The organism is Streptomyces sp. NPDC028331, assembly GCF_055565775.1.
In genome coordinates, this window is record NZ_JBVHTR010000010.1 from 1 (window position 1) to 90,846 (window position 90,846).

86 protein-coding genes and 2 pseudogenes are annotated in these 90,846 nt (G+C 72.4%); 48 read left to right on the forward strand and 40 right to left on the reverse strand.

All coding sequences use genetic code 11. From position 1 onward, the window contains the following. The 4 genes from ACZ4SW_RS16540 to ACZ4SW_RS16555 all read right to left on the reverse strand — a co-directional run. A partial coding sequence (locus ACZ4SW_RS16540; RefSeq protein WP_468243223.1) for an acetyl-CoA carboxylase biotin carboxylase subunit occupies positions 1-1,439 on the reverse strand: 1,439 nt, incomplete at its 3' end. A 176-nt stretch (positions 1,440-1,615) separates the two neighbouring features. Continuing rightward, complete coding sequence (locus ACZ4SW_RS16545; RefSeq protein WP_468243225.1) at positions 1,616-2,608, reverse strand: aldo/keto reductase; 993 nt, start codon at positions 2,606-2,608, stop codon at positions 1,616-1,618. 88 nt (positions 2,609-2,696) lie between these two features. Beyond that, entirely contained in the window at positions 2,697-3,623 is a 927-nt protein-coding gene (locus ACZ4SW_RS16550; protein WP_468243227.1) for an NAD-dependent epimerase/dehydratase family protein, read from the reverse strand. A 34-nt stretch (positions 3,624-3,657) separates the two neighbouring features. Further along, a complete protein-coding gene (locus ACZ4SW_RS16555; RefSeq protein ID WP_468243229.1) occupies positions 3,658-4,581 on the reverse strand; it encodes a ScbA/BarX family gamma-butyrolactone biosynthesis protein in 924 nt (307 codons plus the stop codon). A 466-nt stretch (positions 4,582-5,047) separates the two neighbouring features. Here ACZ4SW_RS16555 and ACZ4SW_RS16560 point away from each other — a divergent pair, with 466 nt between their 5' ends. Together ACZ4SW_RS16560 and ACZ4SW_RS16565 are read left to right on the forward strand one after the other, a co-directional pair. After that, positions 5,048-5,842: a response regulator transcription factor gene (locus ACZ4SW_RS16560; protein ID WP_468243232.1), complete on the forward strand. Its 795-nt coding sequence runs from the start codon at positions 5,048-5,050 to the stop codon at positions 5,840-5,842. Positions 5,843-6,086: 244 nt separating this feature from the next. Then, positions 6,087-6,767: a ScbR family autoregulator-binding transcription factor gene (locus ACZ4SW_RS16565; RefSeq protein ID WP_468243234.1), complete on the forward strand. Its 681-nt coding sequence runs from the start codon at positions 6,087-6,089 to the stop codon at positions 6,765-6,767. Positions 6,768-6,846: 79 nt separating this feature from the next. Here ACZ4SW_RS16565 and ACZ4SW_RS16570 read toward each other — a convergent pair whose 3' ends face one another. Together ACZ4SW_RS16570 and ACZ4SW_RS16575 are read right to left on the reverse strand one after the other, a co-directional pair. Continuing rightward, the gene (locus ACZ4SW_RS16570; RefSeq protein ID WP_468243237.1) at positions 6,847-7,356 is read right to left on the reverse strand and encodes a TetR family transcriptional regulator; all 510 of its coding nucleotides are present in this window, start codon (positions 7,354-7,356) and stop codon (positions 6,847-6,849) included. Positions 7,357-7,678: 322 nt separating this feature from the next. Continuing rightward, the gene (locus ACZ4SW_RS16575) at positions 7,679-9,178 is read right to left on the reverse strand and encodes an IucA/IucC family protein (RefSeq protein ID WP_468243240.1); all 1,500 of its coding nucleotides are present in this window, start codon (positions 9,176-9,178) and stop codon (positions 7,679-7,681) included. 29 nt (positions 9,179-9,207) lie between these two features. On the opposite strand from ACZ4SW_RS16575, the gene ACZ4SW_RS16580 reads away from it, so the two are divergent. The 3 genes from ACZ4SW_RS16580 (at position 9,208) to ACZ4SW_RS16590 (ending at position 12,978) form a co-directional block, all read left to right on the forward strand. After that, entirely contained in the window at positions 9,208-10,761 is a 1,554-nt protein-coding gene (locus ACZ4SW_RS16580; protein WP_468243242.1) for an IucA/IucC family protein, read from the forward strand. A gap of 151 nt (positions 10,762-10,912) precedes the next feature. After that, complete coding sequence (locus ACZ4SW_RS16585; RefSeq protein ID WP_468243244.1) at positions 10,913-12,178, forward strand: VWA domain-containing protein; 1,266 nt, start codon at positions 10,913-10,915, stop codon at positions 12,176-12,178. Then, positions 12,178-12,978 (forward strand): hypothetical protein, encoded by an 801-nt coding sequence (locus ACZ4SW_RS16590; RefSeq protein WP_468243247.1) that lies wholly within the window; start codon positions 12,178-12,180, stop codon positions 12,976-12,978. The genes ACZ4SW_RS16585 and ACZ4SW_RS16590 overlap by 1 nt, the downstream gene beginning before the upstream one ends. A gap of 71 nt (positions 12,979-13,049) precedes the next feature. Here the strand turns inward: ACZ4SW_RS16590 and ACZ4SW_RS16595 are convergent, their stop codons facing one another. Then, positions 13,050-13,688, reverse strand: coding sequence for a winged helix-turn-helix transcriptional regulator (locus ACZ4SW_RS16595; protein WP_468243249.1), 639 nt, complete (start codon positions 13,686-13,688; stop codon positions 13,050-13,052). Positions 13,689-13,774: 86 nt separating this feature from the next. Between ACZ4SW_RS16595 and ACZ4SW_RS16600 the strand changes: the two genes are divergently transcribed. Beyond that, positions 13,775-14,983, forward strand: a complete 1,209-nt coding sequence (locus tag ACZ4SW_RS16600) for a pyridoxal phosphate-dependent aminotransferase (RefSeq protein WP_468243252.1) — start codon at positions 13,775-13,777, stop codon at positions 14,981-14,983. Between the two features lie 229 nt (positions 14,984-15,212). On the opposite strand, the gene ACZ4SW_RS16605 is transcribed toward ACZ4SW_RS16600, so the two are convergent. Together ACZ4SW_RS16605 and ACZ4SW_RS16610 are read right to left on the reverse strand one after the other, a co-directional pair. After that, a complete protein-coding gene (locus tag ACZ4SW_RS16605; protein WP_468243254.1) occupies positions 15,213-15,341 on the reverse strand; it encodes a hypothetical protein in 129 nt (42 codons plus the stop codon). A 221-nt stretch (positions 15,342-15,562) separates the two neighbouring features. Then, positions 15,563-16,657 carry an alpha/beta hydrolase gene (locus tag ACZ4SW_RS16610; RefSeq protein ID WP_468243256.1) on the reverse strand — a complete coding sequence of 365 codons (1,095 nt, stop codon included), beginning with the start codon at positions 16,655-16,657 and terminating at the stop codon, positions 15,563-15,565. A gap of 269 nt (positions 16,658-16,926) precedes the next feature. Between ACZ4SW_RS16610 and ACZ4SW_RS16615 the strand changes: the two genes are divergently transcribed. Both ACZ4SW_RS16615 and ACZ4SW_RS16620 read left to right on the forward strand, forming a co-directional pair. Then, the gene (locus ACZ4SW_RS16615; RefSeq protein WP_468243259.1) at positions 16,927-17,580 is read left to right on the forward strand and encodes a histidine phosphatase family protein; all 654 of its coding nucleotides are present in this window, start codon (positions 16,927-16,929) and stop codon (positions 17,578-17,580) included. A gap of 20 nt (positions 17,581-17,600) precedes the next feature. After that, entirely contained in the window at positions 17,601-18,230 is a 630-nt protein-coding gene (locus ACZ4SW_RS16620; RefSeq protein ID WP_468243261.1) for a hypothetical protein, read from the forward strand. A 157-nt stretch (positions 18,231-18,387) separates the two neighbouring features. On the opposite strand, the gene ACZ4SW_RS16625 is transcribed toward ACZ4SW_RS16620, so the two are convergent. Beyond that, complete coding sequence (locus ACZ4SW_RS16625; protein WP_468243264.1) at positions 18,388-18,960, reverse strand: hypothetical protein; 573 nt, start codon at positions 18,958-18,960, stop codon at positions 18,388-18,390. A 219-nt stretch (positions 18,961-19,179) separates the two neighbouring features. Between ACZ4SW_RS16625 and ACZ4SW_RS16630 the strand changes: the two genes are divergently transcribed. Further along, the gene (locus ACZ4SW_RS16630) at positions 19,180-19,614 is read left to right on the forward strand and encodes an acyl-CoA thioesterase (RefSeq protein WP_468243267.1); all 435 of its coding nucleotides are present in this window, start codon (positions 19,180-19,182) and stop codon (positions 19,612-19,614) included. Positions 19,615-19,643: 29 nt separating this feature from the next. Next, positions 19,644-19,751: pseudogene (locus ACZ4SW_RS16635) on the forward strand (IS5/IS1182 family transposase); the annotation flags it as partial. Here ACZ4SW_RS16635 and ACZ4SW_RS16640 read toward each other — a convergent pair. Continuing rightward, on the reverse strand, positions 19,752-20,198 hold the full coding sequence (locus ACZ4SW_RS16640) for a hypothetical protein (RefSeq protein ID WP_468243269.1): 447 nt from the start codon (positions 20,196-20,198) through the stop codon (positions 19,752-19,754). It abuts the pseudogene before it with no gap. Positions 20,199-20,336: 138 nt separating this feature from the next. Then, the gene (locus ACZ4SW_RS16645; protein WP_468243271.1) at positions 20,337-20,738 is read right to left on the reverse strand and encodes a winged helix-turn-helix transcriptional regulator; all 402 of its coding nucleotides are present in this window, start codon (positions 20,736-20,738) and stop codon (positions 20,337-20,339) included. A 99-nt stretch (positions 20,739-20,837) separates the two neighbouring features. On the opposite strand from ACZ4SW_RS16645, the gene ACZ4SW_RS16650 reads away from it, so the two are divergent. Continuing rightward, positions 20,838-22,268: an MFS transporter gene (locus tag ACZ4SW_RS16650; protein ID WP_468243274.1), complete on the forward strand. Its 1,431-nt coding sequence runs from the start codon at positions 20,838-20,840 to the stop codon at positions 22,266-22,268. Positions 22,269-22,396: 128 nt separating this feature from the next. On the opposite strand, the gene ACZ4SW_RS16655 is transcribed toward ACZ4SW_RS16650, so the two are convergent. The 7 genes from ACZ4SW_RS16655 to ACZ4SW_RS16685 all read right to left on the reverse strand — a co-directional run bounded on the left by ACZ4SW_RS16655 (position 22,397) and on the right by ACZ4SW_RS16685 (position 29,428). Further along, on the reverse strand, positions 22,397-23,785 hold the full coding sequence (locus ACZ4SW_RS16655) for an 8-oxoguanine deaminase (RefSeq protein ID WP_468243276.1): 1,389 nt from the start codon (positions 23,783-23,785) through the stop codon (positions 22,397-22,399). 21 nt (positions 23,786-23,806) lie between these two features. Next, positions 23,807-24,700 carry a factor-independent urate hydroxylase gene (gene pucL / locus ACZ4SW_RS16660; protein ID WP_468243279.1) on the reverse strand — a complete coding sequence of 298 codons (894 nt, stop codon included), beginning with the start codon at positions 24,698-24,700 and terminating at the stop codon, positions 23,807-23,809. Between the two features lie 5 nt (positions 24,701-24,705). Next, a complete protein-coding gene (uraH, locus tag ACZ4SW_RS16665) occupies positions 24,706-25,104 on the reverse strand; it encodes a hydroxyisourate hydrolase (protein ID WP_468243281.1) in 399 nt (132 codons plus the stop codon). Beyond that, positions 25,101-25,619 carry a 2-oxo-4-hydroxy-4-carboxy-5-ureidoimidazoline decarboxylase gene (gene uraD / locus ACZ4SW_RS16670; protein WP_468243284.1) on the reverse strand — a complete coding sequence of 173 codons (519 nt, stop codon included), beginning with the start codon at positions 25,617-25,619 and terminating at the stop codon, positions 25,101-25,103. Before uraD ends, uraH begins: the two co-directional genes overlap by 4 nt. A gap of 111 nt (positions 25,620-25,730) precedes the next feature. Beyond that, positions 25,731-26,099 carry a helix-turn-helix domain-containing protein gene (locus tag ACZ4SW_RS16675; protein ID WP_468243286.1) on the reverse strand — a complete coding sequence of 123 codons (369 nt, stop codon included), beginning with the start codon at positions 26,097-26,099 and terminating at the stop codon, positions 25,731-25,733. Continuing rightward, entirely contained in the window at positions 26,096-26,344 is a 249-nt protein-coding gene (locus ACZ4SW_RS16680) for a hypothetical protein (RefSeq protein WP_468243289.1), read from the reverse strand. The genes ACZ4SW_RS16675 and ACZ4SW_RS16680 overlap by 4 nt, the downstream gene beginning before the upstream one ends. 117 nt (positions 26,345-26,461) lie before the next feature. Then, a complete protein-coding gene (locus tag ACZ4SW_RS16685) occupies positions 26,462-29,428 on the reverse strand; it encodes a SpoIIE family protein phosphatase (protein ID WP_468243291.1) in 2,967 nt (988 codons plus the stop codon). A 345-nt stretch (positions 29,429-29,773) separates the two neighbouring features. Here ACZ4SW_RS16685 and ACZ4SW_RS16690 point away from each other — a divergent pair, with 345 nt between their 5' ends. The 22 genes from ACZ4SW_RS16690 (at position 29,774) to ACZ4SW_RS16795 (ending at position 50,081) form a co-directional block, all read left to right on the forward strand. Continuing rightward, positions 29,774-30,223, forward strand: coding sequence for an MSMEG_3727 family PQQ-associated protein (locus tag ACZ4SW_RS16690; RefSeq protein ID WP_468243293.1), 450 nt, complete (start codon positions 29,774-29,776; stop codon positions 30,221-30,223). A 54-nt stretch (positions 30,224-30,277) separates the two neighbouring features. After that, the gene (locus ACZ4SW_RS16695; protein ID WP_468243296.1) at positions 30,278-31,957 is read left to right on the forward strand and encodes a PQQ-dependent dehydrogenase, methanol/ethanol family; all 1,680 of its coding nucleotides are present in this window, start codon (positions 30,278-30,280) and stop codon (positions 31,955-31,957) included. A gap of 66 nt (positions 31,958-32,023) precedes the next feature. Continuing rightward, complete coding sequence (gene pqqA / locus ACZ4SW_RS16700; protein WP_468243298.1) at positions 32,024-32,149, forward strand: pyrroloquinoline quinone precursor peptide PqqA; 126 nt, start codon at positions 32,024-32,026, stop codon at positions 32,147-32,149. Positions 32,150-32,198: 49 nt separating this feature from the next. Next, a complete protein-coding gene (gene pqqB, locus ACZ4SW_RS16705) occupies positions 32,199-33,077 on the forward strand; it encodes a pyrroloquinoline quinone biosynthesis protein PqqB (RefSeq protein ID WP_468243301.1) in 879 nt (292 codons plus the stop codon). 5 nt (positions 33,078-33,082) lie between these two features. Further along, positions 33,083-33,778: a pyrroloquinoline-quinone synthase PqqC gene (pqqC, locus tag ACZ4SW_RS16710; RefSeq protein ID WP_468243303.1), complete on the forward strand. Its 696-nt coding sequence runs from the start codon at positions 33,083-33,085 to the stop codon at positions 33,776-33,778. A 37-nt stretch (positions 33,779-33,815) separates the two neighbouring features. Further along, entirely contained in the window at positions 33,816-34,040 is a 225-nt protein-coding gene (pqqD, locus tag ACZ4SW_RS16715; RefSeq protein ID WP_468243306.1) for a pyrroloquinoline quinone biosynthesis peptide chaperone PqqD, read from the forward strand. Next, on the forward strand, positions 34,033-35,124 hold the full coding sequence (pqqE, locus tag ACZ4SW_RS16720) for a pyrroloquinoline quinone biosynthesis protein PqqE (protein ID WP_468243308.1): 1,092 nt from the start codon (positions 34,033-34,035) through the stop codon (positions 35,122-35,124). The genes pqqD and pqqE overlap by 8 nt, the downstream gene beginning before the upstream one ends. Before the next feature lie 7 nt (positions 35,125-35,131). Then, entirely contained in the window at positions 35,132-36,217 is a 1,086-nt protein-coding gene (locus ACZ4SW_RS16725; RefSeq protein WP_468243310.1) for a sodium:calcium antiporter, read from the forward strand. Positions 36,218-36,383: 166 nt separating this feature from the next. Continuing rightward, on the forward strand, positions 36,384-37,427 hold the full coding sequence (locus ACZ4SW_RS16730) for a lytic transglycosylase domain-containing protein (protein ID WP_468243313.1): 1,044 nt from the start codon (positions 36,384-36,386) through the stop codon (positions 37,425-37,427). A 65-nt stretch (positions 37,428-37,492) separates the two neighbouring features. Further along, positions 37,493-38,554: an RNA polymerase sigma factor gene (locus ACZ4SW_RS16735; protein WP_468243315.1), complete on the forward strand. Its 1,062-nt coding sequence runs from the start codon at positions 37,493-37,495 to the stop codon at positions 38,552-38,554. A gap of 133 nt (positions 38,555-38,687) precedes the next feature. Then, complete coding sequence (locus tag ACZ4SW_RS16740; RefSeq protein ID WP_468243317.1) at positions 38,688-39,614, forward strand: ABC transporter ATP-binding protein; 927 nt, start codon at positions 38,688-38,690, stop codon at positions 39,612-39,614. Continuing rightward, on the forward strand, positions 39,611-40,381 hold the full coding sequence (locus tag ACZ4SW_RS16745; protein WP_200418148.1) for an MlaE family ABC transporter permease: 771 nt from the start codon (positions 39,611-39,613) through the stop codon (positions 40,379-40,381). The genes ACZ4SW_RS16740 and ACZ4SW_RS16745 overlap by 4 nt, the downstream gene beginning before the upstream one ends. A 3-nt stretch (positions 40,382-40,384) precedes the next feature. Next, positions 40,385-41,218: an MlaE family ABC transporter permease gene (locus tag ACZ4SW_RS16750; RefSeq protein WP_103842448.1), complete on the forward strand. Its 834-nt coding sequence runs from the start codon at positions 40,385-40,387 to the stop codon at positions 41,216-41,218. A gap of 4 nt (positions 41,219-41,222) precedes the next feature. Beyond that, positions 41,223-42,482, forward strand: a complete 1,260-nt coding sequence (locus ACZ4SW_RS16755) for an MCE family protein (protein ID WP_468243320.1) — start codon at positions 41,223-41,225, stop codon at positions 42,480-42,482. Beyond that, positions 42,479-43,516, forward strand: coding sequence for an MCE family protein (locus tag ACZ4SW_RS16760; RefSeq protein WP_468243322.1), 1,038 nt, complete (start codon positions 42,479-42,481; stop codon positions 43,514-43,516). Before ACZ4SW_RS16755 ends, ACZ4SW_RS16760 begins: the two co-directional genes overlap by 4 nt. A gap of 257 nt (positions 43,517-43,773) precedes the next feature. Further along, entirely contained in the window at positions 43,774-44,754 is a 981-nt protein-coding gene (locus ACZ4SW_RS16765) for an MCE family protein (protein ID WP_468243776.1), read from the forward strand. Positions 44,755-44,774: 20 nt separating this feature from the next. Then, entirely contained in the window at positions 44,775-45,878 is a 1,104-nt protein-coding gene (locus ACZ4SW_RS16770; protein ID WP_468243779.1) for an MCE family protein, read from the forward strand. Continuing rightward, complete coding sequence (locus ACZ4SW_RS16775) at positions 45,875-47,170, forward strand: MCE family protein (protein ID WP_468243325.1); 1,296 nt, start codon at positions 45,875-45,877, stop codon at positions 47,168-47,170. The genes ACZ4SW_RS16770 and ACZ4SW_RS16775 overlap by 4 nt, the downstream gene beginning before the upstream one ends. Further along, on the forward strand, positions 47,167-48,441 hold the full coding sequence (locus ACZ4SW_RS16780; protein ID WP_468243327.1) for an MCE family protein: 1,275 nt from the start codon (positions 47,167-47,169) through the stop codon (positions 48,439-48,441). Before ACZ4SW_RS16775 ends, ACZ4SW_RS16780 begins: the two co-directional genes overlap by 4 nt. Then, positions 48,438-48,926, forward strand: coding sequence for a hypothetical protein (locus ACZ4SW_RS16785; RefSeq protein ID WP_468243329.1), 489 nt, complete (start codon positions 48,438-48,440; stop codon positions 48,924-48,926). The genes ACZ4SW_RS16780 and ACZ4SW_RS16785 overlap by 4 nt, the downstream gene beginning before the upstream one ends. Positions 48,927-48,956: 30 nt before the next feature. Next, positions 48,957-49,670, forward strand: a complete 714-nt coding sequence (locus ACZ4SW_RS16790; protein ID WP_468243331.1) for a hypothetical protein — start codon at positions 48,957-48,959, stop codon at positions 49,668-49,670. A gap of 174 nt (positions 49,671-49,844) precedes the next feature. After that, the gene (locus ACZ4SW_RS16795; protein WP_468243333.1) at positions 49,845-50,081 is read left to right on the forward strand and encodes a hypothetical protein; all 237 of its coding nucleotides are present in this window, start codon (positions 49,845-49,847) and stop codon (positions 50,079-50,081) included. Positions 50,082-50,245: 164 nt separating this feature from the next. On the opposite strand, the gene ACZ4SW_RS16800 is transcribed toward ACZ4SW_RS16795, so the two are convergent. Continuing rightward, the gene (locus ACZ4SW_RS16800) at positions 50,246-51,364 is read right to left on the reverse strand and encodes a PP2C family protein-serine/threonine phosphatase (RefSeq protein WP_468243335.1); all 1,119 of its coding nucleotides are present in this window, start codon (positions 51,362-51,364) and stop codon (positions 50,246-50,248) included. Between the two features lie 235 nt (positions 51,365-51,599). Between ACZ4SW_RS16800 and ACZ4SW_RS16805 the strand changes: the two genes are divergently transcribed. Further along, positions 51,600-52,298 carry a hypothetical protein gene (locus tag ACZ4SW_RS16805; RefSeq protein ID WP_468243337.1) on the forward strand — a complete coding sequence of 233 codons (699 nt, stop codon included), beginning with the start codon at positions 51,600-51,602 and terminating at the stop codon, positions 52,296-52,298. An 18-nt stretch (positions 52,299-52,316) separates the two neighbouring features. Here ACZ4SW_RS16805 and ACZ4SW_RS16810 read toward each other — a convergent pair whose 3' ends face one another. Both ACZ4SW_RS16810 and ACZ4SW_RS16815 read right to left on the reverse strand, forming a co-directional pair. Beyond that, positions 52,317-53,930, reverse strand: coding sequence for an AMP-binding protein (locus ACZ4SW_RS16810; RefSeq protein WP_468243339.1), 1,614 nt, complete (start codon positions 53,928-53,930; stop codon positions 52,317-52,319). Next, on the reverse strand, positions 53,927-55,606 hold the full coding sequence (locus tag ACZ4SW_RS16815; RefSeq protein WP_468243340.1) for an AMP-binding protein: 1,680 nt from the start codon (positions 55,604-55,606) through the stop codon (positions 53,927-53,929). The genes ACZ4SW_RS16810 and ACZ4SW_RS16815 overlap by 4 nt, the downstream gene beginning before the upstream one ends. 102 nt (positions 55,607-55,708) lie before the next feature. On the opposite strand from ACZ4SW_RS16815, the gene ACZ4SW_RS16820 reads away from it, so the two are divergent. The 4 genes and pseudogenes from ACZ4SW_RS16820 to ACZ4SW_RS16835 all read left to right on the forward strand — a co-directional run bounded on the left by ACZ4SW_RS16820 (position 55,709) and on the right by ACZ4SW_RS16835 (position 60,955). Beyond that, positions 55,709-56,545, forward strand: coding sequence for a helix-turn-helix transcriptional regulator (locus ACZ4SW_RS16820; protein WP_468243343.1), 837 nt, complete (start codon positions 55,709-55,711; stop codon positions 56,543-56,545). 308 nt (positions 56,546-56,853) lie between these two features. Further along, on the forward strand, positions 56,854-59,667 hold the full coding sequence (locus ACZ4SW_RS16825) for a helix-turn-helix transcriptional regulator (RefSeq protein WP_468243345.1): 2,814 nt from the start codon (positions 56,854-56,856) through the stop codon (positions 59,665-59,667). Positions 59,668-60,022: 355 nt separating this feature from the next. Beyond that, positions 60,023-60,124 (forward strand): annotated as a pseudogene (locus ACZ4SW_RS16830) (trypsin-like serine protease); the annotation flags it as partial. Positions 60,125-60,307: 183 nt separating this feature from the next. Continuing rightward, entirely contained in the window at positions 60,308-60,955 is a 648-nt protein-coding gene (locus tag ACZ4SW_RS16835; protein ID WP_468243347.1) for a LysE family translocator, read from the forward strand. Between the two features lie 18 nt (positions 60,956-60,973). Here the strand turns inward: ACZ4SW_RS16835 and ACZ4SW_RS16840 are convergent, their stop codons facing one another. From ACZ4SW_RS16840 to ACZ4SW_RS16850, 3 genes are all read right to left on the reverse strand, one after another. Continuing rightward, positions 60,974-62,116, reverse strand: coding sequence for a winged helix DNA-binding domain-containing protein (locus tag ACZ4SW_RS16840; RefSeq protein ID WP_468243350.1), 1,143 nt, complete (start codon positions 62,114-62,116; stop codon positions 60,974-60,976). Between the two features lie 139 nt (positions 62,117-62,255). Then, a complete protein-coding gene (locus tag ACZ4SW_RS16845; RefSeq protein WP_468243352.1) occupies positions 62,256-62,531 on the reverse strand; it encodes a hypothetical protein in 276 nt (91 codons plus the stop codon). A 389-nt stretch (positions 62,532-62,920) separates the two neighbouring features. Next, positions 62,921-63,313: a nuclear transport factor 2 family protein gene (locus ACZ4SW_RS16850; protein ID WP_468243354.1), complete on the reverse strand. Its 393-nt coding sequence runs from the start codon at positions 63,311-63,313 to the stop codon at positions 62,921-62,923. Positions 63,314-63,483: 170 nt separating this feature from the next. On the opposite strand from ACZ4SW_RS16850, the gene ACZ4SW_RS16855 reads away from it, so the two are divergent. Further along, positions 63,484-64,050: a PadR family transcriptional regulator gene (locus ACZ4SW_RS16855; RefSeq protein ID WP_468243357.1), complete on the forward strand. Its 567-nt coding sequence runs from the start codon at positions 63,484-63,486 to the stop codon at positions 64,048-64,050. Positions 64,051-64,129: 79 nt separating this feature from the next. Here ACZ4SW_RS16855 and ACZ4SW_RS16860 read toward each other — a convergent pair whose 3' ends face one another. Continuing rightward, the gene (locus ACZ4SW_RS16860) at positions 64,130-64,591 is read right to left on the reverse strand and encodes an AAA family ATPase (protein WP_468243359.1); all 462 of its coding nucleotides are present in this window, start codon (positions 64,589-64,591) and stop codon (positions 64,130-64,132) included. 282 nt (positions 64,592-64,873) lie between these two features. On the opposite strand from ACZ4SW_RS16860, the gene ACZ4SW_RS16865 reads away from it, so the two are divergent. Further along, positions 64,874-66,169, forward strand: coding sequence for a site-2 protease family protein (locus tag ACZ4SW_RS16865; protein ID WP_468243361.1), 1,296 nt, complete (start codon positions 64,874-64,876; stop codon positions 66,167-66,169). Positions 66,170-66,291: 122 nt separating this feature from the next. Here ACZ4SW_RS16865 and ACZ4SW_RS16870 read toward each other — a convergent pair whose 3' ends face one another. The 4 genes from ACZ4SW_RS16870 to ACZ4SW_RS16885 are packed head-to-tail and all read right to left on the reverse strand — an operon-like array spanning position 66,292 to position 69,981. Then, positions 66,292-66,903, reverse strand: coding sequence for a hypothetical protein (locus ACZ4SW_RS16870; RefSeq protein WP_468243363.1), 612 nt, complete (start codon positions 66,901-66,903; stop codon positions 66,292-66,294). Beyond that, positions 66,900-67,763: a carbohydrate ABC transporter permease gene (locus ACZ4SW_RS16875; protein ID WP_468243365.1), complete on the reverse strand. Its 864-nt coding sequence runs from the start codon at positions 67,761-67,763 to the stop codon at positions 66,900-66,902. The genes ACZ4SW_RS16870 and ACZ4SW_RS16875 overlap by 4 nt, the downstream gene beginning before the upstream one ends. Then, entirely contained in the window at positions 67,760-68,698 is a 939-nt protein-coding gene (locus ACZ4SW_RS16880; protein ID WP_468243367.1) for a carbohydrate ABC transporter permease, read from the reverse strand. The genes ACZ4SW_RS16875 and ACZ4SW_RS16880 overlap by 4 nt, the downstream gene beginning before the upstream one ends. After that, entirely contained in the window at positions 68,695-69,981 is a 1,287-nt protein-coding gene (locus tag ACZ4SW_RS16885) for an ABC transporter substrate-binding protein (protein WP_468243369.1), read from the reverse strand. The genes ACZ4SW_RS16880 and ACZ4SW_RS16885 overlap by 4 nt, the downstream gene beginning before the upstream one ends. 108 nt (positions 69,982-70,089) lie before the next feature. Between ACZ4SW_RS16885 and ACZ4SW_RS16890 the strand changes: the two genes are divergently transcribed. Continuing rightward, on the forward strand, positions 70,090-71,421 hold the full coding sequence (locus tag ACZ4SW_RS16890; RefSeq protein WP_468243371.1) for a Gfo/Idh/MocA family protein: 1,332 nt from the start codon (positions 70,090-70,092) through the stop codon (positions 71,419-71,421). A 52-nt stretch (positions 71,422-71,473) separates the two neighbouring features. Further along, complete coding sequence (locus ACZ4SW_RS16895) at positions 71,474-72,253, forward strand: polysaccharide deacetylase family protein (RefSeq protein WP_468243374.1); 780 nt, start codon at positions 71,474-71,476, stop codon at positions 72,251-72,253. A gap of 57 nt (positions 72,254-72,310) precedes the next feature. Here the strand turns inward: ACZ4SW_RS16895 and ACZ4SW_RS16900 are convergent, their stop codons facing one another. Continuing rightward, complete coding sequence (locus ACZ4SW_RS16900) at positions 72,311-73,528, reverse strand: cytochrome P450 (protein ID WP_468243376.1); 1,218 nt, start codon at positions 73,526-73,528, stop codon at positions 72,311-72,313. A 117-nt stretch (positions 73,529-73,645) separates the two neighbouring features. Between ACZ4SW_RS16900 and ACZ4SW_RS16905 the strand changes: the two genes are divergently transcribed. Continuing rightward, positions 73,646-74,113: an SRPBCC family protein gene (locus ACZ4SW_RS16905; protein ID WP_468243378.1), complete on the forward strand. Its 468-nt coding sequence runs from the start codon at positions 73,646-73,648 to the stop codon at positions 74,111-74,113. 24 nt (positions 74,114-74,137) lie between these two features. Here ACZ4SW_RS16905 and ACZ4SW_RS16910 read toward each other — a convergent pair whose 3' ends face one another. The 4 genes from ACZ4SW_RS16910 to ACZ4SW_RS16925 form a co-directional block, all read right to left on the reverse strand. Beyond that, on the reverse strand, positions 74,138-75,289 hold the full coding sequence (locus ACZ4SW_RS16910) for an XdhC family protein (RefSeq protein WP_468243381.1): 1,152 nt from the start codon (positions 75,287-75,289) through the stop codon (positions 74,138-74,140). Positions 75,290-75,438: 149 nt separating this feature from the next. Then, positions 75,439-77,820, reverse strand: coding sequence for a xanthine dehydrogenase family protein molybdopterin-binding subunit (locus ACZ4SW_RS16915; RefSeq protein WP_468243383.1), 2,382 nt, complete (start codon positions 77,818-77,820; stop codon positions 75,439-75,441). 2 nt (positions 77,821-77,822) lie between these two features. Continuing rightward, complete coding sequence (locus tag ACZ4SW_RS16920) at positions 77,823-78,395, reverse strand: (2Fe-2S)-binding protein (protein ID WP_468243385.1); 573 nt, start codon at positions 78,393-78,395, stop codon at positions 77,823-77,825. Continuing rightward, positions 78,395-79,285: an FAD binding domain-containing protein gene (locus ACZ4SW_RS16925; protein ID WP_468243387.1), complete on the reverse strand. Its 891-nt coding sequence runs from the start codon at positions 79,283-79,285 to the stop codon at positions 78,395-78,397. The genes ACZ4SW_RS16920 and ACZ4SW_RS16925 overlap by 1 nt, the downstream gene beginning before the upstream one ends. A 334-nt stretch (positions 79,286-79,619) precedes the next feature. Between ACZ4SW_RS16925 and ACZ4SW_RS16930 the strand changes: the two genes are divergently transcribed. The 3 genes from ACZ4SW_RS16930 to ACZ4SW_RS16940 all read left to right on the forward strand — a co-directional run bounded on the left by ACZ4SW_RS16930 (position 79,620) and on the right by ACZ4SW_RS16940 (position 82,874). Further along, entirely contained in the window at positions 79,620-81,338 is a 1,719-nt protein-coding gene (locus tag ACZ4SW_RS16930; RefSeq protein ID WP_468243390.1) for a PucR family transcriptional regulator, read from the forward strand. 151 nt (positions 81,339-81,489) lie between these two features. Then, the gene (locus tag ACZ4SW_RS16935) at positions 81,490-82,266 is read left to right on the forward strand and encodes a hypothetical protein (RefSeq protein ID WP_468243392.1); all 777 of its coding nucleotides are present in this window, start codon (positions 81,490-81,492) and stop codon (positions 82,264-82,266) included. 104 nt (positions 82,267-82,370) lie between these two features. After that, positions 82,371-82,874: a DUF2231 domain-containing protein gene (locus ACZ4SW_RS16940; protein WP_468243394.1), complete on the forward strand. Its 504-nt coding sequence runs from the start codon at positions 82,371-82,373 to the stop codon at positions 82,872-82,874. 65 nt (positions 82,875-82,939) lie between these two features. On the opposite strand, the gene ACZ4SW_RS16945 is transcribed toward ACZ4SW_RS16940, so the two are convergent. Together ACZ4SW_RS16945 and ACZ4SW_RS16950 are read right to left on the reverse strand one after the other, a co-directional pair. After that, positions 82,940-83,140, reverse strand: a complete 201-nt coding sequence (locus ACZ4SW_RS16945) for a hypothetical protein (protein WP_468243397.1) — start codon at positions 83,138-83,140, stop codon at positions 82,940-82,942. A gap of 88 nt (positions 83,141-83,228) precedes the next feature. Next, on the reverse strand, positions 83,229-84,089 hold the full coding sequence (locus tag ACZ4SW_RS16950; protein WP_468243399.1) for a GntR family transcriptional regulator: 861 nt from the start codon (positions 84,087-84,089) through the stop codon (positions 83,229-83,231). Positions 84,090-84,830: 741 nt separating this feature from the next. On the opposite strand from ACZ4SW_RS16950, the gene ACZ4SW_RS16955 reads away from it, so the two are divergent. After that, on the forward strand, positions 84,831-85,874 hold the full coding sequence (locus tag ACZ4SW_RS16955; RefSeq protein WP_468243401.1) for a DUF2637 domain-containing protein: 1,044 nt from the start codon (positions 84,831-84,833) through the stop codon (positions 85,872-85,874). Positions 85,875-85,965: 91 nt separating this feature from the next. Here ACZ4SW_RS16955 and ACZ4SW_RS16960 read toward each other — a convergent pair whose 3' ends face one another. Beyond that, a complete protein-coding gene (locus ACZ4SW_RS16960) occupies positions 85,966-86,448 on the reverse strand; it encodes an ATP-binding protein (protein ID WP_468243404.1) in 483 nt (160 codons plus the stop codon). A 274-nt stretch (positions 86,449-86,722) separates the two neighbouring features. Here ACZ4SW_RS16960 and ACZ4SW_RS16965 point away from each other — a divergent pair, with 274 nt between their 5' ends. Further along, complete coding sequence (locus tag ACZ4SW_RS16965) at positions 86,723-87,310, forward strand: hypothetical protein (protein WP_468243406.1); 588 nt, start codon at positions 86,723-86,725, stop codon at positions 87,308-87,310. Positions 87,311-87,409: 99 nt separating this feature from the next. Here ACZ4SW_RS16965 and ACZ4SW_RS16970 read toward each other — a convergent pair whose 3' ends face one another. Then, entirely contained in the window at positions 87,410-89,152 is a 1,743-nt protein-coding gene (locus tag ACZ4SW_RS16970) for a pyruvate dehydrogenase (protein WP_468243408.1), read from the reverse strand. A gap of 55 nt (positions 89,153-89,207) precedes the next feature. Next, positions 89,208-90,605: a protein phosphatase 2C domain-containing protein gene (locus ACZ4SW_RS16975; RefSeq protein WP_468243410.1), complete on the reverse strand. Its 1,398-nt coding sequence runs from the start codon at positions 90,603-90,605 to the stop codon at positions 89,208-89,210. Between the last annotated feature and the right edge of the window lie 241 nt (positions 90,606-90,846).

Here is a 90,846-nt window from a genome sequence, read left to right on the forward strand (position 1 = left end):
CCGCCGACCTCGACGACGACCGTCTCACGGCCCGGCTCCTCCTCCACCTCCGCCTCCGCGGGCGCGGTGAAGGGCTTGATGTCGTTGACGAACTCGGTCTCGATCCAGCGGGTGTGGACCGTGAACGGGCCGTCCTGCCCGTGCACCTCCGGAGCGAACGCCGGATCGGTGACCACCTTGCGGTGGAACGGCAGCGCCGTGGCCATCCCCTCGACCTGGAACTCCTCCAGCGCGCGGGCGGCCCGCTGCAGGGCCTCCTTGCGGGTGCGGCCGGTCACGACCAGCTTGGCCAGCAGCGAGTCCCACGCCGGGCCGATCACGCTGCCGGACTCCACGCCCGCGTCCAGGCGCACGCCGGGGCCGGACGGCGGGGCGAACGTGGTCACGGTGCCGGGGGCGGGCAGGAAGTTGCGGCCCGGGTCCTCGCCGTTGATGCGGAACTCGAAGGAGTGCCCGCGCAGTTCGGGGTCGTCGTAGCCCAGCGGCTCGCCGTCGGCGATGCGGAACATCTCCCGCACCAGGTCGATACCGGCGACCTCCTCGGTCACCGGGTGCTCGACCTGCAGCCGCGTGTTGACCTCCAGGAACGAGATCGTGCCGTCCTGCCCGACCAGGAACTCACACGTGCCCGCACCCTCGTAGCCGGCCTCCTTCAAGATGGCCTTCGACGCCCGGTACAACTCCGCGACCTGCTCCTCGTTCAGGAACGGCGCCGGGGCCTCCTCCACCAGCTTCTGGTGCCGGCGCTGCAGCGAGCAGTCACGCGTGGAGACGACGACCACGTTGCCGTGCTTGTCGGCCAGGCACTGGGTCTCCACGTGCCGGGGCCGGTCCAGGTAACGCTCGACGAAGCACTCACCACGGCCGAACGCGGCCACCGCCTCACGCACCGCCGACTCGTACAGCTCGGGCACCTCCTCCAGCGTGCGGGCGACCTTCAGGCCACGCCCGCCACCACCGAAGGCGGCCTTGATGGCGATCGGCAGCCCGTGCTCCTCGGCGAAGGCGACGACCTCCTCCGCCCCCGAGACGGGGTCGGGGGTCCCGGCGACCAGCGGCGCTCCCGCACGCTGCGCGATGTGACGGGCCGCGACCTTGTCACCCAGATCGCGGATCGCCTGCGGCGGCGGGCCGATCCAGATCAGCCCCGCGTCCAGCACCGCCTGGGCGAAGTCGGCGTTCTCGGAGAGGAACCCGTAGCCGGGGTGCACGGCGTCCGCGCCCGACTCGCGCGCGGCCTTCAGGACCTTGTCGATGTCCAGGTAACTGGTGGCCGGGGTGTCACCACCCAGGGCGAACGCCTCGTCCGCGGCGCGGACGTGCACCGCGTCCCTGTCCGGGTCCGCGTATACGGCCACGCTGGCGATCCCGGCGTCCCGGCAGGCCCGGGCCACTCGAACAGCGATTTCGCCGCGATTGGCGATGAGCACCTTGCGCACGATGCCTCATTTCTGCTGAGAGTACGGATACTTCCGGCCAGCCTCCCCATCCGCCGCTTCAGGGTTCAAGACGCCTTGCTGCAAGCCTTCGTGAAGTGGCGCGGGTCGGTCGGTCCCGCCGGGGCGGTACGGGCTCGGCACGTACCGCCCCGGCGGCGTTCAACGCGGGAGCGTGGTCACCAGGCGTAGGCCTCGGGCGCCGGCCTGGCCCCGTTCGGCCCGGGCGGCGGGAACAGCTCGTCCAGCCTGGCCAGGGTGGAGTCGTCCAGCTTGATCGTCAGTGCGGACAGCGAGCTGTCGAGCTGCTCGGTGGTCCGCGGCCCGATGATGGGCCCGGTCACACCCTCCTGCGCCAGCAGCCACGCCAGTCCGACATGGGCCGGGTCCGCTCCGATGTCGGCGCACAGCTTCTCGTACGCCTCGATCGTGTCGCGGTGCTGGGCGAGCACGCCGACGGAGCGTCCGGTGCTGCCCCGGGAGGCGTTGCCCTCCTTCTGCTTGCGCAGGACACCGCCGAGCACTCCGCCGTGCAGCGGCCCCCACGGGATCACGCCGACCCCGTAGTGCCGCGCCGCGGGCAGCACCTCCAGCTCGACCCAGCGGGTCATCAGGTTGTACATGGACTGTTCGCTGACCAGCCCGAGGAAGTGCCGCGACCGCGCGGCCTCCTGCGCCTGCGCGATGTGCCAGCCGGCGAAATTGGAGGAACCGAAGTAGAGCACCTTTCCCTGCTGGCGAAGGACGCTGAAGGCCTCCCAGATCTCCTCCCACGGCGTGTCCCGGTCGACGTGGTGCATCTGGTACAGGTCGATGTAGTCGGTCTGCAGGCGCTTGAGGGACGCCTCGCACGCCCGCCGGATGTTCAGCGCGGACAGGAACCCCTCGTTGGGCCAACCGCCCGTCGGGATGTAGACCTTGGTGGCCAGCACGGTCTTCTCCCGGCGGCCGCCGCCGGAGGCGAACCACCGGCCCATGATCTGTTCGGTGGAGACCTCGCCCGGCCTCGTGCCGTAGACGTTGGCCGTGTCGAAGAAGTTGATGCCACGCTCATGCGCACGGTTCATGATCGCGTGACTGTCCGCTTCGGAGGTCTGGGTCCCGAAGTTCATCGTGCCGAGCACGAGTCGGGACACGGACAGTCCGCTGCGGCCGAGCTTGGTGTATTCCATGTGTTCCAATCCCTGAGCTGGTGCTGAATCTCGAACTGCTGGTGGTTGTCCGGTGGTCGGGGCCCGAGCCGCCTGCACCGGGACCGGGTCAGGCTGCCGCCTGATCCGGGTACCACGTCGTCATCCGCGCGAAGTCCGCTTCCCACGCCGCCCCCGGCACTCGGCCCAGATCGGCCCAGATCGACGTGCTGTCGAACCAGTGGTCGGTGGCCATCATGTCCAGCGCGTGCGCGGCGGCGCCGTCCCCCGTCAGGAGGTCACGTGCGTGCTCGATCGCCAGGTCCCGCGGTCCCGGTGGCAGAGCCATGCAGTCGGCCACGGCGCGCAGCAGCGCGGACGCCGGGGCCGGGGTGGGGTACGCCGCGTGGTAGACGGAGGCCGACAGGCTCTCGCTGGGGGCGAGGCCGACCTCCACCAGGACTGCGGCCAGTTCGGCCGCGGCGATGACCGAGTGCCTGGCGTCCCACCCCGTCGGTGTGCCGGACAGCGCCCACAGCAGCCGGACGAGCCCAGGCACGACCCAGTCGTCGCCGCGCCCGTACACCAGGTGCGGACGTACGACGATCCCACCGGCGGCGAGTACGGCGTCCTCGGCCGCGGCCCGTGTCCGCGAAGTCGGCGAACGCGGATTCCTCGGCAGCCGCCCGGGGTGGGCGCACCGGAAGGTGCCACGCCCGTAGACGGAGGCGGTGCTGAGATACACGATGCGGGTCACCCCCGCACGCTGCGCCTCGGCGACGAGCGCCGCCGTCCCGCGAGCGTTGACGGCATGGTTGGCCTCGGGCGTCCCGCCGATCTGCGAGGCGCAGTGCAGCAGGACGTCGACCCCGTCGCAGACTCCGTGCAGCGAGTGCGGGTCCGCCAGGTCCGCGCGGACGGTGCGGGCCGAGCCGGCGACGGGCCGCGGCGGCCGGCGGTACGACATCAGCGTCAACTGCCCGCCCCGGCGGGCGGCTTCACGGGCGACATGGGTGCCGATGAAGCCGGCCGCGCCAGTGATCATGGTGTTGGCCACGTGGGCCCTCCCGTCCGGCGGACGTCGCGGACGTTCATCGGGTGTGGGGCCGCAGCATGAGGCGGGCGGTGAAGACGGTCTCGTCGCACTGGGTTCCGCGTACCCGTACCTGGATGTCGTCGGCGTCGTCGGCGACGAGCGGGTCGGCCTCGATGAAGCAGGGCTCGTCGAGCTCCGCGTACCGGTCGAAGGAGCTTTCCAGGTCGAGGACGAGGGCGTCGGTCATGCCGGTCGCGGCGTGGGCGGCCTGCCGGGCCGCCTCCAGGAGCACCATGCCCGGGACGTGGTCCACCGGATGGTCGAAGAATATGGGGTGGTCGCAGTCGGCGCGGAGTTCCCATCGGTTGCGGGAGGCGCCCGCGTCCTCCGAGAGGACCACGTGTTCGGTTCCGGTGCGTCCCACCCGTGCCGGGTCGATCGGCAGTCCCGCGAGGCGGTTGACGCGGGTGGGGCGCTCCCCCCTCAGTCGCCTGTACACGCCGGGAGCCGCGCAGCTGAAGGACGCTCCGGCGGTGGCCAGGGCCACGCCGTCGACCGTCGCCGTCACCTCGTAGCGCATGCCGGCGAGGTTCTTCCCCCGGCGGACGATGTCGTGGCACACCGTGTGCAGTTCGACCTCGGTCGGGGCGGGCGTCGCGACGAACAGATCCGTTGTCGCGGTGAACCCTATGGACCGCATCAGGAACTGGTGTCCGAAGGGGACCTCGTACTCGGCGTGCGCGAGGAGCGATCCGATCTGCCGAACCGACTCGATCAGCAGCATCGGGTCCTGGTAGCCGCCCGACTGCACGAACAGGGAGTGCCCCCGCGGCCACTGGGCGCGGACCGTGAAGGCATCGGGCTGATCGGCCGCCCGCCAACCGGTGAGCAGGACTTCGGAGACTGCGGCTCGGTGGACGTACTGGCGCGGGACGATCGTGGTCAGTCCCGCGTGTGCGGAGTCGAGCGTTGCGGTCATGTTGTGCGCTCCCGTCTGTTTGTGAGCAGGGAGGAGCTGACTGCTGCATGCTGCAGCGGCCCCCCGTTGACCTATCAATAAAATACAGACAGGTCTGTCGGGTAAATCAAGTAAAAACTTTGGTTCGCAGGTGAAGGGAGGGACGATCCGATGATCTGTGACGCCCAACACGCTCCCTCCGTGATGGATGCATCACCCAACGACACCGAGCGAACAGGCAGGTTTGCCTGTTCTTGCCAAACATGACGCCCCAGCAGCCCGGCAGACAGATCTCCGAAAACGGCCGGACATAGCCGACAAAATCAGCGTCATCCCTGGTCAGACGGCAGCACGCCCGTTCGGGCATCAGGCACTGGTCGCGCGTTGACAATCAGACAAGTCTGTTTGGTATCTTCGCAGAGCACCCGGTTTTCCATTCGAGCATCTGGCAGGGCGTCCCAGCGGCGCCCCAGTACAGGGGGAGCAGATGAACCGGCAGGTAGCAGACCTACCCCAATCCACCACAACCCGGCATCACTCCGCACCACAGCACGGCCACCCGACCACACCACAGCACGGCCACCCGGCCGCACCACGGCTGCACGTCCCGGTCGAGCACCCGGCCCTGCGCATCCTGGTCGTCGAGAACGAGGAGCGCTCCGCCAAGGCCCTGGTCCAGGACCTCACCCGGCGGGGCTATCGCGCCGAAAGCGTGGCCACCGGCAGCCAGGCGCTCCAGGTCCACCACCAGGCCGACCTCATCCTGCTCGACCTCGACCTGGCCGACCTGGACGGTCTGGAGGTCTGCCGGGGCATCCGGGCGGTGAGCGACACCCCGATCATCGCCGTCACCGAGCGCGGGAGCGAACTCGACCGTGTGCTCGGGCTGCAGGCGGGCTCCGACGACTACATGGTCAAGCCGTACGGGTTCCACGAACTGCTGGCCCGCATCGGAGCGGTGATGCGCCGGGTCCGTCCCTCCCAGACGGCCCGCACCATCGAACACGGTCCGCTGCGCATCGACGCCGTCGCCCGCAAGGTCACGCTGCACGGCCGCCCCGTGGATCTCACCCGCAAGGAGTTCGACCTGCTGCACATCCTCGCCATGCAGCCGGGCGCCGTCATTTCCCGACGGCAGCTGATGACCCAGGTCTGGGACGACGCATGGTCGCACAAGGGCCGTACGATCGACACGCACGTCAGCAGCCTGCGCGGCAAACTCGGTTCCAGCGACTGGATCGTGACGGTCCGCGGCGTGGGCTTCCGCCTGGGCAACCCTTGAGCAGCGACGACCGCCCCCGGCGCCGGAGGACACGGACACCGGAGCGACCGGACGGGGCCGCCCGCACCGGAGGGAGCGGCCGGCGGTCCGCGGTGTGCGCACCACGGACGCCGCCCCTTCCCGCCGGCCGGTCGTCCGTCGGCGTCCTGTCCGCCGGGCTCCGCCCCCTCCTGACCAGCCACCTGTGGCAATAGGATGCAGACAGGTCGGTATAGTTCGTCTTCGGCGAGTGCAAGGATCGGGAATGGCGAAGCAGGAACGCGGAACACGATCGCGGCGGGCGATTCTGGAGGCTGCCGCTGAGGTGTTCGATCAGCGCGGGTTCGATGCCGCCAGCACCAACGAGATCCTCGCACGCAGCGGCCTCACCCGTGGTGCCCTCTATCACCACTTCCCCTCCAAGGAGGCGATCGCCGTGGCCCTGCTCGAGGCGCACAGCGAGGCCCTGGTCGTCCCCGAGCACTCCAGCAAGATGCAGGCGATCATCGACCTGACGTTCGCCTTCGCCCGCCGCCTCCAGCACGACCCGGTACTGCGCGCCAGCGTGCGCCTGGCCGTGGAGAAGACGTCGTTCCCCCGCCCCATCAACACGCCCTACGACCAGTCGAGCGCGGCCATCCGCGAACTGCTGGAGGAGGCCGGGCGGCAGGGCGAGATCCTGCCGGGCCTGGACCTGAACGAGGCCACCACCCTGATCGTCGGCGCGTTCACCGGCATGCAGGTGATGTCGCAGGTCTACACCAACCGCAAGGATCTGCCCGAGCGCATCACGACCATGTGGCGACTCCTCCTGCCCGGGATGGTGAGTCCCGGAATGATCGGGAACCTGCGCATCACCCCGCCGCCCGCTCCCGCGGCCACGGACGGACTTGCCGCCACGGACGAGCCCACGGTCGTCGACGGGCGCGCGGTCGCCGACGCGTAGCGGTCCACGGAAGGCCCACGACACTCCACCGCTGCGCCGGGCGGGACCCCCGCCGTCGACGAGCCGCCGGCCACCCGGCTCAGGCCCGGTCCGCCTCCGTGAACAGCGGCAGCAGCATGTCCCATATGCGCTTGGCGCTCTCCGGCTGCCACCAGGCCATGTCGGTGTGTCCGAGGGATTCCAGTCCCGCGGTGACCACCACCGCCAGGTCTGCCAGCACCTCCCGGTCGGGGCTGTCGGCGCCTTCCGCGAGCATCCGGCTGCGCAGGCGTGCCAGGACCTCTTCCCGCAGCCGGGGCGGCTCGTCGCTGCCGTCGGCCGCCAACCGCAGGCCGGCCCGCACGAGTTGGTCCTCCGCCAGCGCCTTCCCCAGGGCCATGCTGAAGCGCGCCGGCGCATCGGCGCCGGGAGTCGCGAAGCTCTGCTCGGCCAGCGCGAGGACGCGCTCCTGGGCCTGTGCGTGGACCTCGGCCAGCAGCTCCGCTATGGACAGGAAGTGGTGGTAGAGCGCGCCACGGCTCACCCCGGCGGTGTTGCAGATGTTGACCAACCCCGCGTCGGCAAGCCGGCCGTTCGCGATGAGTTCCACGGCGGCACGCACGAGTGCCTGACGGGTCGTTTGCGACCGCTTTTGCATCGCGCTTGTCCCTTGATCGGTACGACGGCTCCAAGAGGGAGGAGTGGTCATACTGACTCCCCCTCCCCCAAACCATACAGACTCGCCTGTTTTGATGGACAGACCCGGGCGCCATCCAGAGCCAACAGTGCAGCAAATGGCGGGTCTCGTACCAAGAAGTCGAGGCAACCCCGGCGAACTTACGCCCCAGACACGGGAATGAACAGACAAGTCTGTTTGTTAAAGGGGTCCGATGTACACCGGATGCACGTACGCCTCCGTGAGCGAAGGGGGATCAGCGGCAGGCCAGCGGGTTCGGCAGCGGCACATAGCGCGCGTCCGCGCCGTCCGCGCCCGTCCAGCGCAGCAGGAGGTTGGTCTTGCCGGGCAGGGTGGGCGAGGCGAGCAGGGCGGGGATCTCGGGGACCGGGTGGCGGGACAGCTCGGCTCGGGCGGCGGGCCAGGGGTTCCAGCCGGGGTGGCGTTCGCAGAGCAGGGCGGCCACCTCGATGAGGTTGTTGACGACCAGGCAGTACACCAGCCGCTCCCAGCCCTTCTCGCGGGACACGTCCGTCAGGAGCTTCACGCCCTCCGCGTCCCGGAACAGGGCCTGCGCGGGCAGTCCCGTGCCGTCCACCGCGACCAGCGTGTTCTGCAGGTGCGCCTCGAGGACGACACCGTGGCGTTCGAACGCCTCGACGGCCGGGGGCACGACCTGGCGCAGATACGCCGTCCACCAGGCGGTGGGATCGGTGAGGGCGTCGAGCGGGCTGCCGTCGAACCCCTCCACCAGGGCCGCGGCGAGCAGTGGTGTGGCGCCGGGCAGCAGGTGGGGGCGCAGCCCGTCGCGGACCAGGACCGCCAGCTCCTCGAAGGCGAAGGCGGCCGTGCGCCAGCCGCGGTCGCTGAGCCAGGCCGCCGTGCCCCGGTGGGCCGCGAACGCGGACGCCGCGGCGGCGTCGGTGCGGCGCACCTTGAGCAGGTCGTGGCGCCACAGCCGGCGGATGTCGTTGGTGATCCGCACGTCCAGGCTGAACTTGACGAAGAGGTCGTCCTGCGGGACGTACACCGTGCGGATGGCGGCCGTGGGCCACACGGGCCGCGGAGTCTCGCCGAGCCGGATCAGGCGCCCGTCCTCGAACGCCTCGCGGATCTCGGGGCGGGCACCGGCCAGGGCGAGCTGCCAGGGGTGGGCGGGCAGCAGCCGGTAGCCGCGGGGGGCGGTGCCGAGCGCGTCGAGCGCCGTCGTGTCACCCTCCTCGGCGACCGCGTCCTCGCGTACACCCAGAAGGGTGAGCGGGAAGCGGGCATACGCCTCGGGGGCGTACGGCAGCCAGCTCGCGACCGGTCCGCCGCCGCGCGCCTTCGGGGCCGGGTGGTGGGGGTGGCCGGTGACCAGGGACTGTTCGGAGCGCACGTACGGGTCGTCCGGGGCCGCCACGCGGGAGCGTGCGGCCAGGATCGCGGCCACCGCGTCCCGGCTGTCGAGCATCTCGCCGGGCAGTTCGGGGTTGGACAGGCCGGTGGCCCGGCGCAGCTCGTCGGCGGTGAGCTTCACCAGCTCGGCGTGGGTGAGCGGGCGCCAGGTGCCGTCCGTGTACAGCTCGGGGTCGCGGGGGCGGCGGGTGCCACGTACGCGCAGCAGCCGGCCGCCGGCCCGCAGGCGGTGGACGCCTTGCTCGCCGGCGGGTTCGGCCGCCTCTCGGAGCAGGCAGTTGAGCAGCGGCGCCGCCGCGTGGGCGTCGGCGCGCGCGGGGACGTCGTCCCTGGGGTGCATGGGGTCCACGCGATCCATTCGTTCCGTACGGTGCACTGGCGATCAGTATGTCTGTCGTGGACCCGTGTCACGACGCACCGCCCCGTCCCCGAGGAGCCCCGACCGTGCCCCCTTCCCCTCCCGCCGAGGCGGCGCTCGCCGCCGAGCTGGCCGCCGTTCGGCCCGATCTGTCGGCCTCGTACGCGGCGGCGCTGCCCGGTGCCAGGGCCGCCGTCCTCACGCGACTGTGGCGGGCGCTGGCACATGAGCCGCTGCCGTGGGTCGTGCGCCGGGAACCGGCGGACGGCGGGCTGACCCTGCGTCTGGCGGACGGGCGCCGGCTGCACGGCCCGTCGGCGGACCCGTACGCGACCGACGCGTACGTGACCGAGGTACGGCTGGACGGGCGCGCCTTCGACCGCGCGGCGGAGCTGGTCGCGGCACTCGGCGTGCCGCACGGGGACGCGTTCGCCGCCGAGCTGGACCACAGCACGGCCTCGCTGGCGCTGTCGCGGGCCGATCAGCCGGGTGCGGCGCCCGAACCGGGGTCGAGCTGGGCGTGGGAGCAGCGGGTGGTCGACGGGCACCCCTACCACCCGAACTGCCGTTCGCGCCCCGGCTTCTCGGTGGCCGAGCAACTGGCGTACGGGCCGGAGCACCGGCCGCTGGTACGGCTCGGGCTCGTCGCGGTGGGTGACGCCCTCGTACGGGGCGCGTGGCCCGCGTGGCTGCGGGACGGCGAGCGGACGCTGATCCCGGTCCACCCCTGGCAGACGGCGCACGTGCTCGGCGTGGCGGCGAAGGAGGGCCCGCTCGCCCGTCCGCTGATGTCCCTGCGGACGCTGGCGCTGCCCGGCGGCGGCCCGCATGTGAAGACCGCGGTCAGCGCGCGGCTGACGTCCTCCGTGCGGGACATCTCGCTCGCCTCCGTCGAAACGGCCCTCGCGGTGTCCGGCTTCCTGGAGGCGATGGCCGCGCGCACGGACGGTCTGCTGCACATCACCCGCACCCTGGGCGCGGCCGCCGCCCACTCCCCCGATCTGGCGGCGGTGCTGCGGGAGCCGCCCGAGGCGTACGCGGACACGGCGGCCGGCGAGCGGATCGTCCCGGTGGCCGCCCTGCCGCTCACCGGCCTGCCGTCCTCCCCCGCCTGGCTCGCCGCCTTCTCGCGGCTCGCCCTCACCGTCGGCCTGCGGCTGCTCGACCTGGGCGTGGCTCTGGAGGCGCACGGGCAGAACCTGCTGGTGGTGCTCTCGCCCGCGGGTGAGCCGGTGCGGCTGGTCTACCGGGACCTGGCCGACATCAGGGTGAGCCCGGCCCGGCTGGCCCGGCACGGCGTCAAGGCCCCGGAGGTGGCCGACCGGATCGTCACGGACGACGAGACGGCCCTGCGCCGCAAGCTGTTCGGCTCGCTCGTGGCGGGCGCGCTGGCCTCCACGGCGGGTTCGGCGACCGCACTGCGGGCGGCGCTGGAGGCCGTCGTACGGAATCTGCCCGACACCCCCGATCTGACGGCCCTGCGCGAAGGGCCGCTGCCCACCAAGGCGTTGACGCTGATGCGGCTGTCTCCCGAGCATCCCGGAGACCTGTGGACCGGACTGCCGAATCCGCTCCCGCGGTAGCACGGTCCGCTCGGTTCGCACAGTCCGATCGATCCACCGATCGATCCACTCGGTCCGCACGGTCCGCACGGTCGGCACGGTCCTCGGCCCGTTCCTCGGTCGATGCTTGATCGTTTTGAAGCGCGGCCCCATTGATCAATAAGATCCGCCGATGATCACAAGACAACGGCTGGCGGCGGGAGTCTGCGCCCTGCTCGCCGCCCTGGCGGCCGGGATCGCGGTCCCGGCCGGTGCCGTCGCCGACGAGACGACAGCCCAGGACGCGCCCAAGGTCGATCTCGTCCTCGACGTCAGCGGTTCGATGCGGGCGCGGGACATCGACGGCGGTTCGCGGATGGCCGCGGCGAAGCAGGCCTTCAACGAGGTCCTGGACGCGACGCCGGAGGAGGTGCAGCTCGGCATCCGGACGCTGGGCGCCAACTACCCGGGCAACGACCGCAAGACGGGCTGCAAGGACACCGCGCAGCTCTACCCGGTCGGCCCGCTGAACCGGACCGAGGCCAAGACGGCCGTGGCGACGCTCCAGCCCACCGGCTGGACGCCGATCGGCCCCGCCCTGCTGAAGGCGGCGAACGACCTGGACGGCGGCAACGGCTCCAAGCGCATCGTCCTGATCAGCGACGGCGAGGACACCTGTGCCCCGCTGGACCCGTGCGAGGTGGCGCGCGAGATCGCCGCCAAGGGCATCGGGCTGACCATCGACACGCTGGGCCTGGTGCCGGACGCCAAGCTGAACCAGCAGCTCAGCTGTATCGCGGCGGCGACCGGCGGAACGTACACGTCGGTGCAGCACAAGGAGCAACTGTCCGACAAGGTGAACCAGTTGGTGGACCGCACGGCGGACAGGACGGTCACGCCGGTCGCCGTGGACGGCACCGGCCAGTGCGCCACGGCGCCCTCGCTGAAGTCGGGCCTGTACACCGACCGCGAGGAGTTCGGCCAGCACCGCTTCTACCGGGTGGACGTGAAGCCGGGCCAGGAACTGCGCGCCTCCGTCAGCGTGTCCGACGACCGGCAGGTCGGCCCGGACTACGGCGTGACCCTGCGGGCCCTCACGGTGCACGGGCGGGAGATCGTGCGCGGGGAGGCCACCGGCGCGGGCCGCACGGACGTCATGTCGACGGGGCTGCGCTACCCGAAGGCCGAGAGCGACGACGAGGGCGCGCCCGCCGAGACGGTGTGCCTCCAGGTCGCGAACTCCTTCTCCCCGGCAGCCGGTGTGAAGACCACGCCGGGGCTGCCGCTGGAGCTGACGGTGGACGTGGTCGACGGCCCCGGCAAGGCGCGCGACGTGGCCGCCTTCGGCCTCGGGCGCGGCTGGTGGCTGCTCGGCGCGCTCGTCCTGACCGGCTTCCTCGCGGGTCTGCTGTGGGGCTGGCTGTCGCGCTGGCGGATCGCCGTCTGGAGGACCAACTGATGCGTATCGCACGAGTGCTGACCGTGGCGGCCCTGCTGCTGGGCGCCGCCGCCTCCCCGGCCCTGGCCGACTCCTCGCCCTCCGCGAGCCCGTCCGGCGACAGCGCCGCGCCCACCTCGGCGGGCACGTCGTTCCGTACGGCGACGGAGATCCGGCAGGGGCAGCAGGCCACGGCGAGCGCCTCCACGGGTGACTACCTGTACTGGCAGTTCCCGGCCGAGGCGCAGCAGCGTCCCACCGTGCAGGCGACCGTCAAGCTGCCGTCGTCGTCCCGGAGTTCGGCGCAGACCTGGCAGCTCGACGTGTACGACGGGCTGCGGCGCCGCCAGGCGTGCCAGTACGGGGCGCAGACCAGGACCGCCGCCCCGGGCGCCGCCTCGGTGGACCTGTCCTGCACCCTGCGCACGGTCCGCGCCTGGGCGGAGCCGTGGGCCGACGACCCGCTGCCGGGCACGTACTACATCCGGCTGACCGTCGTGGGGGTCGCAGCGGCCGACCTCGGGCAGCCGGTGAACGCCGAGGTGCGGGTGGACTCCAAGGACATCGGCGGCTCGGCGGCGGTGGACGGTTCGCTGGCGGAGCCGCTGGTGCCGGGGATAGCCATGAGGTCCGAGAAGTCGGCGGACCCGGACGCGGACACGGCCGCGCTCTCGAAGCTGAGGCCCGACACCTCCGGCTGGTGGTCCGACCGCTGGGTGTGGACCGGGATCGGCGGCGTCCTCGCCGCCCTCGCGGGCATCGGCGGCTACGCGCTGACCCGCGGCTCGGGCCGCCCGTCCCGGGTCCCGCCGGGCGCCTGAGCGCCCGCTCCCGTCACGCCCCAGGCCCGCCGCGTCCGCTCAGCGCGGCGGGCCTGGTCTTCGGGGCCGCTTCAGTCCCCGCGCAGCAGCTTGGCGAGGCCGCCGTCCCCCGACACCTCCGCGCGGCCTTCGGTCACGGCCTGATGGAGTGTCAACACGCCCTGGCTCAGGGCGACGCACGTCTCGGCGCCGAGGATCAGCCGGGCGTCCGGCTCCTCGGGAGCGGCCCCTTCACCGTAGACCGGACCGTCCTCGGCGCCGAGCCACAGGTGGAACTCCCCCTCTTCCAGCCGGACTTCCACCAGCCCCTCCCCCGCCCCCTCCTCCTCCAGCGTGCGCAGCAACGGGAGCGCGAACCAGTGCGCGCGCACCGCGTCCGTCGGACGGCGCTCCTCCAGCGCGGGTGCGCCCCAGGCGCCGAGCGCCTGGAGCACGGGCAGCAACGCGCGTCCGCGCGGCGTGAGTTCGTACACGTACGCGGCCCCGGGCGGGGGCAGCCGGCGCCGTGTGGTCAGCCCGTCGCGCTCCATGTCCTTCAGCCGGGAGGCCAGCACGTCCGTGCTCACGCCCGGGAGGTCCGCGTGGAGGTCGGTGTAACGGCGGGGACCGGCGAGCAGCTCGCGGACGATCAGGAGGGTCCAGCGGTCGCCGACGACGTCGAGCGCGCGGGCCGTGGAGCAGTACTGGTCGTAGCTTCGGCGAGGTGACATGCGACGCAGTCTAGACGTGTTGTTGGACTTTCCAAGCTGCCACTTGGTAAAACCAAGCAACACAAGCCACCGGAGGGGAAGCGGCCATGGAGTTCCGGCAGTCGAGCAAACTCAGCGAGGTCTGTTACGAGATCCGCGGCCCGGTGATCGAGCACGCCGACGCGCTGGAGGCGGCGGGCCACAGCGTGCTGCGCCTGAACACCGGCAACCCCGCGCTGTTCGGTTTCGAGGCGCCGGAGGAGATCCTCCAGGACATGATCCGGATGCTGCCGCGAGCGCACGGCTACACGGACTCGCGCGGCATCCTCTCCGCGCGCCGTGCGGTGGCGCAGCGCTACCAGGAGCGGGGCCTGGAGGTCGGCGTCGACGACGTCTTCCTCGGCAACGGCGTCTCCGAGCTGGTCTCGATGGCCGTACAGGCGCTGGTCGAGGACGGCGACGAAATCCTCATCCCCGCCCCCGACTTCCCGCTCTGGACGGCCGTCACCACCCTCGCGGGCGGCAAGGCGGTCCACTACCTGTGCGACGAGCAGTCCGACTGGTACCCGGACCTGGACGACATGGCCTCGAAGATCACGGACCGCACGAAGGCCGTGGTCGTCATCAACCCCAACAACCCGACCGGAGCGGTCTACCCGAAGGAGATCCTGGAGGGCGTCCTCGACCTCGCCCGCCGGCACGGACTGATGGTCTTCGCGGACGAGATCTACGACCAGATCCTGTACGACGACGCGGTCCACCACTCCACTGCCGCGCTCGCCCCCGACCTGGTGGTCCTCACCTTCTGCGGGTTGTCGAAGACGTACCGCGTGGCGGGCTTCCGCTCCGGCTGGCTGGTCGTGACGGGGCCCAGGCAGCACGCGAAGGACTACCTGGAGGGCCTGACCATGCTGGCCTCCATGCGCCTGTGCGCCAACGCGCCCGCCCAGTACGCCATCCAGGCCGCGCTCGGCGGCCGCCAGTCCATCGACGAGCTGACCGCCCCGGGCGGCCGCCTGCACGAGCAGCGCGACCGCGCCTGGGAGAAGCTCAACGAGATCCCCGGCGTCACGTGCGTGAAGCCGAAGGGCGCGCTGTACGCGTTCCCGCGCCTCGACCCCAAGGTGCACCGGATCCACGACGACGAGAAGTTCGTCCTGGACCTGCTGTTGCGGGAGAAGATCCAGGTGGTCCAGGGCACGGGCTTCAACTGGCCGGCGCCGGACCACTTCCGCATCCTGACCCTGCCGCACGCCGATGTCCTGGACACCGCGATCAGCAGGATCGGGCGCTTCCTCAGCGGCTACCGGCAGTAGCGCGGCCGGGTCTCCGGCAGTGGGCTTCACCGGCAGTAGCGCGGCCGGTCCTCCCGGCAGCGGGCTTCAGCGCTCGTGCCGGACGATCACCAGCCGCGCAGGGTGACCTCGCTCGGGCCGTTGAACGGAGCGAGCGAGGTCACCGTCCGCGGTGTCCGCAGCCCGTCGTTCTCCGTGAACAGCTCCCGCAGCGCGGGGAAGAAGCCCTCCCGGCCGTCACCCGTGCGGCCTAATCGTACAGCTCGCGGACGGCGTCCGTCATGTCCCCGTCGTCGTCGGCCCCGACGCCCCAGACGTCCCAGAGCAGCGTTTCGACCTTGTTGAGCGCCGCCAGGTCGAGTCGGATGTTGCCCGCCACGAACCACTCCCCGACCAGCGGACCCTCCAGCAGCAGAAGCCCGTAGGACTTCGGGTCGGCCTCGCCCGCGCGGATCCGCCGCCAGGCGTGGGGGCGAGGCGGGGGACGGGCATGCGCGTCACCCTGCCGAAATTCCCCGGCGCATGTCCATGGACGGGCACGGCCGTGCCCCGCGTCCGGTTTCTCACCGGACGCGGGGCACCGGTCCCTTCTCGGGCCCCTCAGGTGCGGAGGGCCTGGCGCAGGGCCGTGGTGGCCTGGGCGACGGCCGACTTGGCCGCCTGCGTGTTCGCGAGGCCGTTGAGCATCACGAAGTCGTGGACCACCCGCGGGTAGTGGGTGGCGGTGACGGGGACGCCGGCGGCGCTGAGCTTGGCGGCGTACTGGCGGCCCTCGTCGGACAGCACGTCGCTGTCGGTGATGACCAGCGCCTTGGGCAGGCCGTGCAGCTCGGTGGTGGTGGCGCGCAGCGGGGACGCGGTGGACCGGCTGCGGACCGAGGTGTCCGGGGCGTACTGGTTCCAGAACCACTTCATGCCCGCGGCGGTCAGCCAGCAGCCGGTGGCGAAGCGCCGGTAGGACGCAGTGTCGAAGCCGGCGTCGGTGACCGGGTAGAACAGCACCTGCTGGGCCAGCTTCGGGCCGCCGCGCTCCTTGGCCATCAGGGTGACGGCGGCGGTCATGTTGCCCCCGACGCTGTCGCCGGCCACGGCGAGCCGGGAGCCGTCGACGTTGATCTGATCGGCGTGCTGGGCCACCCACTGGGTGGCGGTGTAGGCCTGTTCGTTCGCGACGGAGTACTTGGCCTCGGGCGAACGGGTGTAGTCGACGAAGACCACCGCGGCCTTGGCGCCGTTGGCGATCTGCCGCACCAGCCGGTCGTGGGTGGAGAAGTCGCCGAGGACCCAGCCACCGCCGTGGAAGTACATGACGGCCGGCAGCCTGCCGGTCATCCCGTGCGGCCGCACGATGTGCAGGGAGACCGAACCGGTGGGGCCGCCGGGTATGGTCCGCGTGGTGATGTCGGCGGGCAGCTTGGACACCGGGTAGGCGGCCTGGAGTTTCAGGAGCGACTGGCGGGCGGCGTCGGGGGTCAGGTTCTGGATCGGCGGGCCGTCCGCGGCGGCGAGCTTGTCGAGAAACGCCTGGGCGCCGGGTTCGAGGGTCACGCGGGGGTCGCCGCAGCTCGCCTTGGGGGCAGCGGCGGCAGCCGGGGTGGCCAGGACCGGGACGGCCGCCAGGGCGACCGCGGTGAGCAGCGCGGTGAGGCCGGAGAGGGGCTTCAGCGGGGACCGGGAGCGTCGGATGGCGCTCATGGACGTCCTCCTTTCGAGGGTCACTTCGTCAGCGAGCCTTGCCGCGCTCCCCGCCGTTCGGCCCGCCGGGGTGGGCCGACGGGGTGGCGCGGTTCGGCCGTCCGGGTGGCCGTCGGACCGGTGCGGTTTGCGGGCGGCGCCTCGAGCAGGCGGCGGGGATCCGGCGCCGGGCCCGGCCCCCTCCGCCCCGGCCGTCCGGCCCATTCCGTGCTGCGCGCCGCCGGGGCGGTGTGACACGGTGGCGGTGAGCGGAGCAGGAAGGACACGGCGTGGGTGACCTCCTTCTGGTGCGGCACGGCGAGACCGAGTGGTCCCTGTCCGGCCGGCACACCGGGCGGACCGATGTCCCGCTGACCGAGCGCGGCCGGGAGCAGGCACGCCGGCTCGCTCCGCTGATCGCCCGGCACCATGTGGCCGCCGCGTTCGTCAGTCCGATGCAGCGCGCCCGGGAGACGGCACGGCTGGCCGGAATCGGCGGGGCACGGGTCGACGCCGACCTGGCGGAGTGGGACTACGGCGGGTACGAGGGGGTCACGACGGTCGAGATCCACCGGACGCGGCCGGAGTGGTTCCTGTTCACGGACGGTGTCGCGCCCGGGCCGCCCGAGCACCCCGGAGAGGGCCCGCAGGAGGTCGGGGAGCGGGCGGAGCGGGTGCTCGCCAAGATCGACGCGGCGCTCGCGGAGTCGGAGGGCAGCGTGGTCGTCGTCTCCCACGGGCACTTCCTGCGGGTGCTGACCGCGCGGCGCCTCGGGCTGCCGGTCTCGGCGGGGGCGCTGTTCCAGCTCTCCACGGGGACGATGAGCCGGCTGAGCACGGAGCACCGCCGCCATGTGGTGGCCGGGTGGAATGTCAGACCCGACGCGTACTGTTCCCATGGGTCCCTCTCCGAGGGTGAGGCGGGGCCGTCGGGGGAGCACTGAGACTCCGAGGGGAGGGGGCCGTGGTCCGACCGCCGACCGCCGCGCAGCGGCGCCTGATCGAGGCCGCCGATCCCGTGACCGGGCGGCTGCAGGGGACGCAGACCCAACTCGCCGCGCTGGTGAAGCGGGGGCTGGCCTTCCGGCATCCGCGTCCGCCGCACGACCACTTCCTGACCCCGGCGGGGCACCGCATACGGGAGGCGCCCCCGGGGGAAGCGGCCCCGGGCGCCCCGGCCGCGGCGGACTCGGGCGTGTTCGCGGCGCGGGTGGGCGGTGAGGAGACCGGGGATGCGGGGCCCGCCCGGATGCGCGAGGTGCGCGGCGCCTGGCAGGGGCTGCTGGAGCTGCGCCGGATGACCAATCCGGGCGGCGTCACGGACCGCCCGTGCGGCTGGGAGCGGACGCATCTGGTGCGGGCGGCCGCGCTCGCCCTGGAGGCGGCCGGGCACCGGCCCGCGACCGGCGGCCAGGGCACCGGCTACCGGGTGCGCGCGACCCCGCAGCCGGAGGCGGTCGCCGTGCACGAGCCGGACCTCGCGGCACTGCGCGCCTGCGCGGCCACGCTGGAGCAGGCCGGCTGGCAGGTGAGCGAGCACACGCAGCCACGGACACGGGAGCGGTACGTGCTGGCCTCGCCAAGGCGCGTATGACGTGTCTGACGTGTCTGACGTGTCTGACGTGTCTGACGTGTCAGATGCGTACGGCGTGTCTGACGTGTGCGGTGTGTCAGACGTATACGGCGTGTCAGACGTGTACGGCGTTCGTGTCTGACGCGTCAGACGCGTACGACGACCGCCTGACCTCCCCTCAGTGGCCGCCGCTCGGGGGTTGGCAGTCGGTGCCGTCGGGATAGCCGGCGAAGGCGTCCGCCCGGGTGGAGTCGCGGCTCATCGTGCCCTCCACACACAGCGGGTCGGCGTCGATGAGAAAGCCGACCCCGGTGGGGCCGTTCCCGTACGACTGCACCTTCCGGTAGCCGAGCCCGATGAGCGCTTCGCGGGTGCTTTCCGGGTTGAAATCACCGCGCTCGCGCAGCGGTTCGAGCGCGTGCCGGATGCGCGTGACGGCCGCGAGCCCTTGGCAGCGGCTGCGGCCGTGCAGCGGGATGGGAACCCGGAAGCCGTGGTTCTCGGCGTAGTGGTCCGTCGGCGGCGCCGTCGGGCTCGCGGTGTGCGCGGTCGCCGGGGGCGCCGACGTGGGGCTCTCACCGGGGCACGGTAAGTCCGCCGGCGCGCTCGGCGTCGCCGACGCGGATCGGGAGGGCCCGCCCGCAGCGACGTCGTCCCCCGGCCGCTGCGTTCCGCAGCCCACCGCCAGCACGGCCAGCACCGCCATCGACAGCGTCCCGAGTCCGCCCGCGGACGTTCTGATCATCGTCATGCCCCGATCCTCGCCTCACGCCGGGGCAGGCGTCATGAGTTGTTCTACTCACTCCGCTCCGCTCACTCCCCTCCGCTCCCACCGCTCCGTCGCGGACACGGAAGTCGGCGATCAGGCCCCCCAACTGCCGTACATTCGTACACCTGTATGCCGTCCGATGCCGTCGATGCCGTCGATGCCGTCGACGCCGTCACCTGTCGTCGCTGTGGAGGAAACACCGTGACCGAGCACGTCACCGAACCGTTCTCCGTCCGCGTCACCGCCCGGGGCTACGAGACCGACGCCCTGGGGCACCTCAACCAGAGCGTCTACCTGCAGTACGCGGAACACGCCCGGTGGTGCGTGCTCCAGGAGGCCGGGGTGGTTCAGTCCGAGTTGCTGTCCAAGGGCGTCGGTCCCGTCGTCCTGGAGACGACCATCCGCTATCTGCGGGAGCTGCGCGCGGGCGACGAGGTGGACGTGACCTGCGCCTTCGCATGGGGCGAGGGCAAGACGTTCCGGATCCTGCAGACGATACGGAGGACGGACGGCACCGTCTCTGCCGAAATCGCCTCCGTCGGCGGTCTGCTGGACCTCAAGGAGCGCCGGCTGGTGGGCGACCCTCAGGGCTACTTCCGGGCGCTGGCGGACAGGCCGGAGCTGTTCGGGCTGTAGGCGGCGGGGGCCTAGGTGTATTGACCTGAAAGCAGTTCCACGCGATCGCCACCCGCTTCGACAAGATCGCCGACCGCTACCGGGCCGGAGTCGTCTTGGCCTCCCTGATCCTCTGGCTCCGCGAACCAGCCCGCTGATCACTTATCGTCTCCCGGCGGCCGTTGCTCGACCTGCTCGACTGCCCGGCGAACAGCCGTGCGAAGTTCCTCGTCAGGCTCGTTCCGCCTGAGTACGGACTTGAGAGAAACATGCGCTGCCGCCCGCACATCGGGATCCGGGTCACAGAGCGCGGCGGGGATGATCGGCGCGTGCGCCACGGCGTCGGGGCCAAAGATGCCGAGGCCCTCGATCCCTGCGCGCCGCACCATCGCATCCTGTGTCGCAGTAGCCGCGACGAGTAGTTCCAGGGCCTCAACAGGTGCCTCCGCGCACACCAGCGTCAGGCCAGACAGAGCCTGCTCGAACTCTGCGGTGTCGTGACGGGTTGCTGCGGCGAGCCGCATAAGCGCCTCGCTCACCGCCGGCGAACTGGCGGCACGAAGGCTGACCTCGTCGATCCGGGTGGGGGCGGAGTCGTCGTCCATCCGGCCATCCTGCCAGCAGCCGAAACCCGATTCCCAACGCTGGGGAGCAGCGGGTCGGCCGCCGCGAACGACCTGCTGGGCTTTCAGGCTGCGGACAGCAAGGCTCCGCGAGCCAGATGATCATTTGTCAGACACACCCTACACGTCGAGCAGCTCCGGGTTGTGCTCGGCGTCGTATGCCGCGCGTGCCTCGGCGATCGCCACCCGGTGCCGCTCGGCCCAGTCGGTGAGGGACAGCAGGGTGGCGTGCAACTCCCGGGCCATGGGGGTCAGTTCGTACTCGACCTTGGGCGGCACCGTCGGATGCACGGTGCGTGTGACGAGCCCGTCGCGCTCCAGTTGACGCAGGGTCAGCGTCAGCATGCGCCGGCTGATGCCCTCGATGCCGCGCTCCAGCTCGGTGAACCGGATCGGCCCGTGCGCGGCGGCCACGAGGATCTGCACGCTCCATTTGCCGGCCACCCTGTCAAGAACCTCGCGGACCGGGCACGCGTGCGCGTTCACGACCTGCGCGGTAACACCGGTGTTCCTCTGGGACATCGAACTGCCTCCTTACGCCGCCCTCCATGGTCACCCACGATGTACCCCGTTACAAGGCGTACACCTTTGGTTGCCGGGAAGAATGCGGAGGCCACGGCCATGTCGACGCGAGTCGAGTCCCCGACCCACCCGCCACTGCGGCGCACGCACTCCCGTTGGGCGTGCCTGGCCGTGCTGTGCGCGGGGACGCTGATGACGATCCTGGACGGGAACATCGTCACCGTGGCGATGCCCGCGATCCAGAGCGACCTCGGCTTCAGCGCTCCGGGGCTCGCCTGGGTCGTCAACGCGTACCTGATCCCGTTCGGCGGGCTGCTCCTCCTGGCCGGCCGCCTCGGGGACCTGGTGGGTCGCGCACGGATGTTCGCGGCGGGGCTCGCGGTGTTCACCGCGGCCTCCGTGCTGTGCGGGCTCGCCACCGGTCAGGGCGTGCTGATCGCTGCGCGCGCCGTGCAGGGGGCCGGCGGGGCGATGGTGTCGGCCGTGGTGCTCGGCATGCTGGTGGCGCTGTTCCCCGAGCCCCGGGAACAGGCCCGCGCCATCGGGGTGTTCAGCGCGGTCGGGGCGGCGGGCGGTGCCCTCGGCACCTTCCTCGGCGGGGCGTTGACGCAGGCTCTGAGCTGGCACTGGATCTTCCTGATCAACCTGCCGATCGGGCTGGCCGCCTGGTTCGCCGCGGTCCGGGTCCTGGCGCCGGACCGCGGCGCCGGTGCCGGCAGGGGCGCGGACTACCCGGGCGCGGCCCTGGTCACCGGCGCGCTGATGCTCACGGTGTACGTCATCGTCGGCTCCGGCGACCGCGGCCTCGCCGCCACGCTGCTCCTCGCCGCACTCGCCCTGGCCCTCTTCCTGGGGTTCACCGCCCGGCAGGCGCGGATCGCACGTCCGCTGCTGCGGCTGCGCCTGTTCCGCTCGCGGCTGCTGACCGGTGCGAACGCCGTCCAGGTCCTGATGATCGGAGCGATGTACGGTTTCCAGTTCATCGGCGCGCTCTACCTGCAACGTGTGCTCGGCTACGGCGCGTTGCTCACCGGTACGGCGTTCCTGCCGGCGCCGATCGCGATCGGTGTGCTGATGCTGGGTCTGTCGGCGCGCACCATCGGCCGGTTCGGCGGGTACCGGGTGCTGTCGGCCGGGCTGGTGCTGATCGTCGCCGGGATGGCTCTGCTGAGCCGCGCACCGGTCGACGGCTCCTACCTCACCGACGTCCTGCCGCCGCTGCTGCTGCTCTCGGCCGGGTTCGCGGCGGCGATGCCCGCGCTGACCGGGCTCGCGATGTCCGGGGTGCGGGAGGAGGACGGGGGGCTGGCGTCCGGGCTGTTCAACACCACGCAGGTCGTGGGCGGTTCGCTGGGTCTGGCGGTGCTGTCCACGCTGGCGGCGGGCCGGACGGACAGGCTGCTCGCCGGGGGCGCGGAACTCGTCGAGGCCACCGCCGACGGCTACCGGCTGGCCTTCCGGGTGGCGGCGGTGTTCGCGGTGGGGGCGCTGGTGCTGACGGCGGGGGTGCTGCGGCCGCGCAGAGGGTGAGTGCGCGGTGCCGGCGGCGGGCGGACCACCGTCCCGCCGCCGCTCCTCCTCACTCCTGCCCGAACGCCCCGCACCCGTGGTCCCGCGCCCCTGCGCCGCAGGTACGCGACGGAGGCTTGGGCGCCCGGTCAGTCCTGTCCGGCGATCCGCGCCAGGCGCCGGGCCTCGTCCCGGGTGGAACGGGCGACGGCGTCCTCGTCCACGGTCAGCAGCCTGCCGTCGGCCACGATCTGACGGCCGTCGACGAACGAGGCGGTGACCGGTGCCGCCGCCCCGAAGACCAGCGCCGTCACCGGGTCGGCGATCGAGGAGTGGGCGAGCGTGTCCATCCGCCACAGCACCAGGTCGGCCAGCTTGCCCGGTTCCAGGGAGCCGGTCTCCGCGGCGCGGCCCAGCACCTGCGCGCCCCCGTAGGTGCCGAGGCGCAGCGCCTGGCGGGCGTTCAGGGCGGCCTCCCGGTGGGTGCCCAGGCGGTTGATGAGGAGCGCGTTGCGCAGTTCGGTGTGGAGTTCGCCGGACTCGTTGGAGGCCGTGCCGTCCACGCCGAGGCCGACCGGGACGCCGGCGGCGAGCATGTCGGGTACGCGGGCGATGCCGGCGGCCAGGCGTGCGTTGGAGGACGGGCAGTGGGCGACGCCCGTCCCCGTACGGGCGAAGGCCGTGATGTCGGAGTCGTTCATGTGGACGCAGTGCGCCATCCACACGTCCTCGCCGAGCCAGCCGGTGGACTGGAAGTAGTCGGTCGGGCCCATGCCGAACAGCTCGTGGCAGAACTTCTCCTCCTCCACCGTCTCCGATCCGTGGGTGTGCAGCCGCACGCCCTTCCTGCGCGCCAGTTCGGCTCCCTGCCGCAGGAGTTCGGTCGACACCGAGAAGGGCGAGCAGGGGGCCACGGCCACCTGTGTCATGGCGTCGAAGGAGGGGTCGTGGTGCTCGTCGACGGTCGCCTCGGTCGCGGCCAGCGCGCCGTCGAGGGTCTCGACGGCGAAGTCCGGCGGCAGGCCGCCGTCGGACTCGCCGCGGTCCATGGAGCCGCGGGCCAGGGTGAAGCGGACCCCCGTCTCGCGGGCGGCGCGGATGATGGCTCCGGACAGGTCGCCGCAGCCCTTCGGGAAGACGTAGTGGTGGTCCATGGCGGTGGTGACACCGCCGCGGGCCATCATCGCGAGCGACCCCTGGGCCGCCGCGTACACCATCGGCTCGTCGATGCGCGCCCACGTCGGGTACAGGGCGACGAGCCAGTCGAACAGGTTGTGGTCGGTGGCCAGGCCCCGGGTGATCCACTGGTAGAAGTGGTGGTGCGTGTTGATCAGGCCGGGGGTCGCGAGGTGGCCGGTCGCGTCGATGCGGCGCACGACGTTCTCCAGGCCCCCGGGGGCCCTGCCCGGGCCGACCGCCTCGATGCGGTTGCCGGCGATGACGAGGTGTCCGGCGGCGTACTCGGTGTCGTGGGCGTCCACGGTCGCGAGGGCGCAGTTCTCGATGACGACGCGCTGAACGACGCGCTGGGCTGTCATGGTTCGGGGTCCTCGCTTCCGTCACAGGTTGGTGAGGTCCACCGGGATCCGCGCCTCGCAGCCGTCGCGCAGGACGGTGGCCTCGATCAGGCCGTAGGGGCGGTCGGCGGCGAAGTACACCTCGTTGTCGTTCTTCAGCCCGAACGGCTCCAGGTCCACCAGGAAGTGGTGCTTGTTCGGCAGCGAGAAGCGGATCTCGTCGATCTCGGCGCGGTGGTCGATGACGCGGGCGCCCATCCGGTAGAGCGTCTGCTGCAGCGAGAGCGAGTAGGTCTCGGCGAAGGCCTGGAGCAGGTGCCTCCTGGTCTCCTCGTACGAGGTCTCCCAGTCGGGCGTCTCCTGCCCCTCGCCGCTCCAGCCGAACCGCCAGCGCGCGGAGACCTCGGTGGCCAGGATGCGGTCGTGGGTCTCGGGCAGCGTCGTGTACTTGTCCCTGGCGTAGCCCCAGAACTCGGAGTCGGTCGAGTTCATCACGGTCAGGTCCTTCAGGCCGGAGACCACCTCCCAGGACGAGCCGTCGTACGTGATCTGCGTCAGCCGGGTCTCCCGCCCCGAGCGGACGAACGAGTGCGCGCCCGTCCCGGAGTGCTCGATCCGGTCCCAGGTGTACTCCTCGATGCGGATGCGGGCCCGGTGGATGGGCTCCTGCGAGGTCACGAAGTGGCGGGCGAGGCGGATGCCGAACTGCTCGGCGGACGCGATGCCGTGCTCCTTGGCGAACGCGTACACCGTGTTCTTGGTGGTGTCGGTGGGCAGGACGTGCGCGTTGGAGCCGGAGTAGTGGACCTCGTCCATGTCGCCGCTCAGCGACACCGAGACGTTGAGGTCCTTGATGTGGTGGGTGGCGCCGTCCCGCGTGATCCTGACGACTCGGTTCTCGGCCTTGCCGTACTGGTTCTGTCCCAGAGTGGGCATGTGCGCTAGCTCCCTCGGTAAACGGAGTAGCCGAACGGGTTGAGCAGCAGCGGTACGTGGTAGTGCTCGCCCGGCACGACGGCGAAGGTGACCGTCACCTCCGGGAAGAACGCTCCGCGGGCACCGCTGTCCCGATTCGCGGGGGCGTCCTGCTGCGCATCGGCTCGCTTCTTCTCGAAGTACGGCTCCACCTCGAAGTCGAGCCGTACGTGGGTGGTCTCCTGCGGCGGGACCGGGAGGTCCCTGCACCGGCCGTCGGCGTCGGTCGCGCCGCCGCCGAGCGCCTGCCAGTCCGCGTGGCGGCCCGGGCGGGCGGAGAGGCGGACGGTGACGCCCGCGGCGGGACGGCCGATGCTCGTGTCCAGGATGTGCGTGGAGACGGAGGCGGTGGTGCGGGTGCTCATGCGGTGTCGCCCTCTTCGACGATGCGTGCCAGCCGGATGCGGTTGATCCTGCCCAGTTCGGTCCGCACGATCTCCCGTTCCCGCTCCGGCGCGTTGCCGATCCGCTCCTTGACCGCGTCGCGCATCTGCTCGCCGGACTTCCCCGTGGCGCAGATCAGGAAGACATGGCCGAACTTCTCCTGGTAGGCGAGGTTCAGCTCGAGCATCTCCGCCTTGAGCTCCTCGGGGGCGCCGGCCATGCCCCGCTGCTCCCGTGCCGAGGCGGCATCACCCGGCGAGGGGCGGCCGATCGGAGGGTGTCCGGCCATCGCTTCCCGGAGATCCGCCGCGGTCAGCTCGGCCACGGCGGCGTCGTTCGCGGCGGAGAGGTCCTCGGCGGTGGCGTAGGGGCGCCCGGAGAGCACCCGCCGGGCCCACGCCGTGGACGTGCACACCTCGTGGAGAGCCGCGAGGGCCGCGGACTCGTCCAGGGCGTTGAAACGGGCGAGGCCCGGCGGCGTGGCTGGGGACGTCACGGGTGCCTCCGTGGCCTTGGTCCTGGACGGATGCGAACAGCTAACGCCCTCGGACCGCACGAGGTCAACAGTTTGTTGAAAATTCTGGGTGACAAGCCGGGGCGGGGTCCGTCAGGACTCCTTCTCCCGGTTGAGGTAGTTGTAGACGGTGAACCGGCTGACGCCCAGGGCGCTCGCCACGGTCTCGACTCCATGGCGCACGGAGAAGGCGCCGCGCGCCTCCAGGGCCCGTACGACCTCCTGCTTGGCCTTGCGGTCCAGTTCGGAGAGGGGTTTGCCGCGCTTTCGCTCCATGGCGGCGAGGATGTGATCGAGCGAGTCGGCGAGTTGCGGCAGGCGTACGGCGACGGCGTCGGCGCCCTCCCAGACGAGCACCACGTCGTCGGGGCCCGCCTGGTCGGGGGGAAGCATCTCACCCCCCATGGCGTCGACCAGCGGTTTCACGGCCGTGATGAACGGCTCGTCGCCGGTGCCGGTCACTGGCCCTCCCCGATGACGTTGACCTGCAGCGAGATCCGGGTGGCACCGGCCTGGAGGGTTCTGCGCAGCAGCGCGTCGACGGCGGCGAGGACGGCGTCGGCGCGGCCCTCCGCGGTGTTGCCGAACGGACCGACGTCCACGGCGTCCAGGTCGGCGGCTCCGATGACGTCGCGGGCCACCAGGGCGTGCGCGGGCGCCTCGTCGAGGTCGAAGGGCTCGGTCGTGAACTCCACCCGCAAACGCATACTGCCCCCAAACAAGGACCTGACCTGCGGCTTCCCCCGAGTGCCCGCTGCGGGGGCACGCCCAGCAGCGACTCTAACGGAAGCGGGACCGCCGTGGACGGCGGTCGCGGAGGGCGGTCACGGCAGCGGCTGTTCGGTCCAGATGATCTTGCCGTCGGCGGTGTAGCGGGTTCCCCAGCGGTCGGTGAGCTGCGCGACGAGGAACAGTCCGCGTCCGCCCTCGTCCTCGTTCCGGGCGCGGCGCAGGCGGGGCGAGGTGCTGCTGCGGTCGGATACCTCGCAGATCAGCGCACGGTCGCGGAGCAGCCGGAGCTGGACCGGGCCGGCCGCGTGCCGGATGGCGTTGGTGACCAGTTCGCTGGCGACGAGCTCGGTGGTGAAGGCCATGTCGTCCAGGCCCCAGGCGGACATCTGGCCGATGACCGCCTCACGCGCGCGGGAGACGACCGCCGGGTCGCTCGGCAGCTCCCACTCGGCGACCCGCTGCGGCCCGAGCACGTGGGTACGGGCGACGAGCAGCGCCACGTCGTCGCTCGGCCGGGACGGGAGCAGCGCGTCCAGGACCGCCTCGCAGGTGTCCTCCGGGGCCCGGCCGGCGCAGGCGAGGACGCCGCGGAGCTTGTGCAGGCCGGTGTCGATGTCCCGCATCCGGTCCTCGATCAGACCGTCGGTGTACAGCACCAGTTGGCTGCCCTCGGCCAGCTCCAGCTCGACCGTCTCGAACGGCGTCCCGCCGAGTCCGAGCGGCGGTACCGACGGCAGGTCGACGAAGTCCACGCTGCCGTCGGGGCCGACGACCGCGGGGACCGGGTGGCCGGCCCGGGTGAGGCTGCACCGCCGGGACACCGGGTCGTAGACGGCGTACAGACAGGTCGCGCCGACGATCCCGGAGTCCGGGCAGGTGGGCTCCGCGGCCCAGCCCTCGCCGGGCTCCGCGGCCCAGCCCTCGCCCCGGTCCAGGCGCCCGACCAGGTCGTCGAGGCGGGTGAGGAGGTCGTCGGGCGACAGGTCCAGGGAGCAGAAGTTGTGCACGGCGGTGCGCAGCCGGCCCATGGTCGCCGCGGCGTGCAGTCCGTGCCCGACGACGTCGCCGACCACCAGCGCCACCCGGGCGCCGGACAGCGGGATGACGTCGAACCAGTCGCCGCCCACCCCGGCCTGCGCGGGCAGGTAGCGGTAGGCCACTTCCACCGCGTTCTGTTCGGGCCGGCCCCGGGGGAGCAGGCTGCGCTGCAGCGCGAGCGCCGTATTGTGCTCACGGGTGTAGCGGCGGGCGTTGTCGATCGAGATCGCCGCGCGCGCGGCCAGTTCCTGGGCGAGGGACAGGTCGTCGTCCTCGAAGGGGGTGGGCTTCTCGGAACGGTAGAAGCTGACCACGCCGAGGATGGTGCCGCGGGCCCGCAGGGGCACGGTGATCAGGGAGTGGATGCCCTCCTCCGTCATCACCCTGCCGAACTGCTCCGGATTCTGGGCGATCCAGCCGTCGGCCTCGGACAGGACGGGTTCGAGCACGGACTGCTCGGTCTCCAGGCAGCGGGCCTGCGGCGTCGACGGAACGTACTGGACGAGTTCGCCGACGCTGTAGACGTGCAGTTCCTCGCGCACATTGCTCAGCGCGACCCGCCGCAGCGCAGTCGCCCCGCCGAGCATCCCGGGCTCCTCGCCGAACAGCACGGGGTCGGGCAGGTCCACGACCGTCAGGTCGGCGAACCGGGGAACGGCCACCTCCGTCAGTTCCTCGGCGGTGCGGGTGACGTCCAGGGTGGTGCCGATGTGCACGCTGGCGTCGTGCAGCAGTTCCAGACGCTTGCGGGCCAGGACGGCCAGCCGGCCGACGCCGGGCTCACCGACGAGCAGCAGCCAGTCTTCGGCGCCGGTACCGTCCGCGTCCGAGACCGACTCGGGCCGGGTCCGGGGCTCGGCGGGGGCGGCACCGGGCGGCACCGGCGGCGTCGCGGTGCCCGGGGGCGGCGGTGCGACGGCGCGCAGGACGACCGGGGCGGTTCCGTTCGTTCCCACGGGCACGCCCGCCGGCGCGAGGGGGGCGATCGGCGGCCCCGGTGCGCTGATCGGCGGTGCGGGCGGAGTGATCAGGGTGGGCCCGCCGGCCACGGGCGGCCCGAGCGCCTCCGCCGGAGTGAGTTCGACATGGCGCAGGTGCGGGCCCCCGGCGACCCGGGCCTCCACGACCACACCCGTCTCACCGGCCGCTCCCCTGACCTGGCGGCGCAGCAGTGTGGCGACGCGCCCGCCGGACAGGGCGACTTCGTCGAGGGTGCGCTGCGGCGAGGCGATCAGTTCCTCCGCCTTCTCCCGCAGCACGGCGAGGTCGACGCGGGTGAGGGACGCGCCGGCGGAGCCGAGCCCGTTCCCCAGGTGGGGCTGGCGCGGCCAGTGGTGGCCGCCCGTGTCCTGGCAGGCCCGCTGGTACGCGGCGAGCAGCGCCCGCTCCCGCTCCGTGGACTGTTCCAGCAGCCGTCCCTCGATGTCGCGGGCGGCCTGGCGCACCAGCCGCAGCATGGCGGGGTCGCCGTCCTCGCGCAGGCAGGTGAGGTCGAGAACGGCCTCGATCCGGCCGCTGAGCGGGTCGCGGACGGGCGAGCCCGCGCAGGCGAACGGCTGCAGGCAGTCGGCGAAGTGCTCCCGGCCGACGACGTAGATCGGGCTGCGGCCGGCCAGTGCGGAACCGACGCCGTTGGTGCCCGCGGCACGCTCCGAGGCGTCGAAGCCGGGGGCGAAGTTCACCGCGTCGAGACGCTCGCGCAACTGCCGGTTCCCGCCGTGCCGCTGGACCATGTGAGCCTGCGCGTCGCAGAACGCGATCGCGATGCTCATGTTGGCCAGGGACGCCGTCAGGTCCTTCAGGACGGGGTCCGCCGCGCGCAGAAGCCGGTCGTCCAGCGCCAGGTCGGCGGCGTAGGGAACGAGGAGGCGGTGCGGCTGCACTCCTTCGGACCTGCACCGCTTCCAGGATTCGAGCACCGAGACCCGGACGTCTGTGTCGACTCGTGCGCCGGCCAGAAAACGCTCATGGGCATCGACGAGACCGCCGATGTCGTCCCAGGCGACAGACACCGCGCTCACTTCCCTCACCGAGGGCGTACTCCCAGCCCTTCACCGTAGCCCCTTTATGCCGCGAATCACAACATCGAAAGAAGGAACAGCAAAGGGTGACGCACCGCGGATATCGGGTGCGGCAGCAGGCGGGGAGACGCTCCTCGCAAAGACCATGATCGCAGCCGCGGGCGGCCACATCCGAAGTCGGCGGCACCCCCGGCCCGGAATTCGTCGCGCATATGGTGCACCTCCCGGCGAGAATTCGCAACAATCACCGGAAATTCGGCGAAATGCGCTGGGAGCGTTTTGCGTCGTGCGCCGACGGTAACCACAACAGTGAGCTCGAATCCAACGCAAACAGGAGGTCGGGCGATGACGACCAGAGCCGAGCAGGAACTGCCGGAGCTGTACGGGCAGAACAAGGCGACACTCGGTCGGCTCCTCGCCCACGGGGGCCTCGGGCGGGCCGAGGAGGGCCCCGACGGCCGTCTGCACGCCCACGTGCGGATTCCGCCCGACGAGCTGGTGTGGGAGCCCTCCATCGTCGTCATGCCCCATGGGGGCGACCTGGAGATCGAACTCTGCAACGACGACACGAACACCCACTGCGCGCTCCTGCCGAGCAACGGCGACAGCAAATGGATGTGGCTTCCGGTGTACTCGCGGGGGAAGACCGTGCTGAACCTGGACGGCCCCGGCTATTACTGGTTCGGTTCCAACGTCGGCAACGACGAGGGGCGCGGTCTCGTCGGGGTGATCGCCGTGATGGGGGACGTTCCGCGGGAGGCCCGCCTCGACCGCCCCGAGCAGCCACGGCCGTAGAAACCGCCATGGAAAAAGCCGCCCGGTGACCACAGGGCCGGCAAGGAGGATCCCATGGAGTACATTGACGCGCCGCCTGCCGTTGATTTCGCCGCACTGAGCACCATGGTCGGCACCGCGCCGCCGGTGGCACAGGAGGTGACCTACGAGCGAATTCTCCGGGCCCGCTCGGAGCCGCAGAACTGGCTCACCTACTACGGTGCCTACGACGGGCAGCGGTACAGCCCGCTCGACCAGATCAACACCGAGACCGTCAAGCACCTCACTCCCGCCTGGGTGTTCCAGTTCGGCTCGTCCGGCTTCCACGCCGGCCAGTCGACCTACGCCTTCGAGGCCGCCCCGATCGTCGTGGACGGGGTCATGTACCTCTCGGGCTGGGACGGATGGGTCTGGGCCGTCGACGCCCGGACGGGACGGCAACTGTGGCAGTACAAGCACGCGATCCCCTTCGACGTCTCCCTCTGCTGCGGCAACGTCAACCGAGGGGTCGCGGTGGCGCACGGGAAGGTCTTCGTCACCACTCTCAACGCCCATGTGATCGCACTCGACGCCGTCTCGGGCGAGCTCGTCTGGGACACGACGAACGGTGACGTACGGGCGGCGGAGAGCGCCACGGTCGCTCCGCTCGTCGTGAAGGACAAGATCATCGTGGGCAGCTCCGGCGGGGAGTTCGGGGTGCGCGGTCACCTCGACGCCTACTACCTGGAGACCGGCGAGCGCGCCTGGCGCACCTACACCGTGCCCAGGCCCGGCGAGCCGGGGTCGGACACCTGGCCGGACGGCCCGGCCTGGGCGCGCGGCGGCGGCAACGCCTGGGTGACGGGCACCTACGACCCGGAGCTGAACCTCGTCTACTGGGGGACCGGCAATCCGGCGCCCGACTTCGACGGGGCCGCCCGTGAGGGCGACAACCTCTACACCGACAGCATCATCGCCCTGAATCCCGACAACGGCGAGATCCGCTGGCACTACCAGTGCACGCCACACGACGTGTGGGACTACGACAGCAACATGGAGTGCATCCTCTACGACCTGGACGGGCAGAAGCTGCTGGCCCACTTCGACAAGAACGGATACCTGTTCACGCTGGACCGCAGGAACGGCGAACGGGTCCGGATCACCCCCTTCGGCGAACGCATCACCTGGGGCGAGATCGACGGCGAGGGCCGGGTGACGCCCAAGGTGGTCCCGGAGAAGGAGGGCGAACCGGTGCACTTCTGGCCGGGTCCCGCCGGGGCCAAGGAGTGGACGCACGCGGCCTACAGCCCGCGCACGGAGATGTTCTACGTGCCCGTCCAGGACGTCGGCTCCGAAGTCACCCTGCGCCACAGGGAGTTCAAGGAGAGCATCCCCTACTGGGGCGCGAGCGTCACGGTGGACGCCGGCGACATGCAGGGGTTCGTGAAGGCGATCTCCGCCGCCACGGGCGAGGAGGTCTGGAGGTGGCGCAACGAGACGCCGATGAGCGCGTCGGCGCTGGCCACCGCGGGAGACCTGGTGTTCGTCGGCAGGCCGTCCGGGGAGTTCACGGCGTTCCACGCGCGCACCGGGGAACCGCTGTGGGAGTTCCAGACGGGCAGCGGCCACCACAGCAGTCCGACGACCTACAGCGTCGACGGAAGGCAGTTCATCGCCGTGCCGGTCGGCTGGGGGAGCTGGATCGAGGGGATCGTTCCCGCGATGCTCGGCGCCTCCCACGGCGACGCGGTGTTCGCCTTCGCACTCCCGCAGTAGGCACGGCGCCGCGCCGGTGGCCAAAAGCCGTCCGGGAAGCGCGAGACGCAGGAGGAGGTGACAGCCATGGACCGGGAGAGGGTCGCCGACCAGGCCTGCCTGGACGAGTGGGAGACCCCTGTGTTCGAGGAGATCAGCGTGTCCGCCGAGGTGACCGCCTACATGGGCGTGTGGGAGCCCGATCTGGAGTGACGGCGGCGCCGCGTGCCGGACACCGGGAGGACGGCGGATCGACGTGTGGGTGCGGGTGCTGGGATCGGCGGCCGGGGGCGGCTTCCCGCAGTGGAACTGTGCCTGCCCGCCGTGCCGTGCGGTGCGGGACGGCTCCCGGCCGTGCCGTGCGCGCACCCAGTCGTCGATCGCCGTGAGTGCCGACGGGCAGGGCTGGTTCCTGTTCAACGCCTCCCCCGACGTCCGGGCGCAGATCGAGTCGTTCCCCGCCCTGCGCAGCACCGCCCGGCCGGTGGTCGTGCTCACCGACGCCGAGCTCGACCACACGCTGGGCCTGCTGCTGCTCCGGGAGGCCGACGGCATCGAACTGCACGCCACCAAGGCGGTGCACGACACGCTGTACGACGGGACCTCGCTGCTGCGGACGCTCATCGCCTACTGCCCGGTCACCTGGCACCCGGTCGAGCCGGGGACCGACGTGCCGCTCGCGGAGGGGCTGTCGTACCGGGCGTTCCACGTCCCCACGACGAAGCGGGCACGCTTCGGGCCCGACGACGGGGGCGGGCAGGGCCGGGTGGTCGGCTACCGCCTGACCGACGAGCACAGTGGCCGGGCCCTGGTGTACCTGCCCTGCGTGCAGGAGTTCGGACCGGAGGTGCGGGAGCGACTCGCGGACTGCGCCTGCCTGCTGGTCGACGGCACCTGCTGGGACGACGACGAGCTGATCCGGCTCGGCAGGGGGCGCCGGACCGCGCGGGAGATGGGACACCTACCCATCGACGGCCCCGGCGGCAGCCTGGAGCAGCTCTCCCCGCTCCCCATCGGGCGCACGGTCTACACCCATCTGAACAACACCAACCCCGTCCTGTTCGAGGACTCGCCCGAGCGGCGCGCCGTCGAGCGACACGGCATGGAGATCGCCGTGGACGGGCTCGAGCTGCGGATCTGAGGGCCATGGCGACGGCGACGGAAACCGAGGACTTCGTGGCGGCGCTGCGCGCGCAGTCCCGCCGCTACCACGACCGGCATCCCTTCCACCGGGCGATGAACGAGGGCGCGCTCACCCGCCGGCAGCTCGGGACCTGGGCGGCCAACCGCTTCCACTACCAGAACAGCCTGCCCCGCAAGGACGCCGCGATCCTCGCCAACTGCCCCCATCGCGAGGTGCGCCGCCGCTGGATCCTGCGCATCCTCGACCAGGACGGCACGGCGGACGGCGAAGGCGGGATCGAGGCCTGGCTGCGTCTGGGCGAGGCGCTGGGGCTGACCCGGGAGGAGATGCGGGACGAGCGGCACGTCGTCCCCGGGGTGCGGTTCGCCGTCGACGCCTACGTCACCTTCGCCCGTACCCGGCCGTGGACCGAGGCGGTGGCGTCCTCGCTGACCGAGCTGTTCGCTCCGGACCTGATGGCCGAACGGCTCGCCGCGTTCGAACGCCACTATCCGTGGATCGACCGGGCGGGGCTCGCCTACTTCCGGTCCCGCCTCGCCCAGGCGCCCCGCGACGCCGAGCACGCCCTGGAGGTGGTGACGGCGTACTGCACGAGCCCGGTGGAGCAGGCGGGCGCCGTCGCGGCCCTGTCCTTCAAGTGCGATGTCCTGTGGAGCATGCTCGATGCCATCGAACGGGCCTGTGCGGACGGTCGGTGACACGGACCGTCCCCGCCTCGCGCCGCACGTCCGCCTCATGTACGACACGGCGCGCGGGCGGCACGTGCTGCTCGCGCCGGAGGCGGTCTGCGTCCTGAACGCCACCGGTGCGGCGATCCTGGACCTGTGCGACGGCGAGCGGACCGTCACCCGGATCGTGGCCGAGCTGGGCGGGCGGTACGACCGTGTGGCCGGTGACGAGGTCCGGCTCTTCCTCACCCGGCTCGCCGCCCGGCGATGCGTGGAGGTCGGCAATGGATGAACCGTTCGGGCTGCTGGCCGAGCTCACCTACGCGTGCCCGCTGCACTGCCCGTACTGCTCCAACCCGCTGAACCTCGGCGATTTCTCCGACGAGCTGACCACCGAGGAGTGGCGGCGGGTGGTGACCGAGGCCGCCGGGCTCGGGGTGCTGCAACTGCACCTGTCCGGTGGTGAGCCGCTGGTGCGCCGCGACCTCGTCGAGATCGTGCGCCACGCCTGCGGCCTCGGGCTCTACACCAACCTCATCACCAGCGCGGCCGGCCTGACGCCACGGCGTGCCGAGGAACTGCGCACCGCGGGCCTGGACCATGTGCAGATCAGCGTGCAGGCCGACGAGCCGGTGCTGTCCGACCGCATCGCCGGGACGCCGTCCTTCGCCCGCAAGACGGCGGCGGCCCGGCTGGTGAAGGACCTGGGCTGGCCCCTCACGATCAACGTGGTGCTCCACCGGCACAACATCGACCGCATCGACCGCATCCTCGCGCTCGCCGAGGAACTGGCCGCCGACCGCCTCGAGCTGGCCAACACCCAGTACTACGGCTGGGCCTGGCGCAACAAGGAGGCGCTGCTGCCGAGCACGGCCCAGCTCGAGCGCGCCGAGCCGGTGGTGCGGGCGGCACGCGAACGCCTGAAGGGCCGGATGGAGATCATCTACGTGCTTCCCGACTACCACAGCCGGTACCCGAAGCCCTGCATGGGCGGATGGGCACGACGGCAGCTCACGGTGGTCCCGAACGGGGACGTGCTGCCCTGCCCGCCCGCGCACGCGCTGCCGCTGCCCCGCGCCAGTGTGCGCGAGCACTCCCTGGCATGGATCTGGGAGAGCTCACCGCTGTTCCGGCGCTTCCGCGGCACGGACTGGATGCCGGAGCCCTGCCGGAGCTGCCCGCGCCGCGAGGTGGACTTCGGAGGGTGCCGCTGCCAGGCGTTCCTGCTCACCGGCGACGCCGCCCGCACGGACCCGGTGTGCCACCTGTCCCCCGACCACGGGATCGTGGCGGCGGCGGTGCGGGCCGCCGACGAGAAGGCGGCACGGCGGGAGCGCGCCCTCACCCCCCGGCCGCACCCGGGCCGTCCGGTGTGAGCCGGCCGTGGCCCCGATCCTGCTGTTCGTCGCCGGGGCGGCCCTGCTGGTGTTCAGCGCCGAGCAGTTGATCCGGCGGCTCGTCGGGATCGCGAGCGGCTTTCACATCTCGCTGTTCCTGATCTCCGTCGTGTTCACGGGCATCGAGTTCGACGACATATTCCTGGGCGTCGCGCTCAACCTCGAGGACCTCGGCGGGGTGGCCCTGGGCGTGGTGATCGGGACGGTGCTGTCCATGACGGGAGTCGTGCTGGCCCTCGCGGCGGTCCTCACGCCCACCCGTGTCACGGTTCCGCGCGACTACGTCCTCATCTTCGCGTGCGCACCCCTGGTGATGGTCGTCTGCGCGCTGGCCGCGCCGCTCACGGCTGTGGACGGCGTCGCGCTGCTCGGGCTGTTCGCCCTGTTCCTCGTCTATGTGGCGGTCCGGGAGTCACGGGACGACACACCGGTCTTCCGGGACGCGGAGCTGTACGAGGCGTACTCCCTGGCTCAGGGCTCCCGGGGCTCGGGGGGCGGCTCACCGGTCCCGTGGAAGACGGACGCCTTCGCGCTGACGGCGGAACGGGCCCGCACGGGAGCGCCGCCGGGCGCCGGGCTGCTCGCCCAGGTGCGCCGGCGGTCCGGCTGGAGGGGGCTCGGCCTCGCGGTGCTCGCCCTGGCCGGCCTCGTCGCCGGCTCGGCGATCACGGGTGTGGGCACCAAGGGGATCCTGCAGACGTACGGGCTTCAGGGAACCGTCTTCGGTGCGACGATCGTGACGGCGGTGCTGACGGTCGAGGACGTCTTCCTGACCGTGGAGCCGGCCAGGAAGGGCGCGCCGGAGGGCGGGGTCGGCAACGTCATCGGAAGCGTCGTCTTCTCGGCCACGGGGAAGCTGGGCATCGTGCTGCTGGCCGGCAGCGTGGTCATCGACCGCAGCGTCCTCACCTGGCACCTGCCCGCACTGCTCGTGGTCAACGGGCTCGGAGCGTATGTCGTCTCCACCGGCCGGCTCAGGCGCCAGCACGGCTTCGCGCTGCTCGCGCTGTACGTCGTGTACTGGATCGTGAGCTTCACCGCGTTCGGAACGGTGCCGGCCGACACATCCTGACGGCACGCGACACCACCTCCTCCGACGGACCCGCCGCCCTGCCGCGTAGAGCAGGGGAAGGGATCCGTACAGGGAGGGGAGTGCTCCGGTGGCAGGGCGAGTGTTCAGGCATGCGTGCGGGGGTGCGTTCAGGGGGGTCAGGGGGACGGCGGTCGCGGCGGCGGCCATGGCGGCACTCACCGCCTCGCAGGCGCCGGGGGCGGTGGCGGCACGGGCCTCGCAGCCCGTACGCCCGGACGTCCCCGCCGGCCACCACGGGCCGAGCGTGTCCGGCGACACCCCGTACCGCACCGAGCTGCCGCCGCTGCGCACGGGGAAGCCGGAGCGGGGCGGGCGGGCGGCGGCCGCGGGCGGCGCAGGGGCGTTGCCCGCGACGGTGTTCGCCGCCTACCGGCACGCCGAGGCGGAGCTGGCGCGCACCGCGCCCGGATGCCGTCTGCGCTGGCAGTTGCTGGCCGCGATCGGGCAGGTGGAGTCCGGGCAGGCGTGGGGCGGCCGGGTCCGGGCGGACGGTACGACGGTGACGCCGATCCTCGGGCCGCGGCTGACCGGCGGTCCCTACGCCGTCGTACGGGACACCGACGGCGGTGCCTACGACGGGGACCCGGTGTACGACCGCGCGGTCGGGCCGATGCAGTTCATCCCCTCCACCTGGGCCCGCTGGGGCGCGGACGGCAACGGTGACGGGCGGGACGACCCGGACAACGTCTTCGACGCGGCGCTCGCCGCGGGCCGCTACCTGTGCGCGGGCGGGAGGGACCTGTCGGACCCGGCGGAACTGGACCGGGCGGTCCTCGGCTACAACGACTCGCAGGCGTATCTGCGGACGGTCAGGGCCTGGTACGCGTACTTCCTGCAAGGGCACCGCGTGGTGCCGGACCTGCCCGGCGGCACCGCCGGGCCGCACGGATCGAAGCCGTCCCGGCCGGGCAGCGCGGCGCACCCCGCACCGAAGCCGTCGGGCCGCCGCCCGGGCGCGGCACCGTCTCCCGCGCCGTCGGCCACGGCCTCGAAGCCCTCCCCCGCCCCGTCCCCGTCCCGGACGGCGGGCGCGCCCCAGCCGACGGACGCGCCGCCGTCACTGCCCCTGCCGACCCCCAGCATCGGACTGCCCGGCTCCGGGCTGCTGCCCAGCGGGGGCCCGCTGACCAGCAACGGTGCGGACACGATGGGCTCCGACCCCTCCCCAACCGCGGATACTGGGCGGTAATGTCGCCACCCGCCGGGTGCACAGGACCGGCGGGTGAGCGCGAAGGGGCCCTCATGGCGACGGACATGCCTGCTGAGACAGGGGCGGCCAGGGACGCGGAGACACAGGCGGCCCACGACGACCGCTGGAAGCGCATGTGGAGCCACCGGGAGCATCTGCTCAAGGTGGCCCGCCGCCGGTCGATGAGCCTGGAGGACGCCGAGGACGCGGTGCACGAGGCGATGCTGCGTGCCGCGGAGCGCCCGGACCTGGACGACGAGCGCCTCGCCGCCTGGCTGACCACGGTGACCATGCGGCTGTGCGTGGACCGGTACCGGCAGGTCAACCGGGAGGCCGAGGTGCGCAGCAGCCCCACGCTCCTCACCCCGGGCCCGGTACCCGTCGACGAGGCGGTGTGCGACCGGGCCGAGGCCCGCTGGCTGGCCGTGCGCAGCGGGGAACTGCCGGCGCGCCAGGCGGAGGCGCTGCGGCTGAAGTCCGAGGACCTGGACGTGGGGCAGGTCGCCGTGCGGATGGGCCTGAGCTACCGGACCGTCGAGTCGCTGCTGGCCCGGGCCCGGCGGACGCTGCGCGCCTCGCTGGCCGGGACGCTCGGGGCCGTGCTGTTCCTGGTCGGGCGCGGGCGGCCGCGCGGCGCCGGCAAGGCGCACACGGTCGCGGTCGCCTCGACGGCGGCGACGCTGGTGGTGGCGGGGTTCGTCCTGCCGCAGACGCTGGGCGGGGGCGGTGGCGCCACGGACGCGCCGGCCCCGCGCCCTGCGGTGTCGCACAGCGCCGAGGCGCTTCGCACCGGCGGTGGCGACGGCACGGACCGAGTCCGTACGCCCGGGACGCGCACCGTCTCCCGGGTGACGCGGGTGCCGGCCGGCCGGAAAACGTCCCGCACCGCGGGCAGCGGCTCACCCCTGCCCCTGTCCGTGCCGTCCCTGCCCGAGGTCTCGTCGGCCCCGCTCCCGTCGCTGCCGGCGCCCGGGGTCCCCGGCGTGCCGGCGGTGCCCACGGTGCCGGAGCTGCCGGTCCCGTCCGCCGCCCGCTCGCTTCCGCCGGTCCCGACGGGCACTCCCTCCCTGCCGTCCGCCTCGCTGCCCGTGCCCACCCCGAGTGCGCCTTCCGTGAAGCTGCCGTAGCTCCGGTCCGCGACGCCGCCGCAGGTCCCGACCGTCCGTCCGAAAAAATTTCCGCCTCCGAGCGACGGACGGCGCGCCCCTCCCCGTAGAGCAGATGTCGGAGCTGCTCACGCGGGCGAAGGGTGGAGCGCGGATGGGTGTCGAGATCTGTGTGGAAGGGCTGACCAAGTCCTTCGGTCACCAGGTCATCTGGCAGGACGTCTCGCTGACGCTGCCCGCCGGGGAGGTCTCGGTGATGCTCGGCCCCTCGGGGACGGGCAAGTCCGTGTTCCTCAAGACACTCGTCGGGCTGCTCAGACCCGAGCGCGGCTCGGTGAAGGTCGCGGGCCGGGACATCACCAGGCTGCGCGAGCACGAGCTGTACGAGGTGCGGAAGCTGTTCGGCGTGCTGTTCCAGGACGGCGCGCTGTTCGGCTCGATGAACCTCTACGACAACATCGCCTTCCCGCTGCGCGAGCACACCCGCAAGTCCGAGTCCGAGATCCGGCGGATCGTGCTGGAGAAGATGGACATGGTCGGGCTGCTCGGCGCCGAGGGAAAGCTGCCCGGTGAGATCTCCGGCGGTATGCGCAAGCGGGCCGGGCTCGCCCGGGCGCTGGTGCTCGACCCGGAGATCGTCCTGTTCGACGAGCCGGACTCGGGCCTCGACCCGGTGCGCGTGGCCTACCTCAACCAGCTCATCGTCGACCTCAACGCGCAGACCGGCGCCACCTTCCTGATCGTCACCCACGACATCGCCTCGGCCCGTCAGGTCCCCGACAACATCGGGCTGCTGTTCCGCCGCGAACTGGTGATGTTCGGGCCCCGCGAGCAGTTGCTGACCAGCGACGAGCCCGTGGTGCGCCAGTTCCTGAACGGCCGGATGCAGGGGCCCATCGGCATGGCGGAGGAGAAGGACGCCGCCCAGGTCGAGCAGGAGCTGGCGGAGCTGGGGGACAGCGCGCCCCAGGAGCTGACGCCCCGGCTGCTGCCGGGCCCGGGCATCACCCGCCCGCCCCGCTGGGAGGCCATCGCCCGGCGCGAGGCCGCACCGCACCGGAAGGAGACCGCCGGCGCATGAGCCTGTCCCCCACCGCACCGCTGCGCCACTCGGGCAACCTGTTCGCGCTGGCCCTGGACGTCGTACGGACGCTGCCCCGACGGCCGTTCCAGGCGCGGGAGTTCATCCAGCAGGCATGGTTCGTCGCGAGCGTCACCATCCTGCCCACGGCCCTCGTGTCGATCCCCTTCGGCGCGGTCATCGCGCTGCAGATCGGCAGCCTGACACGGCAGCTCGGCGCACAGTCGTTCTCCGGTGCCGCCTCCGTGCTGGCGGTGCTGCGCGAGGCGTCGCCGATCGTCACCGCGCTGCTGATCGCGGGCGCGGGCGGAACCGCGATCTGCGCGGACCTCGGAGCGCGCAAGATCCGTGAGGAGATCGACGCGATGCAGGTGCTCGGCATCGACCCGATCCACCGGCTCGTCGTGCCCCGGGTACTGGCGTCCATGGTCGTGGCCGTCCTGCTCAACGGCCTGGTGTCGGTCGTCGGTGTGGCGGGCGGCTATTTCTTCAACGTCGTCCTCCAGAACGGCACGCCGGGCGCGTACCTGGCGTCCTTCACCACCCTCGCCCAGCTCTCCGACCTGTGGGCGGCCGAGATCAAGGCGCTGGTGTTCGGAGCGATCGCCGCGATCGTCGCCTCGTACAAGGGGCTCAACGCGAAAGGCGGCCCGAAGGGCGTCGGCGACGCCGTCAACCAGTCGGTGGTGATCACCTTCATGTTGCTGTTCGTGACGAACTTCGTGATGACCGCCGTGTACTTCCAGATCGTCCCGCAGAGGGGTTGAGCGATGCGACCTCCACGACCCCTGCGGCTCCTGGAACGGCCTCTGCGCTCCCTGGAGGACCTGGGCGCCCAGCTCTCCTTCTACGGCCGCTCGCTGGCCTGGACGGGCCGTACCCTGCGCCGCTACAAGAAGGAGATCCTGCGGCTGCTCGCCGAGGTCAGCTTCGGCCGGGGCGCACTCGCCGTCGTCGGCGGCACCGTCGGCGTGATCGCCTTCATGTCGTTCTTCACCGGCACCGAGGTCGGCCTGCAGGGCTACGCGGCCCTCAACCAGCTCGGCACCTCCAACTTCGTGGCGTTCCTGTCGGCGTACTTCAACACCCGGGAGATCGCCCCGCTGGTGGCCGGGCTCGCGCTGTCCGCGACGGTCGGCGCCGGTTTCACCGCGCAGCTCGGCGCGATGCGGATCAGCGAGGAGACCGACGCGCTGGAGGTGATGGGCGTGCCCTCGCTGCCGTTCCTGGTGACGACGCGGATGATCGCCGGGTTCGTCGCGGTGATCCCCCTGTACGTGATCGGGCTGCTGTCGTCGTACCTGGCCGCCCGCACCATCACGACCGGCTACTACGGGCAGTCGACGGGCACCTACGACCACTACTTCCACCAGTACCTGCCGCCCGTCGACGTGCTGTGGTCCTTCGGCAAGGTGATCGTGTTCGCGGTCCTGATCATCCTGGTGCACTGCTACTACGGCTACCACGCGAGCGGCGGCCCGGCCGGGGTCGGGGTCGCGGTGGGCCGGGCGGTGCGCACCTCCATCGTGGCGATCAACGTCCTGGACTTCTTCCTGAGCCTCGCGATCTGGGGCGCCAACACGACCGTACGGATCGCGGGGTGAGCCGGTGCGAGCACTGAGACTGAGGTTGTACGGCGTCGCGTTCATCGCCGTGCTGGCGCTGCTGCTGTCCCTCGCGGTGGCCGTCTACCAGCAGGCGTTCACCCCCGTGGTGCGCGTGACGCTCCAGGCCGACAGCCTCGGCAACCAACTCGAGCCGCGCGCCGACGTCAAGCTGCGGGGGCTGCTGGTGGGCGAGGTGCGCGCGGTGCACGCGGACGGCACGAAGGCGACCCTCGACCTGGCGCTCAAGCCGCAGTACGTCACGTTCATCCCGTCGGACGTGCACGCCCGGCTGCTGCCCAAGACGCTGTTCGGCGAGAAGTACGTGGACCTGGTGCCGCCCGCCGGCTCCGCGCAGTCGTCGGCTCGGCCCATCCGCGCCGGAGACGTCATCACCCAGGACCGCACGAAGGCGGGCATCGAACTGCAACAGCTCATGAACGACCTGCTGCCGCTGCTGCGCACGGTCCAGCCCGGCGAACTCAACGCCACGCTCTCGGCGTTCGCCACGGCGCTGGAGGGCCGCGGCGACCGGATCGGCGACAACCTGACCCGGGTGGACGCGTATCTGCGCCGCCTCAACCCGCATCTGCCGTCCCTGCAGGAGGACATCTCACGCTTCGCCGACGTCGCCCAGGTGTACGGGGACGCGGCACCCGATCTGATGGCGATCCTGCGCAACACCGTGACCACCAGCCGCACCCTCGTCGAGAAGAAGGACCGGCTCGCCGCCGCGCTCCGCACCACCGCGACCGTCGCGGACACCGGGCGGGACTTCTTCGACGAGAACGGCGACCGGCTGATCACCCTCGGCCGGGTCTCCCGGCCCACGCTGGACCTCTTCGCCCGCTACTCCCCCGAGTACCCGTGCCTCCTGCAGGGCCTGGTCCACCAGGAGCAGGCGTCCGAGGACGCGTTCCGGGGCGGCGAGATGCGGATCACCCTGGAGGTCGTCCGTCCGCAGGGTGCGTACCGGCCCGGCGAGGAGCCGCGCTACGCGGACCGGTCGGGACCCGACTGCCGGGGGCTGCCCCATCCGCCGGTGCCCGGGCCGAAACCCAAGCTCAACGACGGTACGTCGTCCGGTGCTTCGGACGGCGCCGCTCTTCCCGGAGGTGCCGACGTGTCCGCCACCCGGGCCGAACAGCGGGCCGTCGGCTCGCTCGTGGCCCCCGTCATGGGCGTGCCCGCCGATCAGGTGCCGCCCGTCGCGACCCTGCTGTTCGGGCCGCTGGCCCGCGGAACGGCGGTGAGTGTCGCATGAGGACGTCGGGAGCCCGGCAGACCGCGGCACCGCTGGTCAAGTTCGGCCTGTTCGCGCTGGTGACGATCGCGGCGACGGCCCTGCTCGCCGCCACCATCGTGGGCGTCTCCTTCACCCCCAAGGACACCTACCACGCGGTGTTCAGCGACGTCACCGGCCTGGAGAACGGCGACGACATCCGGGTGGCCGGGGTGCGGGTCGGCCAGGTCGAGGGCATCCGGATCAAGGACCGGACGCTGGCGGAGGTCACCTTCAGCGTGGCGGCCGACCGCCCGCTGCTCACCAGCACCCACGCGGTCATCCGCTACCGGAACCTGGTGGGGCAGCGCTACGTCGCGCTGACCGAGGGCGCGGGCGACGGCACCCCGCTGCGGCCCGGCGGCACCATCCCGCTGTCGCGGACCCAGCCCGCGCTGGACCTCAACGCCCTGCTGAACGGCTTCAAGCCGCTGTTCGCCGCGCTCAGCCCGGACGACGTCAACCAGCTCGCCACCGAGATCATCCAGACCCTGCAGGGCGAGGGCTCCACCGTGAACAGCCTGCTCGCGCACACGGCGTCGCTCACCACCACCCTCGCCGACCGGGACCGGCTGATCGGCTCGGTGATCGACAACCTCAACACCGTGCTGGACACACTCGACGAGCGCGGCGCCCGCTTCTCCGGCCTGATCACCCAACTGCGGCGGGTGATCTCCGGACTGTCCGCCGACCGCAAGCCCATCGGCGACTCCCTGGTGAGCATCGGCGATCTCACCGAGGCCACCTCCGGGCTGCTGACGGACGCGCGCCCGCCGCTGAAGGACGACATCGCCGGGCTGAACCGGCTCACCGGAACGCTGAACAGGAACGAGAAGACCGTGGAGGGTGTGCTGCAGCGGCTGCCGAACAAGCTGAACGCGCTGACGGGGACGGCGTCGTACGGCTCCTGGTTCAACTTCTACCTCTGCGACTTCGACGGCCGGATCGTGCTGCCGAGGACGAAGCAGATCATCACCCCCGACTTCCATGTGGCGCAGGCGAGGTGCGGCGCATGAGAACACCCGCCACGCCCGGCAGGACCCGGCGCCCCGAGCCGCTGGTGAAGGTGCGGGTCCTGCCCCCGAAGCTGCCGGCCGTCCGCCTGCTGCCCCGCAGGCCGAGTCGCCCGGAGCCTCTCGTGAAAGTGCGGGTCCTCCCGCCGAAGCTGCCGACGGCCCGCCCTCTGCCGCGCCGGACCCGGGGCCCGGAGCCCCTGGTGAAGGTGCACGTCCTGCCGCCGAAGCTGCCCGCGATCCGGCTGCGCCGGCCGCGGCTGAAGCCGTTCCGCGAGCGTAATCCCGTCGTGATCGGTGCCGTGGGCCTCCTGACCCTCGCCCTGCTGACCCTCGCCGCGTTCAACGCCGACAGCCTGCCGCTGATCGGCGACGGCGAGACGTACAGCGCCGCCTTCTCCGAGGCGGGCGGGCTCAAGCCGGGCGACGAGGTGCGGATCGCCGGCGTCAAGGTCGGCAAGGTCGAGGGCGTCGACCTGGACGGCGACCACGTGAAGGTGACGTTCAAGGTCAAGGGCGACCCGGCGATGGGCACCGCGACCGGTGCCGCGATCCGGGTCAAGACGATCCTGGGCGCCAAGTACCTGGCGCTGTACCCGAAGGGTCCCGGCCGGCTGGAGCCGGGCGGCGAGATCCCGGTCGGGCGGACGGTGTCGGCGTACGACGTCGTGCAGGCGTTCAGCGATCTGACCACCACGACGGAGAAGGTGGACACCCGGCGGCTGGCGAAGGCCATGGACACCATCTCCACCACCTTCCAGGACTCGCCCGCCGAGGTGAAGGCCTCCATCCAGGGGCTGTCCCGGATCTCCCGGACGATCGCCTCGCGCGACCAGGCCCTGGGCGACCTCCTCAAGCACGCGAACGGGGTCACCGGGGTGCTGGCCGAGCACACGAAGGACTTCTCCGCCCTGGTGAAGGACGGCGACAAGCTCTTCCAGGAGATCAGCGAGCGGCGCGAGGCGATCCACACGCTGCTCAAGAGTTCGGCGGCACTGGGCATCGAGCTGTCGGGCCTGGTGGACGACAACCAGAAGGAGATCGGGCCCGCGCTGCAGAACCTCAACACGTTCGTCCGGATGCTGGAGCGCAACCAGGCGAGCCTGGACCGCAGCGTCGCCCTGCTCGCGCCCTACGTCCGGCTGTTCACCAACACCCTCGGCAACGGCCGCTGGTTCGACTCCTACGTCCAGAACCTGGTCGCCGCCCCGGTGGTGCCGCGCACGGGAGGCTCCCAGTGAACAAACGCTTCCGGCGGGCCCTGGCCCTGCTCACCGTGCTCGCGGTGGTCGCCGTCCTCACCGTCGTGCTGTGGCCGCACCCGCGTACGGTCCACGTCACGGCGTACTTCCCGCGCACCGTCGGCATCTACCCCGGCTCCGACGTCCGCGTCCTCGGCGTCCGCATCGGCGAGGTCCAGAAGATCACCCCGCAGGGCGACCGGGTGCGGGTGGACCTGGAGTACGACGCGGGACGGAAGGTCCCCGCCGGCGCCCAGGCCGCGATCATCAACTCGTCGGTGGTCAGCGACCGTTATGTGCAACTGCTGCCGGTGTACCGCAAGGGCCCCGTGCTGCGGGACGGCGCCGTGATCCCCGAGTCGCGCACGGCCGTACCCGTCGAGCTGGACCGCATCTTCGACAGCCTGCACACCACGGCGGAGGCGCTCGGCCCCAAGGGTGCGAACAAGGACGGCTCGCTGTCCCGGCTGCTCGGAGTGAGCGCGGACAACCTCAAGGGCCAGGGCACGAACCTCAACCAGGCCGTGGACGACCTCTCCCAGGCGGTGACCACGCTGTCGGACGGCCGGGGCGACCTGTTCGGCACCGTGCGCCACCTCCAGGTGTTCACGGCGGCGCTGGCGGCCGACGACCAGAGCGTGCGGTCGTTCAACGACAGTCTCGCCGAGGTGGCGGGGCAGCTCGCCGGGGAGCGCGCGGACCTCGCGGCGGCGCTCAAGTACCTGGCGACGGCGCTCGGCGACGTCTCCGACTTCGTCAAGCACAACAAGACGGCGCTGTCGTCCGACGTCGCGGGCCTCAGCAAGGTCACGCAGGTCCTGGTCACCCAGCGGGCGGCGCTTGAGGAGCTGCTGGACGTCGCGCCGACCGGACTGTCGAACCTGCAGAACGCCTACAACCCGGCCGCCGGCACCCTCGACACCCGCAACAACGCGCAGACACCGCAGGACCCGGCGTCCCTGCTGTGCTCCCTGCTGAGGACCACCGGGGACGCGGGCGGCAAGAACCCCGACTGCGCGCAACTGCGGAAGCTGTTCGACTCGCTGCCCGAGCTGCCCGCCGCCCCCGCGGGCACGGGCACGGTCGACCGGACCCTCGGCGGAATCCTCGGAGGCGCGGCATGAACGCCCGGCGCACGGCCCGGACCCTCGCGTGGACGGCGGCCGGTTCGCTGCTGCTGTCCGGGTGCGGGTTCAACGGCTGGTACGACATCCCGCTGCCCGGCGGCGCCGCCTCCGACGGCCACGCCTACCACGTCACGGTGGAGTTCCGGGACGTCCTGGACCTGGTGCCGCAGTCGGCGGTCAAGGTCGACGACGTCACCGTGGGCGCCGTCGAGAAGGTCGAGCTGGACGGCTGGCACGCGCGGGTGCGGCTGCGGGTGGCCGACTCGGTGAAGCTGCCCGCCAACGCGGTCGCCGACCTCCGGCAGACCAGCATGCTCGGCGAGAAGTACGTGGCGCTGTCCGCGCCGGACGGCACCGCCCCCGTCGGCCGGCTCCGCGACGGCGCCGTGATCCCACTGTCCCGCAGCGGCCGCAACCCGGAGATCGAGGAGGTGCTGTCCGCTCTGTCCGCGCTCCTCAACGGCGGCGGCGTGGCCCAGCTCAAGACGATCACCGTGGAGCTGAACAAGGCCCTGGACGGCCGGGAGACACGGGTCCGGTCGCTGCTCGAGCAGCTCGACACCTTCCTCGGCGGCCTGGACCGGCAGCGCTCCCAGATCGTCCGCGCGCTGCAGGGCATCGACCGGCTGGCCAAGCGGCTCGGGACGGAGAAGCAGACGATCGCGCAGGCCGTCGACACGATCCCGCCCGCCCTGAAGGTACTGGCCGACCAGCGGCGCGACCTGACGAAGATGCTCACCGCGCTGTCCAAGCTCGGCACGGCCGGCACCCGGGTCGTCAACACCTCGCGGGACGACACCGTCGCCGACCTGAAGGAACTCCGGCCGATCCTGCAACAGCTGAACAAGGCGGGCGACGACCTGCCGAACTCCCTCGAGCTGCTGACGACGTACCCGTTCCCCCGCAACGTGGTCGACGCCGTGAAGGGCGACTACGTCAACCTCAAGATCACCGCCGACCTCGACCTGGCGGACCTGTACGGCAACCTCGCCGACCGGCCCGGCAAGGGCGGCAAGAGCGGCGGATCCGGGAAGCAGCCGGTTCCGACGCCGTCCCTTCCCGGCCTGCCGAGCGTGCCGGTGCCGGTGCCCACCGCGCTGCCCGGCGCGCCGGGGCTGCCGAAGGTGCCGAAGCCGTCGGCCACCCCCTCCGCGCCCGCGGGCGGCGGCGGTGTGCTGTGCCCGCCGGTGTGCACCGCCGGCTACGGAACGTCCGGCGGGGCGCGCCGTCTGCCGCCGGGGATCGACCTCGCGCTCGCCGAGCTGATGCTGAAGGGGATACAGCCGTGATCACCCGTCTGGTCAAGGCCCAGTTGCTCGCCTTCGCCGCGGTCACCGCCGTCGGGGTGTCGTACGTCGGCGCCGAGTACACCGGCCTGGCGGACGACCTGCTCGGCCGGGGCTACACCGTCACCGCCGACTTCGCCGAGTCGGGCGGCATCTTCACCGGCGCCGAGGTCACCTACCGCGGGGTGCCGGTGGGCCGCGTCGGGGCCCTGCGGCTGGACGGCTCGGGGGTGTCGGTGGCCCTGGACATCGAGGGCGGTGCCCCGCGGATCCCGGCCGACACCCTGGCGGTGGTCGCGGACCGGTCGGCGGTGGGCGAGCAGTACGTCGATCTGCAACCCCGGCGCTCCGGCGGCCCGTACCTGATGGACGGCAGCCCGATCCCGCGCAGCCGCACCCGGACGCCGCTGCCGGTCACCGATCTCGTCCTCGGTCTGGACCGGCTGGTGAACTCCGTCGGCAAGGACGATCTGCGGACCACCGTCGACGAGCTGGGCAAGGCGTTCGCGGGCACCGGGCCGAACCTGAGCCGCCTGGTGGACTCCGGCAACCAGCTCGTCGAGTCGGCGTCCGACTCGCTCCCGCAGACGGTGTCGCTGATCGAGGACTCGCGGAAGGTGCTCAGGACGCAGGCCGACAAGGGGTCGGCGATCAAGTCGTTCTCCCGTGATCTGGCCGCACTCACCGCCCAGTTGAAGGCGAGCGACGGGGACCTGCGCCGGGTCGTCGGCAACGCGGTGCCCGCCGCGCAGGAGGTGGACTCCCTGCTGCGGTCCACCCGGCCGACCCTGCCGGTGCTGTTGTCGAACCTGATCAGCGGCGGTCAGGTCACCGTCGCCCGGCTGCCCGGCGTGGAGCAGGCACTCGTCACCCTCCCGGTGGTGGTCGCGGGCAGTTACACCGTCATCCCCGGCGACGGCACCACCCACTTCGGGCTCACCGTGAACGCGAACGACCCGCCCGCGTGCACCCAGGGCTACGGCACCCGGCGGCGCGATCCCTCGGACACCGGCACCCGCCCGGCGAACACCGGCGCGCACTGCACGGCGCCGCGCGGCGGCGCCACGTCGGTGCGCGGCGCGCAGAACGCCCCCGGCGCGTCGGCCGGTCGGGGCGGCGCGAACCGGACCGCATACGTCACCCCGTACGACCCGGAGACCGGCAGTGCCACCGGCCCGGACGGGACGCCCCTCGAGATCGGCTCGGCGGGCGGCGAACAGACCGTCTTCGGAAAGGAGTCCTGGCAGTGGCTACTGGTCGGACCGATGTCATGAGATGGGGACGCTCCGGAGTGCTCTCCGCGGGGCTCGTCGCCGCCACCGTGCTGACGACCGTGCTGTCCGTCTGGCTGGCCCTGCGCCTCGCCGACCAGCGCGCCGAGGAGCAGCGCCGGCAGGACATCCTGTCGGCGGCCCGGCAGTCGGCGCTGAACTTCACCTCGCTGGACTACCGGCACTACGGCCGGGACAGCGGGAACGTGCTGAAGGGCGCGACCGGCGAGTTCAAGAAGGAGTTCGCCGCGCAGACCGCGGAGTTGACGAAGCTCGTCGCCCAGAACAAGTCGGTGTCCGAGGGGCAGGTCCTCGAGGCGGGCATCGTCCGCTCCGAGGCGGACTCGGCCCGGGTCCTGGTGGTCGCCGACAGCAAGGTGACCAACACCGCCGCGCCCCAGGGGCAGGCACGCACCTACCGGCTGCAGCTCGACCTCGTGCGCGAGCACGGGCGCTGGCTCACCTCCGACGTCGAGTTCGTGGGCTGACCCACGCCACCACAGTTGAGGAGACAGACCATGGCGAACCCGACCACCAGAGTCCGCGGCGCCGGGTCCTCCACCCGGCGCACCCTGACCGCGGCCGCCCGCGCGGCGGCCAAGCGCTCCGCGCGGTCGGACCGCGACGTGCCCGAGGACCTCGCGGAGCGGCACTCCTCGCCCACCCTGCTGATCGAACCCCCGGACGGCTGGGACGACCCGCCGGAGCCGAGCGCCGAGGAGGATGCGGAGCGGCCGGCGTCGGCACTGCCGCGCGGACGCGGGCTGCTGACCGCGGCGCTGTGCGTCCTGCTCGTGTCGGCCCTGGTCGCCGTCGCCGTGCTCGGATGGCAGTACCGGGAGGGCCGGCGGGCGGACCAGGCGCGGAGTCAGGCGCTGGCGGCCGCCCGGACGGCCGCGCCGGTCGTGCTGTCGTACGACTACCGGCATCTGGACCAGGACTTCGCACGGGCCCGTGGCCGGCTGACCGGCGCCTTCCGCGACCAGTACCTGAAGACCACGAAGACGGTGGTCGGTCCCACGGCGGCGAAGTACCACGGCGTGGTGAAGGCGACGGTGGCGGCCGCCTCGGTGGTGTCGGCGGCGCCCGGCAGGGCGGTCGTCCTGCTGTTCGTCAACCAGGTCACGCAGAGCACCCAGGTGTCGGGATCGCGACTGGATCTGAACCGGGTGCGCATGACGCTCACCCGCACTTCCACGGGGTGGAAGGTGAGCGCCGTCGACGCCCTGTGAGCCGGTCCTCCTCGTGCCCCCGCGCAACCCCGCGCGGGGGCGTTGTCCTGTCGCGCCGGGGCGCCGCCGCGGCCCGGAGCCGTCCCGCATCCCGCGCGGCAGCGGATCGTTCCCCGTCCGGCACTCTCCGTGTGCCGGGGTGCGTTTCCGGTGCTGCGGCAGGACGCTGAACGCATGGAACAGTCACCGCAGCATCCGCACATCGTGGTGCACGCCCCGGCGCTGGACGGATCCCGGCGGGTCACCGAGGGAGACGTGACCCTCGGGGTCGCCTCCCACCTGGACGACGTCGTCGAGATCCTGCGGACGGTCGATCTGGACCGGATCGAGGTGGAGGAGAGCGACGCCGTCGAGTGGCAGGGCGGCGGACCCGAGGACTGGCCGGGGCTGTCGGAGCAGGAGATCGAGTGAGGGCGCCGTGCACGCGCGCGGGCGCAGGCCGCCCACGCAACCCTCAAATCAAGCTCTGAACACCGGTCCGGGGGCTTCAACTCCTGCCTTCCCCGGGCACATTCTCGTCACGCGGGGCCCGCCGGCACGGGGGCGGCGGGCTCCGTCGCACGGCTCCCGCCCGCCTACGCGGTGTGCTCCTCGGCCCCGGTCCTCCGGCAGCGCACGGCCAGGGCCGCGATGTCGTCGTCGAGCCGTCCGCCGCTGTGGTGGAGCAGATCCCGGTGGAGCCGGTCCAGCAGTTCACGGGGCGGCGCCGGGCCCTGCTGCCGCATCCACTCCGGCAGCGGGAAGTACGTGCCGGCGCGATCCCGGGTCTCCGTCACGCCGTCGGTGTAGAGCAGCATCTGGTCGCCCGAGGCGAAGGCGACGGTGTCGACGCAGTAGTGGTTCCCGAGGAGCGTCGCGAGGTTCAGGGGCGGCGAGGGGACGGTGGGTTCCAGGACGTGGATCTCCCCGCGCCGCACGAGCAGCGGTGGCGGGTGCCCGCAGTTGAGGATCCTGGCGCGCCCGCTGCCGTCGTGGATCTCGGCCATGAGAGCGGTGGCGAAGTGCTCCGGCCGGTCCAGGGCGGCTGTCGCGGCGCTGTAGCGGGAGAGGCTGATTTCCAGGCGGCGGATGACGTCCAGCAGGTCGGGCTGGTCGTAGGCGTTCTCCCTGAAGCAGTTGATCACCGCCGCCGCCGCTCCCACCGCCGACAGCCCCTTGCCCCGCACATCGCCGATGAGCAGCCGGACCCCGTACGGCGTGTCGGCCACCTCGTAGAAGTCACCTCCGATCCGGGCCTGCTCCTGGGCTGCCAGGTACAGCGACTCGATCTCGACATGCTGGATGCGGCGCGGCAGCGGGCGCAGCAGCACCTTCTGGGCCGCGTCGGCGACGAGCCGGACCTGGAAGAGGGCCTCTTCTCGCTGGAGTCTGAGGTGGCTCGTGTACGCGGCCGCCAGGGTGACGGCGACGATCGCGGCAGCCGTGTAGGGAGTCCCCAGATCGGAGTAGACGAAGCTGAGCCCGATCATCGCCAGCAGGCAGAACGCCCCCAGCAGGACCGTCGGGAGCACGGGCCACATCGCGGCGGCCAGCGCGGGTGCGGCGGGCAGGAGGCGGCTGAAGGCGATCTGCCTCGGAGTGGCGAATGCCAGACAGGTGACGATCACGGTGACGATCACCGGCGACAGCCGCACGGTGTCCCGCCGGCCGCCGTAGGGAGGGCGGCGGCGCCGGAGCCGACCCGATCTGATCACAAAATGCATCCTATCGGGGCGAAGCGGGCATCGCGTGAAGCGGTTCCCGCACGCCTGTCCGGTCCGGGGTCGCCCGGAGTGCCTTCGGGCGCCGCCGCTGTCCTCCCGGAACTCCGCCACCTGCCTGACGTCGTCACCCGGGCCGGCCGCCCCGTGGTCGCCGGGGAGGGAAGACGGCCCCGAAGGCGTCGGCGATCGCCGAAGTCGGGGACAAGCGGGCCTCCGCGCGAGCACCATGGGAGCCATGTCCGAGAGCGTGCCGGTGTCCTGCCCGGTCTGCCGACGCGAGCACGCGTACGCCGCGCCGTCGTATCCGTGTGTGTGCGGCGCGCCCGTCGCCCCGCCGCTGAACCGCCTCTCCGCGCCCTCGGTGGTCACCCATCGCACCTGGGAGGACGGCTGGGTCGCGGTCCGCTGCGGGAGCTGCGGCCACGAGGGCCAGTGGCCCTGTCCGGAGCTGGACTGCCCGTGCGGGACGGTCCTCCGTGTTCCGGTGAGCGGGGAACCGCGCCCCGGTTCCGGCGGGAGCGGCGCGGGCGGTCCACGCGCGGGAAGCCCCGCCTTCCAGCCCGTCACCATCCGCACGGCCGCCGACGCCGTCGCCGCCGCCACGCTCTGCCTGCGCCGGCTGGGCTACGGCGACGTCCGGCGCGCCGAGGGCCGTCCGCCCAGCGGGGTCCTGCTCACCGCGGACGGGATGCGGGCGCTGGTGGAACCGACCGTGCGTCCGGCGTCGCTGCGGGACGTGGAGTGCCTGTGGCTCACCGCCCTGGCGGAGTCCGCACGCTGTGTCTGCTTCTCGCTCGCGGGATACGCCGACGCCGCTCGTGCCGCCGCCGAACGCCTCGGCGTCCCGCTCTTCGTCCTCGACCTCGCGGGCACGCCCCAGCCGGTGAACGGCCAGGCCCACGACCTGGCCGCCGGCCTGGCCTGAACCGTCCGCGCCCCGTCCTCACTCCCGTTCCGCGTACCTCTCCCGCAGTTCGATCTTGCGCACCTTGCCCGAGACCGTCATCGGGAAGGCGTCCAGGATCTGCAACCGGCTCGGGATCTTGTAGTGGGCGAGCTGCCCCTCGCAGAAGGCCCGCAGCTCCGCGAGGGTCGGCGGGTCGGCCGGGTCGCGCGGGATCACGCAGGCCAGGACCTCCTCGCCGTACCGCTCGTGCGGGACCCCGACCACCTGCACGTCGGCGATCTTCGGATGCGCGTACAGGAACTCCTCGATCTCCCGCGGGTAGACGTTCTCGCCCCCGCGGATGACCATGTCCTTGATCCGGCCGACGATCTCGACGTAGCCGTCCTCGCGCATCACCGCGAGGTCGCCGGTGTGCATCCAGCGGCCCGGGTCGACGGCCTCGGCGGTCTTCTCGGGCTCGTTCCAGTAGCCGAGCATCACGCTGTAGCCGCGGGTGCACAGCTCCCCCGCCGCGCCGCGCGGCAGCGTCACCCCGGTCGCCGGATCGACGACCTTGACCTCGATGTGCGGGAGGACCCGGCCCACCGTGCCGGTGCGGTGCTCCAGGTCGTCGTCCATCCGGGTCTGGAGCGAGACCGGGGAGGTCTCCGTCATGCCGTAGCAGATGGACACCTGCTCCATGTGCATCTCGGTGACCACCCGCTTCATCACCTCGACCGGGCACGGCGAGCCCGCCATGATGCCGGTCCTCAGCGACGACAGGTCGTACTCCGCGAAGCCCGGCAGGTTCAGCTCGGCGATGAACATCGTCGGCACGCCGTACAGGGAGGTGCAGCGCTCCCGCTGGACGGCCTCCAGGGTGGCCCCCGGTTCGAAGGACGGCGCCGGGATGACGATGCACGCCCCGTGGGAGGCGGCGCCCAGGTTGCCCATGACCATGCCGAAGCAGTGGTAGAAGGGCACCGGCAGACACACCCGGTCCTGTTCCGTGTACCCGATCGTGCGGCCCACCCAGTAGCCGTTGTTGAGGATGTTGTGGTGGGAGAGGGTGGCCCCCTTCGGGAAGCCCGTGGTGCCCGAGGTGTACTGGATGTTGACCGGGTCGTCGCAGCTCAACTCGTCCGCCGCGGAGGCCAGTCGCTCACGCGGCACCGATGCCGCGCCGGCCGTGAACGCGTCCCAGGTGGGGTCGCCGATGTACACCGTCTCGCGCAACTCCGGGCAGTCGCCGCGCACTTGGTCGACCAGGGCCCGGTAGTCGCTCGTCCTGTGGGCGAGCGAGGCGACCAGGAGCGAGATCCCGGCCTGCTTCAGCACGTACCGGAGCTCGTGGGCGCGGTAGGCGGGGTTGATGTTCACCATGATCGCGCCGATGCGGGCGGTGGCGTACTGCACCAGCACCCACTCGGGGCAGTTGACCGCCCAGATCCCGACCCGGTCGCCCTTGCCGACGCCCTTGGCGAGCAGTCCGAGCGCCACCTCGTCGACCGCGGCGCCGAACTCGGCGTACGTCCAGCGGCGTCCGGACGGCATGTCGACCAGGGCCTCGCGGTCGGGGTACGCGGCGATCGCGCGGTCGAGGTTGGCGCCGATCGTGTCGCCGAGCAGGGGTGTCGTGCTGGTCCCGTGCGTGTACGACAGTGCCGTCACCGGAAGTCCTCCTCGCGGTACTCGTTCTGCGAGCCCGCGGCCGTGGCCTCGCGCAGCTCGATCCGGCGGATCTTGCCGGAGACGGTCTTGGGCAGCTCGCCGAACTCCAGCCGGCGGATGCGCTTGTAGGGGGCGAGCACCTCACGCGAGTGCTCGAAGACGACCTTCGCGGTGTCGGGGCCGGGTTCCCAGCCCGCGGCGAGCACGACGTACGCCTTCGGGACGGCGAGACGCAGTTCGTCCGGCGCCGGTACGACGGCCGCCTCGGCCACCGCCTCGTGCTCCAGCAGCGCGCTCTCCAGCTCGAAGGGGGAGATCTTGTAGTCGGAGGCCTTGAAGACGTCGTCGGCCCGCCCGACGTAGGTGATGTATCCGTCCGCGTCCCGGGAGCCGATGTCGCCGGTGCGGTAGTAGCCGCCCGCCATGGCCTCGGCCGTGCGGTCGGCGTCGCCGTGGTAGCCGGTCATCAGGCCGACCGGCCGCGCGGACAGGTCGAGCGCGATCTCGCCCTCGTCCACGCCCGGCGCGCCGCTCACCGGATCCAACAGCTCCACACGGAAGCCGGGGCTCGGCCGCCCCATGGAGCCCGTCTTCAGCGGCTGGCCGGGGCTGTTGGAGACCTGCACGACCGTCTCGGTCTGCCCGAAGCCGTCCCTGACGGTCACCCCCCAGGCCCTGCGCACCTGTTCGATCACCTCGGGGTTCAGTGGCTCACCGGCGGCGACGGCCTCGCGCGGAGGGGTGCGCAACTGGGTCAGGTCCGCCTGGATCAGCATGCGCCACACGGTCGGCGGCGCGCAGAAGGTCGTCACGCCCGCGCGGTCCATCTCCGCCATCAGCCGGGTCGCGTCGAAGCGCGTGTAGTTGTGGATGAACACCGTCGCCTCTGCGTTCCACGGGGCGAACAGGTTCGACCAGGCGTGCTTGGCCCAGCCCGGCGAGGAGATGTTCAGGTGCACGTCCCCGGGCTTCAGGCCGATCCAGTACATGGTCGCCAGGTGGCCGATCGGGTACGAGACGTGGGTGTGCTCGACCAGCTTGGGCCGGGCGGTGGTGCCCGAGGTGAAGTACAGCATCAGCGGGTCGTCGGCGTGGGTCGGCCCGTCCGGCTCGAAGTCCGCGCCGGCCGCGTACGCGTCCTCGTATGCCCGCCAGCCCTCCGGCGCGCCGCCGACCGCGATCCGGGTGTAGTCACCGGGCACCTCGGCGAACTTGCCGGTGTCCTGCGCGCGCACGACCACATGCCGGACCCGTCCCCGGTCGACCCGGTCGCGCAGGTCCGCGGGGCCCAGCAGCGGGGTGGCCGGGATGACGACCGCGCGCAGCTTCATGGCCGCCAGCGCGGTCTCCCACAGCTCCGTCTGGTTGCCGAGCATGACCAGGACACGGTCCTCCGCGCGCACGCCCTGCTCCCGGAGCCAGCCCGCGACCCGGTTCGAGCGCTCGGACATCTCGGCGAACGTGCGGCGCTCCTCGGAGCCGTCCTCCTCGACGATGTGCAGCGCGACGCGGTCGTTGCCGTCCGCAATGACGTCGAACCAGTCGAGCGCCCAGTTGAAGTACGCCGGACGCGGCCAGCGAAAACCCTCGTACGCCGTCGCGTAGTCCTCCCGGTGCGCCAGCAGGAAATCCCGCGCGGTCCGGAACCCGTCCGTCGCGTCGGTGTTCGCCGTCATGTGTCCTCCTCATTGCCGGACAGCCGTCTCACATCGTGTAATCGGTGACGCAGGTCTCACCACCCCCGAACGGGGGGTGCGCCGTGACGGAGGGGTGAGCACGTGGCAGTCGACGCGGCCGAGACGGTTCAGGTGCGGGGCGCGCTGCTGCGGCTGCGTCGGGCCACGGGGCTGCCGGTCGCCTTCGGCGGCCTGGTGGAGTCCGGGCGGCCGCAGATACGCATCAGCGAACTGAGCGGCACCGCGACGACGGCGCTGAGTTCCCTGGCCGTCGTCTCCGGCAGCGGCCTCGGCGGCAAGGTGGCGGCGCTGGCGCGGCCGTGCGCGGTGACCGACTACTCCGCGTCCCGGCAGATCAGCCACGAGTACGACGCGGCGGTGGCGACGGAGGGCCTGAGGTCCGTCCTCGCGGTGCCGGTCGTCGTACGGCGCCGGGTGCGCGGGGTGCTCTACGGTGCCCTGCGGACGGCGCAGCCGCTGGGCGACCGCACGCTGAACGCGGCGGTGGAGGCGGCGCGGGACGTGGAGCAGGCGCTGGTCGCCCGGGACGAGGCGCGCACCCTGCTGACGGCCGTGCGGGAGCCCGCGGGCCCGGCCGGAGCGGCCTGGGAGCAGGTGCGGGAGGCGCACGGCGCGCTGCGGGCGCTCGCCCAGCGGGTGGCGGACCCGGAGCTGCGGGCCGAACTCCTCGAGGTGTGCGGGCGGCTGGCCGGGGCCGCGTCCCCCGGGACCGCGGCGGGGAGCGTGGGGCTGTCCCCGCGGGAGGTGGACGTGCTGGCGTGTGTGGCGGCCGGATCGACCAACGCGGCGGCCGCCGAGCGGCTGGGGCTGCGCCCGGAGACCGTGAAGGGGTATCTGCGCTCGGCGATGCGGAAGCTGGGCGCGCACAGCAGATGGGAAGCGGTGGTGGCGGCGCGGCGGGCCGGGGTGCTGCCCTAGGTGTGCTGTCCGGACGGCACACCCGGCCTCGCCGACCGCTGCCGGCCCCGGACCGGCCGCCCCGGGAGGGGCAGGCGCGCTGTCCCCTCCCGTGCGTGGGCGTGCACCCGGCATACTCACCCGCCCTTTTTGCACTGCGCCGGACTTTTTGCACCCCTGGGATTGTCGGTAGTCCATTCATTGGGCACTGCGGTGAATTCCCCTGTCACCGCGTTGTCGTTTCCCTCACCGCACCCGCCGTCCGAATTTTCAATGACGGGACGCCTAATATTGGCCAGGGACACGACACCCGGAGGGGAGCGGCCACCGTGCGACGGGACTTCCAGGAGCCTGCGAGACCCCACCATGACCTGGTCATCGGCCGGGAGGAGCTGTGCACGGCAGCGCGCCGGCAGCTCACCGGCGGGGGAAGTGTGCTGCTGCACGGCCCCGCCGGAATAGGAAAGTCGACCGTTCTGCGCTCGCTGGCCGCGGAATACGGCGAAGCGGTGCGCACCGTGTTGCGCTGCTCGGCGACGGAGTCCGAATCCCACCTTCCCTTCCTGGCCCTCGCCGACCTGCTCGGGCTCGTCCTGGACGAGGTCGCCGACCGGCTCCCCGCCCCCCAGCGCACCGCCCTGGAGTCCGCGCTCACCGGCCGCGGCGAGTCCACGCTGCAACGGGACGGACTCGCGCTGCGGCTCGCCGTGCTCTCCACCCTCCGCGCGCTCGCCGCCCGCGGCCCCGTGCTGATCGTCGCCGACGACCTGCAGTGGCTGGATCCGGCCAGCACCGAACTCCTCGGCTTCGCCGCGCGGCGCCTCGGCGGCACGCCGGTGCAGATGCTGTGCGCCGTGCGCACCAACGCCGAGCAGGGCCAGGAGTACGACCGCCATCTGAGCGCGTCCCCGCCGGACACCCTCGCCGTCCAGGTGGGCCCCCTCTCGCGCGCCCAGACCGCCGCGCTCCTCGACCACCGCGGCTACCCGGGACTGCCCCGCTCCACCGTGCGGGACATCCACCGCACCAGCGGCGGCAACCCGCTGTTCGCGCTGGAGCTCGGCCGCGCGCTCGCCGAGAGCGCGACCCCGCCGAGGCCCGGTGAGCCGCTGCCCGTGCCGACCTCCCTGCGGACGCTGGTGCTCAACCGGCTGGAGGCGCTGTCCGACGAGGCCCGCCGCACCCTGCTCGTGGCGAGCGCCGGGGCCCGGCCCACACTGGCCCTGTTGCGCGCGGCCGGCCGGGACAACGCGGAGGCGGAGACCGCGCAGGCCGCCGCGCTCGGACTGCTGGTCACGGAGCGCGAGACACCGGGCGTACGGTTCGCGCATCCGCTGATATCGGCCGCGCTGTACGCACAGGCGAGCCCCCAGGAGCGGCGGGCCGTGCACGAGGCCCTGTCCACGGCGGCCTCCGACCCGATCGAGCGGGCCCGGCACCTGGCGCTGGCGACCACCGGCACGGATCCGCGGGTGGCCGCCCGCCTCGGCGAGGCCGCGGCCGCCGCCCGCGACCGGGGCGCGCCCTCGGTGGCGGCGGGGCTCGGGCTGCTCGCCGCCCGGCACACCCCCGCGGACGGGGTGCCGGGCCCGGACGAGCGACGGCTGCAGGCGGCCGAGGACGCGCTCACCGCCGGGGAGACCGATCTCGCCCGGGACATCGCCCGCGAGGTGCTGGCGCAATCGACGCAGCCGGCGGACCGGGTGCGGGCCTGGATGGTCGTGATCGACGCCGCGGGGCACGCCATGGCCGAGGTCGACGCGGTCTTCCCGCAGGCGCTGTCGGACGCGGGCGACGACCCCCGGCTGCTGACCCTGGTGCACTACCAGCTCGCCTGGCGGGCGCTGCTGGTGGAGGGCGACTTCGACCGGGCCCGGCAGGAGGGCGCCCTCGCCGCCGACCTGGCGGCGCGGGCCGGCGACCGGCGCAACGAGCTGCTGGCGCTGGCCTTCCAGGCGCAGGCCGAGACCCTGATGGGCCACCCGGACGCCCCGCGCACCATCCAGCGGGCCATGAAGGAGCCCCAGGACGCTCGGGTGGCGTGCGACCACAACGGCGTCGGTGCCGTGCGGTTCCGCTGGCTGATCATGAGCGACCAGCTCGCCGAGGCGCGCCAGACGGTCAGCGCGCTGCTGCGCGAGGTGCGGCGGCGCGGCATGGTGGAGGCCGAGGTGCACTTCCTGCGCGGGCTCGCCGAGACCGAACTGCGGGCCGGACACTGCGGACGGGCCCTCGACCTCGCGCGGGAGAGCCTGCGGCTGGCGCGGGACACCGGGATCGGGGAGGCCGCGAGCGCCATGCTCACCTCCCTCGCGGAGGCCGCGGGCGGCGAGGCCGACCGGGCGCTGGCCCTGGCCCAGGAGGCCGTGGCGCGGGCCGAGGAGGACGGCGACGTGATCTACCTGTCGCGGGCGCTGGCCGCGCTGGGGCACGCCCAGTTGGTGGCCGGTGACGCGGCGGGGAGCGTCCGGTCCCTGCGCCGGGTGAGGGAGCTGGAGGAGGGGCTGGGGGTCACCGATCCCGCCCGGGGCCGCTGGCACGGCGACCTGGCGGAGGCGCTGGTACGCGTCGGGGAGCCGGCCGAGGCGCAGGACGTCATCGACACCGCCCGCGCCCACGCGCGCAGACTGCGGCGGGAGAGCGTGCTCGCGGTGCTGGACCGGGCGGAGGCCCTGGCCCGAGCGGCACGCGGCGACATGGACGCGGCCGAACGTCAACTGACGGCGGCCCAGGACCGGCTCGCGAAGCTCGGCTACGGCCTCGAGGAGGCCCGGGCCGCCTACGCCCTGGCGGGGCTGCGCGCACAGCGGCCCGGACCGGTGTCGTACGACGAGGCGACCCGGCTCTTCCGCCGCTGCCGCGCCATGCCGTGGCTGCGCCTGGTGGCGACGGCCGCGGTCACGGACCCCACGGGCCCGGCACCGGCCGCGGCGGCCGCGACGGCCGCACTCGACGGATTGGCCGCGACGGAACGGCAGGTCGCCGCGCTCGTCATGGAGGGCGCGACCAACCGGGAGATCGCGGCGCGGCTGTTCATCAGCGTCAAGACCGTGGAGGCCACGCTGACCCGGGTCTACCGCAAGCTGGGCATCCGGTCACGGGTGGACATCGTGCGCCTGGCGGCCGGGCACCGCGCGGGCTGAACCGGCTCGCACGGCACGCCCGCCGGCCGGTTCCCGCGCGCAGACCGAGGGTTTTCCCTGCCCAAATCGCCGAGGGGGTTCCCTCATTGGGAGGCGACCGCTGCGGCTTCTAGCCTGAAGGCGTGCCGCTCACCGGGCACACCGGGGCCGGTCCCCACTCGCGCGAACCCCCCACCGGCAACCCCACGAGGAGACCCATGCCCGGGCCGAAACGCGTCGGAAAGGCCGCCGCCACCGTGGCGACCGCTGCCGCCGCCACGGGCACGGTCGGTGGGGCCGACACGATCTGGACCAACCCGAGCTGTACGGACGCCACCCACGGTGGCGAAGCGGTGCCGGACATTTCTCCGGCGGCCTGGACACCTGCCAGGGCGACAGCGGCGGTCCCCCGCTCACCGGGGGCGTCCTGGCAGGGATCACCACCTGGGGCAACGGCTGCACTCGTGAGCCCCGGAAGGCTCCTGGGGTAACACCTCAGGTAGATACCAGGGGGCGCTGCGGGCCTCCACGAGCGGCCCGCAACGCCCCCTTTCCATGTCCTCCGTGTTCCCTGTCCTCGGTGTTCCCCGTCCTCCGTGTCACTTCCGTGGACCGGCTCTCACCCGCCTGTTTGAATGAGCGGCGGATGGGAGGGTCGCACATGGTGTCCACAGACCGTTTCCTGGCCTTCGCCGCGATGTCCCTGCTGGTGATCGTGATCCCGGGCCCCAGTGTGCTGTTCGTCATCGGCCGGGCGCTGGCCCACGGGCGCCGCACCGCCGTGGCGACCGCGCTCGGCAACGTCTTCGGCTCGTACCTGCTGGTGGTGGCGGTCGCGGTCGGCATCGGTTCGCTGGTCGAGCGGTCGGTCGCGCTCTACCTGGCGGTGAAGCTGGCGGGGGCGGCCTATCTGGTCGTCCTCGGCGTGCAGGCCTTCCGGCACCGCAAGGAGCTGAAGGCGTCGGCGATCGGGACGGTGCCGACGGGTCCGGCGCGCGGCGATCTCCGTACGGTCCTGGACGGCGTTCTGGTGGGTGCGACCAACCCCAAGGGGGTGGTGTTCTTCGCCGCGGTGCTCCCCCAGTTCGTCGACCACTCGGCAGGTCGTGTGCCGTTGCAGATGCTCCTGCTGGGCCTGGTGCCGATCGCGATCGGCCTGGTCACGGACACCCTGTGGGGGCTGACGGCCGCCGCGGCCCGCACCTGGTTCGCCGGCTCGGACCGCAGGCTGTCCCTGATCGGCGGTGCGGGCGGGTTCACCCTGATCGGGCTGGGGCTGACGGTGGCGGTGACCGGCCGGGCCGACTGAGACGCCACGGCCCGGGTGTCAGGGCCGCGGGGGTACTACGGTCCCGAACCGGATGTCGTACGGCGTTCCGGCGTGCATCACCTTCAGCATCCGATCCCCTTCCTCGGTCACCTCGTCCCGCTGCGCCCGGGTCAGCGTGCGGAACGGCTCGATGACGAGCGAGCCCTCCTCCAGCTTCCACACGCCCGCCAGGAAGCCGTCGACGAGCAGGGTGCGGTAGGCCTGGTTGCCCACCGCGTTGCGGCCCTTGAGGCCGGGCGGCACGACGCGGGTGCGGTCGGCGTGGGAGAGGAGGAGGTTGTCGTACTCGGGCAGGAAGCGCGGCGGGGCGGGCGTGTCCGGGTCGGGGCGGGGCGCGTCGGGCAGGTCGAAGAGTTCGACGCCGTGCTCGTCGCGGAAGGTGACGAGCCGTGGGCGCAGCCGTTCGAAGACGTCCCGCAGCCGCGTCAGGCCCGCCCAGGTCTGCATGTCCTTCACCGAGGCCGGTCCGAAGGCGCCGAGGTACCGCAGGACGACGGCGTCGGGCGCCGGGGCGGGCTCGGCGGGGCGTCCGAGCCAGTGCTCGACGGTGGTGAGTGCGACCTGGCCGCTGCTGCCCCACAGGCCGCGCGGGGTGACCTGGACGAGGGGCAGCCGGCAGCGGGCGGCGAGGGCGAGGGCCTGTGGGTCGGCGTCCGGCCATGCGGCGAGCAGCGCCCGGCGCAGCTCGGTCATGGTGCGCGGTGCGGCCTCCACGAGGTCGCGGGCGAGGGCGGCGAGCCGGTCGAGGTCGACGCCGGCGAGACCCTTGCGGAAGGCGGCGAGTTCCCGGTCGAGGGCGGGCTGGACGAGCGGCCGCAGGGTCAGGCAGTCGTCGGCGGTGTGGGTGTGGACGGTGGAGCGCAGGGTGGCGATGCGGACGACCTCGCGGTCGGCCATGAGCCGTGACAGGTGCTCGGGCGCGAATCCCTCGAGCCGTGCCGCCAGCGCGTGGTACGGCGGCTTGACGTTCTGCGCCTGGAGGCCGAGCAGGTGCGCGACGGCCGCCTTCGCGGACAGCGATGAGCGCCGGAGCAGGAGCTGACGGGCGAGGGTGGCGCGGTTGAGGGCGCGGTGCGGGAGGACGGAAGCGGTGGCGGTGGTCCGGCCGGCCGTCCGGGCCGCGGAGCTCGTCTTGGTCATGCCGGGGACGCTAACGGGGATTGCGGACAGCTACTGTCCGCAGCTTCCGTCCCGCGGAGGGCAGGGCCGAGCGGTACGTCGCCGGAATCCCGGCGGGACGGCTCCCCGCCCCCTGCCGGTCGACGGAGGACGCCGGGCATCACCGGTCCCCTCCCTGCTTCTTCGCCTCCTCGATCGCCTTGAGGTAGTCGTCCGGCGACAGTTTCGCGCACTCGGGCAGGCCGTTGTCCGCGGTGTCGTCCTTCGCGGCGACGATCGCCTTGGTACACGAGGCGATCGCCGCCGCGTCGGCGGCCCCTCCGGCTGACGCGGAAGGGCTCGGGGCCGAGCTTTCGCCGCTGCCCGAGCCGAAGGGGGAGCATCCGGTCAGCATGAGCACGGCTGCGGCGAGCAGGGAGATGGTGGTGCGGCGCATGAGTCTCCTTGGAAGCCGAGTGGTGGCCGAATCATGCACCCGAACGCGCACTTTGAGTGATCTTCGAGTGACGCTGTGTCCGTGTTGTGATCTGCGCGCGACCTGTCGGACTCCGCGTCCCGCGGTCCTCGCCGCCGCCGGCCCTCACACCGCCCTCACGCCTCTCCGCATCATCGGCGCGCCGCCCGCCCCGCGCATCCCGCCCCGGTCACACCGACATACGGTCGACCAGGGAGCAGCCCCGACATCCGAACGCCGCGCCCGTCCAGCCCCGACGAACAGCAGCCCGGGACCGACAGGAAGTCCGTCCGGCGCCGCGCCCTGCCCCAGGCGGCCCCTTCGGCGTCAAGGGGCCGCGCGTCGAGGTGACACCCGCCTGTGCGCCGCGTTCACTGCTCGGCGGCCTCTCGGGCGATCTGCTCGAACTGGGCGCCCATCGCCTCGGAGAGCGCCTGGGCGGCGGAGAGCGGGCGCACCATCACCGTGAACTCGTCGATCTTGCCGTCCTCGTCGAAGTGCAGGAAGTCGCAGCCCTGGAGCTTCTTGCCGGCGACGGTGGCGGTGAAGACGAACGCGTGGTCGCGGCCGCCGGAGTCGGCGATCTCGCGGACGTAGGCGAAGTCCTCGAAGACCCGGGACACGCCGCGCAGGATCGCGGCGGTGATCGCCTTGCCCGGGTACGGCTTGAAGGCGACCGGGCTGGTGAAGACGACGTCGTCGGCCAGCAGGGCGGCCACGGCGTCCATGTCACCGCTCTCGACGGCCTTGCGGAAGGGGTGCATCAATCCACCTCTGCATGCTCAATTATTTGAATAGGTGAGGTGGAGGTTAGAGGGATGGACACCCGCTGTCCATCTCTGTGAGCAGCTCCTCTTCCCGTCCCCTCCAGAGGAGGTCGCGTGATCTCGCCAGTCACTTAGTTGACTAATAACGTTGGTGCTACCGTGTGCCCATGGCTTTGCGGAACGCGGTGATGGCCGCGCTGCTGGAGGGTGAGGCGTCCGGCTACGACCTCGCGAAGGCGTTCGACGCGACGGTCGCCAACTTCTGGATGTCCACGCCCCAGCAGCTCTACCGGGAGCTGGAGCGCATGGAGGCCGAAGGACTGGTCACCGCACGTGTCGTCGAGCAGGAGCGCCGTCCCAACAAGCGGCTGTTCTCCCTGACGGAGGCCGGACGGAAGGCCGTCCGCGCCTACACGGCCGAGCCGCCGGGCAAGCCGGCGGTGATCCGGGACGAGTTGCTGGTCAAGGTGCAGTGCCTGGACGCGGGCGACATCGAGGCGGTGCGGGCGGCCATCGCCGAGCGCATGGAGTGGGCCACCGCCAAGCTCGCCCGCTACGAAAGGCTCCGGCAGCGCCTCCTCGCCGGACGCTCGGAGGAGGCGTACTTCGCCGAGGCCGAGCGCATCGGCCCGTACCTCACGTTGCTGCGCGGAATGTCCTTCGAACGGGAGAACCTCCAGTGGGGGGACATGGCACTCCGCAGGCTCGACCAGCGCTCGGCCGCTCTGAAGTGAACGGCCGACCCGGCGGCCGGCCTGCGCGCCCCGTCCTGCGGCCGCTGAGCCTGCTCACGGCGGGCCTGGCGGAGCTGCCCTAGGACCGCACCTCGAAGCCTCCGCGGCCGTTGAACCGGACCTCCCGTACGGCGTCGAAGCCGTCCGCCGGCGTCGGTCTGCGCAGCCGCTTCGACGTCGCGAACACGCCGATGTCGGGGACGCGGTCGCGGCCCTCGCGGGCGGCGTTGCGACGGAGGGAGCCCGGGAGGTCCGGCGGGAACCAGTACGCCGTGACCGTCGCGCCGTGGGCGTGGCCCAGTTCCACCAGCGGGCACCACTCCTGCGGCGACGGGTTGGTGTTGTCCACCGCCACCGGCCGCCCCGCTCGGAGTGCCTCCTCCACCTGCCGCATCTGCCGCCGCTGCTTGTTTCGGGCGCTGCGCGGGAACAGGTCCTTGCTGACCAGCACGTACCGGCCGGACAGGCGCTGCGCGTAGAAGGTCGACTTCCCCGACGCCTGCAGTCCGACGAGCACGGCCATGTCCAGTCCTGTCGCCATACGGGCCACGATGACACGCGCCGGCGGGCGGGTGGAACCGTCGCCGTCGGCCCGCGGGGGCCGCCGCTCCGTGCCCGGCCCCTCGTTTCTCCCCTGCGAGCCCACGAGCGCCGCGCGCGCCGGGCGGCGCGGATCGCACCGGCCCCGAGGACGACCACGAGGGCTGCGGGCGTGCGGGGGCGGGCGGCCGGGGCGAGCGCCGATGCGCCCGACCGCGGGGAGGGACACCGGCCGGCCTCGTTCCGGCCGAGGACCGAACGGCCCATTCGCGCCGCTGCGGCGGTGGCGGACCATGAGAGTGCGGAGGAGTACGAGGACCACGGAGGACCACCGGGGGGCATCTCGCTGGAGAGCGTCGTGACGAGGGCGGCGCGCGGCCGGCGGCCGCCGTGCGGGATCGCGGTCGGCGGGCCGGGCGCCGGGAAGGCGGGGCGTTCGGTGAAGGAGACACTGTCTCTCGGGCGCATCGCGGGCGTGCGCGTCGGCCTGCACTGGAGCGTGCTGGTCATCGTCGTGCTGATCGCCGTCGCCCTGGCCCGCGGGCGGCTTCCCGCGGCCCACCCCGGCCACCCGGCCTGGGCCTACTGGGTGGCGGCGCTGCTGGCCTCGCTGGTGTTCCTGGCGTCGCTGCTCGCGCACGAACTCGCCCACGCGGTCGTCGCACGCCGCAACGGCGTCCAGGTGGACGGCATCACGCTGTGGATGCTGGGCGGGGCCGCCCGGCTGCGCACCGAGGCGCCGACGCCGGGCGCGGAACTGCGCATCGCCGCGGTCGGGCCGCTGACCAGCCTGGTCGTGGGCGGGGTGTGCACCGGCCTGGCGGTGGGGCTCGACGCCCTGCACGTCCCCGGGCTCGTGGTGGAGGCCGTCGCCTGGCTCGCCGCCATCAACATCGTGCTGGCCGTGTTCAACGCCCTGCCGGCCGCCCCGCTGGACGGCGGACGGCTGCTGCGGTCGTTCCTGTGGCACCGCACCGGTGACCGGGTACGGGCGACCCGGGGCGCCTCGGCCGCCGGCCGGGCTCTCGGCTGGATCCTGATGGCCGGCGGGTTGGCCGCGGTGGTCTTCGCGGGCAACCTGTCGGGGCTGTGGTCGGCGCTGATCGGCTGGTTCCTCATCACCACGGCGACCGCGGAGGCCCGCCAGGCGGAGCTGCGCAGCGCCCTGCACGACGTCCCGGTGAGCGGGGTGATGACCCGGGACCCGGTCACCGTCCCCACCGCCATGACCGTCGACCGGTTCCTGACCGAGGCGCCCTTCGACCGGTTCCGCCACTCCGCCTTCCCGGTCCTTACGCCCGACGGCGGCGTGGCGGGACTGGTCACCGCCGGCGCCGTCCGCGACGTGCCGCCGCACGCCCGGTCGGCCACCACGGTCGGCGAGGTGATGCGCCCGCTGCCGGACATCGAGACGGCCGCGCCCGGCGACATGGTCCTGGATCTGCTGCCCCGCCTCCAGGAGAGCCCTGAGCGCAGGGCACTCGTACTCGACGACGGGCGCCTCGTCGGCATCGTCACGCTCGCCGACATCAGCCGTGTCGTGACATGGCTGACCGGCACCCCCCACCCGAAGGGCTGACGGCGAGCGGACGGTTGTGCGCCCCCGCAGCCCTGCCCCCTCCCCTCTCCGGGGACTCCGCCCCTTCACCCCGCGAGGGACGGAGTCCACAACGCCCAGGGCCGGGAAGGGCAGGGGCGCCCTCAGTCCAGCCCGGCGGCACCCCCCGCCTCCCGGCGCCGCACCTCCACCGCCGTCACCGCCATCGCCAGCGGCCCGGGGGCCAGGAACGCCAGCGGCAGCAGCATCCAGGCGCACAGGGCCGCCGTCGCCAGGGCGAGCAGGACCAGGGCGCTGCCCCCCGCGTCCCGGACCGCCGTCCCGGCCGCCGCACGCACCGCCGTGGGCCAGTCGGTGAGCGATTCGGGGCGGGCGCAGGCGCGCAGGCCCACCACCGCGGCGCACGCGCCGATCGCCGCGGCCAGGGCCGTGAACGCCGGTGCGCCCGGCAGGCCCGCGCCCGCCAGGGCCAGGTCCGCGGCCAGCAGCAGCACGCCCGCGAGGGCCACCGCCCCGGCCGCCAGGTCCCCGGCCCGCAGGCGTTCGCGCAGCGCCCGCAGGTACCGCCCCGCCGTGACCGGCCGCCCCTCCCCCGCCCCGCGCAGGACCGCGCACGCCGTCGACAGGGCCGCGGGCGCCGTCAGCAACGGCAGCGACGTGACCGCCGTCGCCAGGCCCACGCTCAGCACGTCCGCGAACAGCGCCATCCGGGGACCGAAGACCTCCCCGGGCTCCCGCACCGTACGCCCGCTCATCCCTTCAGCCCCGAACTCGCCATGCCCTCGACCAGGAACCTCTGGAAGGCGAGGAAGAACAGCACGATCGGCAGCAGCGCGATCACCGACATGGCGAACATGGGGCCGAACGCGGAGGTGCTGGAGGCGTCCACGAACGACCTCAGCGCCAGCGTCAGCGTGAACTTCTCCGGCGAGAACAGGTAGATGAGCTGGGTGAAGAAGTCGTTCCACGTCCAGATGAAGGTGAAGATCGCCGTGGTGATCAGGGCGGGGCGGGTCAGCGGCAGGATCACCAGGAAGAAGCTGCGGAACGGCCCGCAGCCGTCGATCCGCGCCGCCTCCTCCAGCTCGCGCGGCAGCCCGCGCATGAACTGCACGACGAGGAAGACGAAGAACGCCTCCGTGGCGAGGAACTTGGGCAGGATCAGCGGCCAGTACGTGTTCACCATGCCGAGCTTGTTGAAGATGATGTACTGCGGGATCAGCACGGCGTGGTGCGGCAGCATGATCGTGGCGATCATGAAGGCGAACAGCGGCCCCCGGAAGCGGAACCGCAGCCGGGCGAAGGCGTACGCGGCCAGGGAGCACGACAGGACGTTCCCGACGACCGCGCCGCCCGCGATCAGCAGCGAGTTGCCGAGCAGCCGCCAGACGGAGACGCCGTTCACACCGTCCAGGGCCGTGGTGTAGTTGGACCATTCCAGGTGGCTCGGCAGCAGGTTCAGGCTGGCGATGACCTCGTTCGCGGGCTTCAGCGAGGTCGCGAGCAGCCAGGCCAGCGGATAGAGCATCACCAGCAGCGCGGCCAGGCAGCCGGCGTGCAGGGCCACCCTGCGCCAGGCGATCGGCTTGCGGGCGACGGAGGCGGTCGTACTCATCGGTCCCCCTCGGAGGCGTAGAAGACCCAGGACCGCGAGGTGCGGAACAGCACCGCGGTGACCGCGCCGATCACCAGCAGCAGCACCCAGGCCATCGCCGAGGCGTAGCCCATGTGGGAGGCGACGAAGCCGCGGTCGTAGAGGTAGAGCGTGTAGAACAGCGTCGAGTCGGCGGGGCCGCCCTTGCCGGCGCTGACCGCGAAGGCGGGGGTGAAGACCTGGAAGGACTGGATGGTCTGGAGCACCAGGTTGAAGAAGATCACCGGGGACAGCATCGGCACGGTGACGGACAGGAACTGCCGCCAACGGCTCGCCCCGTCGACCTCGGCGGCCTCGTACAACTCCCCGGGGATCTGCTGGAGCCCGGCCAGGAAGATGACCATCGGCGCGCCGAACTGCCACACCGTCAGCAGGGCGACCGCGAGCAGCGCCCAGCCGGGCCGGGTGACCCAGCCGCCGGTGCCCAGGAGGTGGTCGACCGTGCCGCCGTCGTTGAAGATCGCCCGCCAGACGAGGGCGATCGACATGGAGGCGCCGAGCAGGGACGGCGCGTAGAAGGCGGAGCGGTAGAAGCCCTTGGCGCGGCGCATGGACTTCAGGGCGAGGGCGACGGCGAGAGCGAGCCCGAGCTGCAGCGGTACGGCGACGACGACATACGTCAGCGTGGCCATGACCGAGCGCCAGTAGCGCGGGTCCTCGGTGAACATCTGGGTGTAGTTGCGCAGGCCCACCCAGCGCGGCGGGTTGAACAGGTCGTAGTCGGTGAAGGAGAGGTAGAGCGAGACCGCCATCGGCAGCAGGGTGAGCACGGTCGCGCCGAGCACCCACGGGGACAGGAACACCCAGGCGGCGCCTTCGCGACGGCGCTTCGGCCGGCTCGGGGCCGCCGGTCGCGTGCGGGGAACTCCGGTCGCCTGTACGTCGGTTGCCGTCATGACCTCAGCTCCGCCTTCGCCTCGGTGATGTAGTTCCGCGCCGCCTCGCCGGGCGACATACGCTCGTACGACACCTGGTCGTAGTCGCGCTGGAACGTGGTCTGCAGCGCGTTGTCGCCGGACGGGGGCGCCTGGGGCGGGGCCTTCAGGTCGCCTTCGAGCGAGGACTGGTAGTCGGAGATGGTCTTGTCGAAGTCCTTGAGGGCGGGGGCGAGCTTCTTGCGCAGGTTCTCGTTGACGGGGATGCCGCGGGTCGCGCCGAGGATCGCCCCGGCGTCGGGGTCGTTGAGCATGAAGTCGATCAGCTCGGCCGCCTCCTCGGGGTGGGAGGTGTGCGCGGCGGCGCCCATGAACATCGACGGTTTGAAGTACTGGCCGGGGGTGCCGTCCTCGCCCGACGGCATGGGCGCGAGCGCGATGCCGTCCGGGACGAGGACGAGGAACCCGCTCGCGGGGGCGTCCCAGTTGACGTCGGAGACCGCCTTGCCCCGCCCCAGCGGGGTGTTCTCGACCGAGCCGTCGAGCTGGGTGGTCTGCTCGGCGGGCGAGACGGCGCCCTCGCGGCGCAGCTTGTCGGTGAAGGTCCACCAGCGGGTCAGGTCACCGGCGGTGAAGCCGAGCCCCCGGTCCGGGGTGTAGAGGGACTTGCCCTGACCGCGCAGCCACACCTCGAACGCGTCCTCGCTCTGCCCGGGGTCCGTTCCGCCGGGCTTGCCGGTCTTCTTCGCCAACCGCCGCATGGCGTCGGCCCACCGACTCCACGTCCAGCCCTCGTGGGGAAGGGCGACGCCGGACGCCTGCCACTCCTTGACGTCGTACACCATCGTCTCGGTGCCGCGCCCCTGCGGGATCGCGTACTGCTTGCCGTTCACCCTGCCCGTGGCGAGGAGTCCGGCGTCGATCTCGCCGGTGTCCAGGGCCGCCTTCTGGGTGCCGAGGTCGAGGAGCACTCCCCCGTCGGCGTACTGGTCGATCATGCGGTAGTCCAGTTGCATCACGTCGGGGGCGTCGCCGCCGGCGGCCTGGGTGGCCAGCTTCTGCTTGTAGGCGTCGTAGCCGGAGAACGACGTCTGCACCCGGATCCCGGGGTGCCGTTTCTCGAAGAGCGCGACGGCCTTCTCCGTTCTCCCGGCTCGGTCCGGGTTGCCCCACCAGGTGTAGCGCAGCACCGTGGTGCCGCCCGAGCCGCCGTCTTGGTCCGTGCCCGAGCAGCCGGTGAGCGCGGCGCACAGCGCCAGCACCACGGCCGCCGAGCAGGACAACCTCGTCCTGTGTCCGGGCATGGGTCACCCCTCTCGCCAGAAAGCGCTTACACGCTTCAAGGGACCCTAGGTATGGTCCGGATGTCACAACAAGCCCTGTGCACCGCTTCCTTGGGACGGAGCCCGAGCATGTCTTCCGACACAGCACCCCGCCGCCGCGCCGCCGTCGTGGGCCTGGGCGCCCGCGCCCGGCTGTTCACCGAGGCCCTGTCGGGGCCGTACGCCGACCGGATGGAACTGGCCGGGTTCTGCGACGTCAACGCCCACCGCATGGCCGTCCACAACGACTGGATCACCGCCGATCACTCCGGCCGCCCGCCGGTACCGGCGTACGCCGCCGAGGACTTCGAGCTGATGCTGCGCCGTGAGCGCATCGACCTGGTGGTGGTGTGCAGCGTGGACCACGCCCACGACCACTACATCGTGGCCGCCCTGGAGGCGGGCTGCGACGTGGTGACCGAGAAGCCGATGACCACGGACGCCGAGCGGGCCCGGCGCATCCTGGACACCCGGCGCCGCACCGGCCGTGAGGTGCGGGTCGCCTTCAACTACCGCTACAACCCGGTGCATTCCGCGGTACGGGAGCTGCTGGCGGCCGGGGAGATCGGCGAGGTCGGTTCGGTGCACTTCGAGTGGCTGCTCGACCTGCGGCACGGCGCCGACTACTTCCGGCGCTGGCACCGGGAGAAGGCCAACTCCGGCGGGCTGATGGTGCACAAGGCGACGCACCACTTCGACCTGGTCAACTGGTGGCTGGGCTCCCGTCCCGAGACCGTCTTCGCGCAAGGAGGCCTGTTCTTCTACGGCGACGAGGCCGGCCGGCGCCGGGGCCTGGCCCGCCCCTACCGGCGCGCCCACGGCTCCCCGGAGGCCGACGGCGATCCGTTCGCGCTGCGCCTCGCGGACTCGCCGGTGCTCAGCGCGCTGTACCTGGACGCGGAACGCGAGGACGGCTACCACCGGGACCAGAACGTGTTCGGCCCGGGGGTGACCATCGAGGACGACATGGCGGTCCTGGTGCGGTACGCATCCGGCGCGACCCTGACGTACCACCTCACCGCGTACGCACCCTGGGAGGGCTACCGCATCGCCTTCAACGGCAGCGAGGGGCGGCTGGAGCTGCTGGTGGAGGAGTCCACCTGGTCGCCGCGCCGGACGGGGGCCGCCGCCGGTCCGGTGCTGCACGGAGCCGAGACCGACGCGCGGGCGGGGCGCACCGAGCTGCTGCTGCGCCGGTTCTGGGAGCGGCCGCGCGAGGTGAAGGTGGCGACCGGCGAGGGCGGCCACGGTGGCGGGGACGTACGGATGCTGGCGGATCTGTTCGGCGAGCGCGCCGAGGACCCGCTGGGGCGGCCGGCCGACGCCACGGACGGGGCCCGTTCACTGGTGACGGGGCTGGCCGCGAACAGGTCGTTCGAGACGGGGCTGCCCGTACGGGCACGGGAGGTACTGGACGTCTGAGCCGCCCCCGGGGCTATACATGCAGTGTATACACTGCATGTATAGTCACTCCATGCCTTCGACGGGGAAGATGAACAGACGTGCGGCCGGGTTGCGTGCGGCGGCGGTTTTTCTCGCCACCATGACCTCCGTGCTCTCGGGTTGCACCACCCTGCACACCACCGAGCCCAGCGCCGTCCGGGCGCGCGCCGCGGCGGGTGCGCCGGCCCGGCTCGGGACCGTCGACTGCCGCGAGGCCAAGTGCATCGCGCTGACCTTCGACGCCGGGCCGAGCGAGAACTCGGCGAAACTGCTCGACATCCTGAAGGAGAAGAAGGTTCCCGCGACCTTCTTCCTGCTCGGCAAGGGGCACATCGAGAAGTACCCGGAGCTCGTCAAGCGGATGGCCGCCGAGGGGCACGAGGTGGCGAGCCACACCTGGGACCACAGGATCCTCACCCGGATCTCGCCACGGGAGATACGCCAGGAGCTGGAGAAGCCGGACGAGGCGATAGAGCGGCTCACCGGGCACCGGCCCACGCTGATGCGCCCGCCGCAGGGCCGTACGAACGACACCGTGCACCGGATCTGCCGCGAGCTCGGCCTCGCCGAGGTGCTGTGGAGCGTGACCGCCAAGGACTACATGACGTACGACCCGGCCGTGATCGAGAAGCGCGTCCTGGACCAGGCGTCCCGGGACGGGATCATCCTGCTCCACGACCTCTACCCGGGCACCGTCCCCGCGGTGCCCGGGATCATCGACGCGCTGAAGGAGCGGGGATACGTGTTCGTCACCGTGCCGCAGCTCCTGGCGCCGGGGAAGGCGAAGCCGGGCGAGGTGTACCGGACCTGACGGGTCACCGGCTCTACGTTGAGTACCTGCCCAGGTCACCGTGTGGCCGGTGGTGGATCACCAGGTCAGGTGCAGGCTCCCGGGCGAGCGGTGGATCAGGGTGGGCCGCATGGCGACGGGGTGGTCCTCGGCCAGGCGCAGGCCCGGCAGGCGGCGGGTCAGTTGCTCCAGTGCGATGCGGAGTTGTTCACGGGCAAGCTGGGCACCGGGGCAGCCGTGGACGCCGAGGCCGAAGGCGAGGTGGCGCACGGGGGTGCGGGTGATGTCGAACTCGTCGGGGCGCGGATGCCGGGCGCCGTCGCGGTTGGCGCCTGCGAAGGCGACGAAGAGGTGTGCCCCGGCGGGGAGTTCCGTGCCCGCGAGGGTGACGGGGCGGGTGGTGACGCGCCGGAAACCCTGGAGCACGCTGTCGTAGCGGGCGGCCTCCTCGACGGCCGCGGGGATGCGGTCGGGCTCCGCGCACAGCAGCTCCCACTGGGCCCGGTGCCGCAGGAGGTGCAGCACGGTGGTGCCGATCAGAGCCGTCGTCGTCAGGTGACCGGCGAGGAGGAGGTTCTGCAGGTGGGCGACCGTCTCGTGCCGCTGGTCGAGCGTCAGCCCGCCCTCGCCCGGCGCGAGAGCGGCGAGGTGTTCGCCGATGAGGTCCTCGCGGGGGTGGACGCGCCGGTCGCGTACGTACGCGTCGAGGATCCGCTGCATCGCGACGACGTCCTCGGCTGCGGCGATCTGCTCGTCCTCCTCCAGCGGACGGAACAGCAGTGCCTCCGCGCGGTGACCGCCGCGGACCACGGCCGGCACGTCGGCGGCGTCAAGGCCGACGAGCCGCCCGATGACCTCGCCGGGGAGCCGCCGGGCGTAGGCGGACATCAACTCCACCTTCCCGGCCCCGGCGAAGGCGTCCACGAGGGCGGCGGCGCGTTCGGCCGCGTACGGCAGGACGGCGGCGACCCGGGCGGGCGAGAGGCCGCGCACGATCGGGGTGCGCAGCTCCTGGTGGCGGGCGCCGTCGGAGGTGACGACGACCGGGCGCCCGCCGAAGCCGCGGCCGAGCACGGCGAGCGCGGCCGGTGAGGGTGTGACGTCGGGACGGAGCGCGTTGGCGGACGAGAACTCCTGCGGCCGCCGCAGCACCTCGCGAACATCGGCGTCCCGTGCCACCAGCCAGGCGTCCAGCTCGGAGACGAAGGTGAGACCGTCGGCCTGCCGCGCCCGGGCGTAGTGCGGATAGGGGTCGCGCGTCAACTCGTCGAGCCTGCTGTGCAGTTCGTTCTCCACGGGGCGCCCTCCGGCCCGGGGTCGGCGTCGCCTCATGGTGCCGTACGCACGTGCGGACACGGTAGGCCGCCGACGCGTCGCAGGGCGGTCGCGGACCCGTGCCCGTACGATCTCCCGGTGGTCCTCTTCCGGCTCGAACGCGTCACCCCGCTCCCGGTCGAGCAGGCCTGGCTCCGGCTGACGGACTGGCCGCGCCACGCCGACGTGGTGCCGCTGACCCGCGTCAGGGTGCTGACGTCCGGGCCGGCGGGCGCGGGCACGGTGTTCGTGGCCCGCTCGGGCGTCGGGCCGCTCGCCTTCGACGACCCGATGGAAGTGGTCGACTGGCGGCCGCCGACCCGGTGCCGCATGGTCAAACGGGGCGGTGTCGTCACCGGCTGGGCGGAGATCGAGGTGCGTCCGCACGGCGGCACGGGCTCGCGCGTGGTGTGGCGGGAGGAACTGGCCGTACGCCTGCTGCCGGCGCTGTTCGACCGGCCGCTCGGGTGGCTGGCCCGACGGATGTTCGGGCGCGCGGTGGACGGCCTGCTCCGGCCGGATCCGGACCCCGGTGTCGGCGGTGGCGTCCGCAGTCCCCGGTCATGACCTGCGCTCGCCGTGGCAGCGGGTTCAGGCCACCGATCCGATCCGCCGGGCCGGTGACGGTGCCGTGTCGTGGTGGATCGGGGTGTGGGCGCCGGTGAGGGGGACGCCGCTGCCGCCCCGCCGGTTCGCGACGATCTCCGCCGCTATCGACAGGGCCGTCTCCTCCGGGGTGCGGGCGCCGAGGTCGAGCCCGATCGGGGACCTCAGGCGGGCCAGTTCCAGTTCGGTGACGCCGACCGCGCGCAGGCGCTCGTGGCGGTCCAGGTGGGTGCGGCGGGAGCCCATCGCACCGACGTAGGCGACCGGGAGGCGCAGCGCCAGCCTCAGCAGCGGTACGTCGAACTTCGCGTCGTGGGTCAGGACGCACAGGACCGTGCGGGCGTCGACCTCCGTGCGCTCCAGATAGCGGTGCGGCCACTCGATGACGATCTCGTCGGCCTCGGGGAAACGGGCGCGGGTGGCGAAGACGGGCCGGGCGTCGCACACGGTGACCCGGTAGCCGAGGAACTTTCCGACGCGCACCAGCGCGGAGGCGAAATCGATCGCCCCGAACACGATCATCCGGGGTGGCGGAACGGAGGACTCCACCAGGACCGTGAGCGACGCTCCGCAACGTGAGCCCTGCTCTCCGATCTCGAGGGTGCCGGTGCGTCCGGCGTCCAGGAAGGCGCTCGCCTCGGCCGCCACCGTGCGGTCCAGCTCCGGGTGGGCGCCGAAGCCGCCCCGGTAGGTGCCGCCGGGGTGGACGAGCAGCGCCTTGCCGAGCAGTTCCGCCGGGCCCGACGCGATCCGGGCCACCGCCGCGGCCCGTCCGTGCGCCGCGGCGGCCAGCGCGGAGGCGAGCACCGGGCGGGCGGGGTCGGCCGCCCGCAGCGGGGTGACCAGGACGTCGATGACGCCGCCGCAGGTCAGGCCCACGGCGAAGGCGTCCTCGTCGCTGTATCCGAAGCGCTCCAGGACGGTTCGGCCGTCCTGGAGCGCCTGCCGGCACAGCTCGTACACCGCGCCCTCCACACAGCCGCCGGAGACCGATCCGATCGCCGTGCCGTCGGCGTCCACCGCGAGGGCCGCCCCCGGCTGCCGGGGGGCGCTGCCGCCGACCGCCACCACGGTGGCCACGGCGAAGTCGCGGCCCTGCTCCACCCACCGGGTCAGCTCCTCGGCGATCTCCAACATCTCTCGGTCTCCTTGACGGCGCTTGTGCGAAGAGGGTCCCTCGGGGGACCGGCCGGCGCACGCCGAGCCGGTCCCGGTCGGGAGGACCGGCTTCGCGGTGGCCCGGTCGGCCCGGCCGGCCCGGTCCACAGGGCGGGCGGGGGGACGGGTTACGCCGTGCCCGTGAGGTGTTCGGGGCGTACCGGCGTCCTGTTCAGCTCCAGGCCCGTGGCGTTCCGGATCGCCGCGAGCACGGCCGGGGTCGATGACAGCGTCGGTGCCTCGCCGACTCCGCGCAGGCCGTAGGGGGCGTGGTCGTCGGCCAGTTCCAGGACGTCCACCGGGATCGTCGGCGTGTCCAGGATCGTGGGGATCAGGTAGTCCGTGAACGACGGGTTCTTCACCCTCGCCGTCTTCGGGTCGACGACGATCTCCTCCATGACCGCGATGCCCAGCCCCTGGGTCGTACCGCCCTGGATCTGGCCCGTGACGGACAGCGGGTTGAGCGCCTTGCCGACGTCCTGGGCGCAGGCCAGTTCGACGACCTTCACCAGGCCCAGCTCGGTGTCGACCTCCACCACGGCGCGGTGCGCGGCGAAGGAGTACTGGACGTGGCCGTTGCCCTGGCCGGTGCGCAGGTCGAAGGGCTCGGTCGGGCGGTGCCGCCACTCGCGCTCGACCTCCACGGCCTCGTCGCCGAGGACGTCCACCAGGTCGGCGAGCACCTCTCCGGCGTCGGTGACGACCTTGCCGCCCTCCAGCAGCAGCTCCGCCGTCGCCCAGGCCGGGTGGTAGGAGCCGAACCTGCGGCGGCCGAGCTCCAGGACCTTCTCGCGGACCAGCTCGCAGGCGTGCCTGACGGCGCCCCCGGTGACGTACGTCTGGCGGGAGGCGGAGGTGGAACCCGCCGAGCCCACCTGCGTGTCCGCCGGGTTGATGGTCACCTGGGCGACGCCCAGTTCGGTCCGGGCGATCTGCGCGTGGACGGTGACACCGCCCTGGCCGACCTCCGCCATCGCCGTGTGCACGGTGGCGACCGGTTCGCCGGCGACCACCTCCATGCGGACCCTGGCGGTGGAGTAGTCGTCGAAGCCCTCGGAGAAGCCGACGTTCTTGATGCCGACCGCGTAGCCCACGCCCCGCACGACGCCTTCGCCGTGCGTGGTGTTGGACAGGCCGCCGGGGAGCTGCCGCACGTCCGCGCCCTCGGAGCTCTCCCACTGGCGCTCGGGAGGCAGGGGCATCGCCTTGACGCGGCGCAGGAGTTCGGCGACCGGTGCGGGGGAGTCGACGACCTGGCCGGTCGGCATGACGGCGCCCTGGGACATCGCGTTGCGCTGCCGGAACTCCACCGGGTCCATGCCGAGCCGCTGGGCGAGCTTGTCCATCTGCGCCTCGTACGCGAAGCAGGCCTGGACCGCGCCGAAGCCGCGCATGGCGCCGCAGGGCGGGTTGTTGGTGTAGAGGGCGACGGCCTCGATGTCGACGTCGTCCACGACGTACGGGCCGACACCGAGCGAGGAGGCGTTGCCGACCACGGCCGGGGAGGACGACGCGTACGCGCCGCCGTCGAGGACGATCCGGCACTTCACGTGCGTGAGCCTGCCGTCCTTGGTGGCGCCGTGCTCGTAGTACAGCTTCGCCGGGTGGCGGTGGACGTGCCCGAAGAAGGACTCGAACCGGTTGTAGACGATCTTGACGGGTTTCCCGGTGCGCAGGGCGAGCAGGCAGGCGTGGATCTGCATCGACAGGTCCTCGCGGCCGCCGAAGGCCCCGCCGACGCCCGCCAGGGTCATCCGGACCTTGTCCTCGGGCAGGCCGAGGACGGGCGCGATCTGGCGGAGGTCGGCGTGCAGCCACTGGGTGGCGATGTACAGGTCCACTCCGCCGTCCTCCGCGGGGACCGCGAGACCGGACTCGGGGCCGAGGAAGGCCTGGTCCTGCATGCCGAAGTGGTATTCGCCCGCCACGATGACGTCGGCCCGCTCGCGTGCCTTGGCCACGTCGCCGCGGACGATCGGCTGGCGGTGGACGATGTTCGGGTGCGGGACGTGGGCGGCGTGGTGATCGGTGCGGTTCTCGTGGACGAGGGTCGCGTCCGGGGCCGTCGCGGACGCCTCGTCCGTGATGACCGGCAGTTCGCGGTACTCGACCTTGATCTTCGCGGCGGCGCGGCGTGCGGTCTCCGGGTGGTCGGCCGCGAGGATCGCGACGGGCTCGCCGTGGTGGCGGACCTTGCCGTGGGCGAGGACCGGGGTGTCCTGGATCTCCAGGCCGTAGTTCCTCACGTCGGTCGGCAGGTCGTCGTACGTCATCACGGCGTACACGCCGGGCGTGGCGAGCGCCTCGCTCGTGTCGAGGGAGACGATCTCGGCGTGGGCGACCGGGGAGCGCAGGATGTGGCCCCAGAGCATGTCCTCGTGCCACATGTCGGACGAGTACGCGAACTCGCCGGTGACCTTGAGCGTGCCGTCCGGGCGGAGCGTGGACTCGCCGATGCCGCCCCTGGTCCGCGCACCCTGCGTGATCTTGGTGGGGACGCCGTTGGCCATGGTCAGATCCCTTCGGACTGCCGGGCGGCCGCCAGGCGGACCGCGTCCATGATCTTCTCGTAGCCGGTGCAGCGGCACAGGTTGCCCGACAGGGCCTCGCGGATGTCGGCGTCGCTCGGGTCGGGGTTGCGTTCCAGCATCTCGTCGGCCGCGACCAGCAGGCCGGGGGTGCAGAAGCCGCACTGGACGGCGCCGGCGTCGATGAACGCCTGCTGGACGGGCGAGAGTTCGGTTCCCTCGCCGGTGTGTGAGCCGGCGCCGTCGGCCTGCCACCGCCGGGCCTCGTCCAGGGACGTGCCGCACGCACCGCTCCCGCGGGACCGCTGCTTCGCGTACTCCGCGAGGCCCTCGACCGTGACCACCTCGCGGCCCTCCACCTGTCCGGCCGCGACCAGGCAGGCGCACACCGGCACGCCGTCCAGGCGGACCGTGCACGACCCGCACTCGCCCTGCTCGCAGGCGTTCTTGGAGCCCGGAAGGCCCAGCCGTTCGCGCAGCACGTACAGCAGGGACTCGCCCTCCCAGACGTCGTCGGCCTGCTGAGGGCGTCCGTTGACCGTGAAGTTGACGCGCATCACGCAGCTCCCTTCGAGGTGGGGCGGGTGCCTCGGTAGGACTCCCAGGTCCAGGTCAGTGTGCGGCGGGCCATGACGCCGACCGCGCGGCGCCGGTAGCGGGCGGTGCCCCGGACGTCGTCGATGGGGTTGCAGGCGGCGGAGCACAGGTCGGCGAACTGCTGTGCCACCGAGGGGGTGATGACCTTGCCGTTGTCCCAGAAGCCGCCCTCCTCCAGCGCCGCGTTGAGGAACTCCTCGGCGGCCTCGGCCCGCACGGGCGTGGGCGCGGCCGAGCCGATGCCGGTGCGGACCGTGCGCGTCCGGGGGTGCAGGGCGAGCCCGAAGGCGCACACGGCGATCACCATGGCGTTGCGGGTGCCGACCTTGGAGTACTGCTGGGGGCCGTCGGCCTTGTTGATGTGGACGGCGCGGATCAGCTCGTCGGGGGCGAGCGCGTTGCGCTTGACGCCGGTGTAGAAGGCGTCGATCGGGATGCGGCGGGAGCCGCGCACGGACTCCACCTCGACCTCGGCGCCCGCCGCGAGCAGGGCCGGGTGGGCGTCGCCGGCCGGGGAGGCGGTGCCGAGGTTGCCGCCGACGCCGCCGCGGTTGCGGATCTGGGGGGAGGCCACCGTGTGGGAGGCGAGCGCCAGGCCGGGAAGCTCGGACCGCAGGTTCTCCATGATCTTGGTGTAGGGGACCGAGGCGCCGAGTCGCACGGCGGCCTCGCCGACCTCCCACTCGTACAGTTCGCCGATGCGCGTGAGGTCCATCAGGCACTCGGGCCGGCGGTGGTCGAAGTTGATCTCGACCATCACATCGGTGCCGCCCGCGATCGGTACGGCGCCGGGGTGCTCCGCCTTGGCGGCGAGCGCATCCTCCCAGCTTGCGGGGCGAAGGAAGTCCATGGAACCGGCTCTCTCTTCTTCGTCTCGTGGGCGGTACGGATCGAGCCATATCCGGTGCGGCGGGCCCGGCTCGTTCAAGTGCTGTTCACGGGGGATGCAGCCAGTACACCGCCGGGTACTCCAACGGGGTCAGTCACCGAAGACATGAAGGAGTTGGCTGGTGAGGGCGACCGTCTTGTAGATTCATATGAATGGAGGCCGTCCGTCACCCCTCCGGTTTCCCCTGGAAACACGACGCACCGGCGGCGACCGCGAGCACGGCTTCCGAAAAGCCCAGGCCAACGCCCTGGCCGACCGACCATGGACTTCCGGACAAGAACGGCGGCAACGACACATGCGGCTGCGCGCACTGCTGAACACCGACGCGCTGGGGCTGCGGCTGCTCGGCGGCGAGGACGAGCTCGACCGTACCGTGCGCGGAGTGATGACCACGGACCTGAAGGACCCCAGCCGGTACCTCTCCGGCGGTGAACTGGTCCTCACGGGCCTGGCGTGGCGGCACGACCCGGCCGACTCCGAGCCCTTCGTGCGCATCCTGACGAACGCCGGGGTGGCCGCGCTCGCCGCGGGCGAGGCGGAGCTGGGCGACGTCCCGGACGACCTGGTCGTGGCGTGCGCCCGGCACCGGCTGCCGCTGTTCGCCGTCCACGAGTCGGTGGCGTTCGCCACGATCACCGAGCACGTCGTACGGCAGGTCTCCGGCGAGCGGGCCGGGGACCTGGCGGCCGTGGTGGACCGCCACCGGCGGATGATGACCCCCGGCCCGGCGGGCGGCCCGGACGTCGTCCTGGACCTGCTCCACTCCGACCTGGACCTGCGGGCCTGGGTGCTCTCCCCCACCGGCCGGCCGATCGCCGGGCCGACGCCCGGGCCCACCGCGGAGGTGTGCGCGCGGCTGGCCGCCGAGCACCTGGCCGCGACGCGCACCGGCCGCCGCGCACCGCACCGGGTCACGCTCGGCACGACGACGTACTCCCTCTTCCCGGTCCGCGGCTGGGGGCACCGCCCGGCGGTGGCCGGGGAAGGGCGTGACGGCGGCGGCTCGCGGGACGTGCGCGAGACGGTGCTGTCCGACTGGCTGCTCGCGGTCGAGGCGGACACCGGGGACTGGGCCGAGGAGCGGCTCGACCTGCTGCACGGCGTCACCCAGCTCATCGCGGTCGAGCGGGACCGGCGCGACGCGGCCCGCACCGTGCGGCGACGGCTCGCGCAGGAGGTCCTGGAACTGGTGCAGACGGGCGCCGCGCCCGCCGAGATCGCGGCCCGGCTGCGGGTCGCCGCGCCCGTGCTGCTGCCGGGGCTGGGGTCCGCGCCGCACTGGCAGGTGGTGGTGGCCCGGGTCGAGTGGGACGGCGGGGAGATCGACAGCGGGCCGGTCGCCCAGGCGCTGCTGGAGGAGATCCTCGTCGACGCTCCCCCGGGCTCCGCGGGCAAGGGGTATGCCGGGGCCCCCGGCCCGGAGCACTCCGACCGCATCGCGGTGGCCCACACGGGGGGCGAGGCGATCGCGCTCGTACCGCTTCCGGCCGTGACCTCCGAGCACGACGGCTCGGAGCAGGGCCTCCTCGCCGACGCCCTGCTGCGGGCGGTACGGGACCCGTTGTCCGCGGGACTCGCCGACGACGGCCGCCTCACCCTGGGCGTCAGCGCCGCGGTGCACTCCGCGGAGGGACTGCACGGCGCCTTGGAGGAGGCGCGGCACGCCCGCCGGGTCGCCGCCGCCCGCCCGGGCCGGGTGTGCGCGGCCGGGCACCAGGAGCTGGCCTCGCACGTGCTGCTGCTGCCGTTCGTCCCGGACGACGTCCGCCGCGCCTTCACGGCCCGCCTGCTCGACCCGCTGCGCGACTACGACCGCAGGCACCGTGCCGAGCTGATCCCGACCCTGGAGGCGTTCCTCGAGTGCGACGGCTCCTGGACCCGTTGCGCGACCCGGCTCCACCTGCACGTCAACACGCTGCGATACCGGGTAGGGCGTATCGAGCAGTTGACGAGCCGGGACCTCTCGCGCCTGGAGGACAAGCTCGATTTCTTCCTCGCGTTGCGCATGAGCTGAGGTCAGGACGGCAGCGCACCGGGGGTGGCAACAGCCGCCGGTGTCCCACGACTTTGTGAAATCCTTCACCCACCCTCTTGGCCCGGTGCCGCGATTGGTGCTGGAATGCCGCCACCACCTAAAGCTCGATGGCGTGCTCGGGGAGGGCAACGTGGCGCATACCGCCATGTCTGGTACCGGAACGACCGCAGCTGACGATCCACTCCAGACCGCGGTATGGCGGCTGCGCTCGCGCGCCTGCTGGGCCGACGCGGCGGCCCTTCTCCGGCAGGAGACGGCGGACGCCTCGCTGCAGCGGGCCGCGCTGCTCGTCGAGCGGTGCCTGTACACGGAGCAGGGCTGGGAGGAGGCCGAGGACGCGCTGCGCACGGCCGAGGCCCTCGCCCACAGTGACGACGAGCGGGGGGCGGCCGCTTGTGAACGCGGGTACTTGGCGTACGCCGCCACGTTGCTCGGGGTCCGGGACCGGTCCGACGAGGCGCGGGCGGCGCTCGGCCGGGCGGCGGCGCTGATCCCTCCGGGGGCGCCGGGGCGGGCCCTGCTGGACTTCCGGCGCGGGCTGGTGGCCCAGAACCTCGCCGACGCCCCGCAGGCGGCCCGTGCGGCCTACCGGCGCGCCCACGCGGGCGCCGCCGCGCACGGCGACGCGCTGCTGCTCTCCTTCACCTGGCGGCACCTGGCGGGGCTCGCCCTGCGGGACGGCGAGGTGACGGAGGCGCGGAACGGCTTCGCCGAGTCGCTGCGGATCCGCGAGGAGCTGGGCTACCTCGTCGGCACGGCACCGGCCCTGGCGTCCCTGGCGGACGCCGAGTCCGAACCGGAGGCGTCCCGGCTGCGGGCGGAGGCGGGACGGCTGTTCCGGCTGCTGGGCGGCGTGCCGACATGGCTGGCGCGGCAGCTCGCACCGGCGAAGCCGGCCGCATCCTAGGGATTCGCCTGGATTCGTCCCGGTCTGTTCTCAGAAGAAGCTGAGAGACTGCTGTGCCAGGCTGGCGCGCCGATCCCATGGCCACCCCCCCGGAGGAGCGCCCGATGACCGTTTTCAACGGCCTGCCCGCGCATGTGCTGTTCGTCCACTTCGTCGTCGTCCTGGTGCCGCTGAGCGCGCTGGCGCTCGTCGTCAGCGCGCTGTGGCCGAGGGCCGCGCGACGGCTGGGTCCGATCCTGCCCGTGCTCGCGTTCGTCACCTTGGTGACCGTTCCGCTGACCTCCCACGCGGGTGAGTGGCTGGAGCGGCACGTCGGCAGCGACCCCTTGGTGCGCAGGCACGCCGAGCTCGGGGACGGCCTGCTGCCGTGGGCCCTGGGCCTGTTCGTACTGGCGGCGGCCGTGTGGTGGACGGCCCGCCGGACGCCGGCGCCGCAGGGTGCCCCGGCCGGGCCGCGGGGCGGCGCGGTCGTCCGGGTGGCGGCGGCCGTGCTGTCCGTGGTGGTGTCCGTCGGCGCGGTGGTCGACGTGTACCGCATCGGCGACTCCGGCGCGAAGGCGGCCTGGCACGACTCCTTCTCCAAGACCGCCACCGGGCACGGGGACTGAGAGCCCCGAGCGAGATGGGCGCCCGGCCGGTCACAGGCTCCGGAACAAAACGGGCGCCCGGTCGGTCACAGGCTCCGGACCAACGTCCACAGGGCGTCGCGGAAGGCGGGGTCGCGGAGGACGAGGAGGGTGACGGCGAGGAGGACGACGGCCGCGAGGACGGCGAGCACCGCCCGCCGGCCGAGGCCGTCCCGGCCCGTCCGCCGCGCCCCTCCGCCCGTCCGGAGCCGGTACCGTCGTCGGGCCCGCTGCTCTGCTGGGAACATCACCATCGGTCACCCCCGTGGGGCGGTCGCCCCCTCTCCGGACGGCACGCGCCGGGCCACCGGAGCGGTTCCTTCCCCCTGCGTCCCGTCAGGAGGCGCCGGCGAAGTGTTCCCGTACGAGTGACTGCACCACCATCAGATCCTGGGCGGCCAGCGCGTCGAGCAGGGCGGTGTGTTCGGCCGCGTCGGCGAGCAGGCCGGCACGGCCCCGGAACGCGGGGGCCTCGACCAGGGGCCACTGGGCGCGGCGGTGCAGGTCGTCGGCGATCCGCAGGAGCTGCTCGTTGCCGGCGAGGGCGAGGACCGCGCGGTGGAAGGCGCGGTCCGACGCGGCGTAGGTCGCCCGGCACCCGGAGGACGCGGCGCGGACGGTCGCCTCGGCCAGCGGGCGCAGCTCCGCCCAGCGTTCGGCGGGGACCGTGCGGGCGAGCCGCAGCATCACCGGGACCTCGATCAGGGCCCGGATCTCGGCGAGTTCGGCCAGTTCGCGGGCGCCGCGCACGACGACACGGAAGCCGCGGTTGGGGACGACCTCGACCGCGCCCTCCAGGGCGAGCTGCTGCATCGCCTCGCGCACGGGGGTGGCGGACACGCCGAAGCGTTCGGCGAGCGCGGGCGCCGAGTAGACCTCGCCCGGTGTCAGCTCGCCCGCCACCAGCGCGGTGCGCAGGGCTTCCAGGATCTGGCCGCGGACGGAGGCCCGCTGGACGACGGGGCGCCCGCCCTCCGGGCAGGAGAACCCGGCGGCGGCCTCTTCCCGTACGTACGGCTGTGGCATCGGCGGCTCGCTGTGGGTGTGCTCACCGCGTGTGGCACCCGCGGCGGCGTCCCGCTCGCGGACCTCGCCCGCCGCCCTGAGCTGGTGGGGCACCCGCGCGGCCGCCGTGCGGGACGCCGACGCCCTCGTCTCGGTGGAGTCCTCCGCACGGCGGGAACGGGCCTGCTCCACGGGCTCCTCCTCCGGTCGTTGCGGCGTTCTGCACGGTGCGGTTCGTTCACGACGGTTGTTACCGCTCGTAAAGCACCATAGGCACCTTACGCTCCGGTTCCCCCACAGACCATCTTCGATAAGGTAAGCCTTGCCTTTCGAGAGCCCGGCGAGCAGTGCGAAACGGCGGCCCCCGTACACCCCTCTTCGCGCCCCCGCGCTCGCGCAGGGCGGTGCGGCGCAGGGCGGTGCGGCGCAGGGCGGTGCGGCGCGGGCCGGGTTCCCGGCGCGGGGCGCGGCACAGGTGCTCGGCGACCGGGGACGGCGGGCCCGCCCGGCCGTCGTGAGGGGCTTCGGACCGCGCCCCGGGGCCACCCGCGTCACCCGCCCACGCACCGGAGAAGGCCGACCGCGTCGCCAAGCCGACCGGAACAGGGGCGTGTTGAGCGGGTTTCAGGGGGACCCCGGGTCGGCGGCCGTGGTCCGGGTGCCGTAGGATCCAGCCCCGGATGAGACCCCGCGCGACCCACACGCGTTTCACAGGTTCCTCACTTGTCGCAGGAACTTTCCGTGGAACCACCCGCACGGGTAGTCTTGTTCGAACTCAACTCCCGCCCCTCAAGCGGCAGTTCGAGCAGAACGCCGTCCAGGGCAATCCCTTGCACTTCCTTGGCGGCCTCTTGCCCCGAAACCCCCTGAGGGGCGGCGGGATTGGGCCACTATGGCGGGCGTTACGCCCTATCCCAATGCAAGGGACCCCAGATGAGACTGACCGACATATCGCTGAACTGGCTGCTTCCGGGCGCCGTACTGCTCCTGGGCATGCTGGTGGCGGTGGCGGTGCTCGCGCGTGGCAAGCGCTCCTCGGGGGAGAACGCGAGCGCGGACGACTCGTGGGAGCGCGCCGAGGAGCGCCGCAGGCGCAAGGAGACCATCTACGCCACGGCCTCCTACGTGCTCCTCTTCTGCTGCGCGGCCGTCGCCGCCGCGCTCTCCTTCCACGGCCTGGTCGGCTTCGGCCAGCAGAACCTCGGCCTGACCAACGGCTGGGAGTACCTGGTCCCGTTCGGCCTGGACGGTGCGGCCATGTTCTGTTCGGTGCTCGCCGTCCGCGAGGCCAGCCACGGCGACGCGGCGCTCGGCTCCCGGATCCTGGTGTGGACGTTCGCGGCGGCCTCCGCCTGGTTCAACTGGGTGCACGCGCCCAGGGGCGTCGACCACGCCGGCGCCCCGCAGTTCTTCGCGGGCATGTCGCTGTCCGCCGCGGTGCTCTTCGACCGCGCCCTGAAGCAGACCCGCCGCGCCGCACTGCGCGAGCAGGGCCTGGTGCCGCGCCCGCTGCCGCAGATCCGCATCGTCCGCTGGCTGCGCGCCCCCATCGAGACGTACAAGGCCTGGTCGCTGATGCTCCTCGAGGGTGTGCGCAGCCTGGACGAGGCCGTGGAGGAAGTGCGCGAGGACCGGCGCCAGAAGCAGCTGAACAAGGCGCGTCGCCGCGAGCAGCAGCGCGCCGAGCGCGTGCAGTTGAAGGCGCTCAGCCGCGGCCACCGCGCGCTGACCGGCGGCAACGGCGGCCGTCAGGTCGAGGTGCAGACCGTCGAGCGGGCCCCCGCACCGGTCTCGTCGGAGCCTGCCATACCCGCGGGAGAACTGCCCTCGCGCACCCGCCCTTCGCTCCAGCCCGTCCGGAACTCCGCCGCTGACCCCATCACCGTCGACCTCACCGCCGAGGACGACACCATGGCCCTGCCGCGGCTCGACTCCCTGGAGCGCAAGCTCAAGGACCTTGAACAGCAGTTCGGCTGAGACCGGACACCATCCCGGGAAGGGGGCGCGGCACGATGCCGCGCCCCCTTCCCGTTTCGCGTGCCGCTTCCCGCGGGGTGCCACAATCGGTTCAGGCGGCTTCCGCGTCGAGGTCGAACCACACCGCCTTTCCCACGCCGTGCGCCCGTACGCCCCACGCGTCCGCCAGCGACTGGACGAGCACGAGCCCCCTGCCGTGCGTGCCGTCGTCGGCGCTCGGTGCGTGCAGCCTCGGCCTGCGTCCCGCGAAGTCCCGCACTTCCACGTGGAGTCCGCGCGAGGAGACGGTGGCGGTGAGGACCGCGTCGCGGTCGGTGTGGATGAGCGCGTTGGTGACCAGTTCGCTGGTGAGCAGTTCGGCTATCTCGGAGCGCCCCGGCCTGCCCCAGTGCCGCAGCAACTCCCTGAGCGCCCTGCGCGCTTCGGGCACCGCCCGTAGGTCCGCCCGCATCAGCCTGCGCCTGAGCTGAGGGGCCGCCGACCGGTCCGTCGGCGTGTCGGTCGCTTCCTCCGTCGTCTTCGCCGAGGAGGCCCCGATGACCACGGGACCGCTCCCTCGTGCTCGCCTCTTCATGACCCCCGCCCCGTAGGTGGATGCCGGTTCCCCCTGCTCGAACACCTCCACGGAGATGCATGCCCCGTCGGCGGACCGGCAGTCATGGGGACGGCGTTTCTCCTCGACTTCCGGACATCGAGGCGTTCCGCGGTGACGCCGCATCACCCTTCATTAGCCCAAAAGGATTGTTATTCATATTGTCGGTATGTCGGATATGACACAGATCAGGATGGTCTGTACGTTCAATCTCGCATCGGCTTTCAGCCGACGTCTCTCAGACAGGAGAAGTGACATGGCAACGCGTTCCACCGTTGTAACCGCCGCGTTCGCGGCTGCCGCGGCCCTGGCGGCCACCGGCATCACCTATGCCAACGCGGCCTCCGAGCCGGCCCAGGCGGCTCCCGTCGCCCCGGTCGCCGCTGCCCCCGCCCCCGCTGCCGCCCCCGCCCTTCCCCAGGGCGGCAACGGCGACAACAACAGCAAGGGCAACGAGGGCCGCGAGGGCCGCGAGGACCACGAGCGGGGCGAGGAGGAGGACCACGAGCGTGGCTTCGAGCACGAGCACTTCGGCAAGGTCCGCATCAACGAGCGTGAGTACCCGGCCATCCCGGACGGTTGCGTCACCATCGTGAGCGGCCTCGGCTCCAAGAGCCTCAACATCCGCAACGACAGCAGGAAGACCGTCGAGGTCTTCTCCGGGGCCACCTGCGACAACGGCGCTCCCATCGCCGTCGTCGGCCCCTGGAGCCAGAGCGACGGGGTGCACCCCCGTCACGTCAAGGGCGGCGTCAAGGTCAAGCACGGTGTCGTGGGCAGCTTCCGCGTCATCCGCGACCACCACGAGAAGGGTGAGCGCGGCGAGCGCGGCGACCGCGACTGACCGAACCGTCCGCATGAAACACACACAACGAGAACCCCGGCCCGCCGGAATCGGGCCGGGGTTCCGGTCTTGGAGCCTCGCACAGCGAGGCGCACCGCGTCACGGCCTGGGCACGTTGCGCAGGTTGGAGCGGGCCATCTGCACCATGCGGCCGACACCGCCCTCCAGCACGATCTTCGAGGCCGACAGGGCGAAGCCCGTCACCATCTCCCGGCTGATCCTCGGCGGAATGGACAGGGCGTTCGGGTCGGTGACGACGTCGACCAGCGCCGGGCCCTTGTGCCTGAAGGCGTCCTTCAGGGCCCCCGCGAGCTGCTTGGGCTTCTCCACCCGTATGCCGTACGCGCCGCACGCGCGGGCCACGGCCGCGAAGTCGGGGTTCTTGGCGGCGGTGCCGTACGCGGGCAGCCCGGAGACCATCATCTCCAACTCCACCATGCCGAGCGAGGAGTTGTTGAACAGGACGACCTTCACCGGCAGGTCGTACTGCACCAGAGTGAGGAAGTCGCCCATCAGCATGGAGAACCCGCCGTCGCCCGACATCGACACCACCTGCCGGCGCCGGTCGGTGAACTGGGCCCCGATCGCCATCGGCAGCGCGTTGGCCATCGACCCGTGGGAGAACGAACCGATGATGCGGCGGCGGCCGTTGGGTGAGATGTAGCGGGCGCCCCACACGTTGCACATTCCCGTGTCGATCGTGAACACGGCGTCGTCCTCGGCCAGTTCGTCCAGGACGGAGGCCACGTACTCCGGATGGATCGGAACGTGCTTTTCGACCTTCCGCGTGTACGCCTTGACGACCCCCTCCAGGGCATCGGCGTGTTTCTTGAGCATCCTGTCGAGGAAGCGCCGGTTCTCCTTGGTCCGCACCCGCGGGATCAGACAGCGCAGGGTCTCCTTGACATCGCCCCACACCGCGAGATCCAGCTTGGAGCGGCGGCCGAGGTTCTCCGGACGGACGTCGATCTGGGCGATCTTCACATCGTTCGGCAGGAAGGCGTTGTACGGGAAGTCGGTGCCCAGCAGGATCAGCAGGTCGCACTCGTGAGTGGCCTCGTAGGCGGCGCCGTAGCCGAGCAGGCCGCTCATGCCGACGTCGTAAGGGTTGTCGTACTGGATCCACTCCTTGCCCCGAAGGGCGTGTCCCACCGGGGACTTGATCTTCTCGGCGAACTCCATCACCTCGGCGTGCGCGCCCCGGGTGCCGCTGCCGCAGAAGAGGGTGACCTTCTCGGCCTCGTCGATCATCTCCACGAGCCGGTCGATCTCGGCGTCGCCCGGGCGGACGCCGGGCCGGGAGGTGACGAGGGCGGTTTCGGCGGAGCGGTCCGGCGCGGGCTGGGCGGCGATGTCACCGGGGAGCGAGACGACGCTCACCCCGCTGCGGCCGATCGCGTGCTGGATGGCCGTCTGCAGCAGCCGGGGCATCTGCTGGGGGTTGGATATCAGCTCGCTGTAGTGGGAGCACTCGCGGAACAACTGGTCGGGGTGGGTCTCCTGGAAGTACCCGAGGCCGATCTCGCTGGAGGGTATGTGCGAGGCGAGGGCGAGCACCGGGGCCATCGAGCGGTGGGCGTCGTACAGGCCGTTGATGAGGTGGAGGTTGCCGGGCCCGCAGGAACCGGCGCAGGCGGTCAGCCTGCCGGATATCTGGGCCTCGGCGCCGGCCGCGAAGGCGGCGGTCTCCTCGTGCCGGACGTGCACCCAGTCGATCGCGGAGTTGCGGCGCACGGCGTCCACGATCGGGTTGAGGCTGTCGCCCACCACCCCGTACAGGCGCTCGACCCCCGCCCGTACGAGGATGTCGACGAACTGGTCGGCGACGCTCTGCTTGGCCATGAATCCACGCACCCCTTCGCTGTGCCTGGGATCCATGTATCCACACCGGCCGCGATCACGCCTCCCAGACGGCGGCCGCCGTACGGTCATCGGCGTAGCCCTTCACCCTCACCAGGGTGTCGGCGAGGAAGGCGGCGAGACCCGGCACCTCGCCCGTGGACCAGCGGGCCGTCAGGTGCTCGGCGAGTTCCGGTTCGTCGCGCAGCGGGTCGGCGAGACCGCCCGAGCACAGCAGGAGCGTGTCCCCCGGTCGGGCGACGGAGGCACGGAACAGAAAGGGTGAACGGGGCGGCTCGAGGGCCGGTTCGTAGGGACTGGGGGGTGTGGTGATGCCGAGGTCCATGGTGAGCCGGTCGCCCTCGGGGGTCTCGTGCGGTGGCGAGCCGAAGCCGACCACCGGCTCGCCGGCGGCGTCGGCGGCACGCGGCTCGATGTCCTGCCACTCGCCGTCCCGCAGCCGGAACAGGCCGCCGGGGCCGACGCCGAAGAAGACGCGGATGCGGCAGGCGGGGTCGGCGGGCAGCAGCAGACAGCGCAGGCCTGCGGTGTACTCCTCCGGGTCGGCGCCCCGGGCGGCGGCGCCGGCGCGGAGTTTGCCGAGGCTCCTGTCGGTGAGCCGTTGCAGGCCCGACTTCAGGTCGCCGCGCCGGGCCGACCGGATGTCCTCGCCGAGACGGAGGTGACTGCGCCCGACGGCGCGGCCGATCCAGTGACACGCCTCGGCGGCGGCGTGATGGGCATCGGGCGCGCCGCGTTGGCCGGTGGCCAGGGCGACGAGCACCAGGGCCTGGTCACCCGCACCGAAGCGTGCGGTGAGCAGGCAGTCCCGCCGCGGCTCACCCCGGTAGCGGGCCGAGTCTCCGCGCACCGAGACCGCCCGCAGGGTGCAGGACCCGTACCGGGCCCCGTCCAGCACGGTGTCGGGGACGAGGGCGGCGAGGTGGTCGGGGTCGGCCGCCGGGAGGGCGGTGGGCTCCGGGTCGTAGGTGGGCGGGCCGGAGCCGATGTAGTCGACGGGCGCGGGCGGAGGGGGTGGGGTGTTCGACGGGGCGTCGCGGGGCGGCGGCTCGGGTGCGGTGTCGGCGGACGCGGGCTGCGGGGGGACGGCCGGTGGGTCCGAGGAGACGGCCGACGGCTCGGAGAAGACGGCCGGCGGCTCCGCGGTGGACGGGGAGGTCGCCGGGTCCGGTTCGCGGGTGGACGGGGGCTCCCAGGGGGCGCGTGCGCGCTGCGGGGCGCTGGGGCGGGGCGGCGCGCTGGGCTGGGGCGCGTCCGTGCCGTGAGGACCGCTCCCCCGCACGACGCCCTCCCCCACCGTCCCCGCGGCGGAGGCGAAGCGGTCGTCGATGGTGTCGGACGCCGGGGCCGGCCCCGTGTCCCCGGTGGAGTCGTCGTACAACTGCCCCCACCAGTCGTCCTGGTGACCGGTGGGCCTGTCCCCCTGCTGGCTCATGCCCCCAATTGTCCACCGCCGAGGGCGGTTTAAAACGGGGCATCTGGAAAATCCGGCCGGGACAGCGGCCCGTGAGCGGCGTGTCGGCCCGCACGTCGAACGGTGATCCGAAACGGGCCGGGACGGAAGGGTGGCGGGGGGGGGGGGGGGGGGGGGGGGGGGGGGAGGGGGGAGGGGGGGGGGGGGGGGGGGGGGAGGGGGGGGGGGGGGGGGGGGTGGGTGTGTTGTGGAAAACAGTGGA

Coding starts and splice junctions, on each gene's coding strand:
- ACZ4SW_RS16805 (WP_468243337.1), top strand. CDS start 51,600: ATGGGAGCCATGTCCGAGAGCGTGCCGGTGTCCTGCCCGGTCTGCCGA.
- ACZ4SW_RS16555 (WP_468243229.1), bottom strand. CDS start 4,581: ATGACCGCAACGCTCGACTCCGCACACGCGGGACTGACCACGATCGTC.
- ACZ4SW_RS16625 (WP_468243264.1), bottom strand. CDS start 18,960: ATGACGATGATCAGAACGTCCGCGGGCGGACTCGGGACGCTGTCGATG.
- ACZ4SW_RS16745 (WP_200418148.1), top strand. CDS start 39,611: ATGAGCCTGTCCCCCACCGCACCGCTGCGCCACTCGGGCAACCTGTTC.
- ACZ4SW_RS16895 (WP_468243374.1), top strand. CDS start 71,474: ATGCCTTCGACGGGGAAGATGAACAGACGTGCGGCCGGGTTGCGTGCG.
- pqqA (WP_468243298.1), top strand. CDS start 32,024: ATGGACCGGGAGAGGGTCGCCGACCAGGCCTGCCTGGACGAGTGGGAG.
- ACZ4SW_RS16880 (WP_468243367.1), bottom strand. CDS start 68,698: ATGACGGCAACCGACGTACAGGCGACCGGAGTTCCCCGCACGCGACCG.
- ACZ4SW_RS16815 (WP_468243340.1), bottom strand. CDS start 55,606: ATGACGGCGAACACCGACGCGACGGACGGGTTCCGGACCGCGCGGGAT.
- ACZ4SW_RS16585 (WP_468243244.1), top strand. CDS start 10,913: ATGATCACAAGACAACGGCTGGCGGCGGGAGTCTGCGCCCTGCTCGCC.
- ACZ4SW_RS16560 (WP_468243232.1), top strand. CDS start 5,048: ATGAACCGGCAGGTAGCAGACCTACCCCAATCCACCACAACCCGGCAT.
- ACZ4SW_RS16590 (WP_468243247.1), top strand. CDS start 12,178: ATGCGTATCGCACGAGTGCTGACCGTGGCGGCCCTGCTGCTGGGCGCC.
- ACZ4SW_RS16850 (WP_468243354.1), bottom strand. CDS start 63,313: ATGCACCCCTTCCGCAAGGCCGTCGAGAGCGGTGACATGGACGCCGTG.
- ACZ4SW_RS16885 (WP_468243369.1), bottom strand. CDS start 69,981: ATGCCCGGACACAGGACGAGGTTGTCCTGCTCGGCGGCCGTGGTGCTG.
- pucL (WP_468243279.1), bottom strand. CDS start 24,700: ATGCCCACTCTGGGACAGAACCAGTACGGCAAGGCCGAGAACCGAGTC.
- ACZ4SW_RS16775 (WP_468243325.1), top strand. CDS start 45,875: ATGAACGCCCGGCGCACGGCCCGGACCCTCGCGTGGACGGCGGCCGGT.
- ACZ4SW_RS16650 (WP_468243274.1), top strand. CDS start 20,838: ATGTCGACGCGAGTCGAGTCCCCGACCCACCCGCCACTGCGGCGCACG.
- ACZ4SW_RS16610 (WP_468243256.1), bottom strand. CDS start 16,657: ATGAGCGCCATCCGACGCTCCCGGTCCCCGCTGAAGCCCCTCTCCGGC.
- ACZ4SW_RS16860 (WP_468243359.1), bottom strand. CDS start 64,591: ATGGCGACAGGACTGGACATGGCCGTGCTCGTCGGACTGCAGGCGTCG.
- ACZ4SW_RS16595 (WP_468243249.1), bottom strand. CDS start 13,688: ATGTCACCTCGCCGAAGCTACGACCAGTACTGCTCCACGGCCCGCGCG.
- ACZ4SW_RS16735 (WP_468243315.1), top strand. CDS start 37,493: ATGCCTGCTGAGACAGGGGCGGCCAGGGACGCGGAGACACAGGCGGCC.
- ACZ4SW_RS16840 (WP_468243350.1), bottom strand. CDS start 62,116: ATGACCAAGACGAGCTCCGCGGCCCGGACGGCCGGCCGGACCACCGCC.
- ACZ4SW_RS16920 (WP_468243385.1), bottom strand. CDS start 78,395: ATGCGCGTCAACTTCACGGTCAACGGACGCCCTCAGCAGGCCGACGAC.
- ACZ4SW_RS16760 (WP_468243322.1), top strand. CDS start 42,479: ATGAGGACGTCGGGAGCCCGGCAGACCGCGGCACCGCTGGTCAAGTTC.
- ACZ4SW_RS16940 (WP_468243394.1), top strand. CDS start 82,371: ATGACCGTTTTCAACGGCCTGCCCGCGCATGTGCTGTTCGTCCACTTC.
- pqqC (WP_468243303.1), top strand. CDS start 33,083: ATGGCGACGGCGACGGAAACCGAGGACTTCGTGGCGGCGCTGCGCGCG.
- ACZ4SW_RS16945 (WP_468243397.1), bottom strand. CDS start 83,140: ATGTTCCCAGCAGAGCAGCGGGCCCGACGACGGTACCGGCTCCGGACG.
- ACZ4SW_RS16915 (WP_468243383.1), bottom strand. CDS start 77,820: ATGGCCAACGGCGTCCCCACCAAGATCACGCAGGGTGCGCGGACCAGG.
- ACZ4SW_RS16925 (WP_468243387.1), bottom strand. CDS start 79,285: ATGGACTTCCTTCGCCCCGCAAGCTGGGAGGATGCGCTCGCCGCCAAG.
- ACZ4SW_RS16965 (WP_468243406.1), top strand. CDS start 86,723: ATGGCAACGCGTTCCACCGTTGTAACCGCCGCGTTCGCGGCTGCCGCG.
- ACZ4SW_RS16695 (WP_468243296.1), top strand. CDS start 30,278: ATGGAGTACATTGACGCGCCGCCTGCCGTTGATTTCGCCGCACTGAGC.
- ACZ4SW_RS16690 (WP_468243293.1), top strand. CDS start 29,774: ATGACGACCAGAGCCGAGCAGGAACTGCCGGAGCTGTACGGGCAGAAC.
- ACZ4SW_RS16545 (WP_468243225.1), bottom strand. CDS start 2,608: ATGGAATACACCAAGCTCGGCCGCAGCGGACTGTCCGTGTCCCGACTC.
- ACZ4SW_RS16750 (WP_103842448.1), top strand. CDS start 40,385: ATGCGACCTCCACGACCCCTGCGGCTCCTGGAACGGCCTCTGCGCTCC.
- ACZ4SW_RS16655 (WP_468243276.1), bottom strand. CDS start 23,785: ATGACAGCCCAGCGCGTCGTTCAGCGCGTCGTCATCGAGAACTGCGCC.
- ACZ4SW_RS16575 (WP_468243240.1), bottom strand. CDS start 9,178: ATGGATCGCGTGGACCCCATGCACCCCAGGGACGACGTCCCCGCGCGC.
- ACZ4SW_RS16975 (WP_468243410.1), bottom strand. CDS start 90,605: ATGAGCCAGCAGGGGGACAGGCCCACCGGTCACCAGGACGACTGGTGG.
- ACZ4SW_RS16835 (WP_468243347.1), top strand. CDS start 60,308: ATGGTGTCCACAGACCGTTTCCTGGCCTTCGCCGCGATGTCCCTGCTG.
- ACZ4SW_RS16875 (WP_468243365.1), bottom strand. CDS start 67,763: ATGAGTACGACCGCCTCCGTCGCCCGCAAGCCGATCGCCTGGCGCAGG.
- ACZ4SW_RS16740 (WP_468243317.1), top strand. CDS start 38,688: ATGGGTGTCGAGATCTGTGTGGAAGGGCTGACCAAGTCCTTCGGTCAC.
- ACZ4SW_RS16955 (WP_468243401.1), top strand. CDS start 84,831: ATGAGACTGACCGACATATCGCTGAACTGGCTGCTTCCGGGCGCCGTA.
- ACZ4SW_RS16910 (WP_468243381.1), bottom strand. CDS start 75,289: ATGTTGGAGATCGCCGAGGAGCTGACCCGGTGGGTGGAGCAGGGCCGC.
- ACZ4SW_RS16790 (WP_468243331.1), top strand. CDS start 48,957: ATGGCGAACCCGACCACCAGAGTCCGCGGCGCCGGGTCCTCCACCCGG.
- uraH (WP_468243281.1), bottom strand. CDS start 25,104: ATGAGCACCCGCACCACCGCCTCCGTCTCCACGCACATCCTGGACACG.
- ACZ4SW_RS16930 (WP_468243390.1), top strand. CDS start 79,620: ATGCGGCTGCGCGCACTGCTGAACACCGACGCGCTGGGGCTGCGGCTG.
- ACZ4SW_RS16645 (WP_468243271.1), bottom strand. CDS start 20,738: ATGTCCCAGAGGAACACCGGTGTTACCGCGCAGGTCGTGAACGCGCAC.
- ACZ4SW_RS16845 (WP_468243352.1), bottom strand. CDS start 62,531: ATGCGCCGCACCACCATCTCCCTGCTCGCCGCAGCCGTGCTCATGCTG.
- pqqD (WP_468243306.1), top strand. CDS start 33,816: ATGTACGACACGGCGCGCGGGCGGCACGTGCTGCTCGCGCCGGAGGCG.
- ACZ4SW_RS16730 (WP_468243313.1), top strand. CDS start 36,384: ATGGCGGCACTCACCGCCTCGCAGGCGCCGGGGGCGGTGGCGGCACGG.
- ACZ4SW_RS16600 (WP_468243252.1), top strand. CDS start 13,775: ATGGAGTTCCGGCAGTCGAGCAAACTCAGCGAGGTCTGTTACGAGATC.
- ACZ4SW_RS16795 (WP_468243333.1), top strand. CDS start 49,845: ATGGAACAGTCACCGCAGCATCCGCACATCGTGGTGCACGCCCCGGCG.
- ACZ4SW_RS16565 (WP_468243234.1), top strand. CDS start 6,087: ATGGCGAAGCAGGAACGCGGAACACGATCGCGGCGGGCGATTCTGGAG.
- ACZ4SW_RS16785 (WP_468243329.1), top strand. CDS start 48,438: ATGAGATGGGGACGCTCCGGAGTGCTCTCCGCGGGGCTCGTCGCCGCC.
- ACZ4SW_RS16870 (WP_468243363.1), bottom strand. CDS start 66,903: ATGAGCGGGCGTACGGTGCGGGAGCCCGGGGAGGTCTTCGGTCCCCGG.
- ACZ4SW_RS16970 (WP_468243408.1), bottom strand. CDS start 89,152: ATGGCCAAGCAGAGCGTCGCCGACCAGTTCGTCGACATCCTCGTACGG.
- ACZ4SW_RS16960 (WP_468243404.1), bottom strand. CDS start 86,448: ATGAAGAGGCGAGCACGAGGGAGCGGTCCCGTGGTCATCGGGGCCTCC.
- ACZ4SW_RS16640 (WP_468243269.1), bottom strand. CDS start 20,198: ATGGACGACGACTCCGCCCCCACCCGGATCGACGAGGTCAGCCTTCGT.
- ACZ4SW_RS16680 (WP_468243289.1), bottom strand. CDS start 26,344: ATGCGTTTGCGGGTGGAGTTCACGACCGAGCCCTTCGACCTCGACGAG.
- ACZ4SW_RS16890 (WP_468243371.1), top strand. CDS start 70,090: ATGTCTTCCGACACAGCACCCCGCCGCCGCGCCGCCGTCGTGGGCCTG.
- pqqE (WP_468243308.1), top strand. CDS start 34,033: ATGGATGAACCGTTCGGGCTGCTGGCCGAGCTCACCTACGCGTGCCCG.
- ACZ4SW_RS16855 (WP_468243357.1), top strand. CDS start 63,484: ATGGCTTTGCGGAACGCGGTGATGGCCGCGCTGCTGGAGGGTGAGGCG.
- ACZ4SW_RS16580 (WP_468243242.1), top strand. CDS start 9,208: ATGTCTGTCGTGGACCCGTGTCACGACGCACCGCCCCGTCCCCGAGGA.